Genomic DNA, 115343 nt, shown 5'->3' on the forward strand with positions numbered 1-115343 from the left:
TAACGGTGGTGGAGGTAAACCACCTACGCCTGGTGGCGGGACAACACCACCCACACCTGATGGCGGAGTTAAACCACCCACACCTGATGGCGGTATAACACCTCCCACACCAGACGGCGGGACAACACCACTCACGCCTAGTGGTGGGACAACACCACCACTTAATGATGGCGGTATAACACCTCCCACACCTGGTGCCGGGACAACGCCACCTCCTAATGATGGCGGTATAGCACCACTCACACCTGGTGCTGGGACAACACTACCCCCTAATGATGGCGGAACAACACCACCCACACCTGGTGGCGGGACAACGCCAACCCCCTAATCATGGTGTAAATACTCCACTAAAAACCGATGGTGAACCTTCCAAATCACCAGAAATACCAAAGACTTAAAAATATGAAGTTGCCTACATAACAAAGCAACTTAAGTTAATTAACTGAGTAAAATCTAGGGAAAGCCATCTTTATATCCGGCTCTCCCTAGTTTTTTTAGGCATGAATTTAAATGTATATTTCAATACAAAAATTGCTGCGAATATTTATAAATAGTACTACTGCTATCAAAGACTGAGTATTCTTGCTAGTGATGGTCAAGCATCTGCTAGCGCTAGATTAAATCAAGTACAGGACTTACATGGGTTAGCTTAATATCTTTTTTAGTTAAATTTAATCTGCCGTGTAAGTTTTTGGAAGTTTAATTGTTCCAACAGAGATAAATAAATTTATGACTTTTGATTACGATCTATTTGTCATTGGTGCTGGTTCTGGGGGTTTAGCAGCTTCTAAACGAGCAGCTAGCTACGGCGCAAAAGTGGCGATCGCAGAACATGATTTAGTCGGCGGAACTTGTGTGATTCGGGGTTGCGTTCCCAAAAAGCTCATGGTCTACGCTTCTCATTTTCCCTCACTGTTTAGTGATGCGGCTGGCTACGGCTGGAAAGTCGGTGATGCTCAATTAGACTGGGAACATTTCATTACTTCTATAGATAAGGAAGTCAAGCGGCTATCTCAATTACATATCAGCTTTTTAGAAAAAGCTGGTGTCACACTAATTCCTGGTCGAGCTAGTTTCGTAGACCCCCATACTGTAGAAGTTGGCGATCGCAAAATTACAGCAGACAAAATTTTAATTGCTGTGGGTGGAAAGCCTCTCAAACCAGATGTACCAGGGATAGAATACGCGATTACCTCTAACGAAATTTTTCTCCTAAAAGAACAACCAAAGCATATAGCAATTATTGGTGCTGGTTACATAGGTACAGAATTTGCTGCAATTATGCGGGGTTTAGGTTGCCAAGTTACACAAATTAATCGCCAAAACCAGATTTTGGCAGGTTTTGATGAAGATATCCGTACTGGTATTCAAGAAGGCATGAGCAACCACGGCATTCGCATGATTAACAATACCTTGGTGACAGCAGTTGAGTCTGTACCAGAAGGATTAAAGTTGTCCTTATCTGAAGAAAATCAAGAACCAGTGATTGCTGATGTGTTTTTAGCCGCAACTGGTCGGGTTCCCAATGTAGATGGACTGAGTTTAGAAAATGCAGGAATTGAAATTGTCGCCAGTGCTGAAGAAGGACACGGATATGGAACAGCAAAGGCGATCGCAGTTAATGAATATAGTCAAACTAGTCAACCCAATATTTTTGCGGTTGGCGATGTTACAGATAGGTTAAATTTAACACCAGTTGCTATTGGAGAAGGCCGCGCTTTCGCGGATAGTGAATTTGGCAATAACCGCCGCGAGTTTAGTCATCATAATGTACCTACAGCTATCTTTTCCAATCCGGAAGCAGCTACTGTGGGCTTAACTGAAGCTGAGGCTAAGGCAAAACTCGGTGATGATGGCGTGACAATTTTCCGTACCCGTTTCCGTCCTATGTACTACAGTTTAACGGGTGCCCAAGAAAAAACTATGATGAAGCTGGTAGTTGATGCCAAAACTGACCAAGTTCTAGGTGCTCACATGGTGGGAGACTATGCAGCAGAAATCATTCAAGGTATAGCGATCGCTGTCAAAATGGGTGCAACGAAAAAAGACTTTGATGCTACCGTGGGCATACATCCCTCAGCCGCCGAAGAATTTGTCACAATGCGATAAGTTTGATACAGGCGCGATCGCGTCTGTATTGAAAATACTAGCTGAGTTGAATTTTGAATTACTTTATTTACTTACACGGTTTTGCTTCTAGTCTTCATTCTGCCAAAGCCCAAGATATTAGCGATCGCTTTGCCAAAATTGGTATCAAGCTCACAATTCCCGATTTGAATGCTAGCGATTTTTCTCACCTGACAATTAATCGTCAGATCAATCAAGTTGCAGCAGAATTTCCTGATGATTCTGCACCAGTAACCCTGATTGGTTCGAGTTTGGGTGGTTTAACTGCTGCTCATTTAGGGCAAAAATATCCCCAAGTGCAAAGTTTGGTTTTATTAGCACCAGCTTTCGGTTTTTTATCTCACTGGTTACCCAAGCTAGGAGATGAACAGGTACAGCGTTGGCAACAAGAAAAATATCTCATGGTTGATCACTATGGGGAAAAGCGATCACTACCTTTAAGTTACGATTTTGTTACAGATGCCCAGCAATATCAAGAAGCGGTTTTGCAACGCCCCATCCCTACTCTCATTTTGCATGGCAAAAATGATGAAGTCATTCCTATTACAGCCAGCCGTGAATTTGCGATATCTCGTCCTTGGGTGAAATTAGTAGAACTCGACAGCGATCATGCTCTAGGAAATGTCATGGCAGAAATATGGCAAGCAATTCACCTCTTCTGCCAATTACCTGGCAGCTGTAAAATATGAACTTCTCACATTAATAAATTAATATCATTAGTCCTTTGTCTTGGGTCTTTTACTAATGACTAATGACTAATGACCAATGACTCTTGACTACAAACTATGCTTCCCTTCATCCGGTCAGATTTAGCACAATTTACAGCTTACAAGCCCCATCCCAGCAGCGATAACGCCGAAGCAGTCGAGACAAAATTTGATCGACTAGATACCAATGAAAGCCCTGATGATTTGCCGCCAGAGTTAAAAGAAAAGCTAGCTTGGACTTATCAGCAAGTAATTGAAACAAATCGTTACCCAGATGGGGGACATGAAACACTCAAACAAGCGATCGCGCAATATGTTAATGAGTCAGCAGCCCTTTCATCATCGCCAATTACCTCTGGCAATATTTCTGTGGGTAACGGTTCCGATGAATTAATTCGTTCTTTATTAATTGCCACTTGTTTGGGTGGAGAAGGAAGTATTTTAGTTGCCAATCCCACATTCTCAATGTACGCAATTTTAGCAAAAACCTTGGGTATTCCTGTTGTAGAAGTGGGTAGGAATGACAGTAATTTTGAGATAGATTTACCAGCCGCACAATCTGCGATTGCCCAAACTCAAATCCCACCAATTCGGGTGGTGTTTGTAGTACATCCCAATTCACCAACCGCTAATTGTCTAACTGCAGCAGAAGTAGCATGGTTAAGAAGTCTCAGCACAGATATTTTGGTAGTAATTGATGAGGCTTACTTTGAATTTAGCCAGAATAGTTTGGTGGGAGAATTAGCACAACATCCCAACTGGGTGATCTTGCGAACTTTTTCCAAGGCTTTTAGGTTAGCAGCTTTGCGTGTAGGTTATTGTGTCGCTCATCCAGATGCGATCGCTATTTTGGAAAAAGTCCGCTTACCCTACAATCTTCCCAGTTTCTCAATCGCTGCAGCATTATTAGCTTTGCAAAACCGCCAGCTTTTACTCAATTCAATTGCCCAAACCTTGACTGAACGCGATCAACTAATCGCAGCTTTAAAACAATATCCCAACTTACAAGTTACAGCCAGCGACGCTAACTTTATTTACCTGCGTGTGACTTCAAATGACAGCAACTCCCAAGTGACTGTTTTAAAAAGTATTCATCAGCAATTGCGTAACTCTGGCACACTTGTACGGCTGTTAAACGGAGGATTACGAATTACTATCGGCTCAAAAGCAGAAAACGCCCGTACCCTCAATCGGCTACAGGCTGCTGTGGCAAATCTTCATTTTTAAACAATAATGTACTTAGTAATTAAATCTACTGTCTAATTCACTGCCCAAACGTCTGACTACTCCTACAGTTTGTGGGAGTACACCTACTAAAAGGGCAAAGGTAACATCTGGTATTTGAGCTACTGTTTCTGGTGGAAAGTATTGTTCAAATTGATCGAGAATCTTTTGAACTCTTTGTTGTGGCACTGGGTTTTCTGTAATTTGTTTAATTAAGCGAATCCATTGCCGCCTAATTAAATAAGCTTTCTGACGCTCCTCATAAGATTCAGCAGTTAATAAAGATAAATTTCCAATCGGTAGGACGCTTTGGCAATCACAATCATATTCTCCTCCAACAGCTGCCCCAGGCCCAGCAAACTCTGCATGGTAGCGCTTATAGAGAATTAAACCATTTCGTTTCCGACTGTTGACTATGAAAACTTTTCCAGTACGTAGCAGGGTGAGGATATCCGAGCCTTGCGATTGCTCAGTTCCATCAGGCATGACAATATGGTCAAGGACACTGGTGTCAGGAGAATAGGTTGATACCATAGCAATCTGATAGCGTCGGCGTTGTTCGCTATCCATGTTTTCTCAGATTTGCGAATAATTGAGTAGTAGTATGCACTGAAAACAGGAACTTGCTGTTAAAGCAAAGTTAATTTTTGATTTTTCTTATTATCAAGAATTTTATGGTCAATTTGGCTAAGATAGCAATAATTAGATCGGTCTGAGCAATTAATTACTCATATTTTATGAGATTTAATTGGATTTGTCTCTCACTGAAGTGTATTTTTTTTAAAGTTTCTATAAAGATCAATCTCTTAAATACAAAGTTATTATGAGGAATTAATGATTAAATATAGTGTCTTTTATGGAAAACAATATCGTTTTTGTTATGTATATATTTGAAAATATTTATTGTTATTTTTAGATAAAAAGTAAATTAAAAAATTGATATATTAGCCAATATTAATGTTTTTAGATTTGAATAAACTAGTTAGAATAATAAATATTAATAAAATTTTCTTGAGTTAATTAACTCTAAATCTAGCAATTTTTCATCGACTATGAGGCTGATGACATATAGTAAAACAGCATTGTAGATATCTGAACTGTTAATCTCACTCAAGCAGGAAAGTTAAATATTTAAACTTTACAACCAAAGACAATTTCAAATACAGATATACAAATCTAGAAAATTGTTTGAAACAACAAAATTTAAAAAATTTCGTTCGAGAATATTATTTGAGTGATAAATGACATCTTTTAATTAATAATTTAGATGCCTAATTTATATCATAAAATTATTTTTTAAATGCTTGTGCAATAATATTTGACTTGAGTATTTAGGAAAGAATAGATTCCAGTGAGATTCAACTTTATATACCTGATAACCTAGCTTTAAATAAAGCTGTCTTGCCTGATGATTTCGTTCTAGAACATGGAGATATAAATCCTGAAACCCCCACTCCTGGCAGACTTTTTCACAGTTGGTTAGTAGGCTAGAGGCTACACCATGCCTACGGTATTGTGGGCTAACAGCTAAATTTGATAGGTAAGGAAAACTTTTCCCCGTTTGCGTCCATGCATCACTAAAACGTACAGCGAGTTCTACTGTTCCTACAAGATTATTAACGCCTTTAGTAGTATCAATAGCAACTAAACAAACGTGATGAGGTAAAGGAGAAGCTAGGCGCTGCTTCAAATCTTCATAAATTCCCAGACGTATTAATGGAAACGCCCATCCCCAAAAGCCATTTTGAGAGTGAAAGCTTTCAGTAATAATTTGAGCAACACTATAGAGATCGGCAGATGTTGCAGCACGGATTTGGAATTGTCGCTCAGACTGATCGGCGACAACTGTTACAGGTTCTGGGTGATATGAGTGGAAAAACCAGGATGTCAAGGCTAGTTTAGTATTTATGGGATTCAACGAAAATTTTTTCAAGTATCCTAATACACCGTACAAAATTTGTGAACAACATCAAATGCTCAAAGCATTGAATTTGCAACTTGGTTACAAATACTAATTTGCTCATCAAGCCAACAAACTACAAAGCCTTTTTGAAAAACAGACAGAGAGTCTTATTGCTTTAATTAATTGTTGTACACCTTGATATAGATGATATAGAGTACTTGGGTGATTTTTCAAGGTGGGAACGTAGTTGGCTAGGTTTTGGGTAATCTATTGACAGGTTATACTATTTCTCCCAATGATGACTACTGATAATTTCCTCCTTCCGCCCATCTGTATTTTGTTTTTTTCTCAAGCTACAAGCAACGAAGCAGAACATTTATTGAGATGAGAGACAACAATAACCAAATTCTTGGGTATTGAGAATGGGTAAGTTTGGTAGAGCAGCCTTTGCCAATGTTGGCAAAAGCACTGGGTCTTGGGAGTGCTATGAGTGGAATAGGCTTAAAGATTACCCTTTGTGGTTGCTGCAAGTTACTCAATTGATTCCCAACATCTGAATTTATCTGTGGGTTTGCGCCCTCAACTACCCCTAATCTTGTGAATCACACAACATTTATAAGATGGGTGCCAGACTATACAGGTATTCAGCTATAAGATGAACTAGCTCAGATAATCTCCTCAGGTAAGGTTTCTCAATCATAACTATGGAAGATTATTGGTGTAACAGATTAAATTAGAAAAAATTATTTGTCTAATTGTATACTTAGCGGTTACGTCTGACTTTTTGCCATGACTCTAGCATGATTAGCATAAATAAAATTTACTGACAAGTGTTAGTGTCACTGCTGCAACGGGAAAACTTAATATGCAGCTACAGATGGATTTTTGAGCCAGCCTTGAGCGCTGTATGTGTTTAGTATTTTCACAGTTCTCGCCGGAGGTGAGGGAAGATTTGGCAGCTATCAATTCTGTAAGACCAAAACTAAATATCAAAGCAATTATCTTGCTTGAGAGCGAATCGCAATCTTTACAAGCCATTGAGGTCAATTACAGTGAGTAAATACTTTCACAATCAGCACTCATGTAGCCAAATAGCCTTATTGGTCACAATGCTCTGCTCTTACCTGACTCAGAAACATCCCTGTCTGATCAGATTATTCTTTATCCAACTGCCGTTGCAGCAGGAAAGCGGTGCATGAAATCCCAACAAGCAAACAGTAAGCCGAAAATATTGGTTGTCGATGATGAGCCAGACAACCTTGACTTGCTTTACCGCACCTTTTATCGCGAATACAAGGTGCTAAGGGCAACTTCTGGTCCTGCCGCATTGGATCTATTGGCACAAGAAGGAGAAGTCTCTGTGATCATCTCCGATCAGCGAATGCCAATCATGAGCGGTACAGAATTTTTAAGCCTGACAGCCACTCAATATCCAGATATTATCCGGATTATCTTAACTGGCTACACTGATGTCGAAGACTTAGTGGAAGCCATCAACGCTGGTAAAGTTTTCAAATATGTCACTAAACCCTGGGAAGCGGAGGAACTTAAAGGCGTGGTACGCCAGGCATTGGATACTCACAATGTCCTCAAAGCCCGTACCCGCGAACTGACGCGTACACTCCGTCAAGAATCACTGCTGAACACTGTCACGAATACAATTCGTAGTGCTTTAGACTATCGGCAAATTTTACAAACAATTGTCGATACAGTGGGGCATATGTTGGAAGTGGATGTGTGTCTGTTACGTCCTTTCCAAGATGGGCAGTTGGTAGATGAAGGATTTATTTACCAGAAAGCTGCTCAAGAAGAAGCAAGCGCAGCAGAGAAAGAACAGGAAGAGCATTCAGATGAAATAGTAAAATCTTCCTCATCTTCTTTTCCTTCGTCATCTCTGTTGGCGGAGACAGTCTGGGAAACCCGCGAAGTTCAAGTTATTCATAATGTAGAAGATGATGAACGGATTCAGGGCAATATTCCTGAACTGGAACAACGTAGTGCAGCTTTTTTAGCAGCTAATATCTGCTCTAGTTTAGTTGTGCCGTTGATTTGCCAACAAGAACTCATGGCAGTGCTAGCCCTGCACCAATGCTCTCAGCCTCGGATTTGGAGAGAAGAGGAAGTGCAATTGGTGTTGATGGTAGCGGATCAGGCAGCATTGGCTTTATCTCAAGCTTATACTTATGAACAAGTCCGCGCTCTGGCTAAACGAGAGTCCCTAATTAATACAATTACTACGGCAATTCGCTCTAGCTTAGATCCTCAAGATATCTTTGCGGCTATTACCGAACAATTAGGGCAGGCTTTACAAGTCAATGGCTGTATTTTATCTTTATGGACTGAAGAAGATGAATTTGTTGAATGTGTAGGACTGTATGACAGTTCTCAATATTTAGAACATACTCTGAAATCAGTCCAAGAAACAGCCTTAAATCATAATCATCACCGTATAAATCAGGAATTACCTCATTCTCAAGCGCCAATTAAGCATAATCCCATCCTGCAAGAGATTTTGCGGACACAAGAGCCAGTGGTAATTACTGATATGAGCGACTGTGCTGATGAAATTAAAGGATTTGATTTGCCTTTGAAAAAGCCAGCGCGATCGCTAATGATTGTTCCCTTATTAGCGGATGGTAAGTGTATTGGTAGTATTACGCTACGTGAAGGTAGCAAAACCCGCCGCTGGTTATCTTCGGAAATTCAGCTAGCCAAAGCTGTGGCTGCTCAAGCAGCGATCGCAGTGCAACAATCGCGTCTATATCAAAAGACTCGTGACCAAGCAGAGCGCTTATTACAATTAGATAAACAAAAAACCGAATTTTTCCAAAATATTTCCCATGAGTTCCGCACTCCCATTACCTTAATTCAAGGGCCTTTAGAATCAGCCGTAAATAATGGTGATGGATTATCTTACGCCCAAAGTGCGATCGCTTTGCGTAACTCGCGGCGATTGCTCAGACTAGTAAATCAATTACTAGATCTGCAACGCTTAGATGCGGGGAGGATGCAGCCGAGTTTCCGTCCTTGTGATTTGGTCGATTTTGTCAACCAAATTGTGGAATCTTTTCGCCCTTACTGTGAGAAAAAGGGACTGCAACTGGTTTCGGAATTGGGTCAATGTTCTCAAGTTTACTTAGATATAGAAAAATTTGATAAGGTCGTTTACAACTTGCTATCAAATGCCATGAAGTTTACTCCCGAAGGCGGGACGATTACGATCAGGCTCATATCTCAAGATGATAGTTGCATATTACAAGTACAAGATACTGGAATTGGTATAGTTAAAGAACAAATTCCCCATCTGTTTGAGCGCTTCCGCCAAGCTGAAGGCTCAGAAAACCGTTCCTATGAAGGTAGTGGTTTAGGTTTAGCTTTGGTCAAAGAATTGGTCGAATTGCATGGGGGGCAAATAACTGTAGAATCTGTGTACGGTCAAGGTACGACCTTTACACTATGGCTGTTAACTGGTAATAGTCACTTACCTACACAGCAGATACAGGAAACCCCAGCAGAACTAAATACTAGCCGCGCCACTGTGGAATTGGCTGATTTAGAATTAGTCGAGCCAACCCCAGAAAATATCGAAAGCTTGCCGCAAGAATTAGTACCTACCCCTGACAACCCAGAGTCTCAAGGGTATAAAGATGGCAGTCTGTTGAATAGCGCTCACTCAATTTTAGTTGTTGATGACAATCCAGATTTACGAACCTACGTATCTGAAATCATCCGCAATAATGGCTATCAAGTACATACAGCCCGTAATGGTGCCGAAGGATTTAAAATAGCGCAAAAAATTGCACCCAGCTTAATCATTACGGACTTAATGATGCCTTTGGTAACAGGATTACAGATGATTCAGATGATCCGCAGTGAGGAGAATTTGAAAGGAATACCCATCATTCTGCTCACGGCTAAAGTTGATGAAGAAACCCGGATTGCTGGAACAGAACATGGTGCAGATGCTTATTTAGCTAAACCATTTAATGACAGGGAACTTCTAGCAGAAGTCAGGAACCTCTTAGCCTTGAAAGAAAATGAGCGCCGGGTTATGGAGTTAAATACATACCTGACAGAGTCAGTACTCAAGCGCTTTTTGCCGCCTGTTTTGGTGAAAAAAGCTGCTATGGGAGATTTAACCTTGGATTTACGTCCAGAACCACGCTTAATTACAGTATTATTTAGCGACATAGTAGGTTTTACTCAGCTAGCAAATACTCTCAGATCTCGAAGAGTAGCAGAGTTGCTAAACGAATATTTGGAAGCTATGACTAAGACTGTGTTTGACAATGGCGGTACTGTAGATAAATTTATGGGAGATGCCATCTTAGCTTTATATGGAGCGCCAGAAGAATTAACTCCTAATGAACAGGTGCGTCGTGCCATTAATACAGCCAGAGCAATGCATAGCTCATTAGATGAGTTGAATCGGCGCTGGCAAGAACAAGGCATATTTGACGCTAATGGGCATACTGGTGTTAAATTCCGTTGTGGTATTCACCAAGGTACTGCGGTTGTGGGTATGTTTGGCAGTGCCGAACGTGCTGACTATACTGCTATTGGCCCCAGTGTGAATATTGCTGCTAGATTGCAAGCTGCTGCTATTCCCGGTACTATTTTAGTCTCTGCTGCTGTGGCAGATTATTTAAAAGATGAAGAAATTACTAAAGTCAGCCCCTTAGAACTCAAAGGAGTAGACGAAACCGTTCTGACTTTTGCTGTTAGATCGGAAATTATGGCTAATCGCTGAGAGTAGACTGGATTTTAAAGCGTTAGTTTAGTAAAGAGTAAGAGCGCCCTATTAAATCCAGTTTGAAATTTAATATGACACCATCGGTTGCAGATAAAACTTCATCTTCAGTCAAGCTATGGAGACGACATACAGATCCACCTAGTTTTTGGGTTGCAGTCTTCATAGGTTCATTGAGCCTACATTTGCTAGCCTTCTGGCTGATTCGCTCCTACCAGTCTAGTTTATTGTGGCGACAGCAAAGTAAAGCTGCAATTCCAGTTGAGGTGATAGAAATTGCTTCGCAGCCGAAGTCAAAAGCAAAAACCAGAACACAAGTAATACCTGTTAATTCTCAAACTAAACCAGTATCTACAAATCAAAAGTTACAACCAAAAAATTCTTCCAAACCAATAGTAGTTAAAACCGATAGGTTAGTAAAAAACTCAAGTCCTACTGTCCCAGATAAAAATGCTGTAGCTTTTGCCGAACAGCGCCAACGTCAATTAGCTGAACAACAGCAACGCGAACTCGCTGAACAGCGTCAACGTCAATTAGTTGAACAACAGCAACGCGAAGCCGAACAACGTCAACGTCAACTAGCTGAACAACAGCAACGCGAAGCCGAACAGCGTCAACGTCAACTAGCTGAACAACAGCAACGCGAAGCCGAACAGCGTCAACGTCAACTAGCTGAACAACAGCAACGCGAACTAGCTGAACAACAGCAGCGTGAACTCGCCGAGCAGCGTCAACGTCAACTAGCTGAACAACAGCAACGTGAGAACTCAGGTAATCTTAATAACCCCGAATCACCTCCTACACCATCTAATACAGCAGGTGGAAGCTTAGTTGCAAGTTTAGTTGGAGAACCTCAACAGGAAGATAGAGGTATAATTGCTCACCCAGCTAAAATTAAACCTAGCAACCAGCCATTTAGAAAAGGTCTGGAATATGTAAAGTACATAGAAAAAAAAATTGGCGAGCCCGTAGAAGTGACAGCGCTATTAACAATTTCCGAGAAGGGTAAACTGGAGCTAGTTACCGTCCTAGATAAAAACATTTCCGAAGAAGAAAAAAGCTACTACGAAGACTTTTTAGTCAGTCAAGTATTAAATAACTGGGAATTTGAACCTGCTTATGATAAAGATCCCAACGATCCTAAGCCTAGTAATCTTATAGTACGTATCCGGCTACAGCCGCTACCTTAATCAATTAAGGCTTGTATTGTAAATACTGCTATGCTATAATATTAAAGTTGGAAATTCGCGGGCGTAGTTTAGTGGTAAAACTATAGCCTTCCAAGCTATTAATGCGGGTTCGATTCCCGCCGCCCGCTTACTAAGTAAAACCGCTGAAAGGCAAGCTTTTCAGCGGTTTTGTGGTTTTTATGGATAGATGATATTGATACATATGTTCTATTTGTCTCCAAAAACTTGGGGTAAGCTTGGGTAGTTTGGGCGCGAATTTGGTGTAGCTTTAAATTTACTAAAATGCACGCAAGAATAGACTATGTACATCAAAACTACTACAGGCAAGGCATAAAAGGAAAGTATAAATATCATTAATCCCAATGGTCACTTATAACTCAGCACTCTCCATGCCCGATGCCCAATTACAATAAAAAACCCCAGCACTGTGAAGCTGAGGTAACTGGGAGAATCCATATAACGATGGGAGTTTTCAATACCGAAGTTAAAAATATAAACTTCATTTAAACATAAGCAAAACTAACACGGTAATATTTAATACGTTTTATGCCGACCGTGCAAAGGCTAAATCGCGTATGAGTTGAGTTCTAGAGAATATGTAATCACTTAACGAATTCTTTTCTTCACGGCTGAGTGCTGTTTTGCTATCAACCTGTCCCAACAACTGCTTGGCTAAGTCTGTATCACTCAATCCCACCAGGGTGCTGGTTTGTGTTTGTTCAATCACAGACCACAGTTGGCGTAAAATTTTTGAGTTCACAAGGCATACATTCATAACAACCTTCTGATTCCTGCAATGCCATAAAAGTGCTGCGAAGAATCTAAATAAAATATTAAATTATTAATTCTAAAGAAAACCTTAAATTTTACAAAAGTTAAATAATTAGATGATATTCGAAATTTAAGCTTACAGAAATTTACTTTAACAACCTCTGCCAAGTCAACTCTTGTGTAGCTTCCTGCCAATGCCAGCGCAATAAATTGGCGGGTTGGCTGGGAGAAATGCCTGGGAGTGCGATCGCTCGTCTAGGTGCATCAGTAGCAAGTATAATGGCTGTCTCTATGTCACAAATGCCCCACTTCACTAAATTTTGCACACCAACTAATAAGGGTAAAGTTGTTCCAGATAAAGTCCCATCTGGTAGTCGTGCTGTACCGTGTTTCACCTCTATTTGCCGACTATCCCAAGGATATAAGCCGTCGGGTAATCCTAAAGGTGCCAAGGCATCGCTGACGAGGAATAATCCACCAGTAGCGCGAATGAGAATTTGTAACATTGTGGGTACAACGTGCTGTCCATCGGCAATAAAACCAGACATTACATGAGGATGGGTAATTGCTGCCCCTAATAATCCTGGTTCGCGGTGATGTAATGGTGGCATAGCGTTGAAAGCATGGGTAACCATTGTTGCCCCTAGTTCAAAGGCTTGCTGTGCTTGGGCGGCTGTTGCCTGAGAATGCCCTAAACTGACGGTAATACCCAAAGAACGCAAATATGGGATGACTTCCCCTGTTGGATCTAACTCTGGTGCAAGGGTGATAACTTTCACAATATGGGCATAGTTACCTAAAACCCGCTTCACTTCATTTAGCGTCAAAGGCAAGAGATATTCAGCAGGATGCGCGCCGCGCTTTTGAGAGTTTAAAAATGGCCCTTCTAAATGTACACCGAGAATTTGAGAACCTGTGGTTTGAGTTTGCATAAAATCAGCGATAATTGCTAGCGATCGCTGAAGATTTTCTACAGAAGTTGTTACCAATGTAGGCAAGAAAGCATCAACGCCCACATCCCATAAAAATTGCGATATTTTAGGCAATAAATTAGCATTATCTGGTTGTAATTCAGGAAATGCTAAACCTAAAGCCCCATTAATCTGTAAATCAACACCGCCTAAAGAAATCCAATCACCCGCAATATCTAAAACTTGCAAATTTGGCGCAGCAACTCGTTTAAAAACAGTACTCATCGGCAGAATTTGCTCGATGATTCCCGCTTCATTAATCAAGAGCATCTGCAAGTTTTTATACCCTGGAACTCTGGCATTAATGATATCTACATTCTTGGCGATCGCTTTTGGTGTTGCTTTAGTCATCACATTGACGGGAAAATAACTAAACCTCAACCGATTTTAGATGTAATAGTCGGCAATAATCCAAAATCCAAAATCTAAAATTCTATGTCTCCCCTTGTCGGTATTATCATGGGCAGCGATTCTGACTTGCCCACCATGAAAGATGCGATCGCAATTTGTGAAGAGTTTGGTGTCGAAACTGAAGTGGCGATCGTTTCTGCCCATCGTACCCCAGAACGCATGGTGCAATATGCACAAACAGCACACCAACGCGGTATTAAAGTGATTATCGCTGGTGCAGGTGGTGCGGCTCATCTTCCCGGAATGGTTGCTGCTTTAACTCCTCTCCCGGTAATTGGTGTTCCTGTTGCTACTCGTAATTTACAAGGTGTTGATTCTTTGTATTCAATTGTACAAATGCCTGGTGGAATTCCTGTGGCTACGGTAGCAATTGGTAATGCTAAAAATGCCGGACTTTTGGCAGTGCAAATACTGGCTAGCCATCAACCAGAATTATTAGCAAAAGTCCAAAAATATCGGCAAAATCTTTCAGAATCAGTGATGGCAAAGCAAGCAAAACTAGAAAAGCTCGGCTATCAAGAATATTTAAAAACGGAATTGCCATAGATTTACATCAAAACATGAGGGTTAATTGTAATTCTGAAGTGTTATTTTATTAACCCTTTACCTAGAAATAATACTGCTGATCTATTGTATTGAATAATGCAAAGTAAACATTAAATACTTTTTACTCACAGTAAATTTATTTATTTTTGTTATAAAAATTTAATATTTTTCGTAGTATTTTGATGAGATGTCGGAAAATCCTGACAATATAGAATTTCAGTTGGTTTTGCTCTTTAATTCAGATGCTAAAGCAAGCGGTCTCATAGATAATTCGTATCTCCTGATACAGAATTATCATTTTGGTAACATGGACAATCAATCAAATTTCTTAATGCTGGCATAAAAGTTAGCTACAGGAATCACTCGTGCGATTTCTGTAAAGCATTTTAGATGGCATCAAAAATTTTGTTATGGAGGTGAATTTTCACTTTCTGAGATGTTGTGATGCTTTCGCATTGAAGATGAAGGAGCATATCCCCAAGCTTCATAATTTAAGATTAAAGATTTAGTGAATTAGGCTTGACTTTTTCACAATTAATAATTCCTGCATGAGTAAACTTGCAATTTAGAAAAAATATTTACAAAAGTAGCAATCTTTCTTTAAACTCCTATTAGGATATTTGAGTTTCTGATTTTCAATATAAATTACTTGAACGACTAAATATCAACAAATAGTTGATGAGATTCAAGTGCTAGTGCTGTTTGCTTAACTACATTATTTCCTGTAAAAACTGTTGGGAGTAAAATGTTCAAACTGAAGCAGAAACAGAAATTAAAAGCCAAAATTAGGCAGAGAACAGCAAAAGGTCATTTTAAAAGTTCAAAATCTCAATCCAATATAGAGCGGTTAGCTCGCGCAATTAAGCGATTATCTCCTAATTGGCAAGCTAGCCTAGCTTTAGCTTGTTTAATTGTCTTGGGATGGGGCTATGCTGCATTTGCTCAAGCGCCAGCCGCAGGGCCAACAACAGCAGAATTAAAAGTTGCTATTGACACTTTATGGGTAGCGATCGCAGCATTTTTGGTGTTCTTTATGAATGCTGGTTTTTGTATGTTAGAAACCGGCTTCTGTCGCCAAAAAAATGCTGTCAATGTTCTAGCTAAAAACTTAATTGTCTTTGCCCTCTCTACAGTAGCTTTTTGGGCAATCGGTTTTGGTTTAATGTTTGGCGATGGCAATGATTTTATCGGGCTGAGTGGGTTTTTCCTAGGAGGCGCAGATAACAGCCCTGCAACTGGAGACGCTTACAAAGGTGTTTTTAGCGCCTTGAGTTGGACAGGTGTGCCTTTAGCTGCCAAATTTTTATTCCAATTAGTATTTGCAGGAACCGCAGCCACAATTGTTTCTGGCGCAGTTGCAGAACGGATTAAGTTTGTAGACTTCCTAATTTTTAGCGTCTTACTTGTAGGTATTGCCTACCCCATTACTGGACATTGGATTTGGGGTGCTGGTTGGTTGGCTGATATGGGCTTCTGGGACTTTGCCGGTTCTACCGTCGTTCACTCAGTTGGTGGTTGGGCTGCCTTAATGGGGGCTGCATTCCTCGGCCCACGCATTGGTAAATATCAAGATAAGAAAGTTGTGGCGCTTCCAGGTCACAACATGAGTATTGCCACTTTAGGTTGTTTAATTCTTTGGTTGGGCTGGTTCGGCTTTAATCCCGGTTCAGTCATGGCTGCTGATCCTGGCGCAATTACTCACATTGCTGTAACAACCAACATGGCAGGTGCAGTAGGTGGAATTGCGGCAACAATTGCAGCTTGGTTGTACTTGGGTAAGCCAGACCTATCGATGATTATCAACGGTATTTTAGCTGGCTTGGTAGGTGTGACAGCATCTTGTGCTTACATCAACGTTGGCAGTTCTGTAATTATTGGTTTAGTTGCTGGCGTACTAGTCGTCTTTTCTGTTCCGTTCTTCGATCGCATCGGTATAGACGACCCAGTAGGTGCGACCTCAGTTCACCTAGTTTGCGGTGTTTGGGGAACTTTAGCAGTTGGTTTATTTGCTGTAGGCCCTGGTGGTTATCCTTGGATGGTTGACTTAGCAGGGAAGCCAGTAGGCCCACATGGTCTCTTCTTTGGTGGTGGCTTTGGTACCCTAATTCCCCAAATAGTGGGCATTCTTGCCGTAGGCGGTATTACGGTACTTTTAAGTAGCATATTCTGGCTAGCACTCAAAGCAACTTTAGGTATTAGAGTATCTCAACAAGAGGAATTAGAAGGATTAGATATTGGCGAACATGGTATGGAAGCATACAGTGGGTTTCTTACCGAAGGATCTTCAGAGGGATTTTCTGATGATTTAATTTCACCAGGTCGCGACTTACCAAATCCTCTATAAATTTTGAGTTTTTTGATTCAATTGAGTGATAAAACCCATCCCTGTAGTTCTCATGCTGATACAGGTGATGGGATTTTTATTTCACACTTAAAAGCTCATAAATTTGTCAAATGATTAAGTCTCTGTTGTATTTTTTCTGTGCTGGTTTATTTGAAATAGGGGGTGGTTATTTGATATGGTTATGGTTACGTGAAGATAAGCCTATTTGGTTGGGAATATTAGGTGGAATTTTTTTAGCTATTTATGGGGTAATAGCTACTCAACAACCTGCAAATTTTGGCAGAGTTTATGTTGCCTATGGCGGGGTTTTTATTGCAATGGCAATGCTTTGGGGTTGGCGAGTAGATGGTGTAAATCCAGATATCTACGATTTAATTGGCGCTGGTTTAGCTTTGTTGGGTGTTTTGGTAATTATGTACGCACCGAGAATATAGTTTGACATTCTGTTACTGAATTAGGCAATAACTGATTACTGAAATTTGCTCATCAAATAAAAATAATAATTATTACATCAATATGTAAAACTACAGTTTTATTTTGTATGAATTTTTGTCATACTTACTAACTACTCCTAGAAAGTTGTTTGTAATAGTTATGTTTGAGAAAAGTGTTGTTTTGGTAAAAATGTCAATAAAATACCATTACAAGAAAATAAAAATGTAATTATTGTAACTTCATACTAATTATTTAAAATTTGGCATCTGCAATTAGTATGATGTTTTTATAAACCTTTCTAAACAACTAAACTGGAGTAACTAATTTAGACAAAATAAAGTATAAAAAAATACTAGTTTTGTCAAAAGTGAAACAACAATGTTGGTGTTCGGGGACAAAAACAAGTGTTGAAGAAAGTTGTAATTGTTGGGGCTATGACCCTATTGCTGTTGGGAGGGCCGTTAATGGGCAATGCTTTTGCCCAAGCTGCTGCGGCTGCTCCTCCGACTGCTGATACTGGAGATACAGCATTTATGCTGATTTCAGCAGCATTAGTGCTACTAATGACACCAGGATTAGCATTCTTCTATGGTGGATTTGTGCGATCGCGGAACGTCCTAAACACATTGATGATGAGTTTTGTGTTGATGGCGATCGTGGGTGTCACCTGGATTCTGTGGGGCTATAGCCTTTCCTTTGCACCCGGTTTACCGTTCATTGGGGGATTGCAGTGGCTCGGTTTGAATGGTGTGGGCTTAGAAGTCACAGATTATCTTAAAGGTTCCAACCCACCAGAGGTGGTTTCCTACGCTGGAACAATTCCCCACCAGGCATTCATGATTTATCAAGCCATGTTTGCCATTATTACCCCAGCCTTGATTTCTGGCGCGATCGCAGAACGGATGAGCTTCCGTGCTTATGCTCTATTTGTGCTGCTGTGGTCAACCTTTGTCTATACACCTCTTGCCCATATGGTATGGGCGAAAGGTGGATTCTTGGGATTGTATGGTGGTTTAGGTGCTTTAGACTTTGCTGGTGGGACAGTAGTTCACATCAGTTCTGGTGTTTCAGCCCTCGTTGCAGCGATCGTCCTTGGCCCTCGTAAACAACATCCCGATCGCCTCAGCCCACCACATAACGTTCCGTTTATTTTGTTAGGTGCTGGCTTACTGTGGTTTGGCTGGTTCGGCTTCAACGCCGGAAGTGCTTTGTCTGTGGCTGGTGGAACTTCGGGTAACATAGTCACCAATATAGCAACCACAGCCTTTGTTGCTACTAACACTGCAGCAGCAGCAGCAGCCCTCATGTGGTTGATTTTAGAAGCAGTTTTACGCGGTAAACCCACCGCAGTAGGTGCTGCTACAGGAGCAGTTGCAGGTTTAGTAGGCATTACCCCAGCTGCTGGGTTTGTAACTCCCCTATCAGCAATTTTGATTGGCTTCATCACCTCTTTTGTCTGCTTCTACGCCGTCAGTTTCAAGCACAAAGTACAAATTGACGATGCTTTGGATACCTATCCAGTACATGGTGTTGGTGGTACAGTTGGAGCAATTTTAACCGCAATCTTTGCTACTACCCAAGTTAACGGTGGCGGTAAAGATGGCGTACTGCGTGGTAACTTTGGCGAATTAGGAGTTGAACTAGCAGCCATTGTGATTGCTTATGTCATCGCTGCTGTTGGTACTTGGGTCATTCTGAAAATTATTGAGGCGACTGTTGGTCTACGCGTCAAGGAAGAAGCAGAATACCAAGGTTTAGATATCAACGAACATGGCGAAGAAGGTTACAACTCCGAATTTAGCGATCGCATGAATGTTTCTCAATAATTTCGAGAATCATCTCTACGCGTTTAATTGAGACAATTACGCGTTATAGCTTCAAAAGTTTGTTTGAACAATAGACATCTGGCTATTGAACAACAAAACTACTCAATTTAAATACCTCTTAGCGAATTACTTCACGCCCTTTGATGATTTGCCCCGTATATCAGGCAAAATTCAGAGGGCGGTTGCTTTTGGATTAGGGATTGGTGACTGGGGACAAGGGGAAAATACCCATTACCCATTACCCATTACCCATTACCCAAAATCAATTCTTTTAAAACTATACGCACTTTGATTTCTCTGAGTTATGATACCAAGCACTACAGAGATATCACTAACCAAAATCAGGGTAAAAATATTACTTAAATGAAGGGTGTAAGCCTCTGTAAGCATTATTACGCAAACAGCAAAATTCTCATCGACTAAATAGTTGATGGGAGTGGTTCGCAGTTTGATGCAAAATAATTGGTAAATTCCCTAGCCGTGACAATTTCTGCAAAAAACTTTCCTCTTTGGGCATTTTTCTCTTTAGTAACCAATGGCCTGTTGATGTTGGCGATAGTTCTGCTCATTTTGCAACAGCAGAGATTAACCAATATTGTTGGGGCGACTAATGCAGCTACAGTCAGTGAACCTCCGGTTGTGAAATCGGATTTAGGCCCGCGTCACCAACTTAATTATCAGCAATGGTTAGACATCTTAAACAAAGAAGCTCAAGTTGCTGCACAAAAACCTCCTCAGCATCTTACCATTTTGGCGGGAGATTCTTTGAGTTTATGGTTTCCCTCAGATTTGTTACCTGAAAACCGAAGTTGGCTCAATCAGGCAATTTCTGGAGAAACTAGTGAAGGACTATTAAAAAGAGTAGATTTATTTGATCGCACTCAGCCAAAAGAAATTTTCTTGATGATTGGTATTAATGACTTAATTCGGGGAGCCAGTGATGAAACAATTTTAGAAAATCAACAGCAAATTATTAATTATTTGCGCCGAATGCATCCAAAAGCGCGAATTTTTGTACAGTCAATTTTGCCGCATGGTGGTGAGGAATCTACTTGGGAAAGACGAGAAAAACTTTTAGCCATTGCTAACGATCGCATTTATCATCTCAACAAACAACTGCAAAGCATAGCCAAAAAGCAAGGCGTTAAATATATTGACTTATATTCATTGTTTAGTGACCAGCAAGGTAATATGCGTCGTGAATTTACTACTGATGGTTTACACCTGAGTCCCCAAGGCTATATGATTTGGCGAACTGCATTACAGATTTATAGCCAATTGCCATCTTAGTTGTTGTCTGTAAATCAAGTTCTGAAACTGTCGTAAATGTCAGGGCGATCGCATCCTTAAATACTATTAAGTTTAGTTGGCACGATTCAACTAAACTAATACCTATTGAAAAATAATGTTACAGTGTGTAGTGGACTGACACAGCGAATTTGTTGCAATAGCAAAGTTCATTTAATCCGCATTTATCTGCGGTTCATTTCATCAAATCTAATGCATTATTTTAGGCGTGTCAGTCCAGTATGGTGCATTAGCAATAGCGTAACGCAACTGTGGTAACTGAAATTTTCTCAGGAATCAAATTACATTCCTATGCAATATTTTGACTGAACTTCCCCCTTTGACAAAAGTTGTATGCAATGCATAGCAAGGGATTTCAAGAATTTAGTTGCGGGTTTACTGGGTACAAATCAAGGAAACGCCAAGCAAATCTAAAGCTTTTTGTTGTAATTGAGTCGGTTCAGTAATCTTGTCAAAAATGATGTCACTAGCTCCCTGAAGAGTAGATTGGATTTGATTTTTAACAATAGTGCCTAAATCAGCTAATAAAGTTTGGAAACTATGAACTGGCAAATTATCTTCAGTACGTTTGGTTTGAGCTTTAGCTAAAGTTTTATCACTTTGAGCAGCACAAACAACAGATATTTGTTTGAGTTCAGCGGATTCCCAATCATCTTCATCAAAAAGAATTGGAGATAAAACTTCTCGCATATGCCATTCGACATAATAAGCTAACATACATAAAAACACATGTGCTTTAACTCTTTGACTTGTATGATGATAAATAGGACGTATTTTTAAATCAACGGTCTTAAAACTGCGAAAAGCTTGTTCAACTTGTGAAAGGCTCTTATAAGTCTTAACAGTTTCTTTGGCTCCTAAAACTTCGGGTTTTACAGAAGTACGAATCACATATAACCCATCAAGTGCAGCTTCGCGTTCAATACTTTGTGCATTACGTTCATAGCTAAAACTATCCGCTTGAATATCTACGCTAAAATGCTTCCCTACCTTGTAACGATTGAGAACTTGTCCAACTTTCAAGCCAATATTCGATTCCCCTTTTAAACGACGTTTTTCTCTAGTTGTCGCCACCACAATTTTGTCTAATTCTTTTTGTGTTGCTTGCAATAGTTCTTCTCTAGTTTTGGCTCTATCTGCTGCCAGGATAGGATTACGGCAAGCAATCAGCCTTTCTCCTGGATAATCATCAGATGATATTTCAGCGAGATTGTGTTCATCAAATAAAGATAGTTGAATACTGTCTTGCTCAACCAGAGAACGGATTTGAGTCGAACGCAAAGCACTTATCCAGTCTACTGAACCTGCTGTTTTCAAATCTTCTTTAATACTTGTCGAAGTAATTATTCCTCTATCCCCAACCCAAATTACCTGTTTGATACCAAATCTATCTCTAAGTTTTTTGATTTGAAGAGTAAATGTTTTTGGGTCAGCAGTATTCCCGGAAAATACTTCTATTGCTATTGGACAGCCTTCTTGACTACAAAGTAATCCAAATACTATTTGTAATTTACCTCTTTTGCCATCACGGTTATAACCGTACTGAGCTAACGGACAAGTTTTTCCCTCGAAATAACTACTCGATACATCGTAAAGAACCAATGTTCCTTCGGCTAGATGCTTGGCTGCCAAGTTATTTTCAATTGTTTCTTGTTTGTCCAGCAACCAATCCATTGCCTGATATAATTCGTCTTCATCTGCGCCTTCTAGCCTCAATATTTCTCCAATGCTAGAGAAGCATGTTTCATCGCTGAGTCCTCTGGCTGTGGCTAGCTTTGAACGTGGGTCGATGATCCGCGCTACTATCATCGCCAATACTAATCTTCTTTCCCTGGTATTTTCTTCACTAATTAGGTTATGCAAACCAATATTTTTTAAGCTTCCCAATACTGCTGCCACATGACCGTGAGGACGACTACGGATGATCTTAAACGCTGATGGCAAGCTTTCAATTGCCACTCCTCCTTTCAATAAAACTTGCAACCCATTTACAGCCGAATCAGGTAATTTTGAGAGGTTTGCTAGGGTACGTTTGCGGACTTTATTTCCTTCACGATACGACTCGCGAAGTAGTACGGCAGGAGGAGAGTTTCTGTTAGGGACACGTTCTATATACATGTCTACAATTGTCCGATTTTATTGCCCTCTATAATCTAAAAATAATCTTAAATTACATGGGTACAAGCGTTCTCCAACAAAAGCCTGTATCCAAAGCAATACAAGCCTTTTAGGTCTGTTTAGTACATTTGCACAGGGGGAAGTTCAGTTTTGAGGTATTAAATTATCTTACTTTTGACGCGCTCATATAATTTATCTGCCACAAACATTATTGGAATTGGTATAAAATCCCCTGTTAATAAGTAAGTCGGTGGAAAAAACCAACTATTTAAGCAACGTAAATATGCTGGAAATCTTTACCAATTAAAAATGACAGTCTAAGCCAGTTATCTTTAATTTCGCCGACTTACATATTAGACTTTGTTTGCTAAATTAATTAACTGTTTGAAGTTGACTAAATCAATAACATTATTTGTAGAGTCAATTTCGATCCAGCCTTTTTCATTCAGCTTTTCCATAATTTTGCTAGCTTCGTCAACACTGATTTCTGTTACTTCAGCTAAATCTTTGATGGGAATATTAAAGATTTCTCTTCCTTGATCTGATTTTTGCCCATAGCTTTCACCCAAACTAACTAAAGTCTGAGCTAGTTTGACAGCTGGCGGAGAAGAGCGCATTTGTAGGCGCAGGTTAATTTGTCGCACTCGCCGTACCATCAATTGCAGCATTCGGTGATGCAAATGTGGATCTTTAAACAAAATTTGAATAAAGCGTTCTCGAGAAACACTCAGCAATTTTACAGGCGACAGCGCAATTACATCAGTTGACCTAGGAGATTCATCTAAAACTGCCATCTCTCCAAAAAAATCGCCTCTTCCTAATATCGCTAGCGCTACAAAATCTTCTCCAGAAGTTCGCCGCACTTTCACCCAACCAGAAACCACAAAATAAACTGCATTACCCCAAGCATCCTCCATTAATACAGCTCGTTCGGCTGGATACTCATGTTCAATTGCAACATTCAGCAGCCACTCCAGGGTCTGAGGATTGGCTGTACTCAGTAACGGAAAAAGTTCACTAAAAACCTCAGTCTGCATGAAATATCTGTAAATAATTAATTCAAGAGTAAAAAATCAGATCAGCTATTATTAATTGTTAAAACCGTAATTATTGGCAGTCATACGGTAGCAAAATCTTTACAAAATTAATGGTGAATTTCCAGAGTTTTAGCTCTGAGATTCTAGTACAACATAACAATTATGAATGCGATCGCAATCAGCAGTTTTACTGACAGACTGATTACTTCACATTTTTTTGTGGTTGGTTATCACTATTGAGGATGTTGAGATGTTTATCTAAATTTTCTACCAGGTGACTCAAAGCCACAACAGCTTGTAATTGCTCAGATTGGAGGTTGGTGTTAAGTAGTAGCCTTTGTTCTAGCTCACGTAACTTTAACTTTAATTGTTGGGTAATTACCAAGGTGTCATGGCTTAGATGATTCAACTGTTGTTGTTGATAGAACTTTAATGCGGCTCCTCTTAGTACTTGTAGTGTTGCTTCTTCACCATAAAGCCCTGGCATGATTCGCAAGCGTAACAACAAACTATTATGTTGATATAGCAATTCTTTCTCTACCTGTTTAGGTTCTGCAAGTGTGGTCACTGGTAACTCAGCAAATAGCTTTAATTCATTGATCACTTCTTGGAAAATAGAGATAGGCAGATTTTCGATGACAGATTGCAACACTCCATTATCACTCCAGAGTATTCTGCCTTGATCGTGCTGTCTTTCCAAATACAAGCGACCAATACCTCCCACCAAGACTCTTGCTAATAATTCTTCTAATAATTTCCTTGGCGTTAATGTTGCCAATACATCCAGAGGCGTTAATATATCTGGAATTTGCATTGACGCAGTATTTAAATTGCTTGGGAGTTTTCCCTTGGGAATATCCCTGAATTTGTCCTGTAAAGTAGAGATAGCATGATTTTTTCCAGATATATTATTAGTATTGGGGACGGGTAATAAGTCTGTTTGTGAATCATTAGTTAGTAAAACATCTGCCTGCTCCTCAACAAATGTTAATTCCTGGTCAAATTCACTCGAGGTTTTTGCAGAGGAGTTCTCATCATCCACGATATCAACTTCCTGATTTTCTAATGTAGAGTCTACTGTTGGCTGAGGCTTTTGTTCGCTATTTGATGGGGATGTATTCTTTTCGCGGAGATAAGCTGAAAGGATAGTCCGGTGAATAGTGCTAGCAATTGGCTTAGGCACCATTGTGCAATTAATATAAGCCAAAATACGACTAACGTAATTTAAAGCCTCTTGATCATGGGGATTGACAATCCCTACTAACAGCTTTTTGTCCTTTAACCCTAACGGTACAATTTGGTGGTGAAGGCAAGCTTCTAACGACAAAAAACTATCGATTAGCGAGAATATTTGCTCACGAGAGGTAGGTGGTTCCCTTGAGGTATCCGATTCTGGCTCCTCTAGAAGTGGGATTGTAACTGGCCTATGCAGTTCAGCTTCATCGTTATCAGTTAGTTTGCCTTCTGAAGACAACATATGTTTACTTACTCATTTAATTACTTCGTATTTGCTCTTAGTATTCCACCAAACCAACTGTGACACTCACAGAAAATCTTATTTCTAGCTAAAAACTGATCGTTAAGCCTATAAAGGCGCAAAAGTGAGGTTTTACAATCTTCTGCTCACATACTGGAATCAAATAGCAATCCAATTTCATTTTGGAAAATAGTGGCGTAAGAGGAAACAGGTGAAACTGTGCAGTCTTTTTGCAAGATACTGCGTCTTGAGGTTAGCCTCTAGTAGATAAGGGAATTTCCACGCCAGTTGCGACAATAGGAAAAACGCTGTAAAGTACCTTTCCTAGTCTCACCCGAGGATTTACCTGTTCGCTGTACTGCAAAGCAAAACCCTTATCCCTAAGGCGAATAAAGCTCCTCATAACATTTCCAAAAGGAGCAGGTAAACATTACCGCAGGGTAAGGGAACAAGGAAGAAGGAATAAAGCCATATCAAGTTTTTTTTCAAAAATCAAATACGATTCCCATATTGAAATACAGGGATTTAGTAAAAATACTTAGTGAGGGTAAAATAACTGAAATAATTATGACAGATTTTTAAACTGTGATTGGTAGATTACTAGTATTATTGTGCCTCTAATTTAGTAGTAACTAACAATGCTTGGTTAGTTTATTGAAAGCTGAATTAAATACTAATACTTTTAAAGAAATATCTAGGATTCTGGATTGGGGATAAATCCCAAATCCAATATTGAAAACTCCAAAATATGACTGTGATAATACTGAATATTAGGGCATTTAGTTCGTATAAATATAGCTACCTTCTCTAAGGTAATCAATTTTAGTACATAAGACTATATACCAAGCTTATGTCTAAAATTTGTTACTCTTGAGTTCTTAAAGTCTGGGCTACAAGATAGACTTTGCCCCATTCACCCATCACTTGATGAGTTTTGAGTTTTAATTGTGTAGCTATCGCTTCAATGGAATTACCTGCTTTGCGTAAATCTAAAATTTGCCTCCCCAATTCGGTCAATTGATCGTAGAGTTGTTGCCATTGGTTTTGCGTCAGTCCCAAGTTATGCTCCTGCAAAGAAATTGCTAACCAATTATCCACTAATTCTGGTTTTCCTTTGAGAGCAAAAACTCGTACAGCGTGATAGCTAATTTTTTCTCGCAGTCGGTAAACCTCCTTAATCTGCTTACCCAGTTTCTTGGCAATTTCTTCTTGAGGCTTACCTTGTAAATAAAGCCGTAGCCACTCTACAGCTTCTGCTCCCAGATTTTCTTGTAGATAGGCTTCAAATTCTTGCTGTACTGTTTGCCTCAGAACCAGTTGTTCTTCTTGTTCTTGTGCCTCTTGATATTCTGCGATCGCTTGGCTATCAACCAAGTTCACTCGGTTATCATTGTCATCGGTGAGAATTTCTTCCGAAACTAGCCTAATCAAGTCACTGCTGGGTACTTGAGTTAAGCCACCACGTTGAGTCCGTCGTAGATAGTTGACAAAACGGTAAACCAGAAGCGGTTGATTGCGTACTGGTCGCAAGCAATATTCTTCGATGCTGGCAAATAGTAATGTATCTCGCAGTCGGCGATCGCTAGTAATTTCTGCAATCGTTGCCATTTGGTCTTGGATGTAAGTATCGCTTTGTAGCAATTCCTGAAGTACTTCTTGTAGTACATCGATGACGCTACGTTGGCGATCGCGGCTTAAAGACACCCAAGTCTGAATTTTATTCCGCAATGTCATTAAACTCGCCAACCGCGCTGTCAGGTTGCGATAAGCACGTTCTCTTCCTACTCCCAAGTAACGTTGCTGCAAAATCCGATAACGATATTCCATTGCTTGCTTGGCAATCTCTAGTTCCTTGGGGTTGAGCAGATCCAAGCGTTGGGAATCACGTCCTAACAGCCACAGAACAATACTTTCTCTGGTGGCTGCGCTTTGTTCTGGACAATCCGCCAATAGACGAGTTCGCCAATATTGCGCTAGTTTTTCTGCTTCCGTTACCATAGCGAGATTGCGCTCCTCAAAACCCTGCTTTAAAGTTTGCATCACAACCCCCATTTGTCGCACTTAACTTAATGTATTGGCAGCTGCCCCTCATTTCATCCTTATGATGAAAAATTTTAGTGATCCATTGTTATTTACGTCTGGAAGGACTCAAGTTATGCAAAATTATCTGGTGCTAGTTTAAACCTTTAAGCTGCAAGTCTTATAAACTCGACTATTTAAGGCATTTATCTCAAATTTGGAAATTTTAAATTTTTGTAAACCTTATGTCTTAGCGACTCAAAGAAAGCAACCTGCACAGCTAATGTCAAATCGGATACACTCTTGCTGTGTAAGATTTGAAAAAGGCTGACATTTTGTACCTGATCAGAGGAGCGAAGATAATTCACCTCCATCCAGACGTAGTTTTATGGCTATAAGTTTCGCCGTTTAGGAGTTGTTTTGTGGGAATATAAGCATTTTTTAATTCCCATCAACATTGGTGCCACCTTTTTTTGGCTAAAGACAAGATGTACGACATCATTTTGAAAATTCCACTGCAAATTTCATAGTACCCATCAGGGTACTATCTTGATCTATTATCTTCAACGCTGGCATGAAATGGAAATTTTATCTAGGCTCAAGAAAAACACGGCATTATGCAAGCAGAGATTACGTTTTATGTCAATGAGGTTATGAAAATCTCTGCCTCCCAGTTTTCAGACCTATTGTTAAGGGATTTCACCCACTATTAAAGGACTTTAGCTTAGAAACTATAAAATTCTGGCTTTTTAAGCTTGGTGATGAGCTTCAGAACGGTTATCTATTTATAATTATTATGATCAATCGATAATTTATCTATCTTTAGATAGTTACCAAACTCAATATGCCTACAAGCAACAGATTTGTGGATGATGCTATGCCCCTAGTCACGCCATTAATTGAGTTTACATTCCTTGGCTAACGTTTAATTTGCTGGACTTGGTTGCGAAGGGATTGAACTTATTTCTCAAAAACAAGGTAAAACAGACAAAATAAGCAGGAGGAAAGGGAAAAATAAGAGAATTGAACTTTTTGATTCTATTCATAGCCAGTATTGCATCACCTATGCAGTTGCTCCTAAAAAACTGCTGCTAACTACCGAAGTTTAGTATTTACTATTTTCAGCTTTGATTGTTAACCTAGTCATTCATACATAGATATAGGCACTAATCTAGTCTTGCTCTAGTAAAGCCTACTATAAATTTACTCTTCAGGACTTTTAACTAAAAAATATCCGCTGTCTAGGCAGGTGAACAAGAGGAGGAATCTGAATCATCGTTTTTGCACTCAAAATTGAATAATTCAATTTCTGGAATTTACTGAAGTAAGGCAAAACGAACGTACCAGAAGGCATTGTCCAAAGCTAAAGCATGAAAGTCTCTCTTAGCTAGCCCCTAGCTCTTAGTTACTAGCCCCTATTTTTCAGACAGAGTTTAGTTAAATGAATTTAAATAACAAAAACGATTATAAAGGTAATATTTTGGTGGTAGATGATACCCCAAATAACTTGCGGCTTTTATCAGCAATGTTAACATCTCAAGGTTATGAAGTCCGCAAAGCTTTAAATGGCAAAATGGCACTGACTGCTTGTCGAGTCGTTTTGCCAGATGTCATTCTCCTTGATATTAATATGCCAGAAATGGATGGATATCAAGTTTGTCAAGAACTGAAAAGCGATCGCGTGACTGCTGAGGTGCCAGTAATTTTTATTAGTGCCCTTGATGATGTGTTAGATAAAGTCAAAGCTTTTGAGGTCGGAGGCGTTGATTACATTACCAAACCGTTTCATGGCGCAGAAGTGATATCCCGAATTGAAAATCAAATTAATTTGAGATTGTTTCAAATTCAAATTCAAGAAAAAAATAATTTATTGCAAGATGCGCTTGATAGTCTGAAAGCAGTCCAAGTCCAACAAATTCAAAATGAAAAGATGGTAGCACTTGGGCAATTAGTAGCTGGGATTGCCCATGAAGTTAATAATCCCATTAGTTTTATCTATGGTAATCTCCAATACGCTGGAGAATATATACAAGATTTAGTCAACATCATTGCCGCATATCAACAAGAATATCCCCAGCCCACAACCAAAATAGAAAAAATAGTTAAAGAAGTAGATTTAAATTTTGTCACTAAGGATCTGCAAACTTTGATGGGTGCTATGTACAGAGGTGCAGATCGTATCCGAGAAATAGTGATCGCACTACAAAACTTCTCCAGGCATGACGAAGCGCTGATGAAGCAGGTCAATATTCATGAAGGCATTGATAGCGCTTTAGTCATGCTACAGCATCGACTCCGGGAAACAACACATCGTCCAGCGATTGCTATACTAAAAGAGTATGGAAGCTTACCATTAGTTACCTGCTATGCCAGTGAGCTAAATCAAGTCTTTATGCATTTGCTGAATAATGCCATCGATGCATTAGATCAGTCAGCCATTAATAGTCAAACAAGAGATAGTCAACAAAATGAGCATTGTCCTAACGCCTCCTTGTTAATTCAAAATCCCCAAATTCACATTCGTACAGAGTTAACAGAGGCCAATACAGTCAAGATTGCGATCGCGGATAATGGTTTAGGAATAGAAGAGTCGTTGCAATCGAGTCTATTTAATCCATTTTTTACCACCAAACCCGTAGGTCAAGGCAGTGGCTTAGGGTTATCAATTAGCTATCAGATTGTCGTGCAAAAGCATCGAGGCAAGATAGCTTGTTTCTCCTCACCAAGAGAAGGAGCAGAATTTGTGATTGAAATTCCTTTAGAACAACCAGAATATTTGTAAAGGTGTTTGTCATTTGTCATTTGTCATTTGTCATTGGGTAACTGGTAATTGGTAATTGGTAATTAGATTTTCTTCACCAATCCCCAATCCCTAGTCCCTAGTCCCTAATCCCCAGTCCCCAATCCCCAGTCCCCAGTCCCCAAAAGAAAATATAAAGAAATCGCGACTTTTTACCTATAAGGGACTACATTTTTTAGTCCCGTAAAAGCATAATAGAAGTGTGACTGATCTGTTTGCCCCTTTACAATCTCTCAAAGAAGGTCGCTGGTTCAAGCTCATCTGTGGAGCGAGTTTCCAGCATCTACCTGCGGTCAGAAGTTTAACATTAGCCTACACTTTGGCGGGCGCTGACTGTATAGATGTGGCAGCTGATCCAGCGGTGATTGCCGCAGCGCAAGAAGCGCTGCAAGTAGCCAAGACCCTATCTGGTGAAGCTGAAAAGCGAGGTTTTAAATCCCAAGGAAACTTACCATTTTTGATGGTCAGCCTGAATGATGGTGAAGACCCACATTTTCGTAAGGCAGAATTTAATCCTCTGAAGTGTCCCCAAGATTGCCATAGACCTTGTGAAAGTATTTGTCCAGCGCAAGCAATTGTTTTTAATGGTATAAAAGATAACTACTCAGGTGTCGTATCCCAAAAGTGCTACGGCTGTGGTCGTTGCATCCCTATTTGTCCTTATGATATAATTTATACAAGCTCATATATGACAACGCCGGGGGCGATCGCACCATTAGTAATGTCAACAGGAGTAGATGCCGTAGAAATTCATACACAGGTAGGGCGGTTAGCCGAATTTCAACGACTATGGCAAGCAATTTCACCTTGGGTTGAGCAATTAAAGTTAGTAGCGATCAGCTGTCCCGACGGCGAAGGCATGATTGATTACCTAAAAGCAATATATGACCTAATGCACCCGCGACCCCATGCCTTAATTTGGCAAACCGATGGTCGGCCGATGAGTGGAGATATAGGAGATGGTACGACTTTAGCGGCAGTGAAATTAGGACAAAAAGTTTTGACAGCTCAGTTACCAGGATATGTGCAGTTAGCAGGTGGCACTAATAGCTACACTGTTGCCAAGTTAAAGGCAATGGAACTGCTAAACGATTTTAGATTGCCGATTTTAGATTTTGGATTGGAAGATTCCAATTTAAAATCCAAAATCCGAAATCCAAAATCCAAAATTTCTGGGGTGGCCTATGGTAGCTACGCCCGTGTACTGCTGTCACCAATTTTGGAACAGTTAGAAAATAAGGAGGTGAGTAAAACCAATGTTAAGGCGATTGTCCGCCTGGAAGAAGACGATGTATTACTCTGGCAGGCTGTAGAGCTTGCCCATTCTCTCGTTTCCCAGCTCAAGTCACAACAGGAGCGCTAATCGCTCGTTCGTTATCTCTAAAAACGTCACCATAGTAAAGCATGACGATTACAGACGATCTCCAAAAGTTGTTAGACATTTTGCCCCAAGACCTGCGACAAGTACTAGATAATCATCCTAAGCGAGACTTTTTAGTAGAAGTGGTCTTGGATCTGGGCCGTCGCCCAGAGGCTCGCTTTCCTAATCAAGCTGAGTATCTGAGCGAGAAGCCTGTCACTCAAGAACAAATAGATGATTGCATTCAGCGAGTTGGAACCTTTGGCGGAGATAATCGGGCAGGAATCGAGCAAACATTGCACCGGATCAGCGCCATTCGCAATCGTACTGGCAAGATTATTGGCTTGACCTGTCGCGTGGGTCGAGCAGTATTCGGTACCATTGGTATGATTCGCGATTTGGTAGAAACTGGGAAATCGATTCTGATGCTGGGGCGGCCAGGGGTCGGTAAAACCACTGCCTTACGGGAAATTGCCCGGGTTTTGGCAGATGAACTCAATAAAAGAGTCGTAATTATCGATACCTCCAATGAAATCGCTGGGGATGGTGATGTTGCTCACCCTGCTATTGGTCGCGCCAGAAGGATGCAAGTAGCTCATCCAGAGCTGCAGCATCAGGTCATGATTGAAGCAGTAGAAAATCATATGCCAGAAGTCATCGTTATTGATGAAATTGGCACGGAATTGGAAGCCTTGGCCGCTCGTACCATTGCGGAACGAGGTGTACAACTGGTAGGTACTGCTCATGGGAACCAAATAGAAAACCTGATTAAAAACCCCACCCTTTCTGATTTAGTGGGGGGTATCCAAGCGGTGACATTGGGAGATGACGAAGCTAGACGCAGGGGCAGTCAAAAGACTGTTTTAGAACGCAAAGCCCCTCCTACCTTTGAGATTGCTGTGGAAATGTCAGAACGGCAACGCTGGGTAGTACACGAAAGTGTTGCTGATACAGTAGATACTCTTCTTAGGGGTCGCCAACCTAGTCCACAAACCAGAACAGTTGATGAAAATGGCAAAGTATCAATTACCCGCCAGTTGTCAGTAGTCAATGGTCGTGGTGGACAGCAAGCAACTGCGGAAGACTCCTTTGCTAGCTCACGTACATCTAACGGCTGGCGTTCATCGGGACAGATGGTAGCCTTACCGCCCCTATCTGTAGAACGGGAGAGAGTCACAGGACGCAGTGAGTTTGACCGCTTGCTGGATGAATCGTTTAATTACACCGAGGCTGTTGACTTTAGCAGCAGACAACCAGGGCCAAACGGTGAGGATTTGCCACTGCACGTTTACCCCTATGGTGTTAGTCGTCATCAACTAGAGCAAGTAATTAGCGTACTCACTTTGCCAGTGGTATTGACAAAAGATATTGATAGTGCTGATGCAATTTTGGCACTGCGATCGCACGTCAAAAACCACGCCAAATTAAGGCAAATGGCTAAAGCGCGTCATGTGCCTATCCACATGATTAAGTCCAGTACTATCCCTCAAATTACCCGTGCGTTACGGCGGTTGCTGAACATTGACGATCCAGAAATTGCTGATGATCGAGAACTGCAACTGCTATTACACAGTGGTAGCGATGACGAAATGGATGCCTTGGAAGAAGCTAGACTCGCTGTTGAGCAGATAGTTATTCCCAAAGGACAACCAGTTGAGTTATTGCCTCGTTCTCCCCAAGTACGCAAAATGCAACATGAGTTGGTAGAACATTATCGGCTCAAGTCTCATAGTTTTGGTGAAGAACCAAATCGCCGCTTAAGGATTTATCCGGCATAATCTCACCTTTATTCCCTCTTCTAAAACTAGAAGAGGGGATTTAATTTTGGATTTTGCGGAAAGTTGCGTGCGGGGGTTCCCCCCGTTGAGCAAACTTTCCAAGACAGATTTTAGATTTTGAATTTACAATCTTAGCCTTCTGACAGTCGCAAAAATCTCAAAAAGTACTAAATATACCGCTTAAAAGAATGTGACAGATAAATTATCCATCTGTCACATTCTTTTTTCAAATAGAGATGATTTCTAATTTTTTTAATCCCTCCTTTCGATAGAGTTAACCTCACAAAATCTAAGTTGAATAGAAAGTATTACATATTGCTAAGTAACTGAATTGAGAAAAGCACTAGTAATTTTTTCAATAAGTTGGCTGAGTAGTATTTGCTGTTAACAGATAGGATTCTGTGAAGATTTTCAGGAATTGGAGGTAAAAGAGAATATGGAAAACATCAAAGCGGCAAAAATTGCAGAGCGTTACTGTGCTTTGGGTATTGGAATTATCTATTTGCTGTTAGGTTTAGCTGGATTTATTCCAGCTTTAGTTTCAATACCAGGAACTCATATGTCTTATATCCCACTTAATGAATCTACTAACGCGTATTCTGCAGGATTTGGCTATATATTTGGACTATTTCCTACTAATTTCTTGCATAATATAGTGCGTTGTGGCGTAGGTTTATGGGGGATTGCTTCTTTTCTCAGTGCTAGCAGTTCCCGGATTTTCAATCGTGGTTTTGCAATAGCTTATATTGTCTTGGCAATCATGGGATTATTACCATTTGCTAAAACTTCATTTGGTTTCATGCCACTTTTTGGTAATAATGTTTGGGTCAATGCTCTAGCTGCGATCGCAGCTATTTACTATGGCATCATCATACCTGCGAAGGTTGAAGGCGTAAGTGTAGCACAAAGGTCTTAATCTCTAAATATTGTTAGCTCTTGGGTGTAGGATATCTATCAAAATACTCTACGCCCTATCTTTACTAGGCCTAATAATAATTCCTACAATAACGCGCAATAATTCTATGCAGTTAAAACATTTTGAGAGCGCGCTACCATTTCGGCACGGTTAACAACTTCTAATTTGCGAAATATTCTTTTGAGGGCTTGCTTAACTGAATTTTCTGTAATCCAAAGTTTTGCACCAATTTCAGCATTAGTTAAACCCTGTGCTACTAATTCAACTATTTGACGTTCGCGGGGGGTGAGGCGATGCGCTAGCGGTGAATTGAATTGTTGTGGCGATCGCTTTACCATTGCCAAACAAGCTGATAGATGAAGACATAAGGCACTTAAATCAGCAAGATGATCGTTGCTAAAAGCAGGTGTATGACCAACGCGAGCAAAGTGAACTGTGCCAATTATTTGACCACTACCGACAATGGGGCCTGTCATGATGTGTTCGTGGTCGTAGTAGGCGCAACAATTCTGATACAAATCGCATTGCTTCCAACCACCTGGGGGTAATACTAATTCTTCATGGGCTGGTGCGTGGCGTTCAACAACATAGCGCATGACTGGATCTACGGCTTTACCTACTTGCTCATAGCGCTCTAATAAGGATTCAGGAACACCAGCAACATCAACACTAGCAAGCCGAGATTGCTCATCGGTCAGGTAAATACCCCAACGCTGTACGCCAAAATGCTCTCCAACGTTATCCATGAAAGCTAGCCGCAATTTATGTTCATCATTGGCGGAAGCGATCGCATGAAATAAAGTTTGCAAATTAGCCATTTTCTCTCAACAAAGTGTACTCGATCGAGGACTAGGCACAGCTAAATAATCAATCTTACTCTAGCAGTGAATCCCAAATAGAGAAATCACAATTATGGGTAATGCAGCAGAGTACAACATTGGTTTAGTGATTTATCCTGGCATGACGCAATTAGATATCACTGGGCCGCAACAAGTCTTTAGTTTTTTGCCAAATAGTAAAGTTTATTGCATATGGAAAAATCTAGAGCCAGTCACCAGTAGCGATAATCTGACAATTTTGCCAAATACTACTTTTGCTGACTCTCCACAATTGGATGTTATATGTGTACCAGGCGGGCCTGGACAGGTGGAAATGATGAGAGATGCGGAAGTTTTGAAATTTCTGCAACATCAAGGCAAGGCAGCAAAATATATTACATCAGTTTGTACTGGCTCCTTAATTTTGGCTGCGGCTGGATTGCTGCAAGGCTATCGTGCTACTTCGCATTGGGCGTTTCGCGATCAGTTAGCGCTTTTGGGGGTTGAGGTCGTTAATGAAAGAGTAGTAATTGACCGCAACCGGATTACAGGCGGTGGTGTAACTGCTGGGATTGATTTTGGATTGGTAATTGCTGCTCATCTGTGCGGTGAAGACACAGCTAAACTTATTCAACTGTTGCTTGAGTATAATCCCGCACCACCGTTTAATGTTGGCTCACCAGAGAATGCTGGTGAGGCGTTAGTTCAGCAGGTACAAAAAGTAGGCGAACAGCTAATTGCGGCATCCTTACAGCAAACAAAAGAAACCGCTAAGTTGTTGGAGTTAGTGTAATTACGAATTAGAAACTATTGTTGAATGCAGCTTTGCTACCATCTCGCTACGTGCTGATACACCTAGCTTACGAAACATCCTTTTTAAAGCTTGCTTGACAGAATTTTGTGTAATCCAAAGCCTAGCGGCGATTTCTGAATTAGTTAAGCCTTGAGCAACTAATTCGGCAATTTCTAACTCACGGGGTGTTAGGGGGCTAGGTGAGGCAGATTTTAAAGTTGTTGGTTTTGCCCGCAAGGTAGCGAGTTTGGCTGAGATGTGAATACATAAGGCACTCAAATCGGCTAAATCGTTACCGTCAAAGGCTAGGCTACCTTTAGCACGAGCTAAGTTGAGGGTGCCTACAAGACGACCATCGCAGACAATTGGCCCAGTCATCACGTGTTCGTGATCGTGGCGCGGGCAAATATCTTTCCAATCTTCTGGAGATAGAATTAACTGCTCATGAGCAGGTGCATGACGCTCAACTACATAGCGTCCGATAGGATTGCCTTGTAAACAAACTGCTGGAATACCGGGAACATCAATCTCAGTCTTTGACTGGTCATCTATGAGATAGATACCCCAATGTTGCACGCCAAAATGTTCGCCAATTTTATCCATGAGCGCGAGTTTTAGCTCTTGCTCATTACGGACATTAGCGATCGCAGCAAATGCAGCATGAAGAGAATTAGCCATAAGTGTACCCAGTTGGGGACTATGCGGGGCTTAACAATTAACTCTATGCTAATACCAAGCAAAGATAAAACGCTAATATCACTACTGTTTATAGGTGAACCCATGACTGTTACACAAATTTCTGCTCAGGAACTTTTCCGGGCTGCTTATGAAAACCGTTACACTTGGGACAAGGATTTTCCTGGGTACACTGCTGACATCACCTTTAGACATGATGGGCAAGTTACTACAGCTAAAGTCATCGTCAATGCCAATCTGAAGGCGGAAGTATCAGATGTAGAAAATGAAGAAGCCAAGCAAGCGATTCACCATCAAGCTTGGGAAATAGCAATTCACCGTGTCCGTCGTTCCTTTGAAGATACCCACGGTGCAAATAGCTTTAGCTATGGCGCTACAGAAGAAAATGGCGCGGTTGAGATTTTAGTTGGTGGTAAAGCAGAGGGCGATAAATACAAAGTCCGCAATAATGAGGTGAGCCACGTTCATCGACTCATTCACGGTACTTTTGTAACCATTGACACCTTTAGCAGTCACCAAACTGGTGAAGGTTACTTATCTCACACCTATGATTCTGTCTACCATGACCCTGCAACTGGGCAACAAAAGGGTGGTAGAAGTGAATTTACTGATGAATACGAAAAAGTAGGTAAATATTTTATCCTCAATCGTCGGGAGATTAAAACCGAGACAGCAGGAGAAATCACAACTCAGGAATTTATCTTCTCTAACATCAAATTGTTAGAACCTGTGGCGGCTGAATAAGTTGTGACGCGTTTAAATTGGAGATTTTGGGCTGGGGTTGTCAAAAGTCAAGAGTCAAGGGTCAAAATATAGGACTCATATTGGTACTAACAAGTATTTTGTTTCACTCCTTGAATTTAAAATTAGCGATCGCATTTTTACTGGGTGCGATCGCTTTTATTTTTGGGGTTGTGTAGAAAATCCCGTTGCATCCCAATACTGCTCGGTGAAGGATTTTCAACTCGGAATTTGGTTTGGGGAAAAGGTCAAAGGGTAAAGGTTAAAGGTTTTTTCTTGCCCCTTTTCCCCTTCCCCTTTTGCCCTTAACCGACAAGTATTGCATTGCATCCTGCCCAAATTGAGAAGCGATAGACTTTATACAAGCTGACTATTCGTAATTTGTACAAAAAGTCTTATCCAGGTAGGTATTAGATCATGGTGCGTTTAAAACTGTGGCAATGGGTTGTACTAGCAGCGCCAATCGCTTTGATTGTGACTTTCTTACTAGTAGCGGCTGGTTCCCAAATCCATGCATGGGGGCTGAGTTGGATTTGGGCTGTGTTTACGCTGATATTTGTGGGCTGGCGTTGGTTGCTAGTCAAATGGACTCGTCCAGAGGTGGAACAATTAGAGGCGGTATTGGCAGAAGTTAACGAGGAATTAGCCGCAACAATAGATTCTAACCAGTTACCAGCCGGAAATGATGCTACTACTCAAGCCCAAGCAGTTTTAAGCGAAATTTTACAAGCTGCACAAAGCGATCGCCCGATTTGGGAAGATTGGTCAACTTTCTGGACTAGATGCCAAAATCTAGTTGTGGCGATCGCTCATATCTACCATCCTGAAGTTAAATATCCCCTATTAAATATTTACGTTACCCAAGCTTACGGGTTAATTCGGGGAACGGTAGATGATTTGGATCAATGGATACAAAGGCTATCACCAGCCTTGAATCAGGTGACAGTTGGGCAAGCTTATCAAGCTTATGAAGTCTACCGCAAATTAGAACCATCCGCCCGCAAACTCTGGCAAGCTTGGAATTGGGCGCAATGGCTATTGAATCCGGCGGCGGCTTTTGCTAAAAAAGCTAGTCAGCGTTCTACTAGCCAAGCAAATCAGCAATTGCTGGTAAATTTAAGCCAAATGCTGCGGGAAGCAGCTTTACGGAATTTGTGCAGACAAGCGATCGCTCTTTATAGTGGTAGTACTTTACCAACTGCGGAATTTTCCGCCCCAACTACTACTCCCGCATTACCCAAGGCGAAAACTCAAACTCTCCGAGAAATCCTCACCCAAGCAGAACCCGCTGAGACTGTTGCGGTAAAACCTGTGAATATTCTGCTAGTAGGGCGCACAGGTTCGGGAAAAAGCAGCTTGATTAACACCTTGTTTCAATCAGAACTAGCTGCTGTTGATGTGTTACCTAGTACCGATCAAATTCAGAATTATCAATGGCAGACTGGCAATAAAGAAACCCTCACACTTTGGGATACTCCAGGCTATGAACAAGCCAACCGCAGCGATTTTCGCGACTTAGTTTTAGACTATGCAACCAAGGCAGATTTACTATTACTAGTTACACCTGCGCTAGATCCAGCTTTGCAAATGGATGTAGATTTTCTCAAGGATATGCAGGCAGAAGTTGCAGATTTGCCCGTAATTTCTATAGTTACCCAAGTTGATCGTCTGCGTCCCATCCGCGAATGGCAACCTCCTTATGATTGGGAATGGGGCGATCGCCCGAAGGAAATCTCAATTCGGGAAGCTACACAGTATCGGGCGCAATTGCTGGGGGATTTTTCCAAGTTAGTTTTACCTGTGGTGACTAGCGATCGCAAAACCAATCGCGCAGCTTGGGGAATCGAAGCCTTATCTTTAGGATTAGTAGAAGCGATCGCACCTGCAAAACAACTACGTCTAGCGCGCTTTTTACGTAATTTAGAAGCCCGTACCGTCGCTGCTGCCAAAATTATCGATAATTACACCTTCCAGATGGCGACAACTCAAGGACTGACATCTCTGCTCAAAAGTCCCGTCCTGCAGTTTATTTCCACCCTATCAACTGGATCGCCCACTCTGGCATACTTGCTAGCAGAAAAAATTCCCGTGGAACAGTTACCTGTTGTCATTGGTAAGCTGCAAATGGCTTATGATTTATTTTCACTGTTGAATACAGATAACTCTGGCAAGCCCAGCTTTGATTTGCTAGCCCTTTGGCCCTTGCTGCTAGAAAATACAAATACCAGCGATGTCTGGGCTTTTGGTCATGCTTTAGTTGAGTATTGGACTCAAAATCTCACAATTGACCAACTGCGAGATAGGTTTAATTATTATCTCAATGTCTCGGTTGCTAAATAGTGCGATCGCACGCCAACCTAACTAAAGCGTATTTGAGGTAAATAAGGTACGCAGGTAGGGGCAAGGCATTGCTCATTGGTGTCAACTTAACGTAAAACCCGCTTTGTGCAAAGGTTTTGCCCTCACCCCCAGCCCCTCTCCCTGAGCTATCCATTAGTCACATCTTTCTTTACAATCTTGAAATGCTTATTTTGTGGGCATCTTGAACACTGAGGTGTCAAACATACTTGACAGATTAACTCTTAGTCTTCTCGCTAAAATTAGGTTTTTATTGAGAATTGATGACGAAGGAATCAGGGTTATAAAAAGCGTGAGTGAATACTCTCGTAAATGTTGAGAAAGATCCGGGTAATGGATAGCTCCCTGAGGGAGAGGGGAGCAAGAGATTCAATTCCCCTTCTCCCTGAGGGAGAAGGGGTTAGGGGATGAGGGCGAGGGTTTTTGTACAACACGCGCCGTATATAGCTTTTAGCTTAAGTTGACACGTATGGGCATTGCCTTGCCCTCTAGAATATATTGATTGATGTGTCGCAAACATTATTAGATTTGGTATCATTTTTTAACTCTTGCGACTCACAAACTAACTCTTGCGACTCACAAACTAACTCTTGCGACTAGCAAACTAACTCTTGCAACTCACAAACTAACTTTTGCGACTAGCAAACTAACTTTTGCGACTAGCAAACTAACTTTTGCGACTAGCAAACTAACTTTTGCGACTAGCAAACTAACTTTTGCGACTAGCAAACTAACTTTTGCGACTAGCAAACTAACTTTTCTACTCGTATATCAACGTCACAACTCTTATATCAGATTATTAACGCAAAAAATCAAGTTATAATTGTTCAATCGTTTAATTTGCCTATCTTCGCTATTTAATATCAGATTATTGCCCTTTTTTGTATTTCCAACTAAAACGGTCAACTCCTACAGGGAATTCAAAACTAACAATTAACTAACCCCACGAATCAATCGGGGACTTTCTTCCCAGTCAACTATCAACACTTAACAGTCAGCATTAATCAGCCTGTAATCCTGGACGACCATTTTCAACTACAAATGAAGCGCGGTTGCTAATAGTACCAAATGGGGTTGTTACCTCTAACATCGATAAATAGTCTGCTTTCCAGGTGTCTGGAGTTAGCGTACAGCGAACATACCCGCGCCGATTGTTATAGAACTTAATGTGTGGGTTATCACTTGTATTGAAGTATCTGTGAACAGCATCGTCTCCATTTCCACCAGAACTAATTGAGGAACAGACAATTTCACTCCCGACGATCGCAGATTGCGGGTTATTAAAGTCAGCCTTGAGATCCATTGCCCAATGACTATGTGCATCCCCTGATAAGCAAACTGGATTAGAGGGCTTTTGTTTAGCGAGAAAATCCATTAGGCGATCGCGATCAGCTAAATAACCATCCCATGTATCCATATTAAACGCACCACCTTCTCCTGCTTTAAAATCTGTTTGAGACATGGGAACTTGTTGAGCAAGGATGTTCCATTTAGCTTGTGAGCTAATTAAACCTAGTCAAAAAAATCATCAATGCAAGGTTTTTAAGCCTTAGTAATCTGGTTTTTTTGCAATTTTTTCTCCAAAGACAGCCTGAAAAGCTTATAAAACAATAGTTTGAAAGCTATTCAGCCAGCCCTAATTATTTCAAAATATCAATACTTAATTTGGTAGGTAATCAATTAAAAACTGCTCTTGCTGAAGGGATAGTCAAGAGCAGTCTAAAAATATTAAGCCTAATAATTAGTGAGACCCAAACTCTAAATTTAGGCATCTTCAAGTTCTAATTGAGCCACAGTCACAGCATTAAAAGCAAAAGCTAATACCAACGGCATAGGACATTTTAAGAAAACCGTAGACAGGACAGCTACGACTGTGCCAAGAATTGCTGATATTGACCACAGCTTTTCTTCCTTAGTCTGTCCCTTTTCGGCCTTAATCAGTCTCAGCACGTGAGTGGGAATTGGTTCTGGCATTACGCAGCCAGGAGGAAAAGCCCAAAAGTTATTACGACGCTCAACAAATAAATCTGTCCAGCCATTTTCTAGGCACCATGCCTCAATCCATTCAATCGCGTAATGATTCATCATCAGGTTTGCTAGGAGGAATTGTGAAATTTGTGTAGTTTTGTGAATAAAAACTCTTAGTTTATAGTTGAGAGCAGCTATTTGAAGGTTACAAGCTTAAGGTATTTCTCCACTAAACATAAAGCTTTATCAAGCATTTGAGAACTATATATAAATAAACTCAAACCATGCTTAACTTGTTTACCAGACTAACAGCCTAATGAGGCTGGTTAAACCAAAAGTCAATAAACTTAACTTACAAACCTAAAGGTAAACTATTGTAAATAGAAATCTGAACATTTACTCAAATCTAAAATAGTCATAAAACAAATATATATACTAAAGCTAAATAAGAACTAAACATTAAAAATGAAGAATTGTAAACAATAAATATCACGATTGAATAACTTCAATCCTCTTTGCTGATAGGGAAAAGGTTAAGGGGTGAGGGGGAAAGGTTTTGTGTTTTTCCTTTCCCCTTTAACCTTTCCCCTTTTTCCATCTCTTACAAAAGGCCTTAGTATGTAATGAGAAAAGAACAAATACAGCAGATTGCAATTTAGTAAACTACTGATGAATTTTAGGGCGCACAGATGTGCGCCCTAACTGTGTACTTCATTAAGCTGGAAGAAGCTAAAGAAATGATTTTGCCTGACATTTCTTATCTCATAGTGACGAATTCTTCCGCCGAACTGGGGTGAATTCCCACTGTTGCATCAAAATCAGCTTTTTTCGCACCCATTTTCACAGCGATCGCAACGCCTTGGATAATTTCAGCAGCATAATCACCTACCATGTGTGCGCCTAAAACGCGATCGCTTTCTTGATCGACAATCAGCTTCATCAAGGTTTTTTCTTCTTTGCCTGCTAGGGTGTAGTACATAGGACGGAAACGACTGCGATAAACTTGAATGCGATCGCTACCATATTTCTCAATGGCTTCTGCTTCCGTTAACCCTACTGTCGCCGCTTCAGGATTTGTAAAAACCGCTGTGGGAATATTTTCATAACTCATCACCCGCGATTTTCCACCAAAGACAGTATCAGCGAAAGCTCGTCCTTCATTAATTGCTACAGGAGTGAGTTGCAATTTATTAGTACAATCACCGGCAGCATAAATATTGTCTTCGGCTGTGCGGCTGTAGCTATCAACTAAAATCATTCCCGTTTCATCTACTTTGACACCAGTATTTTCTAAACCAATATTATCAGTATTGGGTTTCCGTCCCAAAGCTGCCAAACTAATCGCGTCTGCTAAGATATTTTCTTCTTTGTCTGTTTTCAGTTTGATATTCACACCACTATCAGTTTTTGTGATTTCTAAAATCTCGGCATTATTGATAATCTTAATGCCGTGACGAATCATCCCCTCTTGAATTTCTGTCCGTAAATCTTCATCGAAGCCGCGCAAAATCTTATCGTGGCGAATCACCTGAATAACTTCTGCACCTAAACCATTCAAGATACAAGCAAATTCAGAGCCAATATACCCACCACCCAGTAAAACTACTCGTTGAGGTTGGGGACTCATCGTAAATAAATCATCAGAAATTAATGCGTGTTCAATCCCTGGAATATCAGGACGGATTGGCGTACCACCCACAGCAATTAAGATTTTATCGGCAGTAACTTTAGTATCACCAATTTCCACAGTATGATTATCAACAAATTTTGCCCTACCCTGATATACCTGCACTTTAGAATTATCTAACATTCTTTGGTAGATACCATTCAGTCGTGTGACTTCATTATTCACACGATTAATCATATCTTCCCAATTCAGGGAACTTTGTACAGGACTCCAACCATACCCTTGTGATTCTTCAAAAATACTCGGGAAGCGCGCAGCATAAACCATTAATTTTTTCGGTACGCAACCACGGGTGACGCAAGTACCACCAAGTCTGTCAAACTCTGCAATACCTACTCTTGCACCATATTCCGCTGCACGCCGCGCAGTAGCAATCCCACCGGAACCTGCACCAATCACAAATAAATCAAAATCGTAAGTCATATCACTTCGCTCCTAATTCAAAATTAATTACTACAGCGATAAATATTTGGCTTAAATTAATATTGTTTGAGTTTCAATAAATTTATGTATAACTGAATTTTAATTACGAATGAAACAGGCAAAGGAAGTATTTTTGATTTAACTTCCCTTGCCTAGAAACCAACAATTGCAGAATTAATGAACGATAAAAATTTGAATGTTGACTGACTTAATTGGGCGATTCAATTTTAGTTTTGGACTCTGGTCTCAATCCAAAATCCAAAATCTAAAATTCAAAATCCTGCCTAGCCTACAAATGCTAATCGAGGTGCAACTTCTTTAACTCTTTCTACACCTTTGAGGTAAGCCAAAACTGTATCTGCATCAGATACTTCAAAAGGATCGGTGGCGCAGTTGTCTTCAAAACCTGGCTCAATGAACATCTTCTCAATTTGTCCATTGTTGACAACCATTGCATACCGCCAAGACCGCATCCCAAAGCCGATGTTAGATTTATCTACTAACATTCCCATCTTGCGGGTAAATTCACCACTACCATCGGGTAACAAGAAGACGTTTTTTGCTCCTTGTTGTTTACCCCATTGGAACATGACAAACGCATCATTTACGGAAAGACAAATAATTTGATCGACACCTAAAGCTGTGAATTGATCGTAAAGTTCTTCATAACGGGGTAGGTGGGTAGAAGAACAAGTAGGTGTGAACGCCCCAGGTAAAGCAAATAAGACTACTTTTTTCCCGCCAAAAATTTCTTCAGTTGTCCGGTCTTGCCAACGGTAAGGATTAGGGCCAGGTACAGACTCATCCCGAACACGAGTTTTGAATACAACATCAGGAACGCGAGAGATAGCAGTCATAAATACCTCGTTTTTAGATGGAATAATTAAACTTTTGTGTGAGCTTGAATATTTTGCTGTGGTCGCTTGCCACCTGTAAATCAGAATAATTCTGATATAAGAATTAGTAAATAGTTAGAAATACTTATTTTTTATAAAGCTTTTTTCTCTTGATAAATTATTAGAGTGGAAAAGTTATAATGTTTTTATAGGCGTATTGACTGTATTCAAGTACCTGCTATGCAGCAACAAGCTGATGAGATTATCAAGATACTGAAGAGTAAAGGATTGCGAGTCACGCCTCAGAGGTTCGCAGTCTATGCAAACCTGCTGGAAAGACGAGACCACCCCACCGTTGAGCAAATTTTGACGGATTTAAATAAAGACGTACCTACCTCATCACAAGCGACGGTGTATGCAGCGCTGCAAGCATTGCGTGAGGCAAGTTTAGTACGAGAAGTCTTATTAGAAGAGGGTGTTTCTCGCTACGATGCCAATGTTGCCCAGCATCATCATTTTCGCTGTACCAACTGCCGCACCATAGAAGATATTGAATGGGATACCTTCGGCAAGATTGATTTGAGCCACCTGCGCCCAGGGTTAAAAGCCGAAAAATTAGAGGTGATAGTTCAGGGAATTTGCGATCGCTGTCAATGAAGATAAGGGAGACAAGGGGACAAGAGAAAGTGAAAAACACCTATTACCAATTACCCATTACCCATTACCCATTACCAAACACCCAACACCAAACCCTAAACCCTTAAATACGATAAGCTAAAATACACCGACTAGATGAGCTAGTAAATATGTTTTGGCGGCAAAGCTTGGCATTGATTTTGGGGATAATGGTATTATTCATTGCTCCTCCTGCACTGGCAGACTGGACTCATCCTCTGTCATTTAGCAATGCACAGTTAACGAGACATGATTTTTCGGGAGAGAGTTTGCAAGCAGCAGAGTTTTCTAATGCCAATTTAGAATTAGCTAACTTTACGGGTGCTGATTTACGGGGAGCAGTTTTGAGTGCTTCAGTAATGACAAAAGCAAACCTGCACGGGGCTGATTTAACAAATGCAATGGTGGATCAGGTAAACTTAACTGGATCTGATTTAAGCGATACAGTTCTCAAAGAAGCCCTCTTGTTACGTGCAATTTTTACTGATGTGAACATTAGTAATGCAGATTTCACGGATGCAGTTTTAGATAAGGCCCAAATTAAAGAACTTTGCGCCAAAGCCAGTGGTGTTAATTCTAAAACAGGTGTGCAAACCCGAGATTCTTTAGGATGTCAATGAAGCTTGTTGGTATAATCGGTGGCGGGCAACTCGCCTGGATGATGGGAGATGCAGCAAAAAAGTTAGGTGTAGATTTGCTGGTGCAAACTCCAAGTAAAAACGATCCGGCTGTGAGTATTGCTCAGGAAGCAGTTTTTGCCCCAGTTGATGACGCTGCTAGTACAGCAGTGTTAGCGAAAAAGAGCGATGTCATCACCTTTGAAAACGAATTTGTCAACCTCGATGCTTTATCTACCCTAGAAAAACAAGGTGTTTGTTTCCGTCCCCGATTAGCGGCTTTAGCACCGCTTTTAGATAAATATCATCAACGCTGCTATTTACAAGAATTAAGCTTACCTGTTCCCAATTTTTTCGCTGTTGAAGAAAATTTAAATACTGTCCAGCTACAAAACATCCAATCTAAAATCGAACATTTGGGGTTTCCTGTAGTTGTCAAATCTCGTCGTCATGGGTATGACGGTCAAGGCACTTTTATAATTAAGGATGGGGCTAGTTTGAAGGAAAAGCTAACTCCCAATCCATCACTATTTTTAGTAGAAGAATTTGTACCCTTTGAGCGAGAGTTAGCAATCATCGCAGCTCGTTCTGTAGAAGGCAAAGTTGTGACATATCCAGTTGTGGAAACCCAACAAGAACAACAGGTTTGTCGCCGAGTGATTGCGCCAGCCGAGATTACGTCCAATCAAGCAGCAGAAATAGAAGCGATCGCCCATACTTTATTAAATAGCCTACAAGCAGTGGGAGTCTTTGGGATAGAACTATTTCTCACCCCAGATGGTAAAGTCTTAGTCAACGAAATAGCTCCTCGTACGCATAATTCTGGGCATTTTTCCCTAGATGCTTGTGAAACATCCCAATTTGAGCAACACCTGAGAGCAGTTTGTGGTTTGGCTTTGGGGAATACCGCCATCAAAACCCCTAGCGCTGTGATGGTAAACTTGCTAGGTTACGAAACTTCTCACAGCGACTACCAAAGCAAACGCCAGAAAATGGCAGAAATTCCCCAATCTTACATTCATTGGTACGGCAAGACAGAATCCCGTCCTGGGCGTAAGTTAGGACACGTCACCGTTTTGCTAGATAGTCAAAACCGCGACGAGGCGATCGCGATCGCCCACACCATAGAATCTATCTGGTATCCCAGTGAATTTTTCTAGAAAATTTCTTTATTGAACACACAACAACTTTTTGAAAGCTATAATGAGTTAGTTGCACTACGACGTTGGTGACTGCCATCAAGTTTTTTGATCTATGTCTTTAAAGAAAAGGGAATCAAAGAGTTCTCGTGGCAGTAGACCGGGCAAGTACCCGGAAACTTTAAACGAGCAATTTAGATACCCACCTGGTTTAACCAGGTCATAAACTTAGGTAAAACGGCGTCGCGGTGAACTCAAAATTTTAAGCTCCCAAGTTGGTCAAACTTTGGGAGCTTTAATTATGTTTGTCATTTGGTAATGGGTAATGGGTAATGGGTAATGGGTAATGGGTAATGGGTAATGGGTAATGGGTAATTGGTGTTTGTTATTTTTCCTCCCCTGCTCCCTGCCCCCCTGCTTTTTCCCAATGCCTCATGCTCAATGCCCAAATTTTATTTTAATTTAAACCAATTTTGTATAAATTGATTCGGAATTAAGTAAGCTTGAGAGTTAATATGGCCTGATTGCGTTAAATTGTGGTTAAAGCTACAAAAAATTGTCAAAACAACAATTGATCAATACCGTGTTCCCAGCCTCGGTTTTCCATCTAGACAATGGTTTAACGTTTATTCATCAAGAAATACCGACTACCCCTGTAGTTGTAGCTGATGTGTGGGTGCGTGCTGGAGCAACCTTAGAACCAGAACCCTGGTTTGGCATGGCTCACTTTTTGGAACACATGATTTTTAAAGGTACAGCGAGTCTACCGCCTGGGGTCTTTGATTATAACATCGAAAATAAAGGTGGAGTGAGTAATGCGGCTACAAGCTACGATTATGCTCATTATTCCCTAACAACAGCTGCCCCTTACTTGCACGAAACTCTACCGCATTTGAGTGAGTTATTGCTGAATGCAGCAATTCCAGATCATGAATTTATCCGCGAACGGGATGTAGTTTTAGAGGAAATTCGCTCTTACCACGATGACCCAGATTGGTTGGGATTTCAGGCGCTAATTCAGAGCGTTTACCACAAGCACCCTTATGGACGTTCAGTGCTGGGTACAGAAAAACAACTGATGCAGCAGTCACCAGAAGCAATGCGCTGTTTTCACCGTGCTCATTACCAACCAGAAAATATGACGGTGGTAATTGTAGGTGGGATGAATCAACAATCAGCTTTAGATTTAGTTAATTGCTCTTTTGGTAATTTTGCTGAACCTTCTGATTGTCCCTTAGTAGAAAAAAGCCAAAACCCAATCATTGAGGGAATTAAGCGTCAAGAATTGAGTTTACCCAGGCTAGAACAGGCGCGGTTGATGATGGCGTGGCTGGCTCCTGGTGTGGAACAACTCCGCACAGCTTATGGTTTAGATTTACTGTCCGTTTTGCTCGCAGAAGGAAGAACTTCACGATTAGTCCGTGATTTGCGAGAAGAACTACAATTAGTACAAGGGATCTGTAGTAATTTTTCCCTGCAACGGGAATCCAGTTTATTTACAATTACTGCTTGGTTAGAACCAGAGCATTTGGAGAAAGTTGAGTTTTTGATTCGCGCCCACTTGGAAGATTTGCAAAATCAGCCCATCAGCCAGCATGAATTAGACCGCACACGCAGGCTGCTGTGTAATGAGTATGCGTTTTCTACAGAAACGCCCAATCAACTTACTGGCCTTTACGGATACTACAATACGATCGCCCGAGCTGAATTAGCAGTTACATATCCTCAACAAGTTTTGTCTTTTGATGCCCAAGAACTGCAACAATTAGCTAAACAGTATCTTTCACCGCACAATTACGCTGTTACTATTCTTAAACCCTGTTAGTCATTAGTCATTCACTAAGGACTGTTGATCATAGCAATTTTAGATTTTAAATTTTAGATTTTAAATTTAAAATTACTTCGGTTAACACTAGTACTACAAGGCGCAAGTCAACAGTCGAAATTAATGCAGCGTAAGCGTTTCGTTGATTTGAAATGGTTTGTTTATTTCCGCCGTATTTTACTAGGCATTTCGTGCAACTGTGGGAGGGACTTCCAAATAAAACAATATCCTATAGCTGTGTCAGCAGAAAAAGAATAGAATCGTTACCTTAACTTTTAAAACTGGATAATTTCATTTCTGGAAGTCCCCGCAGGACAATAGAACAAATCCAAAATTTTATATTTAAAATTCTTGAGCCAAATAATCTTGTGGTTGGGGTCAATCCCAAGTTTGAAATCCCCAATTCTAAATCACGCCACTTGCTACAACGGAGGGAACCTCCGCAACGCAGTGGCTCCAAAATCCAAAATCGATTGATTGCTTCTTTCCCTGACTAATGACTCAAACTGTGAACTCATCCTTATCTCATTCTCCGATCCACCGTACAGTATTAAGCAATGGCATTGTCGTATTAGTGGCAGAGAATCCCGCAGCAGATATTATTGCAGCGCGAATTTTTGTCCGTGCGGGAAGTTGTGCTGAAGACCGGGATCAAGCAGGTCTGGCGCATTTACTCTCAGCAGTGATGACTAAAGGATGCGATGGACTGTCTAGCTTGCAAATTGCGGAAAAAGTCGAATCAGTGGGTGCAAGTTTAAGTACAGATACCGCCACTGATTATTTTTTGCTGTCCCTGAAGACTGTGACATCAGATTTTAGGGAAATATTAACATTGGCTGGGCTGATTTTGCGATCGCCTACCTTTCCTGAAACGCAAGTGGAACTCGAACGGCGTTTAGCGCTACAAGATATTCGCTCCCAAAAAGAACAGCCGTTTACCATCGCTTTTGAGCAACTACGTCAAACAATGTATCAAAATCATCCCTATGCTATGTCAGTACTAGGCGATGAAACAACTATGAGTCGCTTAACTCGCGATGATTTAGCTAATTATCACAAGACTTATTTTCGTCCAGATCGGGTAGTAATTAGTATTGCTGGCAGAATCACACCAGAGGAAGCTGTTAATCTCGTCGAAGAAGTTTTTAGTGATTGGCAACCTCCAGCAGAAACTCAGCCAGTATTAAATTTACCCGAAATTCAGGTACAACCCCAGCGCCAACTTCACCCCCTCCAAACCCAGCAATCAATTGTCATGCTGGGTTATTTAGGGCCAGCCGTGAGTTCTGCTGACTACGCCGCCTTGAAGTTACTATCTACCTATTTAGGAAATGGGCTTTCTAGCCGCTTATTTGTGGAATTGCGCGAAAAGCAGGGTCTAGCTTACGAAGTCTCAGCATTTTATCCTACTAGGCTGTTTCCTGCTTCCTTTGTGGTTTATATGGGTACAGCACCAGACAATACTACTGTTGCACTGCAAGGGTTAAAGAAAGAAGTAGATTTGCTTTGTACTACTGAAGTAGCTGCTGATGCACTCCAAGCTGCTAAAAACAAGATATTGGGACAATACGCCCTTGGTAAACAAACTAATGGGCAAATTGCTCAGATATATGGCTGGTATGAAGTTTTAGGCTTAGGAATTGAATTTGACCGTGAATTTCAGGAGTTAATTGCATCGGTAAATGTTGCAGATAGTATGGCTGCTGCTTGTCGGTATTTACAGGAACCTTACTTGTCTTTAGTGGGGCCAGAGGAAGCAATTAATAATGCTTTTAGCTCAGGAACTTCTAAATAGAAAATATCCTATTGTTGTGCCAGCAAAGGAAACAGTCTCAAGGAGAAAATTTCACCGCCATCCATGAAAGTTGGTATGAATGCGTTACGCTATCGCTAACGCATCCTACGTGAATTACGTAAACTAATCTTTTAAGGTACAAATTACTAATTCCGCAATTTGGCTGCTGACAGCTCAAATCAACGTAGTACGATTGTTCAAGTGAAGGGTAAGCCTTGCGTGACGAGAAGCGATCGCTCGCCAATAGGCACCCTAAAATGAGAGCAAAAGAAGATTATTCAAACAAGCACACTCCATGCGTATCTCTTTAAGCTGGCTGCGGGAACTAGTAGAAATAAAACTTAGCCCGGAAGAATTAGCCGAAACCCTCACAATGGCTGGGTTTGAAGTAGAAGATATTGAAGACCGCCGCACTTGGGCCAATGGCGTTGTTGTGGGGAGAGTGCTTGAGCGTCAACCCCACCCCAACGCTGATAAATTAAGTGTTTGTCAAGTAGATATTGGCGCAGCTGAGACTTTAAATATTGTCTGTGGTGCTGCAAATGTCCGGGCAGATATTTATGTGCCAGTTGCTACTATAGGTACTTATTTACCAAATATCGATTTAAAAATTAAGCCTGCGAAATTGCGTGGTGTTCCTTCTCAAGGAATGATCTGTTCTTTAAAAGAACTAGGCTTACCCACCGATTTTGATGGTATTCATATTTTTCCCCAAGAAAATCTCTCCTTGGGTAGCGATGTGCGTCCTTTGCTGGGTTTAGAAGATGTCATTTTAGATGTCACCGCCACAGCCAACCGCGCTGATGCCTTGAGTATGGTAGGTATAGCTAGGGAAGTTGCGGCTTTAACAGGTGGTAAACTCAGCATTCCGCAACCAGGGGAAGTTTCCATTAGCCAAAGCGGGGGAAATTTAGCTGTAAGCGTTTCGGAAACTCAAGCTTGTCCTGCTTATATTGGCACAGTTATTGAACAGGTAAAAATAGCTCCTTCTCCTGGGTGGTTGCAACAACGCCTACAGGCTGCTGGCGTGCGACCAATCAATAATGTTGTGGATATTACCAACTATGTGTTGTTGGAATGGGGACAACCGTTACACGCATTTGACAGAGAACGCCTGAAATCTGTAGCCGGAAGCGATAATGTGACGATTGGCGTGCGCTTCGCCAGTGCAGGAGAATCCTTCAAAACCTTAGATGGACAAACCCGTACCCTCTCAGCCCAAAACTTATTAATCACCGCCAACAACAAACCAGTGGCGATCGCAGGGGTGATGGGTGGAGAAGAAACGGAAGTTTTTGAAGGTACGCAAAGCCTTGTATTAGAAGCAGCCTTATTTGATTCCGTAGCGATTCGCCGTTCTTCTCGTGGTGTTGGTTTAAGAAGTGAATCTTCTGGCAGATACGAACGGGGCGTGAACCGCGCTGAATTAGAAGTAGCCTGTCGTCGTGCTTTGTCGCTGCTAACAGAATTAGCTGATGGCGTAATTACCCAACAAGAAATCGCCGATACTCGCCCCGACCCTTCAACCTGGACGCGTTCCATTGCGCTGCGCTTAGACCGAGTTAATCAAGTACTGGGGCCAATTGACTTAGGCGAAGAAACAGGAGAACTGGAAGAAAAGGACGTTGAGCGGATTTTAACTGCACTTGGTTGTGAACTCACCTCCACTGGCGATCGCTCGTGGAAAGTTTCTGTACCACCCTACCGTTACCGCGACTTAGAACGGGAAATTGATTTAATTGAAGAAATCGCCCGGCTTTACGGCTATGACAACTTTTGTGATACCTTACCCCACAAAGCAGAAGCCGGCTATTTACCTTTAGATCAAGAACTCATCCGCAAATTGCGCGCTTTGTTCCGCGCCGCCGGACTGACAGAATTAATTCAATATTCTCTAGTGAAGCCAGGGGAAAACAGACAAATAGTCCTGTCAAACCCCTTATTTGTTGAATATTCCGCATTGCGAACCGATTTAATCTCTGGGTTAATTGACGCTTTTCAATACAACCTCGAACAAGGAAACGGTTCACTCAACGGCTTTGAAATTGGGCGGATTTTCTCACGCGAAGAAGATGGATTACAAGAAAACGAAGCGATCGCGGGAATTATGGGAGGCGATCGCACTCTCAGCCAATGGACAAACAGCGGACGCGAACAACCCATGACTTGGTATGAAGCCAAGGGCATTCTCGACAGCGTATTTGGCCAGCTTGGTTTACAAGTAGAATATCAGCCTGATTGCCGCGATCCACGCCTACACCCAGGACGCACAGCTTCTCTCTGGATTAGAGGTAACAGCCTGGGAATTTTTGGTCAACTCCATCCCCAACTGCGGCGAGAAAAAGGTTTACCAGATTCCGTCTACGCATTTCAACTAGATACAGATGTGCTGTTAGATGCCCTGGATCAAGACGAAATTCTCACCCCAGTATTTAAATCCTATTCCACCTACCCAGCCAGCGATCGCGATATCGCCTTTTTCGCACCTGTGAAAGTTACAGTCGCCGAAATCGAAAAAGCGATTAACAAAGCAGGTAAAGAACTACTAGAGTCCGTGGAATTATTCGATGAATATCGCGGTGAAAACGTCCCCACCGGACAGCGTAGTTTAGCCTTCCGCCTAATTTACCGTGCCAGCGATCGCACCCTCACTGATGCCGAAGTTGAACCAGTACACAACAAAGTTCGCGAAGCTTTGGTAGAGAAATTTGGCGTGAATTTGAGAAGTTAGGGATTGGGGACTGGGGATTGGGTATTGGGGGACTGGGGATTGGGGGCTGGGGACTAGGAGAAAGCAGGGGGGCTGGGAGCAGGGAGCAGGGGGGAAAATAACAAACACCAATTACCAATTACCAATTACCCATTACCCATTACCTAATGACAAATAACAAATAACAAAGGACAAATACCAAATGCCCAAATATGTATTGTGGGGAAGCTACTGCGAGGATGTTTTAGAAAAACGCGCCCCTTATCGTCAAGCCCATTTAGATGGGTTAGCTAAACAAAAAGAATCTGGTGTGCTGATTACAATCGGCCCTACTAAAGATGTCACCAAAGTTTTTGGTATTTATGAAGCCGATGACGAAGCCACCGTACGCCAGTTGATTGAAAATGATCCCTACTGGCAAAACGGTATTTGGACAGAATACTCAGTTCAAGAGTGGATACAGGCGATTTGATTGGGGATTGGGGACGAGGAAAAAGCAGGGGGGCAGGGAGCAGGGAGCAGGGGGAAAAATAACAAACACCAATTACCCATTACCCATTACCCATTACCCATTACCCATTACCCCCTTCCCCATTCCCAATTTCTAGCTTTTTACAGATGCGATCGCCTGCTTGTATATGGGATGATCGGTATTCACGCCATAACGAATCGTGGTTGTTGTCTAGAATAAAAATAAAGTCAGTAAATACAACAACTTCGGTTGTGTGAGCATTTTTGGACTTTTTGAGAAAATACCGCTATGAATCTCAACTTAAAACGCACATTTCTACCCGGCTTGATGGCTGCAACTTTAGCCGGCGGTACCTTAATCCCTGCTAAACCGGCTTCTGCTGATATGTTACGCGATATCGGTATTGGCGCAGGTGCAGGTGTAGTCACTGGTGCTGTCAGAGGAAATGGTGCCGTCATCAATAATGCCATCAAAGGTGCTGCGGCTGGTGCTGCGGTGAATGCTGTCCACGGTACAAGAAGGCAAGCACGTAACCGCAGAGTTGGTAACTTAGGTCAAGACGTGGGAGTTGGCGCAGCAGCTAGTACAGTTACAGGTATCATTCTGCATGGCACCAAAAATCCTGGTGGTGATGCGATCGATGGTGCAGCTGCGGGTGCAGCAATCAACGTTCTCACCAATGGTCGTAGAAATAGATAATCCACAATCCATAATTAATCCATAATTTGTAGTTAAACAATTACGAATTATGGATGATGGATTCAGGGAATTCCCAATCACAAATCTCTCAGATTTTCTTGTAGGATAAGGATTTTGAGTTTCCAGAATCCATACATTTTGTCCATTTCGCTCTCTAATAGGCATAACTTAACTTTTGATTATGCCTGAAAAAAATATTCCCTAGCCAAGCTAGGGAATATTAATAAAAAACATTAAAAGCCTAAAACAATTATTCCGAGTTTGAAATTCGCTGATTATTGGCCTTTTAAAGCTTTTCTAAAGTTGCGGCGATAGGATGGATTTGTCGCAAATAAAGCAGGCCACAACAGAGCTAAACCAATACGATTAGTCAAACTAGGTCTAAAGTTAGTGCGCTCAAAACCCTTCCAGAATTTCCAAGCGCCATATACATAACCTGCAATTAGCCCAAAAATAATTAACTTAACAACCATTATTATTACTCCCAGCACATCTGACAGAATTTGAGTTAAGGATTTCTACACTATTTAAATAAGTGTTAACGAAAATCGCCAAGGAAAAACTATAATCTTCAGTTTTTGCTAGCTGTTTGCTGAACGATACTTCCATTATTCCAGTTTAGAGTAGCCTCTTGCAGAGTTGCTAGTACTGTGGCGTAAAATTCAAAATCCATAGGCTGTAGGCTTTTCATTGATTTTCAGGCAAAACCACAACAGATAATTTACAGGACTTACGCAACTGGTACACCAAACTTCTGGTTTAAGAGTCAACAGTCAAGGGTCAAGGGTCAAAAATTCAGGTTTTTTGGACTGTTGACTCTTGACTCTTGACAGCCTAAACGAGAAAAATGTGACACTTGCGTAAGTCCTAATTTATTTACTTGCCAGCTTAACTATAGGAATCATATTTGATTTGTGCGAAGCTATGTATACCTTGATTCTTGCTTCCACTGTTCTTTATAGGCATCAAGTCAGATAACAGTTAGCAACCATCTTTGATGCTCAAATTAAAAAATTCTCTAAAATTAGATAAATCAGAAATGTTCATAATTATTTATAAAGCCTGTGCTACCTAATAGCGAAGCCGCAAGACTTGCAGCCCTCCGCCAGTACCAAATTCTCGATACAGAACCAGAAGCAGCCTATGATAACTTGGCTAAGTTAGCAGCCTTTATTTGTGGTACTTCGATCGCTTTAGTCAATTTTATTGATGAAAACCGCCAATGGTTTAAAGCAAAATTAGGCTTAGATGTACCACAAATGCCTCGGAATGTAGGTTTATCCTATCTTTGCGTAGATCGAAGAGATTTTGTAGTTGTGCCGGATACATTAGCTGATGAAAAGTTAGCTAACAATCCAGTAGTCATTGCCTATCCCTTTGTCAGGTTTTATGCAGGTGTACCTTTGATTACTCCCCAGGGAGATATATTAGGAACTCTCTGTGTGCTAGATCAAGAACCACGACAATTAAACCCACAACAAATAGAAGCGCTGCAAGCTTTAGGTCGCCAGGTAATTGACCAATTAGAGTTAAGGCGTAATTTAGCAGAATTATCCCGTGTTTCTCTAGAACAACAGCGAGTCACAGCCGCGCTAGAACGAAGTCAGCAAGAACTGAAAGACTTTGTAGAAAATGCCAATGTCGGGATGCATTGGGTACAGGCTGATGGCACGATTCTCTGGGCAAATCAGGCAGAACTTGACCTTTTAGGCTACAAGCGCTCAGAGTATATTGGACACTCGATCGCGGAGTTTCATGTTGACCCAGAAGCGATCGCTGATATTATGCAACGGCTGAGTAATAAGGAAAATTTACAAAATTACGAAGCCCGGATGCGCTGTAAGGATGGCTCAATTCGCTATGTTGTGATTCACTCTAATGTATTGTGGGAAAACGGTGAATTTATCCATACACGCTGTTTTACCAGAGATATTAGCGATGCCTATTGGCAAGCTACGCAACGCAAACAAGTAGAAGCAGCTTTAATCGAAAGCGATCGCCGTCTTAAAATAGCATTGCAAGCTGCTAAACTTGGCTCTTGGGAGCATAATTTGCTCACAGGCGAGCTGTCAGTCTCTAACCAATGCAAGGCTAATTTTGGTCTAGGAGAGTTAGCTGAGTTTACCTATGACACTTTACTGCAAGCTATTCATCCCGATGATCGCGCTTATATGCAAGAGTCTGTCAGACAAGCTCTAGCAAATCACAGCGATTATGAGGCAGAATATCGCAATATTTGGCCAGATGGCAGCATTCACTGGATACTAGCGCGAGGTGTGGGGATTTATGATGGTGATGGTCAGCCGACGCGGATGATTGGTGTCACACTTGACTTGACTGCACGTAAGCAAGCTGAGGAAGCATTACAGGCGAGTGAACTACGTTGGCAACTTGCCTTAACTGGCAACAATGATGGCATTTGGGATTGGAATGTCAAAACCAATGAAGTCTTCTTTTCCCCGCGCTGGAAAGAAATGCTGGGTTATGCCGATCAAGAAATTCCTCATAATTTAGATGAATGGTCAAAACGAGTTCATCCTGAAGATTTAGATTGGGTATTAGCAGCAGTTCATGAGCATTTTGACAAAAAAACGCCATATTACGTGACTGAGCATCGCATTCAGTGCAAAGATGGCAACTATAAGTGGATTTTAGATCGGGGGCAAGCAGTTTGGGATAGTAACGGTGAAGTCGTGCGAATGGTCGGTTCCCATACCGATATTGACGATCGCAAACGGGCAGAAGAACAGATTAAAAAGCAAAATCAGCGATCGCAATTATTTTCGCAAATCATTGTCAAAATTCGTGACTCTCTCAAGATAGAAGAAATTCTGCAAACCACAGTTACAGAGGTGCAAAAACTCCTACAATCTGACCGAGTTTTAATTTTCCGACTGTGGCCAGATGGTTCAGGAACAGTAGTGAAAGAAGCCGTGTTACCTGGTTGGCCTGTCGTGCTGGGACAAAAAATTATTGACCACTGCTTTCAGCAAAATTACTTAGAGAGATATCGCCAAGGTAGAGTCAGCACCATTACAGATGTTGATCAAGCTAATATCCGAGACTGCCATAGAGCAATGCTGCACAAGTATGGTGTTAAATCTAACTTGGTAGTGCCGATTCTCAGTGGCGAGGGTATTTGGGGCTTGTTGATTGCTCATCAATGTAGTAGCCCTCGTGAATGGCACAGTCATGAACTGGATTTGTTACAGCAGCTAGCTAACCAAATTGGTATTGCTCTGTGGCAAGCTCAACTGTTAGAACAAGAAACCCGCCAACGGCAAGAACTAACTCGTTCCAATACCGAATTAGAACAGTTTGCTTATATTGCTTCCCATGATTTGCAAGAACCATTGCGGATGGTGACTAGTTACTTACAACTCCTAGAGCGTAGGTATAAAAGTCAGCTAGATACCCGTGCAGATGAGTTCATTAACTACGCTGTCGATGGGGCGCAGCGGATGCAAACTTTAATTAATGATTTGTTGAACTATTCCCGCGTCAGCACTAGGGGGCAACCCTTTAAATTAGTAGATTGTCATGCGGTTGTCGAAAAAGCGATCGCAAATCTGGAAGTAGCAATCAAAGAAAGCAATGCCGTAATTACCTGCGATCCTCTGCCGCAAATCATGGCTGATACTACACAATTGGCACAAGTCTTTCAAAACCTGATTGCCAACGCCATCAAGTTTCACCGGGAGGAACCGCCCCAAATTCACATCCAAGCGCTCAAAAACACCATCGAGACAGCAACAGAAATTCCCCATCTCACCCCCACAGGAAACGAATGGTTATTCTCAGTGCGTGATAATGGAATTGGTGTAGAATCCCAGTATGCTGAACGAATTTTTGTAATTTTTCAGCGTTTGCACAGCAGAAGTAAGTATCCCGGTACTGGAATCGGGCTGGCTATTTGTAAGAAAATTATAGAACGCCACGGCGGTCAGATCTGGATGGAGTCAAAACCGGGCGAAGGCTCGATTTTTTACTTTACGATTCCAGATCAAACAGGTAAGCAATCGTGAACAATTTATCAGCAGTTATGCCTATTGAGGTTTTGCTAGTAGAAGATAATCCTGGCGATGCGTTACTTACACGCATCGCTCTGGAAGATAGCAAAATCTCAGTGAACTTAAGTGTTGTTGAAGATGGGGTAGAAGCAATGGCATTCTTGCGAAAACAAGATAGATATGCTCATGTTCCTCATCCCGATATTGTCTTACTTGATTTAAACCTGCCAAAAAAAGACGGGCGGGAGGTATTAGCAGAAATTAAAGGTGACGAACATCTTAGACGCATTCCTGTCGTTGTGCTGACAACCTCCCAAGCTGAAGAAGATATTGTTAAAGCTTATAACCTAGCTGCAAACTGTTACATAACCAAGCCAGTGGACTTCGATCAATTTGTGAGAATTGTTCGTTCCATAGAGAACTTTTGGTTTGCGGTTGTCAAATTGCCACCGGAGTAACGCTAATGACAGGTGAAAAGATTAAAGTCCTGTTAGTTGAAGATAACCCTGGTGATGTCCTCTTATTGCAGGAATTTTTACAGGATGTCACTGCAGCTGTAGTGGAATTGATGCCGGTTGAGCAACTTGATGAGGCATTAAACCATTTAGCTCGCGCCAGCTTTGACGTGATGCTTTTAGATCTCTCCTTACCAGATAGCCAGGGTTTAGAAACATTTATTAAAGCGCACAATCAAGCAAAATCAACTCCGATTATTGTCCTTACAGGGATTGCAGATGAAACTTTAGCATTAAAAGCGATGCAACAAGGCGCGCAAGATTATTTAGTTAAAGGGCAAGTCACAGGTGATTTGCTGGTACGCTCCATGCGTTATGCGATTGAGCGCCAAAGGATAGAAGATGCGCTCCGTCAAAGTGAAGAGCGATTTCGAGTCGCGCTGAAAAACTCACCCATCTTTGTGTTTAACCAAGACCTAGAATTACGTTATACCTGGGTTTATAACCCTGCTTTTGGGTTTACAGCCGAGGAAATGTTGGGTAAACGTGACTCAGAATTGATTCCCCTAGAAAGCGCCCACCATTTAACGGCGATGAAATTGGGTGTATTAGTGACGGGAGTAGGTACTAGAGATGAAGTATCAATTACAACTACCCAAGGCACCCGATATTATGACTTGACGGTAGAACCATTAAGAAACGAAGCACAACAGATTATAGGTATTACTTGCGCTTGTATAGATATTAGCGAACGTCAAGCAGCTTTAGAAGAACGCAAGCTCGCTGATGCCACAATCCGCGAACAAGCGGCATTGTTAGATATTACTACAGATGCGATTCTAGTCAGAGATTTAGAAAACAAAATTCTCTTTTGGAACAAAGGCGCAGAAATCCTTTATGGTTGGTCGGCGGCGGAAGCTAAAGGCAAAAATGCCAGCGAACTGTTAGATAACGATGAACCGCAGTCAGATATGGAAGCAGCACTTTTGGAAGTGATCAATAAAGGTAAATGGCAAGGTGAGTTAACGAAACTTACCAAAGCTGGCAAAGAAATTTTAGTTGCTAGCCGTTGGAGTTTGGTATGTGATGAACAAGGTAAACCCAAATCAATTCTTACCGTTGACACAGATATTACCGAAAAGAAACGTTTAGAAGCGCAATTATTTCGTGCCCAACGTCTAGAAAGCATAGGTACCTTAGCTAGCGGCATTGCCCATGACCTAAACAACATCCTCACACCAATTTTGGCAGGAGCGCAACTCCTACCCATGAAATTTCCCGATGTTGATCAACGAACTCGTCACTTGTTGGAAATTTTGGAAGTTAACGCTAAACGCGGCGCAGATTTAGTTAAGCAAGTGTTGTCATTTGCACGGGGTGTAGAAGGTAAGCGCATTAATCTGCAAATCAGACATTTGATTGTAGAAGTTTCTAAAATACTGAAAGAAACATTTCCTAAATCAATTCAAGTCTCAACTGATTTGTCAAAAGACTTGTGGATAGTGTCTGGCGATGGAACACAAATTCATCAGGTGTTAATGAATCTCTGCGTTAATGCACGTGATGCTATGCCTAATGGGGGTAGTTTATCCATCTGTGCTACAAATTTGTATATTGATGAAAATTATGCTCGCATGAACCTGGAAGCCAAAGTAGGCCCTTATATAGTGATTACTGTTACTGATACAGGAGCAGGTATTCCAGAAGAAAATTTAGATAGAATCTTCGAGCCATTCTTTACCACAAAAGAAGTAGGACAAGGTACAGGCTTAGGTTTGTCTACAGTTATAGGAATTATTAAAAGCCACGGTGGTTTTATCACAGTCCATAGCGAAAAAGGTGTAGGCACAAGCTTTGAAGTATATTTACCAGCAGTTGAGGGCGTAGAAACACTGAAAGCAGACAATGCCAAAATCGCTACCGCAAATGGTGAAACGATTATGATTGTTGAGGATGAACCTGCTATTCAGGAAATTACCAAAACATCCCTCGAAACTCATAACTATAAAACCATTGTCGCTAGTGATGGCATTGAAGCGATCGCAGTTTACGCGAAACACATGGATCAAATCAGTGTCGTACTCATGGATTTGATGCTACCTTCCCTCGACGGCTTAACCGCCATCCGCACCTTGAAAAAAATCAACCCCAAAGTCAAAATTATCGCCACCAGCGGCTTGATGTCTAGCAACAAACTAGAAGCAGTCGCCAACAGTGGTGTGACAACCTTCTTACCCAAACCATACACCATTAATGAATTGTTGCTGACGTTGCAGAGGGTGATTGCGTAGGTGAGGGATTGGGGATTGGGGACTGGGAAAAAGCAGGGGGGCAGGGAGCAGGGAGCATGGGGGAACAATCACAAACACCAATTACCAATTACCTATTACCTATTACCCTATTACCCAATGCCCAATGCCCAATGCCCCATGCCCTTTTCACCGCAAAATATAAAGAGAATCATCCGGTTGCCATTGGTCGCGGGGGAGGGTGTAGTAGACTACATCATGACCGTAGTAGCTGGTATGCTTTTGATAATTCATCCCTAGCTTTTGAATGACACGCACTGAACCAATGTTTTCTGGATGTGCGATCGCAACTATCCGATCTAACTTTACTTCCCAAAAACCATATTTTAAAGTGGCTTGTGCTGCTTCTGTGGCTATACCCATATACCAAAAAGACTTGTCAAACACATAACCTAGTTCAACTTCCGGCGTATCTGCTAAAAAATCCAATCCACAACGCCCAATCATTTTGCCAGTTTCTTTGTGTATTACTGCCCACATACCAAAGTTGTTTTCTTCCCATTGTTTAATATGTCTGTATAAACTAGTCTGTGTTTGCTCTGCTGTTCGGGGTACCAGATATTTCATAATTTCCGCATCGCTGTAGATACGAAACAAGTCATCAAAATCAGCCAACGTTAAGTGTCTTAATCGCAGACGCAAAGTTTCTATTTCAGGCATAGTTTTACAAGGCAAAATTAATTTGATGGCTGGCAAACAAAATACTTATAGATGTGTCATTGCGAATGAAACGACGCAATATCTAGGGCTTGGAGTTCCTTCCCTGATGATAATGTTCAGTTAAGAACAGTTATTTATTGGCAAAAATGAGGTAGATGAGCAAGTAAAATCTTCTTTGCTCACCATATTTTATATCTTTTAAGTTAAATTTTATTGCCTTGAATCACACATAAAATAATTTCAAAGTAATTGCTGTTTACCATCAGTGAAATACTCAAGCTCAAACACATCTAAGCACATTAAATTTCATGAGTTTCCTGTGATATAGGCTTCTTGCCTAGCCAAGGTTACAAATTTGCCGATTACCCCTCATCTAATTACGAATTACGTAGCGCTTTGCGCTTCCCGCAGGGTATTACGAATTAGTACTTATCACCACCAGCTATATTCCAATTCTCCTGTTTGAATTTTGTCCCAAATATGTTCTCTGCAAATAACTAGCTTCTCAAATGTAATTTGAATATTTCTCCGCATTGCGATTTTAATACACTCCATTTCCTGCTTCGAGAGCTTGCCATCTGCCACAGCACGCTCAACAATAATTCTCAGGTGGTTGATATCTTCGAGTTCGTCAGGTGATAAAGGCTGATAGTTAAATCGCTTGAATTCCATAGTTTGTCTGCGTCTACCGAATTTCCTTGAATTTGTTAAGCTTGTAAATTGGCTACGCGCTTAACGGTGTCATGCTATGGGAATTTTTTAGTGAACTCATCACCAAACTTGATCAATACCCATAGCGAGAGAAAACCAAACTGCAATATAGCTTTTTTACCATAACTATACTGAGAATTTGACGAATTTCTTAAGGAGTAGTACAGACATAATGTCTAAAAAGCCTTCCCAAAGCGATTTTTTTAGCTTACAAACCTCTTCAGATAAATGGCAGCAGATGGTAACACAAGTTACATATCGTTTCAATCGCCAGTACGAGAATCAACCTTTTGAATTACCCGCCGAAGTTGAAGCGATGCCCATATATAGGGACTGGATTAGTGGTACATTACCAGGAAAAATTGCTTCTCACTTCTGGGAAATCGGGCAACCGCAAAAGAATCAACATTGTTTAGACATTGGTTGCGGTGTCAGCTTTCTCATCTATCCTTGGCGAGATTGGCAAGCATATTTTTATGGGCAAGAAGTTAGTGTCATAGCACGAGATACCCTCAATTCCCGGGGTTCGCAATTAAACTCAAAGTTATTTAAAGGCGTGGAGTTAGGCCCAGCTCATCAATTAAAGTATTCTCAAGCTATTTTTGATATAGCGATCGCAACAGGATTCAGCTGCTATTTTCCTTTAGATTATTGGACTGCTGTATTGTCGGAAGTCAAACGAGTCCTCAAACCTGGCGGACAGTTTGTATTTGACATCCTCAATCCCGAACAGCCTTTAGCAGAAGATTGGGCAGTTTTAGAAACTTATTTAGGTGCAGAAGTATTTCTCGAGTCGATAGCAGACTGGGAAAAAACAATTAAAGCCTCTGGCGCTAAAATCGTCACCCGCAAGTCAGGGGAATTGTTTGATTTATACAAAGTGAGGTTTTGAAGTGGTGATTGGTAATGGGTAATGGGTAATGGGTAATTGGTAATGGGTAATTGGTAATTGGTAATTGGTAATTGGTAATAATAATTTCCCTTTTTTTCCTTTTCCCCTTTCCCCTTTCCCCCTCATCCCCAGTCCCCAGTCCCTAGTCCCCAGTCCCCAACCCCCAATCCCTCCCCAGAGATAGCGTAATGCGTAGGTAGTTAACTATAATGCTCTTACTATGAGCACCTACTTACCCCTTAAAAAATCCTACAGGCAACACCGTCGGCGTGAAAATGACTGGCGGTTATTTTTGCGCTTAGTACCTTATGCTCGTCGTAGCAGTCGATTGCTAGCGCTGTCAATGTTATTGCTCGTACCTATCGCCTTAGCTAATGCTGTACAACCATTATTGATTGGACAGGCTATTTCCTTGATTCGCCAGGAACCCAGCGTTTATGAGTTTCTTAAAAATCGTCCGTTGCTGCAAGGGTTAAATATCCTGGAAGGGTTGTTGCTGGTTGCAATTACTATCAGACTCTCGCTTACAGGTTTTCAGGGTTATTTCGTACAGAAGCTAGGACAACAAATTACAGCAGAAATTCGTGATGATTTATTTCATCATGTGACATCTTTATCTGTACGCTTTTTTGACCGCACACCTATTGGTAAATTAATTACCAGACTTACCAGCGATGTGGAAGCTTTAGGGGATGTATTCTCTACGGGAGCAGTAGGAATTGTCTCTGATTTATTTTCTATGCTGGTAGTTATCAGCTTGATGTTTTCTCTGCAATGGGAATTGGCTTGTTTATTGCTGGTGATGCTGTTACCAGTGAGCTTGATCATTATCTACTTTCAACAACAGTATCGCCAATCAAATTACAAAGCACGAGAAGAACTTTCGATGCTCAATTCCCAGCTACAAGAAAATATAGTTGGGATTAATGTAGTGCAGCTATTCCGCCGCGAAAGATTCAATGCTGAATTATTCCGCACTACTAATCAACGTTATAAACAGCAAATAGATAGAACCATTTTTTATGATTCGGCAGTTTCCGCCATTTTAGAATGGATTGGCTTAGTGGCAGTTGCAGGGGTGCTAGTAGTAGGTGCTTGGTTGCTACTAGGAAAAAGCATGACTTTTGGGGTTTTGTCGGCATTTGTTTTGTATGCTCAACAATTATTTGAGCCTTTGCGGAATTTTGCCGAGAAATTCACCGTCATTCAAGCAGGTTTTACGGCGATTGAACGAGTTATTAACATTTTAGATGAACCGATAGAAATCCGCGATCGCCATAATTCCCGTATCTCTATTTATGATGCTAAATTCGGCTACATAGATGAGGTGGTTGCTAATCTCGAATCAGAAGCAGCTAAACCACAAACTGAATTAGGCGAAATCCGCTTTGAACACGTGTGGTTTGCTTACAAAGACGATGATTATGTTATCAAAGATTTAGATTTCACTATTCATCCTGGGGAAAAAATAGCATTAGTTGGGCCTACTGGTGCAGGTAAAAGTTCTATTATTCGGCTGCTATGTCGTCTTTACGAACCCACTCAAGGACGGATTCTGGTAGATGGGGTAGATATTCGTGACTTACCACAAGCAGAATTGCGGCGTTATCTGGCGGTTATTTTACAGGAAGGCTTTTTATTTGCTGGGGATGTGAAAAGTAATATCACCCTGGGAGATAATTACAGCTTCGATCAAATCCAACAAGCTGCACACCGAACTAATATCGATCAGTTTATTCAACAATTACCTCAAGGCTATGATACTCAACTTAGAGAACGGGGCACAAATATTTCTAGCGGACAAAAACAACTTTTAGCTTTTGCTCGGGCGGCAATTCGCAATCCCCAAGTATTAGTATTAGATGAAGCCACAGCTAGCCTAGATGTAGGAACAGAAGCTTTAGTTCAGGAAGCATTAAATCAGCTTTTGGTAGGGCGTACCGCAATTATTATTGCTCACCGTCTATCTACAATTCGCAATGTCAACCGCATTTTTGTCTTAAAGCGCGGTGAACTGATTGAGCAAGGAAGCCATGAAGAATTACTGCGAAAAGGCGGAATGTACGCCACCTTGCATAATTTACAAATGTTAGGAACCTAAACACCAACCTCACAATTAATAAAATTTTGTAGGGTGTGTTGTCGCGCAGCGCAACGCACCTTAATTTTTAATAGCTCTTTGAAGAAATCAAAATTCAATACGGTTAGGTTAAGCTCATTAGTTATTGATTTGTTAGTTATTAAAGAAGCCAGAAGAATTGGGGGATTCTCCCCCAAACCCCCGATTGGGTGACGGTTGCGTCCCCCAAACCCCCTCCAAAATTGTTGTTTTGTTTTTTTGTTGAGTAACTAGTTTTTTGGTTTGGTTATCAATTAATTTTCTTAACTGAACTGTATTTACGTAAAATTCAATTTCATCGGCGTTTATCTGCGGTTTATGCAATCAAATTTCGTACCTCATTTTGATTTTACATTGGTGCGTTGCGCTGCGCGACAACACACCCTACATTTGCAATTAATTATGGATTTAAAAAAATTTGCTACAAATTGATGATGTGAAATGTCTCAATTCTAAATCTGATTATTGGTAGATGTTCACTCCTTTGCTAATTGGAAGAATACAATTTTTTAAGCGCTCAAACTTACAACTTTTCTAGAATCTAAGCAAAGTGCAGCTATAGAATACTTAAGAACTACCGAGGCTTCTTTAGCATTACAAGAACTCTTCACTTCCACAGTTCTCTTTTCATCCTTCACTAACTTAGCTTTGTAAGTATATAGTGAGCCTGAATTATCTTCAAAACTAAGTTCAGCTAATAAAGTCTGATTATCTAAACTTTGTTCCAGAATTTTACCTGTTACTGCGTAATTAAACCAATCCCAACCATGACGCAGAATTAATTCCTTTTCTAAAATTTGTAAGGGAACTGGCAAAATTCCCCAGCCGCGATAGACTTGATTAAATAACTGGATATCTCCAGTACGAGCCAAAATTGATTTAAAAGTATCTTGGTCTAAATTACCATAATAGCGTCCTTCTGGTAAATCAATCATTGTTGGTGCAAATCTATGTCCACCAAAATGACTTGATTTCCAAATCCGCACATTTTCTAAGCTTGAATGAGCAATAGTTTCTTGAGCGTAGAAATAAAAAGGATTACCATATCTTGCACAGCATTTATCATGGCTGCCATGAGTACATACTAAAATATCTCTAGTAAATTTGGTTTCTCTTTCATAATCAGAAATATTACCCCATAAGAATTTCTTTACTAGCGCTGCTACTTGCTCAATATTCGCTAGCTTAAATTCATGCTTGCGGTATCCTTGACTTAATCCCTTTTGTTTTTGATAAATTAACAGAGTTGTTTGTTCGACTTTATGTGATAAATCATTGGCAATTAATAGAAAACGAATTGGTAATTTAGCACGTTTTACATCCTCTACTAAAGCCTTTAAATTACTTGGTACCCATTTAGAATTAAAAGCCTCTGAAGTCCAAGGTGGAGGACATTCAACTAAAATATAAGTTTCGGAATTGGTAGCGCTACCAATTAAATTTTCTCCTATTTGTTTAGAATTATCTGAACAGAAAAAAGTATTCATCTATCTGATCTCATGCTGATATTTTATGGACAATGTGAGGACAAAATAAAATTGTGAGCCTGGTTACAATAACCTACAATTAACTGAATTAACTGGGTAAAACCAGGTAGCCACTTTATAACATTCATTTCTACTAAACCTATTTCCGGTTAATAAATTCTCCACAATAGGGGTAGAAAAGTTGAGAAAAATTTCTTCCGTACCGACAGAGTTATTTTTGTATCCTTTGCCATTTGACAGTTGAAAAATTCTCAATTGCTGATGACAGCCTTGTGTACTCTTGATGAAAGAGCCACAGTCAAAGTATTGTAGCTTTAGCCTACTTAAGTGATTCAAGTAACTGATAACACAGTCATAAATCTGGCTAAAATTACGAGAGTTATTTAAATTTTTTTTAATTAAATGATATATATAATCATTTGCAGTCCGTGTCTCTACATCTGTAGGTATAAATTTACATTTGTTCTGTTTTACTAAGGAACTTAGCTGTGTTAGCCACCATCTAATAGATTGAATAGCATTTTGCTCATCTACTCCTACGGCTGGATGTTGATTGGTCTCAGATAGAGAAATTGTCTGGATTGATTCATGGGTTTTTAAGTATTTATCTCTATTAGGATTTAAAATCATATTGAAAAAGATTCTCAATAGGCTTAGAAAAAAATAGAATTTTGTAACTAAAAATTAGGTATTTTGTTTTATCACCTTTACTAACATTGTGTAAGGTTAAGAAAAGCAAGATTAACTGTGAATAAATAAATTGCTGACTTTTGGCAGTAGGGAACTATTTATCAGCAAATATGGTTAATTTTGCAGTTATATTCAGTTTTTAAAGATATTGCTGTCCCTTTTACTCGTTTCATCTACTGAAATTTTCATTGGGCTTTAATTTTATACCTATTTTGAATGTAACTGAAGTTAAGAATAAATGCAAGTCTTTCATAACTTTTATGGAGTTTGCTGCAATTTACAAACTCATCAATCCAAGATAAATCAAGGCTAATAGCATAATTAATAGTTGAGTTTGCTGCTGATAGTAACTATTGTGTTCTTCAATACAAATAATAGTTTTTCTCAATAGTGAATTAATATTGCAGTGTGAAAGGTGACAAATCAATATTAGAGAACACAGAGGGGATAATTTTTATACTGTTACGTAAGCGCGATCGCATCTGAGCGAACTGCGCTACTGTACTGATAATGCATCAATTGTGTGGTTAGATTATTCTTGGGCAGTGGTGATGAGTCGAATATTGCGGCGCGTCGCGGGTAATGATACAACAAGAAGTCTGCAATGGTAACGTCGAAACATGGCAAACTACCTTTAGCCGCGATTCCATAATTTTGTGGGCGTTAAAGACTTACGATAAAAAGCGCAGAGAATACCCCCAGTTATTTACTCAACCAGAGTATGCCCATTTGAGAATTGTACATCTGCGATCGCCTGTTGCTACCGAAAATTGGCTACACAAGAATTTTGTCGAAAAATGAAAATAGAAGCGAGAATAAGCTTTATTCGCTTATCGCACAGCAACAGCTTTTATGAATGAGTATTTATTGAGATTTGCGGAAATTAGCTATTTTATCGATTGTGAACCTGATGCACGATCTGTAAACTTGATGCACGAGTTCGTGAACTTGATGCACGAGTTCGTGCAATTGATTCACAAGTTGTAAACTTGATGCACGAGTTCGTGAACTTGATTCACAAGTCGTGAACTTGATGCACGAGTTCGTGAACTTGATTCCCAAGTTGTAAACTTGATGCACGAGTTCGTGTACTTGATTCACAAGTTGTAAACTTGATAATTTAATTTCACCATAACGTCAGGGCGATCGCATATTGGTATCCCCTGGAAGCCGAGAAATTTCTTAGCTGTGGTTCCTATTTTGTCGCTACGCCCATAATATGAGGACTGACAATGGGGAAAGGGGCCTCGAAATGCTCATAATTTAACTTAGAAAATCCTGCTTGTTCTAAAGCCACCCAAGTTTCCCTGTCTGGATGACAACCATCACCTAAAAATTGCCAAATTGGGCGAACAGTACTTTGCACCCGTCGTAAAAAAGTACCACTGGGTGCGGCGATATGTTCAATAAATAAGAATCGTCCACCTGGTTTGAGAACCCTTAATATTTCTCGAAATGTAGCGGCTAGATTTGGTACTGAACACAGAACTAAGGTACTCACTACAGTATCTATGCTGTTATCTGATGCATCTATGCTGTCAGCGGTACCTGTACGGATATCGATGTTGAAGCCTAACTGTTCAGCTGCTTCTCGCAGATAAGAATGCATGAATGGGTTTGGCTCAACTCCAATCCAGTTAATATCTTGCGGGTAGTAAGATAGGTTTGGGCCTGTTCCGGGGCCTATTTCTAAAATATTACCGTGGAGATTGGTAAAGAGAGAAGTTTTGCGCTCTTTTACGGCTTTTTCATATTCAGCGCTACCTTTAGCCATCATCCAAGCAAACAGGCGTTTACCACAATTACTGCAAATATAATTTGCTGATTGTCCACAAGTTTGCTTTTCGGTCATATTCTACTTTGCCTAATATTTCAGCCTCTATATTTATTCAGCATACAATTTGCTATAGGAATCCGATTTGATTTTTGGAAAAATCTCACCTTTGATGCTGATGCGTTACGCTATCGCTAACGCATCCTACGTTAACGACTTGAATTTATAAAAATTAGGAATTTTTACGAAGTTTTTAGCTTTTTGATTTCTGCTAACCAAGTAAAAAACACAATACCGCAAAGGCCAGCAGTTAAATCAACTAAGTCAAAAGAACGATAAGGTACAAAAAATTGAATTATTTCATCTATGACACAAATCGATATCACAATTATCGGAGCCAATGGCAAAGAAATATTGAAAATTTGAATTTTACGTTTATTCCAGGCTAAATGGCTGATAAAAGCAGCAATACCTAATAGCAAAAAGTGCAAAATTGTATCGTAATGAGGAAATTGAGCTAGTTCGGTGGGGATAATTTTTAGATATGCAGATAGCGAGATAGACGTTAAAATGCCAAAGTAAACCCAAAATGCAAATACCCAAGGTTTATTAGCTTTCATTTTCAGCGCAGAGAAAGTATTTTTGATAACTCCAAGCATAACAAAGAGCATTCCGCAATCAGGAACGCTCTATTTAGAAAAATTTGCTAAAGATAATGAAAAGTTAACTTGAAGATTGCTAATATGCAAAATGCCTAAATTAGCCAAAAATTAGGCATGAAGATTTGCTTGTTCTTGTAACCAGGGGTCTACAGGCTGTCCATCTTTGCGACGTAATTCAATTTCCACTACCATAACTTCTTTAGAGCCAGGAGGAGCAGGTTTTTTATGGAAAATAATGTCATAGGCTAGTGGATCGTGATTACGTTCTTTCAACCATTCTTGCACTTTGGTCGTGGCAAAGAATGATTGACCTTGTTCAAACATCCGAGTAATCTGCATTTGTAGGGTGTAGGGATTTAGGCGACCCATTTTTAACCACCTTTGTTCAATAATTTGCAGGGTTAGCAATGCCTACCCTACTTGACACTTTCATGTTACTTGTATCATAAGTAAGTTTTCTACTGTAAAAGATATTAACGCCAGCTTAATATTGCCCTAAGCTAGCTGAGAAACAAAGCTTTGTACTTCTATGTGCAATCGCTGTCAGAGTTTCCACAATCATCGGTTAAGAGTTTTGAAATCAAAATTTGCTTTATTCAAGGTTTTTCCCGTTTTTTCCATTTCCCTTTTCCCCTTCAGCAAAAATATTGCGTCATGGTTTAGAGACCATTTATAAGTTAAGACAGTTCAGATCATTAGTGATTGATTTGTCAGTTGTGGAAACACCTAATTCAATTGGGGGAGAATCCCCCAAACCCCCGATTGGGTGACGGTTGCGTCCCCCAAACCCCCTCCAAAATTATTGTTTTTGTTGTCAATTTATTTTTTTAGGGATTTCCAAGAAATAAATTATTCCATCTTGTGGGGCGGACATCTTGTCATTGGGGTCAACTTAACCTGAAAACCGCTTGGTTTAAAGGTTTCGCCCTCACCCCCAGCCCCTCTCCCTCAGGGAGAAGGGAGCAAGAGATTCAATTCCCCTTCTCTCTCAGGGAGAAGGGGTTAGGGGATGAGGGCGCGAGGTATTTGTACAACGCCCGCCCTATATAGCTTTTAGCTTAAGTTGACACCAGTGCTACGCGCCTACCTCCGCGTTGTAGCAAGTGGTGTTGTGTTAGGGCTATGAAAGAATTTGGGATACAGAGACAATGAGATTTAGCCGCAGCACCGCAAAACTTTCTGTGTGATCATTGTTGCCAATTGTACTACCCCTAGAGTTATTATTTTGAGGTTATCTAACGCTCACTTTATTGCTTATTTAGGTAAATTGCATGGCAGCTGACAAATTAAAACGGGTTCCAATGGTTTTACAGCTTAAAGGCTCGGTGATCTCAGCTATTGCTAAAAATGTCTTATTGTTTGGAATTTTTGGGATTATTATTTCTATTCTTCACTATTATAAGTTTCCAGTTTCCCAACCTATATTAGGCAGCGTTATTCCCAGTATTGTTTTAGGTTTATTACTAGTTTTCCGCACAAACACAGCTTATGAGCGTTTTTGGGAAGGTAGAAAAAGCTGGGGTGCAATAGTGAATACTGTGAGAAATCTAGCAAGGCAAATTTGGGTAAGTGTTGATGAAGTTTCTCCAGAAGATAGAAAAGATAAAATTACAGCTTTATATCTATTAGTAGCTTTTGCTGTGGCGATGAAATTACATTTACGCGGTGAATCTGTCAATCAGGAGTTAAAAGAATTGATGCCGTCGTCTATGTATCAGGAATTGAAAATCATGAATAATCCGCCCATAGAAGTAGCTTTTTGGATTGGTGATTATTTACAGCAAAGATATAACTACAAATGCCTCAATAGCTACCAGTTAACATCTATGCAAGAATTATTGAATAATTTAGTTGATAATTTAGGGATTTGCGAACGGATTTTAAGAACACCCATGCCGCTTGCTTATGCAATTCATTTAAAGCAATTATTATTCCTTTATTGTTTGCTGTTACCATTTCAAATGGTGCAAAGCTTGGGTTGGTGGACTGGTTTAATTGCGGCTTTAGTCAGTTTTACATTATTTGGGATTGAAGCTATCGGCTTAGAAATCGAAAACCCCTTTGGTTATGATGATAATGATTTGCCTCTGGATGCAATTTGCCAAACCATGAAACGCAATATTGATGATTTAATCAGCTTAACGCCAAATGTGCGATCGCTTTCCAGCAACTTGACCAATACAGAAGATTTGAGTCTCGGTAATTAATCCCAAATTTACAGCCGCCGAATGGCAATTTCCAGCCCTGTAAAAACACTTGTGAGAAAATCTAAATCTAAGCTGGCAATCGTATCGCTTGGTTTATGATAATGCGGGTTCCGCATAAATGCCGTATCTGTCACCATAACTGCCGGATAGTCAGCATCCCAAAAAGGTGCATGATCACTAAGTCTCGTTTGCGGCACAATTAAACCGCGATTGGGGACTGGTAACCACTGGCTACCTATACCAGCTTGGCGAATATTGCGACTCATGCTAATTAAGTCAGGAATTGTTCGCAGATTTCCAATTAAAGCAATGAAATCTCCAGTATTGGGGTAAAAGCGTTCTAAGGGAGGGGGGTAACTTTGGCTACCAGGATTAGAGTCTTGATATCCCAACATTTCTAAAGACAACATCAAGCGTAGTGGTTGCTGTTGTTGGCGTAATAAAGCTGCATACTCAGCACTACCTAATAAGCCATATTCCTCCATATCAAAAGCTACCAGCCTCAAGGGATATTTAACTGGTTCAGCTGCGAACTTGCTCGCTAATTCCAACAGAACCGCCACACCTGTAGCATTATCATCAGCTGCTACTGTTCCCGGTACACCATCATAGTGAGCTGCTATTAAAATAGGTGGTAAATTTCGCTGTTGTTTTGTAGCTGCTGGCGGCAAATTTAAGATGAGATTCTGACAAATTTTTCCCCCAACATCAAAGGTGTGGATTTCCACACTTCCCCATTGGCTAAATTGCTGACGAATATATTCTTGGACAAAAAAATGTCCGGCTGTCGCCATATAGGGATCGCGTTCTCGCGCTATTTCTGATAGGTAAGCTTGGAGACGTTCTTTTAAATTCAATTCTTTATGTCAATGTTATCCTAGTCTTGCAACTAGCTTCTTTAGCTAAGGGTGCGATCGCTCTTACCTAAATCATCAATATTTAGATGAGGTATACCGATTCCACAGCATCAAGCTAGGGGCAGTCTCTTCCAATCATAATATATATAGTTAAGACACATTTAGGAGAAGAGTAACGCATGGGCAAGGTAGTCGGCATCGACTTGGGTACAACCAACTCAGTAGTCGCCGTAATGGAGGGTGGCAAGCCGGTGGTGATTGCCAATGCAGAAGGAACGCGAACAACCCCCTCCGTTGTTGGCTTTAGCAAAGAAGGTGAACGCGTCGTGGGACAAATGGCACGGCGACAAACCGTCCTCAACCCCCAAAACACTTTTTTTGCGGTTAAACGCTTTATTGGGCGAAAGTATGGCGAATTAAGCCCAGAATCTAAGCGTGTACCCTATACTATCCGCAAAGATGAAGTTGGTAATATTAAAGTTGCCTGTCCCCGGTTAAATAAGGAATTCGCCCCAGAAGAAGTTTCGGCAATGGTGCTGAAGAAATTGGCAGATGATGCTAGCCGCTATTTAGGCGAACCTGTGACAGGGGCAGTAATTACAGTTCCCGCTTATTTTAATGATTCCCAGCGCCAAGCCACTAGAGACGCAGGCAGAATTGCTGGTTTAGATGTATTGCGGATTCTCAATGAACCTACAGCCGCTTCTTTAGCCTACGGAATGGATCGGGGTGATACTGAGACCATCTTAGTATTCGATTTAGGTGGCGGTACATTTGACGTATCGATTCTGGAAGTTGGCGATGGGGTTTTTGAAGTTAAAGCCACTAGTGGAGATACACAGCTTGGTGGTAATGATTTTGATAGAAAAATTGTAGATTGGTTAGCAGAACAATTTTTAGAAGCGGAAGATGTAGATTTAAGACGCGATCGCCAGGCTTTACAAAGGCTGATGGAAGCAGCAGAAAAAGCCAAAATAGAACTTTCGGCGGTTAGCGTTACCGAGATTAATTTACCTTTTATCACTGCCACAGAGGACGGCCCCAAACACCTGGAAACCCGCCTGACTCGTGCCCAATTTGAAGGTTTATGTGGTGATTTGGTGGGACGTTTACGCACCCCAGTCAAACGCGCCCTCAAAGACTCTGGCCTAGCACCCGCAGATATTGAAGAAGTGGTGTTAGTAGGCGGTTCTACCCGGATTCCGATGGTGAAGCAGTTAGTGCGAGACTTAATTGGTGCAGAACCTAGCGAAAATGTGAACCCCGATGAAGTGGTAGCCGTAGGTGCAGCCATTCAAGCGGGTATTTTAGCTGGGGAACTGAAAGACGTGCTGCTGTTGGATGTTACCCCCCTATCTGTGGGTTTGGAAACCATCGGCGGCGTAATGAAAAAATTAATTCCCCGCAACACCACTATCCCAGTCCGCCGTTCTGACATTTTCTCTACGTCAGAAAATAATCAAAATACCGTGGAAATCCACGTAGTCCAAGGCGAACGGGAAATGGCAGCTAATAACAAATCTTTGGGACGATTCAAGCTGTATGGTATTCCCCCAGCACCGCGAGGCATTCCCCAAATTCAAGTATCATTTGATATTGATGCTAACGGCATTTTACAAGTAACAGCCTTAGATAGAACCACTGGCAGAGAGCAGAGTATCACAATTCAAGGCGCTTCTACCTTGAGCGAATCAGAAGTTAATCGCATGATTCAGGATGCTCAAAAATATGCCGATATTGACCGAGAACGCAAAGAAAGAGTAGAAAAGCGGACTCGTTCGGAAGCGTTGATATTACAAGCCGAACGCCAACTGCGAGAAGTCGCCCTAGAATTTGGAATGCAATTCGCCCGCAGCCGTCGTCAACGCATCGATACTATTTGTCGCGAACTCAAAGACAGTTTACAGCAAGACGACGATCGCGGCATTGACCAAGCTTACGCTGACCTGCAAGATGCTTTATATGAACTAAATCGCGAAGTCCGCCAGTACTATGCTGAGGACGAAGACGACGATTTATTTGGGACAATCCGCGACATCTTTACCGGTGGCGACAAAGAACGCGATCGCGATTATCCGCGAGGAGATTCCTATTGGGATAATAATTCCTATGGCGGCGGGAATTCTGGTAGAGACTACGGTAGAGATTCTAACAGAGACTATAGCGGCAATTCCGGTAGAGACTACGGTAGAGATTCTAACAGAGACTATAGCGGCAATTCCGGTAGAGACTATGGCGGGAATTCTAGTAGAGACTCTAACAGAGACTACAGTGGCAATTCCGGTAGAGACTACGGTAGAGATTCTAACCGCGGCTATGGCAGAGATAATCGTTCCTCCTCCTCTGACAATCGGTCGAATCGGCGATCGCGCCCCAGCTACCAAGATAACTGGGATGATGATGATGATTGGCTGTAACTCCTAGCTAATATCGCCAGCAGTCAGCAGTTAGAAGAAATATAGCTGGAAATTTAGCTTTTTGACTTTTGACTTTTGACTTTTGACTTCCCCGTAGCGGATGAAATTAATTCAAAATTCGGATTTGGTGATTGGTGATTGGTAATTTGTTATTAGTCAGCGTGAAGCAAAACAACAGCTGACAACTGACTGTATCCATTACCTATTACCAAAAACTACAATCTCAAATTTAAAGTTGAATACCTGAACTATGCAAAATTTGCAGAATTTTCGTGATTATTACGAGATTTTAGGAGTACCTAAAGAAGCCTCAAGTGAGGAAATTAAAAAGGTTTATCGGCGGTTAGCGCGACAGTATCACCCCGACCTTAACCCTGGAAACAAAGAAGCTGAGGAGAAATTTAAAGACATCGGTGAGGCTTATGAAATTCTTTCCGATACAGCCAAGCGCGCACAGTATGACCAATTTAGCCGCTACTGGAAACAAAAAGGCTTTAATAAACAAACCCCTAAAGCTAAAACCTGGGGCGATAATCGCAATAACAATCGCAACAATCAAGAAGTAGATCCCAGTCAATTTCCTGATTTTGAAAGTTTTATTAATCAGGTGATTGGCGTAGGTAATGGTAAAAGCAGCAAAAATGGTGCAGCTAACAACACAAATACCGATCCATTTCGCACCACTAAAAGCCGAGTTGAATATACAGTCCCCAAAAGCCCACCACGCCCCGCCCGTCGGGATATTGAAGCGAGATTAACCCTACCCCTAGAAAAAGCTTATGTAGGCGGTAATGAACGGATTAGGCTTGAGGATGGGCGATCGCTAGAAGTAAGTATGCCCCCTGGAATGGTCACAGGTCAAACTATCCGGCTACGCAACCAAGGTATTGGTGGCGGAGATTTATACTTAAAAATTACCGTCGAACCACATCCTTTGTTTAAGCTAGATGGTTCTAATATTTTCTGCCAAGTTCCAGTCACTCCCAGTGAAGCCGTTTTAGGCGGACAGGTAGAAGCACCAACTCTCGATGGCCCCGTAAAAATGACCATTCCCTCCGGAGTGAGATCTGGTCAAAGATTCCGTTTAGCAAATAAAGGCTACCCCAACGACAGCGGTAAACGTGGCGATCAATTAGTCGAAATCCAAATACTTACCCCTAAAACTATTAGTGCTGAAGAACGGGAACTGTATGAAAAATTGCGGGAAATTGAAACGTTTAAACCCCGTGCAGATTTAATAGATTAGGCATGACGCTTAATCAAAATCACAAAAATGGGGAAATGAAAGACTTTCTCTTAATTATTAATGGAATTTTTACACTAAAATAAATGTAAGATATAGCAATTTCCAATCATTTTTGAACCGCTAAAAATGATAAATTAATACTGAATAAAAAAATTATACAAATTCAAATAATGTTTTCGACAGATAAATTCTTTGTAGGGGCACGGCATCCACAATCTTTTGGTATATGAAATATCTTACAGGTGCCGTGCCCTCACCCATCTGTTGCGTTCTTTTTTCAAAATGGTATTAGATAAAAAACAAAATTTAAATAGGGTTGCTATTGCATGAATTTCAAATATATCCAGGAAAAATTTGCGCCTATTATCAAAATCATATCTACGGTTCTGATATCCAGCGCTATTGGCTTAGAACTGTGGAATATTTATGCAATTACCCATAATATTCAAGTACCAAGTAGCCTCACTCCAATTTTTTGGTTTGAGCGTTTTGCTGTCTCCTGCCATTTAATTGAAGCAATTATTGCAGGTTTCTATGCACCTTCCAGAAACCATCTACCCATAAAATACGCCACTTATACTTTTTTTGTTGGTACCGTTGGTTTGCTGGAATTATTTGATAAATCCAAGGAATAGCTACGATTATTAATTTTTGAAATTAACCTAGGATGCGTTATTAACGCATCCTACAGTTTTATGTAAATATTATGCGTTGTTTAGGTTCAGGAATTGTACGACCTAATTTTTTAGCAGTTTCAACCCATTCTTTCATAATAATTTCTGTATTTTTTAGTGCTTCTTGATAAGTTTGCCCATCAGCAGCACATCCCGGTAATTCTGGAACTTCAGCAATAAATGCTTGGTCTTCTTTACTCCAGTAGAGAATTATTTCATAACGAAGGTTCATTTTTAGTTCCTAACTGGTATTTCAGAATTACTGCACGGACTAATTTAATTTGGTAGGCTTTGGCTTTACCATTATGGTGTTGTAAGTTTAATATTTCTTCAACACCTTGTTTGGTAAAAATGTAATGTCCGCCACGAATATGTTCATTAAAGCCTAGTCTAGTTAAAAGTTGCCATAGTTGGGCAAAAGGGATTGCGGTATCAGATATCCCCGATAGGATTTTCGCTAAAAGTGGATCTGGTTGACTCACGAGTTTGAGATGATTTGACTGTATTCTATAGTGTCATATTTATAGAATACTGTCCTTATATAAGTGCGATCGCTCGCCTTGGCAATTGTATAATTACTTATCACCGCTATCCGCATTATCCCACCCCTGTTTTTTCTTTAGCTAAATATAGCCTGAAAATTTCGGGTGGTGATGCTGGAAACGCTTGTGTAGTAAGGAAAGCTGGTTGTGCGATCGCCTGAACAGAATTGAGATCCCCGACTTTTTCAAAAAGTCGGGGATCTGGGAAGCAACGGTGTTACTTTTGCTGTCTATTCATCAGAAGAACTTCCATCTCGCCTTCCTAGTTCATAAATACCAGAAGAAATACAAGCAAGTATTCCTGTACTAACTCCCCAACTACGACCTAAACTGATTTCCACACCCCAGTAAACTAAAGCGCCTACTATCAAAAACGGCACAATACTAAACAAGGAAGCGTAGAAAGCGTTTTGGGATTCTCTGGCTTTACGAGTTTTCTCGAATTCTGATCTACTGGTGTAGAGTGATTGTTCAGCGAAGTTAAACCAACGATTTAGCTGCACAATTACCCATTCACTAACTCGTGAAAAAGCTAAATATAATGCCAAAGACCACAAACTCGCTCCAGCGATCGCAATTTTATCCAATTCAAACTGGAAAGGCAAAAGTTCTGTCAGCATAGCTTGTCGGAGTGTCGCAAATGCCTAATTTTAGCGTTAAAGCTGGGATCGATGCTCAATTAGCAGTTTCATTAATTTTCTGACTAAAATTAACAGTATTTTACCGGATGTGCAATTCGCTTAGTAGTAAATTATCTCAGCCATGACTCTACTTATAGCCCTTGGCGAATAAACTTACATACACTATTACTCCGTGAAAACAAGCACAGGTATTTTCTCTTAGATATGCAATTAATCCGTAATTCCTAGCTAACCACTACGCCGATTAGCGATTATACTTGTGTACTGAAATGTATGATAAATGCCGAATTAAATCTGATTATTTGGTTTTTAATTGCACTAATTAAACCCACCAATTTGATATTTAAAAAATCTGATTTGTTAGCCAGATAACTTGACATGACAATGTTTACAAGTGATATATTATCATGTCTTGATATTGCAATATCAATAATAAATTGGCTGATACAGCAGCTTTTTTAAACATATTCAACTGTAATTTTCAAGCAATTTACTGATACATCAATTGGATTGAGGACGAAAAATGAGTATGCGTCAGAAAAAAGCATTAGTATACGGAGCTACTTTATTAACAATAGGATTGAGTCTGGTAAGTTTAATCACTATATTACCGAAACCAGAAGTAGCTGGAGCTAGAGAAGTTAAGTCAAATAAAGCCAATTCCAGCAATGCTTGGCTAGCTGCATCTTTTCCTGTAGAAAACTTTCAAGGCTATACTTCTGCTTTTGGTTATCGCCGTTCTGCTACTGGTGGTAGTAATTGGGAATTTCATGGCGGCTTAGATATTGCAGCTCCACAAGGTAGTTACATTCGCAATTGGTGGGCTGGTAGAGTACTAAAAGTAGGCGATCGCAATGCCTGTGGCACCCATATAATCATTAAATCTGGCACATGGGAGCATACTTATTGTCACATGGAAGGCAATGTAGAAGTCATCTCCGGTCGTCGTTATCTAGTCGATCGCGCAGGTGGAATTCAAATTGCTGAAGGTCAAAATATCCCCACAGGTTATAGAATTGGGCGAGTAGGAATGACTGGAAGAACTACCGGGCCTCATTTGCATTGGGGATTGAAGTATGACACTAACTATGTAGATCCAGCAATGGTTTTGCGAGAAATGTTTTCCCAACAGCAAATTGCTAGAAGAGGCGGATCAACAATTAATGCTCAACAGTCACAAGTCGTAATTCAAGAATCCGCAACTACTGGCGATTCTGGTTATTAGATTTTAAATAGGGGCTTGTCCCCTATTACCTATTAGCTGGAAAATAAAGATTATATACTCCCCGTAAGGGGATTGAAAATTTTACGAAAGTTGAGTAAAGAGCGATCGCTCTTACTTAACCCCATTCTGCATATACAGCAAGCAAGATGTTACCAAGCGAATAAATTAGCTAGAATTTTTGAAACTAAATAGATTTAAGAAGAAAATTTGATACAGTCCGGAAAAGATTGTTCCTAAAGTGAAGTTTGGCTCCAGTAGAAGATTTTGCTTGAGCTATGAATAAAAAATACTTATGCAGTAAGCTGGGATTACTGTTAGCACTTATATTGCTTTCCTCACCCTCTGTTGCTCTTGCTCAAACAGAAGTACAGAGTCAAGATGACATATTAATTGAAGCAGTTTCAACCGATCAGATTGATGTAGTAAAAAATTATCTTGATAATGGCGGCGATCCTGATAGATATTTTGCATTAGCCGTTAGTGATGGTGCCATGCAAAGCGTGCAAATGATGCTGCGGCGAGGCGCAAATGTGAATTATGGCGATCAATATGGCATTACACCTTTGATGGTTGCAGCTAGATATACCTATCGTGCTGGGGTAGAAATGACAAAGTTACTGCTAGACAAAGGTGCTGTAGTTAATGCCAAAAGCCTAAAAGATAGTACTGCACTCATGTTTGCTTGCTCTCCCCCTGCTCAATACTATGAAGATGATTATGTAAAAGTTGTACAAATGCTAATAGCTAAGGGAGCGAAGATAAATGTTAAAAATCAGATGGGTGCGTCACCACTGAGTGTTGCGACTGGAGGTAATTGGCAGAAGATAGTTGCTGTACTCAAGAAAGCAGGCGCTAAATTCTAGATACGGGTTTGTTAGTCGTCAACAGTCACCAGCCAACAAAAAATGCGATCGCACCCAGCAATTAGCAGTAAATCAATTTTGGATTTTGGATGCGTGGATTTATTCTACCTAGCTTGCTTCTTGAGAGCGAGTATAAATTCAGAAGCTTTAGAACTGGTGAGATATGAACTTATCAATCTTCAATCCAAAATTTAAAATCTAAAATCTAAAATCTAAAATCTAAAATTCGGTAAGCTGTTTGAGGGCGTTTTTCACAATCTACTATGGCAACGATTAACGACAACTACCTCAAGTTGAAAGCTGGTTACCTGTTTCCCGAAATTGCACGACGGGTGAATGCTTTTGCTGAAGCCAATCCAGATGCAAAAATCATTCGGCTTGGTATTGGTGATGTCACAGAACCTTTACCTGAAGCCTGTCGCACAGCCATGATCAAAGCCGTAGAAGAAATGGGCGATCGCGCTACTTTCAAAGGCTATGGGCCAGAACAAGGCTATGCTTGGTTAAGAGAAAAAATTGCGGCTCAAGATTTCCAAGCAAGGGGAGCCGACATCGACGCTTCCGAAATCTTTATCTCCGACGGTTCTAAGTGCGATACAGGCAATATTTTGGAAATCTTTGGACATGATAATGCGATCGCTGTTACCGATCCTGTTTATCCTGTCTATGTAGACACCAATGTGATGGCAGGAAATACAGGAACTGCTAACGATAAAGGTGAGTTTGCAGGCTTAGTCTATCTCCCCATTACCGCCGAGAACAACTTCACCGCAGAGATTCCCTCACAAAAAGTTGATTTAATTTATCTTTGCTTCCCCAACAACCCCACAGGTGCAACTGCTAGCAAAGCGCACCTGAAAGCATGGGTAGACTACGCTAAAGCAAATAACTCGATTATTTTCTTTGATGCAGCCTACGAAGCCTATATTACCGATCCGGAAATTCCTCATTCTATATATGAGATTGAAGGTGCAAGAGACGTTGCGATCGAGTTTCGCTCTTTCTCTAAAAATGCCGGCTTTACTGGAACTCGCTGCGCCTTAACAGTTGTACCCAAAACCCTCACAGCCAAAGCCGCAGACGGTTCTGATGTCGAACTGTGGAAGTTGTGGAACCGCCGCCAATCGACCAAGTTTAATGGTGTATCTTACATTGTGCAACGTGGTGCTGAGGCAGTTTACTCTCCAGAGGGACAAACTCAAATTCAAACACTAGTTAGCTTCTATTTAGAAAACGCCAAAATTATTCGTGAGAAACTCACAGCCGCCGGATTAGTAGTTTATGGCGGTGTGAATGCACCTTACGTCTGGGTGAAAACCCCCAATGGCTTATCTAGCTGGGAATTCTTTGACAAATTGCTGCAAACTGTCAATGTAGTCGGAACCCCTGGTTCTGGTTTCGGTGCTGCGGGTGAAGGTTACTTCCGCATTTCCGCATTCAATAGCCGCGAAAATGTAGAAGAAGCAATGCAGCGAATTACAACTCGCTTGTCTTTGTAGGCTATCAAAATTAGCAACGCTGTTCGTGCGTTACAGCTTACGCCTAATGCATACTACATGGTAAACCTGCATCTGTAGTAGCGATCGCTCTTAAATTGGTATTAGCTATTAGCCAGAGACTTCATTCTCTGGCGACTAGTCAATTTATATACCCAGCGTTTAACAGCAGATTTGCACTACCGATAGAGCGTAAATAAAATATTAATTGCTACAATTTCAGTAAAATATAGTATAATAATTTTCAATTTAATTACTGAATGTTACTTAACTAGTAAATAATTCAAAATTCTGAATTTAATTTGAGCTTCTAATCTAGAATCTCATCAGAACTGAAAAAAATTGAAAACTCCTAATAATTTTTAGAGTTTTTTAATTACGAATTAGTAATAATGTAGAGGAAATATTATGACTACCAACAAGCCTTCTTTTCATGATGAGACCAGCCTATCAGAAAGAGCTGAAGAATTGGGAAAAAAAGCTTTGGAATTAGGACTAATTCCCAGTTTTGTTGTGCGCTACTTTGCAGATAACAGACAATTTTATATTCCAGATGAAAACCAATCCGAACCACTTACACCAGAAGAAGCATATATGCGCCTCAAAAAGATAGTAGAACAAGCTAGTAAATAACCAAACTCTAGTTTTTAGTTTGAATTTAGCAGGAAATTTTACCTATTTTAATAGATAGATGTCAGGGCATAACATTCTTGTGCCCTATTATTTTGTTATCAATACTATTGAGTCTCGCAAGTTGAATCAGCTACTTAATTCTTGAGCTTGTTAACTATGCAAATTCCTCAAAATGAAACAGCCCTGCGGTAGAACCGAGGGCTTATCAGTCAGAAGATAATATCAAACCTAATGCTGACAATGCTAACGAAGCTGAATTTGTGGTAACTCTTTCAATAGCTAGAATATAGTTTTAAGCAATATTGTCATTAATATTACAAATAAAGCAGCAAATTACCAACATTAAGCCCGATTGTGCTAGCAGTTACAAATATGAGTATTTATAGTTCAGGTTTTCTCCGAATTAAGTTAATTAAGTTATAGAATTATTCATCTCTGAGGATAGAGAATCTAGCAACAACTAGAAACTAGTCTAAAAGAATAACCTGTTTCAAAGTTGCAAATAATATGACATCAAAAACTCCTCCCGATAACCGCCAAGATGAAGGTAAATACGACCCTGAAGATAATCCAGGAACCCAAACAACTGTACCGACTACAGAAGAAGGCGATACTCCTCTTGATGAAAGATATCGGATGACTGGCCAAGAATCTGGGACTGATGTTCGCCAGGGTGCAGATCCAGAAGCTGCTGGAGGTACTATTACAGCCCCTGGTCTTCCCAATCAAGGCACAGAATCTCGCTAAAAAATTTCTATAAATTTGAAATGGTAGGGGCACAAGATGTTGTGCCCCTATCTGTGTAGGTAAAGGTTTTGACGGGTAAAAATAGACCAGAAAATTTGATTCACAAGTATATTCGGAAACTTTATTTAGAAATATTTACAAAAATATACTTATAATGATACAAACAACCTTCTAAGGTTATATTTCCCTTCAAAAATTAAGGAAAATGCCTGATAGCTTTTTCTCTCGGACTGTGGAAGATGACAATAAGGAAAGAAATTTGTATCTTTAAGTAGATACTTTATCTGCCGCCTAGATTTGAAGAATTGGTATGACTTGATACAACAAATTGGCAGATTTGTTAGGGAATGAGGGAGTAGGGGAAGCAGAGGAAGAAAACCCAATGCCCCCTTCGGGTGAATCCTTCGGATACGCTACGCGAGCGCAGTCGCCTGCGGAGGGAAACCCTCCCGCAGCACTGTCTCACCATGCCTCATGCCCAAGCTAGTTACAGTTAGGTTCTTAGCGGTTAATCTGTATTAATTTATCGTAGAGAACCAGAGCTATTACTAGTATTAGCAAGTAAGTATGATTTGTCACGTCAAAGCGGTAAGATGTCATGACACATGATTTTGAACTACCCCCTAAAAGCTTATCTTTATTAGCTTCCGTGGGAGGGGTTGTTACAGCTATAATCGCTATCGCTAGTCTAAATTATTTATCTAAGCAGCTAACTAGTACTGATACTGTGCTAAAAACTGAAATTTCAACTTCTCACTCTGATACAAATAATAAAGCAGCACAAGCTATTGCCAAACTTGATGCTCAATCTTTAGCATTGCCTGGTACACCTGTGATTCCTAGTCAGGTGACAGTCAATACAATTCCTTATGTTGCGCCGGGAGTAGGAGCATTAACGCCTTGGGACGTTGCAACTGCTCATCAGGCTTGGTTGTACTTCCAACGTAATTGGAACAAAGAAACAGGCTTGGTCAACTCTGTTGATGGATATAACACTATAACAATGTGGGATCAAGCTTCTGCGATCGCCGCTTTCGTAGCAGCGAGAGAACTCAATTTTATATCTGCTACTGAATTCGACCTCAAAATCAGCAAAATGCTTGATACTCTAGCATCTTTGCCTTTATACAAAGGAGAATTGCCTAACAAAGTCTACAATTCTCAAACCCTAACACCTGTAAATTACGGACATCCAGATAAAAAAGCCGAAATTGGCTGGTCGGCTATCGATTTGGGACGAATGGCAATCTGGCTCAAAATAGTAGGTACAAAATATCCGCAGTTAAAATCTAAGTCTGATGCTGTCTGGCAGCATTGGCACGTTCAACGTCTGACTAAAGACGGGCAAATGTATGGTGCAAGCGTCATCGAAGGTAAGGAACAATACAACCAAGAAGGACGCTTAGGCTATGAAAATTATGCCGCCTATGGTTTAAAACTGTGGGGTTTGGATGTCAATGAAGCCTTAGATTATCAGTCTGACGTTGCCTTTGCAAATATTTACGGCAAGGGTGTACCTTTCGACCAGCGTAACTACGAAAATTCGGGAGCCAATAACTATGTTTTGAGCGAGCCTTATATTCTTGATGGCATTGAGACTGGTTTTCAAACTTTACCTAAAGCTTATGCCGATCGCGTTTTAGCCGCTCAAGAAGCTCGTTATCACAACACAAAACAGTTAACAGCCGTTTCCGAAGATAACGTAGATCGTCCTCCCTACTTTGTTTACAGCAGCTTGCTTGTAAATGGTGAACCTTGGGCGACAATCACAGAAACTCAAGAAAAACACAATAATTTGCGCTTTCTCAGTAGCAAAGCGGCGATCGCTTGGCATGTGCTTTATAACAATGCTTACACTCGCCAATTATTTGATTTTGTACAAAAAAATCTCAAGTCTGAGAAAGGTTGGTATAACGGCTTCTACGAAGATTTACAGCAGCCAAATACTTCTCTAACTGCTAATAATAATGGTGTAATTCTTGAAAGTTTGCTTTATAAGCATGTAGGCAAGCCACTTACAGTTTGGGCAGGGGTAAAATCAGGACGTGCTTCTGGCAAAAAATCTCTCTAATCCCAAATTGACTTTCAAAAATTAATTTTTTCAATATGCTGCAACGCCATAAAAAGACGCTAATGAGAGCGATTGCATTTTTTCTCATTGGCACATTTTTGCAATTTTGATTTTATTTACTCTGCTATTACGATCTACTTAATCTTAAATATCTTCATTCTTGAATGTTATGTTTGATCAAATCAGCACTGCTGGGCCTTTTCTTACTGCTTAGTCTAAACTCCAGCTATATATCTTGCAGATTTGATTAATTGAGTGCCAAAATAATAAAGTGAAATTTATTATCTACATAACAGGAAATTTAAGTAATGAAAATAAAATTAACAATTATAGAGCCATCGGGTATTTTAGATGCTATTAGGGGTAATCAATTGCGTCGTGAAGTTAGCGACATTGTCACTAGGCAAACAGGATTAGATGTTTTATTGATTGACCTCAAAGACGTGAGCTTTATTGATAGTTCTGGTTTAGGCGCTTTAGTTTCAGCTATGCAGATAGTACGCAATGCTAATGCGAAGCTCTTTGTATGTTCTGCTAGTTCTCAAGTCAAAATGTTATTTGAATTAACCAAAGTAGATAGAATTATTCAAAACTTTGCCGATCGCGATGAATTTCAACGTCATGTATTGTCAGTACAGTGAAATACTCTAGAGTTAATTAGGGTATAATATATAGAAATTTTATTATGACAATTTGGCGTACATAAATAAACTGTTGTAAGCAGCCAAAAACCCTAAATTAGAGATTGTTGAATTCTCTGCCAAGCTACTAATTTAGCCAAAGCTTACCTTCAGCAAAGATAAATCATCTGCTAGATTTTCTTGAGTATTTAAAGACAAAATCTCGGCGAATACTTGCTGCAGCTGAGTAGTCTGCTCAGTGCTACATTTGATTAACAATTCAATAAAAGCATTGATACCCCAAAGCTGACCATTAGGCTGATGAATTTCGTAAGCACCATCGCTAAAAATGTATAAACTGCTGTGAGCAGAGATTTCAACAGTCACATCCTCAAACTCCACATTAGGAACAAAGCCAATAGGTAGATTTAAAGAACTTAGCTGTTTGACACTCATGTCTGTTGTATCTATTCCAGATAACAATACTGCGGGTGGATGTCCAGCACTAGCGTAGATGAGGTGACGTTTTGAGCAATCGTAAACTCCATACCAGATAGTAAAGTACTTATCATTGTGATGGCTCATAGGAAAGGCTTGATTGAGAGCGTAAAGTACTTCTTTTGGTTGACTAAAGTTAGTGTTGGGTAGAGACTGCGATCGCAACACATTCAGTACAGATACAGACAAGAGCGCTGAACCCACCCCATGTCCTGATACATCCATCAGATAAATGGCTAAACGCTCGTCATCTAGCCAGTAGTAGTCAAAGCAATCACCACCTAACTGCGCTGAAGGAATAAACAGTGATTCTGTTGTGACTGTTCCCTCCATTGGGGATGGTAAAAGCGATCGCACATAATCAGCAGCTTCAGCTAGTTCTGCTTCTAAAATTTGCTTTTGAGTTTGCAGGCTTTGATTGAGTTGCTCTAAAGCCTGCTTTTGAGTTTGCAAATCTTGATTTAGTTGGTGTAGCCTTAACCCTGCTCTCACTCTTGCTTTTAATTCATTCATCTCTATTGGCTTTGAGACAAATTCATCTGCACCTGCATCTAATCCTAGAACTCTATCTTTTTCTTCTCCACGAGCTGCACCTTTAGCCGTTAGGAGAATAAAAAAAGTAGTTGCTAATTCTGGATCGGCTTTAATACGACGACAGACCTCTATTCCGTCCAATTTTGCCATCATCCAGTCACATATAATTAAAGCAGGAGTTATGCTCCTTGCTAGGGCGATTCCCTCTTCTCCATTGCTGGCTGTCGTCGTATCGTATCCTTGGTTTTGTAGTGTTCTTTTTAGTGCTATACGTACTATAGGATCGTCATCAATTATGAGAATTTTAAACATAAGTTTTATTTAAAAAAGCTTAAATTTAATTGAGAATATAATTAAGATTATCACTTATATTAATTAATCAAACTGTAATTAAATATTATATAATAAAATATTAAAGTTGCTAGTTTTGGTTTTGACTTAATGTAATCAATAATCAATAAATTTGACAGGTTAAAGTTACAGTGAATCATAAAATCCATCTCAAAGTTGATACAGATCTGAATAATTCTGCACAGGTTTTATCATGGTTTGAGCAGATAAATAGACCGCCCATTTCTGATGCAAAAATCTGGTGGCAATGCCAAACTTTGCTGATAGAAGGTTTTGCAAATATTGTGGAACATGCACATAAAAATTTACCCGTAGAAACGCCTATTGAATTAGAAGCTGTGCGTTCAAGGGAACATATAGAAATCAGAATTATGTCGAAAGGCCCTGCTTTCGATTTAGCTCGAAAATTACAAGAAGTCGCGGCATTTGAAGATAACGATCAAGAACGTGGACGTGGATTAAAAATCATGTCGGAGATTGCTGATAAGTTAACTTACGAGCCCACAAAAGATGCTCGTTACTGTTTATTTATTAGTAAATATTATTGATTATTTTGGTGCAACAAAAAAGCTTGAATTTGGCTGATGTATTTAGTTAATTCATCAATTAGTTTCGCAGTACCTCTCCGTTCCTGTTCGTGAGCTAGTTGTTCTAATTGTTCTGCAGCCCGGCGCATAGGTGTCACACCCACATTAGCGCTAGCACCTTTAATGTGATGAGCTTCTTGCGCTAGTTGTTCAAAATCATTATTCTCGATTGCGGCTTTAGTGATATCTAAATGAGTGTGAGTATCTTCAACAAAAATTTCTAATAACTCAAATTCAAATTCTGTATTGTCTTCTGAAAGTTGATGTAGGTGTTCCCAATCAATTAGTAAACCTAGGGGATTAGTGTCTGTGGTCTTGGCTTCAGGTTTACAAACCACAGTATCCTGCGGCTTCAAAATTATACTTCCCCAATAGTCTAACATGGCTAAAAGTTTGTCTTTAATTACTGGTTTACTCAAATAGTCATCCATACCAGCATCAAGACACTTTTGTCTATCTTCTTTCATCGCATTAGCAGTCATCGCAATTACTATAGGACGACGACGGCTAGCAAAGGAGCTTTCTGGCAAACGATGAATTTGTCTTGTGGCATCTAAACCATCAAGCACAGGCATCTGACAATCCATAAAAATTAAGTCGTAGGGAACTTTTTTTAATATTTCCAGTGCCTCTTGACCATTAGCCACCACATCCGCGCTATAGCCTAAGCTTTGCAATAGTTTGATAGCGACTTTCTGATTGACGAGATTATCTTCAGCTAGCAGAATTCTTAACTGAGATTTACTGGCAACTTTAGTTTGTATGGTTTGCACAGAATTAGACATTTTTGTAACTGCTGAATTATCGAAATTATGAGGTTCTGTCCCGTTTCCTAAGTTATTCATAATAATATCCAAAAGGCGAGATGGCTTCACAGGTTTGACTAAATAAGCAGCAAATCCTATTTGCAGTGATTGTCTAACTTCATCCCTTTGATTAGTAGAAGTAAGCATAATCAAAGGTATCTCACCAATGGCAGAATTGGCTTTAATTTTGGCTCCCAAACTTATACCATCTGTGTCGGGCATTTGCATATCAATCAAAGCAATATCATAAGGCTGTGACTGCTGATAAGCTTTTTGTATAGCACTGAAGGCGGCTGCTGCACAGTCGGCTGTATCTACCTGCATTCCCCAACGGGTAGCTTGATGGTAGATGATTTTACGATTAGTAGCATTATCATCCACAACTAATAAACGACGATTCTTTAAAAATCCCCGATCGCTAATTGGTACAACAGGCTGGATTTGCTTGGCAAACGTCACTCTAAACCAAAACTTTGAGCCTTCACCTAGCTGGCTTTCTACCCCAATTTCTCCCCCCATTAAAGTTACTAGCTGTTTGCAAATAGCTAACCCTAAACCTGTCCCGCCATATTTACGGGTAGTGGAAGCATCCACTTGGGTAAATGGCGTAAAAAGTTTGCTTTGGTCTCCTGGGGAAATACCCAAACCTGTATCTGTAACCGCAAAATAGATGGTAGCTGTAGTTGGAGTTTCTGATTCTAATTCTGCTCGGACTAAGACCTCACCTTTACTAGTAAATTTGATAGCGTTGCTGAGTAAATTCATTAAAATTTGTCGCAAACGACTAGCATCCCCTTTCAGGTAAGTAGGAACATCGCGTTGAATTAATGCTCCCATTTCTATCCCCTTACTATGAGCTTGGGGAACTAATAAATCGATTACCTCTTCCACACAGGTTGATAAATCAAAGTCTAGAGTTTCGAGAACCATTTCCCCAGCCTCTAGTTTGGATAAATCCAAAATCTCGTTGATTAACGTTAGTAAAGCATCGCCACTAATGCGAATAGTTTCCACAAAATCTCGCTGTTCGGCGTTTAGCACCGTGTCTAACAATAAGCCAGTCATCCCCAAAACGGCATTCATGGGGGTACGAATTTCGTGACTCATGTTTGCTAAAAAAGCACTTTTAGCTTGAGATGCCAACTCGGCTTGACTGCGAGCAGCTTCAAGTTCTTGTATTTGCAGAGTTTCTGCTTCTAGCAATTTAGCATGGGCTAAAGCCATAGCAATTTGGTCAGCTAATTCTCGTAAAAGTTTCGTTTCCCAATTAGTCCATTGCCTTGGATGGTGGCATTGATGAGTAATCAGTAATCCCCAAAGCTGACTTTTTAAGATAATTGGCACAACTAAGTTAGCTTTAACAGCAAATTGCTGGAGCATTTCAATATGGCAAGGTTGAATCTGAGATTGCTCAATATCGTTAATGGCGCTAACTCTACCTTGACGGTATTGATCAATATAATTTTCGCTAAAGCAAGGATCAAAAATATTCTGCCCCATGATTGTAGGCAAGTCAGGCATCACTACTTCTTTGAGGGTTGTAAAAGAGCCATCTGATTCTAATTGCAATATCAGTACTCGGTCTGCCTTCAGCAGCTTTTGCACCTCTGTCACGCTGGTTTGCAGAATTTCATCTATTTGTAAAGACTCCCGAATTTTAAGAGTGATATCAGCCGACAGTTGCGATCGCAAATTTTGGCGTTGGAGTTCTTCTTCTCCCTGCTTGCGCTCAATAAACTGACCCAATAAGTTACCAATAGTAGTCAGACTCACTAGCAAATCTAAATCTATTTGCTGCTTCTCCCGCTTGCGAAAAGCAATCACACCAAAAGTTTGGTTGCGACTATATACAGGAAAACCAAAAACAGATTGCAATCCTGCTTCAGCAATCTGTTGGTCGGCACAGTTGGCAGATGCCAACATATCATCAATCCAAATCGGTGTATTATCGGCCCACACACGACCAGGTAGACCTACTCCCAAAGCAAAAGTGGTTTGTCGGGTAAATGCTTCCAACTCTGATGTTGCTAAAGATGATGCATACCAAATATCAAGACAACGCAAAACATTGGCTTGTTGATCCACTAACCACATTTCCCCTGCATCCCAACCCAAACTCTCGCAGATTCCCTGCAAAATCAAGGGAATAGCTTCAGCAATATTATTAGCGGCGGTTAATACGCTGGTTGCGGCATATTGAGCATTCAAGTGTTGTTCTGCTCGTTTGCGATCGTTAATATCATGTGCAGTGCCCATAATTTGGCACGGCGTACCATCTGCTCTTTGCTTAAAAATGGTTTCACGATGCCAAAACCATCGCCACTCGCCACTACTATGCTTCAGTCGTTGTTCAAATTCTACTACCTCGTTGTCTTTGAGTTTTTGAGCAGCCTCGAAATATCTCATTCTGCTGGGCAAATAGTCAGGATGAATAATATTAGTCAAAAAGTCCGAACCCATTGCTGTAATTTCTTCTGGCTCGTATCCCAAATATCTACTCGCAGGTTTGTTGGTATAAATAACACTCATAGTGTCCAAATCGAACACATAAATTAAACTGGGTGAATTGTCCGCAATGCTTTCCGCAAACCATTTGCTATCTTGCAAAGCGGCTTCTGCTTTTTTGCGTTCGGTAATATCAACCCCTGTACCAATAACATATTCAACCTGCCCAGCATCATTCTTGAGGATGGTGTTTGACCACGCAATCAAGCGGAAACTACCATCTTTTTTCACCCAGTAGTTTTCGTACTCATGGAGAAATTGACCACCTTGTAGCTGTTGAAAAACGACTTTAACTAGCTCTTTTTCCTCTGGAGTTAGCAAGATGTCCCAGAAATATTTACCCCTAACTTCATCAAATGAGTAACCAGTGGTTTGCTCACAAGCTTGATTGAAGCGAACAATTCTTCCTTGCGCGTCGAGAACAATCACTAAAGCTGCAACTGTATTTAAAATTTCTGAGATTAAATAGCGTTCTTGTTCTATGATTGCTTCTGTTTGCGATCGCTCTTTAATTTCGCGATAGATTAGATAGTAAACTACACTGAGAATCATAAAACATAGGCTAATGGCGATGACGATTGTCAAAATTGTCTGCGTGCCACTAGCTTTGGCTGCTGCAGCATATTGTTGATGTTGCTGGCTGTCTTCATTTCGCATCTTCGCCATCAGCTTGCGAATCTCATCCATGAGATTATGACGGCGATTGCTCAAAAATAACTGCCAGTTAGAATCAGAACTATTTTGCTGACGAAAATTTATAGTTTCCTGAATTTCGGCTAATTTTCCTGTGATTAATATTTCTAAATGAGAAATTTGTTGTTGCTGTGGCTGTTTTTTAGATAATTTTTTTAGCTCTTGAACATGGGAACTAATATTATTAACTGCTATCTTATAAGGTTCTAAATATTTTTTTTCTCCTGTTACCAGATAATCAAACTCACTATTATCGGCATCTTTGAGCAGAGATAGTAGTTTTTCTTGAGTATAAATTTTCTCCTCTGTAGTTTTTTCTGCGTTCAGATTTTCAATAAATATTTTTGTATTATGGTAGGACAATATACCAGTTATTACTAATATGGTAGATGCTAGTCCTAGTGCTGCCGCAATCTTTTTTAAGAATTGCATACGTGTCTTTTTAATATATTTATTTTTCTGATATGGCAGCCCTAAACTTGTTAAATCGCGTCGCAGTTCTAGTTGCCTAATAGCATAGCGGCCTAAAATCCGTAAGGCTTCCATCTGTTCTACAGTCAGTTCCCTTGGCACATGGTCAATCACACAGAGTGTTCCTAAAGCATATCCATCTACATTAATTAGAGGTATACCTGCATAAAAACCTATATAAGGCTCTGATGTAACTAAAGGATTAGTGGCAAATCTTTCGTCAGTTTTGGCATTAGGAACCACAAAAACTTCAGATTGTAAAATTGCATAGGCACAAAATGAAATATCGCGGGAGGTTTCTACATCTGTTAAACCAACTTTCGATTTAAACCATTGACGGTTACTATCGACTAAGCTAACTAGGGCGATGGGAGTGCCACAAATATACGATGCTAAATAAGTTAGGTCGTCAAAAGCTGCTTCAGATACTGAATCTAAGATCCGATACTGGGAAAGTGCTTCAAGTCTCTGTGCTTCGTTATTAGGTAATGCTGCTTTCATCCTTGCGCTTGATTTGTAGGTCAAAAGACCTCAATAAATCGATCGTGCTGAACTTACGATCGCTGTCTAAGTAGTTTGTCGTAAAAATACCCAACATATAGAGCAGAATTTATACATTTAAAAAATAAGATTCATATATTAATAATGATGCTTTTTTACGAAAATCGTTATAGTAACTTCACTGATTATGGTACAGATACAAGACTGTTAACTCTTGATTACCGAATTAGATTCAAGATGAATCCATCTCAATACTTGTTGGTTAAGGGCAAAAGGAGATGGGGAAAAGGGACAAGAAAAAACCTTGTTGAAGCTTTGCAATAATTTATACTACTTAAACAAATGTGACATATCGCTGGGAACACAACTAATGTTGTAGCCTAATGAATTAATTTCAGCAGTGCAAACATGATTGAAATTGGTATTTAGTATTCATATCTAATATTTTATGGCAATAAAAACTTCTCCATATCTTCTGCTCAAAGTCTGAAATAATTAATAGTTAACTGCTAATATCGCGATTTCCGTATTGGTGGGTCAGAGGATAAATACAGATCTACGCAGATAAATTTGTACTGTAACAAATGAGTAAACGCTAGAAAAAATGGAAAATAAATTTTGTAGTCTTTTAGCTATTAAGGCTTTGCACAACTGCTTATACAACTCAAAGATTGTTAATTTTAAATTTTTAATTTGGAGTAAGCAACGTGACTGTGACTATTCCCTCTAAACCACGAAAGTTACCCCATCAAGCAATAGGAGCTAAAATTTTCCACTGGATTAATATCATTAGCCTGTTTATGATGTTGACTAGCGGACTACAAATTTATAATGCTAATCCGGTTTTTGGTGGGCGTACAGGTATACATATTTTTCCTTTATTTACATTAGGAGGTTGGCTAGCTGGGGGTAGACATTGGCACTTTTTTGCTATGTGGTTATTTTCGCTAAATCTATTATGGTATGGAGTTTATGTTTTTATTACTCGCCGTTGGCGGCATAGATTTGTCGGTGCCAATGATGTCAAAGCATTACAAAAAACTCAGAACAGCAAGCGATTAATTTATGCTTGGCATCGCATTGTTTATACAGCTATTATTCCTATCTTACTTTTGGCTTTATTTACTGGTATAGGTATGTATAAACCTGCTCAATTTTCCTGGATTGTGGATTTATTTGGCAGTTGGCAAGGATTGCGTATTGCTCATTTTGCCTCAGTGCCCATTGTAATTGTATTTGCGATCGCTCACTATTTTCTAGGACGTAAAGCTGGTGGTCAAGAACTTACAGATTCTATGTTTTGGTAATTTGGTATTCATCGACTTTTTTATTTGAGATTGGGTACTATACACTACAACAGCTTGCAGACACATAATTTTAAAAAATAATCTAGCTCTTGTGGAACAAGAATTTTCCTCTCTACTAGTGTATGAATATTGAATAGTGCTCACTCTGCAAATTCTATGTTTAGCTAAATTATTTCTCGGCTTTTTAATATGGGTTTAATTCGCAGCAATATTCCTCAATTTACACGTCGGCAATTTTTACAAATTTCTGGATTATCTAGTGCCAGTTTATTACTTGGTGGCTGTGGTACACCTAGCTTTGAAGATTTGGTGGGTAAATTATCGGAACCACTTAACCAGAAGGTAGAAACTTTTATCTTTAAGCCACAAAAGCCAGTACCAGAATTTTCGCCAAGTCAAATTCAACCAGAAGCTTTAATTGTGAATAGCTTTAGGTCTACTCCAATTATTGATGAGGAGAAGTATCGCTTAATTATTGATGGTGAAGTTAATCAACCTCTGAGTTTGAGTATAGCAGAAATTCGCGCTTTGCCCCTCACTTCGATGATTATCCGCCATGTTTGTGTAGAAGGCTGGGCTGCGATCGTGCAATGGGGTGGTGTAAGTTTAAAAGAAATTCTCACAATTGCTCAACCGAAAGCAAATGTTAAGTATGCTTATTTTAAATCAGCCGATGGCTATTATGAAAGTTGGGATATAGCATCAGTTTTACATCCCCAAACTGTATTAGCTTATCAAAAAAATGGAGAAGCCTTACCGATTGATAATGGCGCACCACTGCGTTTAGCTTCGCCAATTAAGTTGGGTTACAAACAGAGTAAATGGGTAACTCAAATTACACTAACTAGTTATTTATCACCTTTTAAAGGCTATTGGGAAGACCAAGGCTACGAATGGTTTGCAGGACTTTAGTTGCAATTAATATTAGTTTTTAATTGTTGAAATTTGGCTCTGGACTCATAATAACCATGAACTTTTTTGATAAACTACAAAATAATATTACCCATAACCAAAGCCTACTATTTGTAGGACTTGACCCCAATCCAGAGATGATGCCCAAGCGCTATGCAGATGAAGATATGATAGCGGGATTATGGAATTGGTTGCAATTTATTATTGCTGAAACTGCTGATTTTGTCTGTGCTTATAAACCAACACTCGGCTTTTATGAAGCTTTGGGAATTCCTGGGTTAGAACTGTTACATAAAACTTTAAAAGCAATTCCCCAGCATATTCCCATTATTTTAGATGCCAAGCACAGTGATTTAAATACTAGTACTATTTTTGCCCGCACTGTTTTTACGGAATGGCAAGTAGATGCTATTACTCTTAGCCCTTATATTGGGCAGGATCATGTAGCGCCATTTTTAGTTTATCCTGATAAAGCCGTCTTTATTTTATCTTGTACATCTAATCCCGGAGCCGAAAGTTTACAACAATATCCTACTAACGAATCACCGCTATATTTACAGGTAGTCAAAGAATCCAGAACTTGGGGTACACCAGAACAATTAGGTTTAGAAGTAGGAACTACCAATCCTGAAGTTTTGGCATTGATTAGAGCCGTAGCCCCTGAAAGAATAATTATGGCTCGTAGTATCTGGGCTCAAGAAAATAATCTGCATGAAATTTTAGCTTCAGGTTTGAATGATCACGGTGACGGCTTGTTGATTCCTGTGCCTCAAGATATGTTAAGTAGCCCACAGTTAGCTCAGGAAATTGCATCTTTAAGGGCAGAAATTAACTTAGCCAAAAATAACATTATTCAAGAGAATTCCAGCTGCTCTGTGTGGCTACCTGATGTATGTTCTTTTAACCAACATCCACAGCAAGATTTAATTTTACAACTGTATGATATTGGTTGCATTATGTTTGGTAGCTTCGTACAAGCATCAGGAGCAACATTTCCTTATTACGTCGACTTACGGAAAATAATTTCCAATCCGCAAGTTTTTAATCTAGTACTGACTGCTTATGCAGAGATTTTACAAAATCTGACTTTTGATAGGATAGCAGGTATTCCCTACGGTTCTTTACCAACAGCAACAGGGTTAGCTTTGCGTCTTAATTATCCGATGATTTTCCCACGCAAAGAAGTAAAAGCACATGGAACTCGTAAGGTAATTGAAGGTAACTTCCATGCTGGTGAAACTGTTGTGGTTGTGGATGATATTCTCATTAGCGGTAAAAGTGCGATGGAAGGAGCAGAAAAATTACAATCTGCAGGGTTAAAAGTTAATGATATCGTGGTATTTATCGACCATGAAGCAGGAGTGAAAGATAGGTTAAAAGCAAATGGTTACAACAGTTATGCAGTTTTAACTATTTCGGAAATTACAGAAACTCTGTATCAAACTGGACGTATTAATGAAGAGCAATTTTTGGCTTTTAAAGAAAGCTAGTGCAGCAAGTAAAACCAAAAGTAAAAAAATATTTTTATCTGCTCATCAACCTTAAGGGATAACATACGATCGCAGTTGTCAATTAACTTTCTCTTTGCCAACCAACATCAGAGTTTTGTAACTAAATATTATGAATTTCTCACTCAATCAACTAATTAAAATATTAATTTTAACGCTACTATTTCCTTTAGTGTTTCTTAATGCTTGGCTAGTATTTAAATTTTTTCAATATTTTCAACCAATAGTCACAATTTTTGTATTATCAAGTTTGTTTGCGTTTATTTTAAACTATCCAGTTACACAACTACAAAAACGCGGGGTTAAGCGTAATTATGCAGTAGCACTAGTTTTTATCTCAGCCTTATTAATTTTAATCAGTTTAGGCATTACTTTATTTCCCCTAGCTTTGGAACAATTTAATGAAATGGCTAAACTTCTGCCTCAATGGATTGATGCTAATGAGGCAAAAATTAAAGCTTTCAATCATTCTCTGAGTAATCAAAGATTAAAAGTTAATTTCGGTCAAATACTAACTCAGATAACTAATCACTTACCTGATGAATTAGAGTCTATATTTAATAATTTTTTGATTATTATCAAAGATACTATCGATAGCGTTTCTGAAGTAATAGTGACAGTTGTTTTGACTTTTTATCTATTGATAGATGGAAAGAGAATTTGGGAAGGTCTTTTTAGTAAAATACCAAGTAAGTCTGCTCAAAAAGTGAGAGAATCTCTGCAACAAAATTTTCAAAATTATTTAATTGGTCAAGTAAGTTTAGCTCTATTGATGGGTATAGCTGAAACACTATTATTTTTAGCTTTTCAAATTCAGTTTGCTTTACTATTTGGGTTAGGGGTGGGAATTTTAAGCTTAATTCCTTTTGGTGATGTCGTCAGCTTAATAGTAATTATTTTAATAATAGCGTCCCATGATATTTGGCTAGCAGTGAAGATTTTTGCAGTCGCTATTATTATAGACCAGGTAATTGACCAAGCGATCGCACCCCGTCTGTTGGGGCGGTTTACAGGACTGAGACCCGTATGGGTAATAGTTTCTTTATTAGTAGGAACTTATATTGGCGGCTTGTTGGGTTTACTAATTGCGGTACCTATAGCTGGTTTTATCAAAGATGCAGCTGATGGTTTTATATCTCTCTCTGATGATGCCAAAAACACTATTGAACCCCCAAGCCTACCAGAAATCTTAACAGAAGAATCCACTTAAATTGGCAATAGGGTAACTAGGTAAATAAATGAATCTTGACTCTTGTACAGACGCGATTAATCGCGTCTCTGGACAAACCCTATGCTCAATTATCTTTCCTAGCAATCTTCAACATCATATTACCACCTAGCTGTAATTCATAATCAACTTTTGCAATCTCTACACTGTAACCTGCTGATGTGTAATGCTTTACTATCTCATCTAAATAGGGAGAAGGTTTTGACATTAAAGTCAGTAAAGGAAATATTCTGATTTCTTGAGCAATTCGGAGCATTTCTGCAACCGAATTGAGATGAAAATCGTAATCAAAGTGTTCAGAATATAAAAATAAAAAATGTGAACAAAGAGCTAAATCAAATTCTTGACTTTGATAGTTTAAGCTTGGCAATTCACCAGTTATATATCTGCGATTCTGCTTACCAAATTCATAGTCAGCAATAAATTTTTCAATAACTTTTAACCGATGATGACGCAAATCATCTGGCGATTTATGGTAGCTCCACACCCAATTATTAGGCGTAGCTTTCACTTGGTCAATAATAGAATCAACTACTTCATTAAATCTAGCTAATATCTCTTTCGCAGAAAATTGGTATAGAGGATCAACGGAAATCACGTTTTTAACGAGAAGATTCATTTCTGCATTAAAACTTGCTGGCCCATCCCCAATACCAATAATTTTTTGGCGTTGCATAATAGAGGGATGAATTTAGGTGCGCTACTGTGAATTGTCCATACTGCGGCTCTACTGAGATTAGGAAAAATGGCTGGCGACGAGGTAAACAGAATCACATCTGTACTAATTGCGATCGCCAATTCATTGATATCTACAGCCCACCAAAAGGATACTCAGATGAGAAGAAAGTAGAATGCTTAAAAGCATACGTTAATGGTGCAGGCTTTAGAGCAATTGAACGTCAAACAGGGATTCATCACACGACGATAATTAACTGGGTAAAACAAATCGGCGAAAAGTTGCCGGAGGCACCGCCAACAGATAAAATACCATCCGTTGGGGAATTAGATGAACTAGAAACTTTTGTGCGGTCAAAAAAAACAAAATTTGGATATGGACGGCGTTAGACCACTTTAATAGGGGAATTTTGGCTTGGGTTGTAGGAGACCATAGTGCAGAAACCTTTAAACCTTTATGGAATATTGTTAGCCTCTGGGGATGCTATTTTTACGTCACAGATGGATGGCCTGTTTACGCTAGTTTCATTAACCCAGGAGACCATATTATTAGCAAAACATATATGACACGAGTAGAAGGAGAAAATACACGTTTACGCCATTATCTGGCACGTCTACATCGCAAAACATTATGTTACTCCAAATCTGTAGATATGCTTAAGCTATCAATTAAATTGTTACTACATTACCTGAAGTATGGAGAAATACCCGTATTTAGCTAATTCATCCCGCATTTATGCAACGCCAATTTTTTTATTTAAATCTGCATTTGTTAAATTAAACATTTTTACATATTCATCCATTGACCTCCCGAAAGGAAAAACTTTATCTAAAACCAGCGCCATAAAATTATCCTCATAAGTAGAACCTCATGAGGATAATATAATATTTCTATTTAAAATTTGGATTTTACTGAGCGTCAGTATGCTTGTTTTTCTCTTTTATCAGGATTTCTGTGGCTTTATCGGCAGCAACTGGACGATAGAAAAGGTAACCTTGTACATCTTCACAATTGATAGATTTCAAGAATTCTAATTCTTCTGCTTTTTCTACACCTTCAGCTGTCAACCTTAATCCTAAATTCTGCCCTAATACCACTATTGCTTTGATAATATGAGCTACCTTATCATCTCTGGTTAACTCTTGGATAAAAGACTTATCAATTTTTAAATGATGTAGGGGTAAAAGTTGTAGGCGAGAAAGAGAAGAATGACCTGTACCAAAATCGTCAATGGAGAGGTACACGCCCATTTCTTGGAGAGCATCCAACACATTTCGCGTAAACTCTAAATCTTCAATTGCGATTGATTCTGTAATTTCTAATTCTAAAAATTTGGGTTCTAGACCTGTCTCTTTTAAGATATTATTTAAAATTTCTACCAGATTAGGTTGACGAAACTGTTTAAGAGAGAGATTCACAGCCACTGTCAAGGGAGTAAATCCAGCATCTTGCCAAGCTTTATTTTGCTTACAAGCTGTCCTGAGTACCCATTCGCCAATGGGGACAATTAATCCGCTTTCTTCGGCAAGGGGAATAAACACGCTAGGCGCTACTAATCCCATTTCTGGATGTTGCCAGCGTAAAAGCGCTTCCATACCAGAAATTTGCCCAGTTATAATATTAACTCGAGGCTGATAGTACACCATGAATTCTTCCCTCTCTAGAGCAAAACGCAAACTCTTCTCTAAAGTTAGGAGTTCGGGTGTTTTGGTAGATAAAGCTGTGGTGTAAAATTGGTAGTTATTTCTCCCGGCATCTTTTGCGTAATATAAAGCGGCATCCGCGTGCTGGATGAGGGTTTCCGCATCAGGACTATCTTCATTCAGCAGCGCAATCCCCAGACTCGCACTCACATAAAGTTCGTGTCCCTCAATTTCAAAACAATTTTCTAGGGCTTGTAGAATTCTTTGAGATACCTGTGTGACTTCGTCAAGATGATTAACTTGGGGTAGTAAAATTGTGAATTCATCTCCCCCCCAACGGGCAATGGTATCCCCTGCTCTCAGACAATCTCTCAGGCGTTGAGCCACAGATTTTAACAGAGTATCCCCTAATGTATGACCCAAAGTATCATTGATTACCTTGAAACGGTCTAAATCGAGGAACATGACTGCTAGGCTGTCATGAGTGCGAGTAGCGTTAGGTAAAGCTTTATCCAGTAATTCATTAAACAGCAGGCGGTTGGGTAATCCTGTCAGTAAATCATGTAGTGCTTGGAAGCGAATCTTTTCTTCGACTTGCTGACGTTGCCAAGCGGCGTTAATACTAGCTGCCATAGTTAACAGCGTAGATTCTTCATGCCTTGACCAGCGACGCTCTTTTGAACAGTCAGCCAAGCCTACATAACCCCAAAACTTTTCCTCCAGACGCAGAGGCACGAGGAAGATAGATTGAATACTATCGCGAGCCAAGATTTTTTGTTCATCAATGGGAAATTCCTCAGTGATTCCCATAATTGACTCGCCACATGAGAGTGTGCTGTACCAACGGGCAAGTTCAGAAGATTGATAAGATATATTCTGCCAATTTTGCAAAGATGGTTCTATGTTTGAGCCTGTCCATTCAAACTTGAGGCTGAATGCTAATTCCCCTGTAATTGGGTGGATATGATTTCTAAAGAAATAAGCACGGTCTACTTGAGCAGCTTCACCCATCATAGTCAGAGTTTTCTCAATCCCTGTCTGGTAGTTCATTTCTACCAGCAAATAATTGGCCGATTCGGCAACTGCTTGTAGTAGCCTGTCTCGCTGACGCAATTCGGCTGCGGCTTGTTTTTGCTCGGTAATATCCCTAACTATAAAAGTTCTAATTAAATCACTTTCAGGCAGATAATGAATAGATTGTTCAAAAATTTCTGTGCCAACTTCTACCTCGCGCACAAAAGAATTTTCAGACTTAGCATCTCGATTCTTAATTGTATTGAGCAATCCTGATAATACTGGATGTTTTTCCCCGAATTCTCGCAGGTTAGGAAACTTGACAGATGCTGCCGGATTTAAATAAATGACATTTCCCTCTATATCCATTTCAATAATAGGATTAGGAATAAGTTCGGGAAAAGATGCTAGGCGTGCAAGTACGGTTTCGCTAGCTCCCTCAAAAGTAGAATCCGGCGAAATTAAAGTTTCAAAAGGATTAACTGGATTGGCTTGTTCGGATAAAAAGCTAGATATATCTTCTACTGTAATAGATTCCGAAAATGCTTTTTCGGAAATATTAGAAATAGCATAATATTTTGCATGAACTTGGTTATTACCAAATGCAATTACATCGCCATTTTGCAGATTATGGGAGAAGCATTTATTACCATTTACAAATACGCCATTAGTACTTTTTTTACCTTTAAAATCACCATCAATAATCCGAAAACCATATTGATCGGTTTCGGGAATCGTTACTCTTAATAAAATGGCGTGTTGCCTGGATACGGAGCGCGAACGTAGGACTATAGCGTTTCTCGAATCTCGTCCCAGAGAATAAGTAGCATCCTGAAGAGGGATGGTACGCTGCCCTTGTAAGTCTTTGACAACCAAAAGGTGACGTATTTTTTCCCGTTCATGTTCTGGCATGTCTTTTCCTCACATTGTCATATCTTCGGTCTTCTTTGACAAAATAAAACTTTAATAAGTCCTAACCTTGAGCTTCTATTTACTGCATAGAGCTACTCAATCACTGCGAGATGTATTAATGAAAGGATAGACTGGGATTAATTTGGAATTTAGCTATTGAATAAAATATTTCCAGTTATCTCGTACCAGTATTTCCTTAAGAATTTTAAAATTAGTCTCAAATCACTAGAAGATGAAAAAATTCGTCTTACAGTCAAATTTATCGACTTTTTTATGTATTCACTCCTCAGAATAAATTCAAATACCTCGGATTATGTATGGTATATTTGCGGATTTTTGTTTAAATTAGGTAAGAAGCTAACAAGCAAAAAGTTATAGTCAAAGGGTAGTTGCCTTGAAAAATCGATAATGTTCACAGTATAATTGCTGAATATAAGGAATAATATTATCACAGAGAACTTGATTTAGCTTACTGAGAAATACGATAATCTGGGTTTGGGTATTAAAAGCATGAGGAGAGAGTGACGAATCAAAAAAATTCGCATCCCTCCTAATGCACAAATTTTGTAGGGAGCGATCGCATGAGGCTACTGCAAAAGACACAGAGGCAATCGCTCTATTGAGTAATTATACTTAACTCTAATGTAGGAAGTATTTTTTTTAGCGATCGTGCGACTCTATACAAAGACTCTTCTAGGAAAAACTTATGGCTAAAAAATCTAAAGACAGCCTAGAGCAATCCTCGGATATCAGAGTAGCTGCTACTTCCAAAATCTGGGGACTGACAGTAGGAATCCTCGCAATTTGCATTCCGCTTTCAGCTGTGACGAGAAGTGGCGCAATTTTGCCTTTAGCAGCTATTAGTGGTGCAGCCGCTGGTACAGTGGCAATATGGCGTTCTGATGATAAAAAATCCAAAAATGGTTATTTGCAACAGCAGCAGATAGAGCTTTTAGAAGCAAGAATAGCAACTTTAGAAACTATTGTGAGCCATAACGATTTTGATTTGCAGATGAAAATTCAAAATTTAGAGGCAAACAACAGTACTAAAAATGCCTTACCACAAAATCAATCAGAAAATTAGCCAATATTGATAATTTATACTCTCTTAGGTATTTTCAGAGTCAGTAAATTAAAACTTCTGGACATGGCTATTTTATAATCTAAAATTGCTGTTACTGTTTGTGTCGGCTGCCAATCACACCATTTTTTCCTTTAAGAACTGTTTCCATAGAAACAGTATGTTATTCTCCATTGTAGTTAGAATAATTTGACATCAGTTAACTCTCTATACCTCAGCTATATCAGTTAATGATATGTTTGGGTACTATTTAGGTGCATCATGACCGTGAACTCATGCTGATGCTTGTGTTCTATGAAACCGATATAATTACTGAATTTTAATCAATAGAGATTATAAACTTGAGTAATTGGATTGGTATAGCTTACCGTAGGTATGCAGTAATGTGCCGCTCTCATGCAGATGGATTGGATTAGCTTACTAAAAGCTCAACAAACTGACTTCCTTAACCGCGTCAAAAAACTGAAAATAAATGACTTATCTATACTGAAAAGTCATGTAAAAAATTGTCATAGTGAAATTATGACAATTTGGGGTGAGCCATTGGCAAAACTGCAAAAGTTTTCTTGCCAACAAGCAGAAATTCTGGCCAAAAATCCACCGCCAACGCCACCTGAATATCCAGAACCGCCTGATTGGACAATCCCTTTTCCGCAACACTTTCAACAGCAGGCGGAAGATTATATTTTGCGGGAGCAAATTGTTGAGCAGGTAATGGCAGAACGCCTTGGTAAGTTGGTTAAAAAAGTGTCGCAAGACACTATTAGCCATATAGCTTTAGATGATGAGGGCAATTTACATGGTGAGAGTAAATTCTCTTATTTGCTCACAGCTAACCAAAAATTGACTCTTCAAGTTTATGCTGCCGATGGAGAAAGTTTTAATGGAATTAAGAAAAATAAGATTAAGTGGTCAGTTACTCAAGAGGATATAAAAAAGCATCATCTATTGATTTTTCTTTGCTTGTTGTATCCACAAAGTAGTAAATTAGGCGATGAAAAACAAGTAGTAATTACTGGGTTTTTACCTACAGAACAGGTGAAATGTAATGAACCAAAAATCTTCGTTACACCGAGCGACTTGTTGTATGCAGGTGGATTAAGTTGGTATTTAGAATCACTAGTAGGCAAAAAAGATGTAGCCATAGTGGTCAAAGAAAGAGCGATCGCACCTAAAATTGAGACTATCCCATCTGAACATCCCCTTAAGAGTATTGTAGGCGATTGGGAATATTGGCAGACCTTGCAAGGGCACACGAGAGGAATTAATTGCCTGGCTTATTCTGCGAGAATACCCACAGCTAATATGAATAGCTGTGACCTCAATAGAAAGCCTCCCATATTAGCCAGTGGTAGCCGTGGCGAAACAAAACTCTGGGATTTAACTAGAGGTGAACTAATTGAGACATTGTCAGAAGCGCCTTGGGTGGTATCTGGATTAGTCGATGAAGTAAATTCTTTAGCCTTTAGTACCGATGGACAAACTTTAGCCAGCGTTGGTGCAGATTCTACCATCAAGATTTGGCACGTAGGTGCATTAGATTTAATCGATATCTTGCACAAACATCATGGCGTAGTTAGATGTGTAGCTTTTACCCCAGATGGCAGAATGCTAGCTACTGGTGGTGATGACAGAAAAATCCTATTTTGGGATTTGATGAAGCGACAAGTTGCGATCGCTCTTTCATTAGATGATACAGCAGCTCATTCTCTCGCCCTCAGCCAAGATGGTCAAATTCTCGTTACAGGTAGCTATCGCAAAATCAAAGTTTGGCGTACTTCCCATTTAGCTGGAGTAAGCAATTTGCAGGATGTGCCACCACTCTACAACCTCATGGGCCATTCTCATATTGTACGTTCCCTAGCTATTAGTGCCGATGGTAAGCTGCTCATTAGCGGTAGCCGGGATCAGACAATCAAAATTTGGCATTTAGAAACTGGAGAATTAATTAATACTCTCAAGGGACATAGAGATGAAGTCTGCACAATCACCTTGAGTCCTGATGAACAAATTATCGCCAGTGGCAGTGCAGATAAAACTGTCAAGTTATGGCATTTAGCAACGGGAGAACTCCTAGGCACTTTTACAGGACATACTGACACAGTTACAGCAGTAGAGTTCACGGCTTCTGGCGAAATGTTGGTAAGTGGGAGTTTAGATAAGACAATTAAAATTTGGCAACGAAGTTAAGCACAGATTATACCAATTCAAAATTCAAAATTACGAAAGCCCAATTCCAAAAGGCTTTCTGCGTTTCTATCTGTTGCCGAATTTTGCTGAATTGGTATTAGTCGTTTATTTTTAGTGACAGGGAAAAGGAAGAAAATCTTTGTCATTACCCCTCCAGCTTGAAAGTGCTGAGTGACAATCCCCGCCTCGACTTTTATGGAAGGCTTGTGAAGTTTTTTTATTAGGACTTCTCCCCCTGCTTGCGAAAGTGATTAATTATTTTTATTGGGAATTCTCTAATGCGATCGCTATATCTTTAACCATCAAAAACTATCCTCCTAAAGAATTAAAATAGTTATTATTTGTCCTTACAAAACAAACTAAGTGTAAAGTAAGGTTACAAACCTTGGAAAAATATTGAGAAATTGACCTCTTGTCAAACCTGGCTCTAAGGTAGAACCTATAGGAGAGACTTGAGGCGGATATGATGAGCATGAATAATATTCAAAACTATCGGTTTGTCTGCACCTTGACCTTTGGCGATATCTACGGTCAAATTATCGTTTGGTTAATTACAATTACTATAAGTTTGGCATCAGCTTTGGCACTAATGGGTGCCAGAAGACCAGTTTATGCCTTAGCTACTGTTGGTCTGGTGGTGCTGCTATCGCTGCCTTTCTTGTTATTTGCATTTGTAACTACATTGTTAAATCATATTGAATTAACTGCTGTAGAACCAGGAACAAAAACTGAACCGATTCCAGGAAATGTTTCCCAGCAAAAACCTGTACAAGCAACTAGCTGAACTAATTCATTTGGCAATTTATGTATTGGGATAGAAGCGGTTAAGTTCAATTTAAACAAATAAATGAACATTCCCCCAATCTTCCGCTGAAGTATAAGGATGAAGGATGAAATTAATTTATCAATAACGGCATACTTATAAATAAAGAAAGTCTACAGCAGTTGCTCTTATTGGGCTGATACCAAAAGCGCACTGCCTCATCTTTTCCTAACAAAGGTAAGTATTGCTTTGTAAGTTGACCCTTTATCCTTATTTTTAGCAAAAGTCTCAAATTAGCATTCAAAATCGCTATCATATCCCTGTCACTAGACAGGGAATTTTTTTGTAGAGGCGGGATGTCTGCAACAAGCTGCAACTTAGTATCAACAATTTAATTATGAGGGTCAAGAGTTCAATGCTTATTGACTATTGACAACCTTTGCGAAAAAAATATGACACTTACGTAATTTCTATTGCAATCGGGGCTAATAAAGATTAATTATGCTGGAACATGATGTAATTATTGTTGGGGGTGGCTTGGCTGGATGCCGTGCGGCGGTGGAAATTGCCCGCATTAACCCCAGTTTAAATATTGCTGTAGTTGCTAAAACTCACCCAATTCGCTCGCACTCGGTTGCAGCGCAAGGTGGGATGGCTGCATCGCTGAAAAATGTTGATACGGAAGATAGTTGGGAAGCCCACGCCTTTGATACTGTTAAGGGTTCTGATTACTTAGCAGACCAAGATGCGGTAGCAATTCTTACTCAAGAAGCCCCAAATGTGGTGATTGACTTGGAACACATGGGTGTTCTGTTCTCGCGCTTACCGGATGGAAGGATTGCTCAACGGGCTTTTGGTGGACATTCCCACAACCGGACTTGCTATGCTGCGGATAAAACTGGTCATGCCATTTTGCATGAATTGGTAAATAATTTGCGCCGCTATGGTGTGCAAATTTACCAGGAATGGTACGTAATGAAACTGGTTTTAGAGGATGGACAAGCTAAGGGCGTAGTGATGTACCGCCTGTTAGATGGGCATATAGAAGTACTCAGAGCTAAAGCTGTGATGTTTGCCACCGGGGGATATGGTCGTGTTTATAACACCACATCCAATGATTACGCCTCCACTGGTGACGGTTTAGCCATGACTGCGATCGCAGGTTTACCTTTAGAAGATATGGAATTTGTGCAATTCCATCCCACTGGCTTATATCCAGTTGGCGTACTGATTTCCGAAGCAGTCAGAGGTGAAGGCGCATATCTGATTAACTCCGAAGGCGATCGCTTTATGGCGAACTATGCACCCAGTCGGATGGAACTGGCCCCTCGCGATATTACCTCACGAGCGATCGCCTACGAAATACGGGCTGGGCGTGGTATCCATCCTGATGGAAGTGCAGGGGGGCCATTTGTTTATTTGGATTTGCGCCACATGGGTAGAGAAAAAATCATGAGTCGCGTTCCCTTCTGCTGGGAAGAAGCCCATCGTTTAGTTGGTGTTGATGCTGTGACTCAGCCTATGCCTGTACGTCCTACCATTCATTATTGTATGGGCGGTATCCCTGTAAATGTTGATGGTAGAGTCCGTAGCAGTGGTGATAATTTTGTGGATGGCTTCTTTGCGGCTGGTGAAACAGCTTGCGTTTCCGTTCATGGTGCAAATCGCCTGGGAAGTAATTCGCTGTTAGAATGCGTAGTTTATGGTAAACGAACCGGATCTGCGATCGCTAATTTTGTGCAAAATCGCAAATTACCAGTAGTAGATGAGCAACGTTACATCAAGGAAGCGCAGCAAGAAATTCAAGCTTTACTAGAACAGCCAGGAAAATACCGCATTAACGAAGTGCGCCAAGCTTTTCAAGATACCATGACTCAGTACTGTGGCGTTTTCCGTACTGAAGAATTAATGAGTCAAGGTTTAGAAAAATTAGCAGAATTAGAACAACAATATCCACAGGTATATTTAGACGATAAAGGCAAATCTTGGAATACAGAAATTGTGGAAGCTCTAGAATTACGCAGTTTAATGGTAGTAGGGCATACAATTCTCGCCTCAGCATTAAATCGTCAAGAAAGTCGCGGTGCACATTTCCGTGAAGATTATGCCAATAGAGATGATGAGAAATTCCTTAAACACACAATGGCTTATTATTCACCAGCAGGGATTGATATTCAATATCGCCCGGTTGCAATTACCATGTTTCAGCCACAGGAAAGAAGATATTAATTACGGTAATTGGTAATTACAACTATTTTCAGATCTAAGGGCACGTTAGTACTCATTGGTGTCAACTTAAGCTAAAAGCTATATACGGCGCGTGTTGTACAAATACCTCGCCCTCATCCCCTCACCCCTTCTCCCTCAGGGAGAAGGGGAATTAAATCTCTTGCTCCCCTCTCCCTCAGGGCTATCCATTACCCGGATCTTTCTCAACAAAACTACAATTTACTTAAAAATAGCTAGAAAGCTGAGTAGGTATAGTTTTGTCATGGGAAGTAAAAACGGGTAATGGAAGATGGAAAAGTGGGCATCAGAAGAATTGAGACAAGCAGACTTAGGAGATGCAAGAAGAAATAAACGTTTAATAAGGATAGTGGAAGATTTAGCAGCACAACCTAGTGCGAGCATACCGCAAGCTTGTGGAAATGTAGCAGCAACCACAGCAGCGTATGATTTTTGGAATTCACCATACTTTGAAGCAGATGATATTAGGAATGCCCATATCAAAAGTACAGTCTCTAGAATCAAAGAACATGAGACAGTGTTGATGATTCAGGATACAACAAATATAGATTTGACAAAACATCCAGCGACAAGAGGAATTGGTTATCTAGATCATAGAAAAAGCTTGGGATTAAAAGTACATACAGCGTTTGCAGCCAGTACAAACGGAGTACCACTGGGAATCATTAATCAACAAGTTTGGACAAGAGATATAGAAGATTTAGGAATAGCGAAAAAACGCCGTCAACGACAAATACAAGAAAAAGAAAGTCAAAGATGGTTAGATGGATTAGAGAGAACACAAGAGTTTGTGCCCACAGAAACAACAGTTGTCACTATGGGAGATTCCGAAGCTGATATATTTGACTTATTTCGGAAACAACGCCCGAGAAATTCACATTTACTCATCCGGGGAACCCACAATAGAAAAGTCAATCACACAGCCAAGTATTTACATCAAGCAATCCGTGCTACCTCAGTAGGGGGAACATTATTAGTAGAAGTAAAACGTAATCCAGAAGCGGCAGCTAGAACTGCAAAACTAATCATTAAATATGCAACATTTGAAGTAGATGTACCACGGCATCACATAGCACGTTCACAACTTAAACCAGTAAAATTACAGGTGATTTTAGCAGAAGAAGAAAATCCACCAGTAGGTGTTAGCCCGATTAGTTGGCTATTATTAACGACCCTAGAAATTAAGAATTTTTCCGCCGCCATACGTTGCGTCAAATGGTATACCTATCGTTGGTTAATTGAACGCTACCACTATGCTTTAAAAAGCGGTTGTCAAATCGAAGAATTACAACTCGAAACTGCAAAGCGAATCAATATGGCATTAGCTACATATTCAATTGTCGCTTGGCGTTTATTATGGCTCACTTACGAAGCCAGACATAATCCAGATATTAGTTGTGAAACTGTTTTAGAGATATTTGAATGGCAGTCGTTATGCGTACATTTTACTAAAAATCCGATTCCACCTCAAAAGCCACCAACTCTTAGAGAAGCTGTACGTATGATTGCCACTCTCGGTGGTTTTTTAGGGCGCAAAAGCGATGGCGAACCTGGAGTTAAGACTATTTGGCGTGGATTGCGACGATTACATGATATCGCTGCTACTTGGAAATTAGCCCGGCTAACCCACTAGCCAAATCAACAAAATCCGCAAGGGTATGTCAACAACAATCCATATGGATACATATTTTTCTCACTCTGTCAACCACAGCTAAGAATCCTCAACGTGAAATTACTCCTATAAATGGCTTTCAGCTTTGTTAAGAAAGATGTGACTAATGGATAGCCCTCAGGGAGAGGGGCTGGGGGTGAGGGCAGAACCTTTGCACAAAGAGGGTTTCACGTTAAGTTGACACCAATGGTTAGTACCTTGCCCCTACCAGCGTACATCATTTACCTGAAATACTCTGTATAGCTATCGACAGCCAATAATCTTCATTTTTTGATTCGCGCTTGTCTAAATAGCGAGAAATTTACGTGTAATTACTGATAGACATTTGTCATTGTAGCTCTTTAAATAAGACTAAAGAAAATCTCTGAAAAATCTCTTTACGAGTTTTTACTGGAATTAACAAATTCTAGGGTTAAGAGCTATTTTCAACTTTCTCTTACAAGAAAACGAAAATACATATCTAAGGTAAAAAGTTTCTACTTCTTGTAATAGTAAAAAAATGGGTGTTACTACTATTTGGTATAGTTGTAAATTTGTTTGGCTGTTGCAGAATTCTCATCAGATGTACAAGCTGAACAGTTTCAATTTTACTATACCAATTTTCATACAGCTTTGAGTTTTTAGCATCAAGAAAATCTGAGAGGATGTTGGAAAAGCGGTTCGCCGTGATTTAGGCACAAATTGCTTCGGCTTTTATTTAAACAAAGCTACAGTGTATTGCTAGTCACACGAAGGCTTTTAAAACATACTGCAATAGGATTTTCTTATATCTAATTTCCACAAAATCTCTAAGTCTTGAAAAATGCAAGAATTTAACATTCCCCAATCGCTAGAGATAGAAGTATCACAACTGCGTAAAACTATTAATTCTCTGCTATGGGTAACTAAACTTTTTCGTACAGTTGGCTATAGCATTTTAGTTTTGGTATTTATTGATTTAATTGATATATTTGTGCCCTTGAATTTTATGAATCCTGTGTGGGAATTACAGATGATGGGAGCACTTGTAGACCTAGTGATTATAACCTTAATTGGGCTAGTTTTAGTATTCTCGGGTAAATTAGAGAAACGTCTAAAATGGGAATTTCCGTTTTTACTGTGGTTATCAAGATTATCTTTATTAGTAGGATTATTATATTTATTACTCATCCCATTAGGCATCAATAACACTATCAGTCTTTATAACGTAAATATTGAGGTATTAAATCAAGATTACAGTCAACAGGTACTACTCAATAGCAACTGGAAACAGCATATCGGCCCAGCTTCAGCCTCAGAATGGAATAATCTGCTTGAACATCAGAATATGCAAGAAGTAAAAACTCAAACATTAGTAGAGGTGAATCAAAAGCAGAATCATCCAGATAAAAAATTACCAGCTACAAATTTCTCTAGAAATTTCAAGTTGCTGAAGAGTTCGGTAAAATTTAATTTAGGAGCTTTGGTTGCTGCGGCTTTGTTTATTACTATCTGGAAGGAAACATCCTGGGCTAGAGCATGGGGCTAGTGCTGATCAGATACTTACTTATTCAGAAGTAATTGTAGGTAATTCAAATCGTTGGATTTCTATTAAATAACCATTTGGATCGCGCAGAAAACAATGATAAATTTTGTACTTCTCATTGAATGTAGGCGGTTTTGCAAATTTTACACCCTGTTGTTGTAGATACTCATACCACTCATCTACTTGTTGCGTAACTAAAGTAAAAATTACACCAGGTTTTTTATCGTTAGTTTTTGTAGCTAAAATGCCGTCTTCTTGACATAAACCCAAGTATCCAGAACCTGTAACAGTATAAATTCTACAAGTTTCTTGATCGAGCCACAGATGAAACCCCAGCTTGTCTTCATAAAAGCTGGCTGAGGCTGTGAGATCCTGGGTATATAAAAAGGTAATTTGCTGATCAATTGACGGGCGATCGCACATAAAATTGAGTTAAGAGAGCAAACAGATCTAAGAAAACCCTTTTGAAGTGGTACAGATTTGAGCTATGCTAGACTCAGTCTAACTTTTCTTCCTCAAGTCAAACAGAATTAAGCCAAACTCTACAGAGCAATTTTGTGTTAGGGAATCTTGCAAAATAATTGTGTTAGCGCTCTAAAAGATTTTGGTTTACATACAACAGTTATCAGTTAGCAGTCCTCCTCAAGGCTAACTTTTTGGGTGCTGACTTCTGAGTAAAAATACTAGTATCTCTTACCTAGTCGTCAATCACCAGTCCCTAATCCCAATTATTCGCGTAGTCCTTTTACTAACCTCAAGTTAATTTTTGAAAAGTTTAGTTCATCTAGGTATCTATATAGCCATAAAGTTATATAGAAATCCAAAACTGAAGGAATCAAGTATGAGTAGCGATCTAGCAAGCAAGTTGCGGGAAGGAACAAAACAATCCCATACAATGGCGGAAAATACAGCCTTCATGAAGTGTTTTCTTAAAGGGATTGTCGAAAGAGAGCCTTTCCGTAAACTAATAGCTAACCTGTATTTAGTTTATGGCGCTTTAGAAGAACAACTTCAGCGTTATAGTACTCATCCTGTAGTAAGTCTGATTTATTTTCCCATATTGAACCGTACAGCTAATTTGGAAAAAGATTTGGCTTTTTACTACGGTGAGAACTGGCGGGAGCAAATCGCAGCCCTGGAAGCAGGTAAAACTTATGTAGCACGCATCAATGAAGTTGCTGAAACTGAACCTGCATTACTAGTGGCTCATGCCTATGTGCGCTATATGGGAGACTTGTCTGGGGGTCAAAGTTTAAAGAAAATTATCCGTTCAGCGCTAGATTTACCACCAGATCAAGGTACTGGATTGCATGAATTTGAGCAATTACCATCGGTTGAAGCCATTAGAGCATTTAAAGGTCAATATCGTGATGCTTTAAATGCATTACCAGTAGATGATACTTTAGCTGAGAAAATTGTCGCCGAAGCAAATTATGCTTTTGCACTCAATCGCGATGTTGTCCATGAGTTAGAAGATGATGTGAGAATTGCAATTGGCGATCATGTTTTTGACTTGATTACACGCCAAGATAAACCCGGTAGCACAGAACGTTCACCTGGTAGTACTTCAGTAGAACTTGTCGCTGCTGACTAAGCATTACACATCAACAGTGAAATTTAGGGAAACTCTTGATTTTTGGCATTTTTAAAGTGTAGGTATCTTTGCTCTCCAAACTAGATACCTGCACTGAGAAAAGATTAAGAGGAATTAATACCAATTCGTAATTCGTAATTCGTAATTACTGAATCCCGAAATAATCTAGTAAAAATCACAGCATCAATTTGCGTTACTAGGTTTTAGGGTTTAAATCTGTTGCCGATTTTAGAGGATTGGTATTACTCAGCAGGGGTAATTATTACATTCCTATTTAGCCGCTAACACAGGATTAAAACATTCAAGGTTACTAGCATCATGAAACTTGCAACGCAAACAGTCCAATTCAACTCGGAGTTACTCAAAAAGTACGACCAAGCTTTGCCTCGATATACCAGTTATCCGCCAGCAACGGAGTTACAAGAGAATTTTGGTGAGTTGGATTTGCGATCGGGTATTGCGGTTGGCAATTATAAAAATACTCCCTTGTCTCTCTATTTCCATATTCCCTTTTGTGAAACTGCTTGCTATTTTTGCGGTTGTAACACAATCATTACCCAAAAAAAAGAAATTGTAGAGCCATATTTAAATTATGTGGTGCGTAACCTCGAACAGTTTTCTGGCGTAATTTCCTCAAAACGCAAAGTACATCAATTACATTTTGGAGGCGGAACACCAAATTATTTAACGATGCAGCAGATGGATTTTTTATGGAACAAAATTAATCGTCAATTTAGATTGGACGAGCAAGCAGAAGTTTCCATAGAAATTAATCCTAGATATGTAGATAAAAACTATATCTTTTTCTTGAAGAGTTTAGGCTTTAATCGCATTAGCTTTGGCATTCAAGACTTTAACTCGCAAGTCCAAGAGGCTATTAACCGTGTCCAACCAGAAAAGATGCTATTTGATGTCATGGAATGGATTCGGGATGCTGGATTTGAAAGCGTTAACGTTGATTTAATTTATGGCTTACCTTATCAAAGTCTTGCTACCTTTAAAAACACCATTCAAAAATCTATCAAACTCGATCCAGATAGAATTGCAGTTTTTAACTTTGCTTATGTACCTTGGATGAAGCCTGTACAAAGAAAAATTCCCCAGTCGGAATTACCTCAGGCTTCAGAAAAATTAGAAATTCTGAAGATGACTATTGAAGAATTAACTACAAATGGTTATTGGTTTATTGGCATGGATCACTTTGCCAAACCCAATGATGAACTAACCATTGCTCAACAACAAGGTCAACTTCATAGAAATTTCCAAGGCTATACCACAAAACCAGAATCAGATTTATTTGGCTTTGGTATTACTTCAATTAGTATGCTGCATGATGTTTACGTACAAAACATTAAGCAGCTAAAAAGTTACTATCAAGCAATTGATACGGGCTTAATGCCAATTGAAAAAGGAGTCAGTCTCAACCGAGATGATATTCTCCGCCGGACTGTAATTATGGAACTTATGTGTCAGTTCCAATTGTCAATTAATGACGTTGAAGAAAAATATCATATAGCTTTTGATACGGATTTTAATGAATATTTTGCTAGAGAATTATCTGAGTTGCGATTGCTAGAAGCTGATGGACTGATTCGGATGATACCTAATGGTATTGAGGTAACACCGAGCGGTAGATTACTCATCCGCAACATTGCCTCGGTCTTCGATGCTCATACCAAAAAGCGAAAAAATGCAGCTTTTTCTAAAGCAATTTAATTTGAAGGATGAAGTGTGAAATATTAAGGATGAAGTCAATAAATGTACACTTCATCCTTTATCCTTCATCCTTTTTCACCCTCTTCAAGCAGCAGGAAGAAAACTATGCGTATCATGATGATTCAGCCCAACTATCATTCTGGTGGTGCGGA

Annotated in this window: 90 protein-coding genes, 1 tRNA gene, 1 other RNA gene and 1 pseudogene (1 of these 93 only partly in view); 61 read left to right on the forward strand and 32 right to left on the reverse strand. The window is 40.0% G+C overall.

Annotated features, from left to right (window positions below):
* The 4 genes and pseudogenes from AACU25_RS03395 to AACU25_RS03410 all read left to right on the forward strand — a co-directional run.
* Positions 1 to 328 (forward strand): annotated as a pseudogene (locus tag AACU25_RS03395) (hypothetical protein); the annotation flags it as partial.
* Between the two features lie 401 nt (positions 329 to 729).
* The gene (gor, locus tag AACU25_RS03400; RefSeq protein ID WP_096573905.1) at positions 730 to 2109 is read left to right on the forward strand and encodes a glutathione-disulfide reductase; all 1380 of its coding nucleotides are present in this window, start codon (positions 730 to 732) and stop codon (positions 2107 to 2109) included.
* Positions 2110 to 2162: 53 nt separating this feature from the next.
* Complete coding sequence (locus tag AACU25_RS03405) at positions 2163 to 2816, forward strand: YqiA/YcfP family alpha/beta fold hydrolase (protein ID WP_199347431.1); 654 nt, start codon at positions 2163 to 2165, stop codon at positions 2814 to 2816.
* Positions 2817 to 2912: 96 nt separating this feature from the next.
* Positions 2913 to 4061, forward strand: coding sequence for a histidinol-phosphate transaminase (locus AACU25_RS03410; RefSeq protein WP_096573907.1), 1149 nt, complete (start codon positions 2913 to 2915; stop codon positions 4059 to 4061).
* Positions 4062 to 4073: 12 nt separating this feature from the next.
* Here the strand turns inward: AACU25_RS03410 and AACU25_RS03415 are convergent, their stop codons facing one another.
* Together AACU25_RS03415 and AACU25_RS03420 are read right to left on the reverse strand one after the other, a co-directional pair.
* Positions 4074 to 4628: a hypothetical protein gene (locus AACU25_RS03415; protein ID WP_045869473.1), complete on the reverse strand. Its 555-nt coding sequence runs from the start codon at positions 4626 to 4628 to the stop codon at positions 4074 to 4076.
* Positions 4629 to 5334: 706 nt separating this feature from the next.
* Positions 5335 to 5949, reverse strand: a complete 615-nt coding sequence (locus tag AACU25_RS03420) for a GNAT family N-acetyltransferase (RefSeq protein ID WP_096583459.1) — start codon at positions 5947 to 5949, stop codon at positions 5335 to 5337.
* Between the two features lie 1207 nt (positions 5950 to 7156).
* On the opposite strand from AACU25_RS03420, the gene AACU25_RS03425 reads away from it, so the two are divergent.
* The 3 genes from AACU25_RS03425 (at position 7157) to AACU25_RS03435 (ending at position 12029) form a co-directional block, all read left to right on the forward strand.
* Positions 7157 to 10711 carry a response regulator gene (locus tag AACU25_RS03425; protein ID WP_096573908.1) on the forward strand — a complete coding sequence of 1185 codons (3555 nt, stop codon included), beginning with the start codon at positions 7157 to 7159 and terminating at the stop codon, positions 10709 to 10711.
* Positions 10712 to 10785: 74 nt separating this feature from the next.
* A complete protein-coding gene (locus AACU25_RS03430) occupies positions 10786 to 11901 on the forward strand; it encodes a hypothetical protein (protein ID WP_096573909.1) in 1116 nt (371 codons plus the stop codon).
* A 57-nt stretch (positions 11902 to 11958) separates the two neighbouring features.
* Positions 11959 to 12029, forward strand: a tRNA-Gly gene (locus AACU25_RS03435).
* 416 nt (positions 12030 to 12445) lie between these two features.
* On the opposite strand, the gene AACU25_RS03440 is transcribed toward AACU25_RS03435, so the two are convergent.
* Both AACU25_RS03440 and nagA read right to left on the reverse strand, forming a co-directional pair.
* Positions 12446 to 12676 carry a hypothetical protein gene (locus tag AACU25_RS03440; protein WP_096573910.1) on the reverse strand — a complete coding sequence of 77 codons (231 nt, stop codon included), beginning with the start codon at positions 12674 to 12676 and terminating at the stop codon, positions 12446 to 12448.
* Positions 12677 to 12818: 142 nt separating this feature from the next.
* Positions 12819 to 13994, reverse strand: coding sequence for an N-acetylglucosamine-6-phosphate deacetylase (nagA, locus tag AACU25_RS03445; RefSeq protein ID WP_096573911.1), 1176 nt, complete (start codon positions 13992 to 13994; stop codon positions 12819 to 12821).
* Between the two features lie 84 nt (positions 13995 to 14078).
* Here nagA and purE point away from each other — a divergent pair, with 84 nt between their 5' ends.
* The 5 genes from purE to AACU25_RS03470 all read left to right on the forward strand — a co-directional run bounded on the left by purE (position 14079) and on the right by AACU25_RS03470 (position 20495).
* Positions 14079 to 14600, forward strand: coding sequence for a 5-(carboxyamino)imidazole ribonucleotide mutase (purE, locus tag AACU25_RS03450; protein ID WP_096573912.1), 522 nt, complete (start codon positions 14079 to 14081; stop codon positions 14598 to 14600).
* A gap of 745 nt (positions 14601 to 15345) precedes the next feature.
* The gene (locus tag AACU25_RS03455) at positions 15346 to 16944 is read left to right on the forward strand and encodes an ammonium transporter (RefSeq protein ID WP_096573913.1); all 1599 of its coding nucleotides are present in this window, start codon (positions 15346 to 15348) and stop codon (positions 16942 to 16944) included.
* A 110-nt stretch (positions 16945 to 17054) separates the two neighbouring features.
* Positions 17055 to 17378 carry a YnfA family protein gene (locus tag AACU25_RS03460; protein WP_096573914.1) on the forward strand — a complete coding sequence of 108 codons (324 nt, stop codon included), beginning with the start codon at positions 17055 to 17057 and terminating at the stop codon, positions 17376 to 17378.
* Between the two features lie 435 nt (positions 17379 to 17813).
* Positions 17814 to 19205 carry an ammonium transporter gene (locus AACU25_RS03465; RefSeq protein ID WP_199347435.1) on the forward strand — a complete coding sequence of 464 codons (1392 nt, stop codon included), beginning with the start codon at positions 17814 to 17816 and terminating at the stop codon, positions 19203 to 19205.
* 480 nt (positions 19206 to 19685) lie between these two features.
* The gene (locus AACU25_RS03470) at positions 19686 to 20495 is read left to right on the forward strand and encodes a GDSL-type esterase/lipase family protein (RefSeq protein ID WP_096573916.1); all 810 of its coding nucleotides are present in this window, start codon (positions 19686 to 19688) and stop codon (positions 20493 to 20495) included.
* Between the two features lie 393 nt (positions 20496 to 20888).
* Here AACU25_RS03470 and AACU25_RS03475 read toward each other — a convergent pair whose 3' ends face one another.
* The 5 genes from AACU25_RS03475 to AACU25_RS03495 all read right to left on the reverse strand — a co-directional run bounded on the left by AACU25_RS03475 (position 20889) and on the right by AACU25_RS03495 (position 27197).
* Positions 20889 to 22631, reverse strand: a complete 1743-nt coding sequence (locus AACU25_RS03475; protein ID WP_096573917.1) for an IS1634 family transposase — start codon at positions 22629 to 22631, stop codon at positions 20889 to 20891.
* 353 nt (positions 22632 to 22984) lie between these two features.
* Positions 22985 to 23668, reverse strand: a complete 684-nt coding sequence (locus AACU25_RS03480) for a Crp/Fnr family transcriptional regulator (protein WP_096573918.1) — start codon at positions 23666 to 23668, stop codon at positions 22985 to 22987.
* 202 nt (positions 23669 to 23870) lie between these two features.
* On the reverse strand, positions 23871 to 25145 hold the full coding sequence (locus tag AACU25_RS03485; protein ID WP_096573919.1) for an ATPase, T2SS/T4P/T4SS family: 1275 nt from the start codon (positions 25143 to 25145) through the stop codon (positions 23871 to 23873).
* 253 nt (positions 25146 to 25398) lie between these two features.
* Complete coding sequence (locus AACU25_RS03490; RefSeq protein WP_190445979.1) at positions 25399 to 25548, reverse strand: hypothetical protein; 150 nt, start codon at positions 25546 to 25548, stop codon at positions 25399 to 25401.
* 461 nt (positions 25549 to 26009) lie between these two features.
* Complete coding sequence (locus AACU25_RS03495; RefSeq protein WP_096573920.1) at positions 26010 to 27197, reverse strand: HetZ-related protein 2; 1188 nt, start codon at positions 27195 to 27197, stop codon at positions 26010 to 26012.
* Positions 27198 to 28605: 1408 nt separating this feature from the next.
* Between AACU25_RS03495 and AACU25_RS03500 the strand changes: the two genes are divergently transcribed.
* The 4 genes from AACU25_RS03500 (at position 28606) to AACU25_RS03515 (ending at position 34018) form a co-directional block, all read left to right on the forward strand.
* The gene (locus tag AACU25_RS03500) at positions 28606 to 29946 is read left to right on the forward strand and encodes a hybrid sensor histidine kinase/response regulator (protein WP_096573921.1); all 1341 of its coding nucleotides are present in this window, start codon (positions 28606 to 28608) and stop codon (positions 29944 to 29946) included.
* A gap of 220 nt (positions 29947 to 30166) precedes the next feature.
* Entirely contained in the window at positions 30167 to 31327 is a 1161-nt protein-coding gene (gene ldpA, locus AACU25_RS03505) for a circadian clock protein LdpA (RefSeq protein ID WP_096573922.1), read from the forward strand.
* 41 nt (positions 31328 to 31368) lie between these two features.
* Positions 31369 to 33102: a R3H domain-containing nucleic acid-binding protein gene (locus AACU25_RS03510; RefSeq protein WP_096573923.1), complete on the forward strand. Its 1734-nt coding sequence runs from the start codon at positions 31369 to 31371 to the stop codon at positions 33100 to 33102.
* Between the two features lie 436 nt (positions 33103 to 33538).
* On the forward strand, positions 33539 to 34018 hold the full coding sequence (locus AACU25_RS03515) for a DUF4383 domain-containing protein (RefSeq protein ID WP_096573924.1): 480 nt from the start codon (positions 33539 to 33541) through the stop codon (positions 34016 to 34018).
* A gap of 104 nt (positions 34019 to 34122) precedes the next feature.
* On the opposite strand, the gene AACU25_RS03520 is transcribed toward AACU25_RS03515, so the two are convergent.
* Positions 34123 to 34836 carry a LuxR C-terminal-related transcriptional regulator gene (locus AACU25_RS03520; RefSeq protein WP_096573925.1) on the reverse strand — a complete coding sequence of 238 codons (714 nt, stop codon included), beginning with the start codon at positions 34834 to 34836 and terminating at the stop codon, positions 34123 to 34125.
* Between the two features lie 94 nt (positions 34837 to 34930).
* On the opposite strand from AACU25_RS03520, the gene AACU25_RS03525 reads away from it, so the two are divergent.
* Positions 34931 to 35629 carry a DJ-1/PfpI family protein gene (locus tag AACU25_RS03525; protein ID WP_096573926.1) on the forward strand — a complete coding sequence of 233 codons (699 nt, stop codon included), beginning with the start codon at positions 34931 to 34933 and terminating at the stop codon, positions 35627 to 35629.
* Here AACU25_RS03525 and AACU25_RS03530 read toward each other — a convergent pair whose 3' ends face one another.
* Positions 35630 to 36307: a helix-turn-helix transcriptional regulator gene (locus tag AACU25_RS03530; protein WP_096573927.1), complete on the reverse strand. Its 678-nt coding sequence runs from the start codon at positions 36305 to 36307 to the stop codon at positions 35630 to 35632. It abuts the gene before it with no gap.
* Between the two features lie 102 nt (positions 36308 to 36409).
* On the opposite strand from AACU25_RS03530, the gene AACU25_RS03535 reads away from it, so the two are divergent.
* Together AACU25_RS03535 and AACU25_RS03540 are read left to right on the forward strand one after the other, a co-directional pair.
* The gene (locus AACU25_RS03535) at positions 36410 to 37069 is read left to right on the forward strand and encodes a DUF3386 family protein (protein ID WP_096583461.1); all 660 of its coding nucleotides are present in this window, start codon (positions 36410 to 36412) and stop codon (positions 37067 to 37069) included.
* Between the two features lie 414 nt (positions 37070 to 37483).
* Positions 37484 to 39406, forward strand: a complete 1923-nt coding sequence (locus AACU25_RS03540; protein WP_096573928.1) for a GTPase family protein — start codon at positions 37484 to 37486, stop codon at positions 39404 to 39406.
* 1018 nt (positions 39407 to 40424) lie between these two features.
* Here AACU25_RS03540 and AACU25_RS03545 read toward each other — a convergent pair.
* The 4 genes from AACU25_RS03545 to AACU25_RS03560 all read right to left on the reverse strand — a co-directional run bounded on the left by AACU25_RS03545 (position 40425) and on the right by AACU25_RS03560 (position 44359).
* The gene (locus AACU25_RS03545) at positions 40425 to 40931 is read right to left on the reverse strand and encodes an alkaline phosphatase D family protein (RefSeq protein WP_096573929.1); all 507 of its coding nucleotides are present in this window, start codon (positions 40929 to 40931) and stop codon (positions 40425 to 40427) included.
* 257 nt (positions 40932 to 41188) lie between these two features.
* Positions 41189 to 41512 carry a slr1957 family protein gene (locus tag AACU25_RS03550; protein ID WP_190445980.1) on the reverse strand — a complete coding sequence of 108 codons (324 nt, stop codon included), beginning with the start codon at positions 41510 to 41512 and terminating at the stop codon, positions 41189 to 41191.
* A gap of 637 nt (positions 41513 to 42149) precedes the next feature.
* Entirely contained in the window at positions 42150 to 43502 is a 1353-nt protein-coding gene (gene gorA, locus AACU25_RS03555) for a glutathione-disulfide reductase (RefSeq protein ID WP_096573930.1), read from the reverse strand.
* 284 nt (positions 43503 to 43786) lie between these two features.
* Complete coding sequence (locus AACU25_RS03560) at positions 43787 to 44359, reverse strand: peroxiredoxin (RefSeq protein WP_096573931.1); 573 nt, start codon at positions 44357 to 44359, stop codon at positions 43787 to 43789.
* Positions 44360 to 44578: 219 nt separating this feature from the next.
* On the opposite strand from AACU25_RS03560, the gene AACU25_RS03565 reads away from it, so the two are divergent.
* The 9 genes from AACU25_RS03565 (at position 44579) to AACU25_RS03605 (ending at position 54270) form a co-directional block, all read left to right on the forward strand.
* Positions 44579 to 44995 (forward strand): Fur family transcriptional regulator, encoded by a 417-nt coding sequence (locus tag AACU25_RS03565; RefSeq protein ID WP_096573932.1) that lies wholly within the window; start codon positions 44579 to 44581, stop codon positions 44993 to 44995.
* Positions 44996 to 45144: 149 nt separating this feature from the next.
* On the forward strand, positions 45145 to 45633 hold the full coding sequence (locus AACU25_RS03570; protein ID WP_096573933.1) for a pentapeptide repeat-containing protein: 489 nt from the start codon (positions 45145 to 45147) through the stop codon (positions 45631 to 45633).
* Positions 45630 to 46790 carry a 5-(carboxyamino)imidazole ribonucleotide synthase gene (locus tag AACU25_RS03575; protein ID WP_096573934.1) on the forward strand — a complete coding sequence of 387 codons (1161 nt, stop codon included), beginning with the start codon at positions 45630 to 45632 and terminating at the stop codon, positions 46788 to 46790. The genes AACU25_RS03570 and AACU25_RS03575 overlap by 4 nt, the downstream gene beginning before the upstream one ends.
* Positions 46791 to 46841: 51 nt before the next feature.
* Positions 46842 to 47025: non-coding RNA, 6S RNA (ssrS, locus tag AACU25_RS03580), on the forward strand.
* A gap of 327 nt (positions 47026 to 47352) precedes the next feature.
* A complete protein-coding gene (locus tag AACU25_RS03585) occupies positions 47353 to 48594 on the forward strand; it encodes a M16 family metallopeptidase (RefSeq protein ID WP_096573935.1) in 1242 nt (413 codons plus the stop codon).
* A gap of 496 nt (positions 48595 to 49090) precedes the next feature.
* A complete protein-coding gene (locus AACU25_RS03590; RefSeq protein WP_096573936.1) occupies positions 49091 to 50389 on the forward strand; it encodes a M16 family metallopeptidase in 1299 nt (432 codons plus the stop codon).
* A gap of 295 nt (positions 50390 to 50684) precedes the next feature.
* Complete coding sequence (gene pheT / locus AACU25_RS03595) at positions 50685 to 53120, forward strand: phenylalanine--tRNA ligase subunit beta (protein WP_096573937.1); 2436 nt, start codon at positions 50685 to 50687, stop codon at positions 53118 to 53120.
* A gap of 181 nt (positions 53121 to 53301) precedes the next feature.
* Positions 53302 to 53571, forward strand: a complete 270-nt coding sequence (locus AACU25_RS03600) for a YciI family protein (protein WP_096573938.1) — start codon at positions 53302 to 53304, stop codon at positions 53569 to 53571.
* Between the two features lie 288 nt (positions 53572 to 53859).
* On the forward strand, positions 53860 to 54270 hold the full coding sequence (locus tag AACU25_RS03605) for a hypothetical protein (RefSeq protein WP_096573939.1): 411 nt from the start codon (positions 53860 to 53862) through the stop codon (positions 54268 to 54270).
* 275 nt (positions 54271 to 54545) lie between these two features.
* Here the strand turns inward: AACU25_RS03605 and AACU25_RS03610 are convergent, their stop codons facing one another.
* Positions 54546 to 54743 carry a hypothetical protein gene (locus AACU25_RS03610; RefSeq protein WP_096573940.1) on the reverse strand — a complete coding sequence of 66 codons (198 nt, stop codon included), beginning with the start codon at positions 54741 to 54743 and terminating at the stop codon, positions 54546 to 54548.
* A gap of 582 nt (positions 54744 to 55325) precedes the next feature.
* On the opposite strand from AACU25_RS03610, the gene AACU25_RS03615 reads away from it, so the two are divergent.
* Genes AACU25_RS03615 through AACU25_RS03625 form a run of 3 tightly spaced genes read left to right on the forward strand, consistent with a single transcriptional unit; the run spans position 55326 to position 61026 of the window.
* Positions 55326 to 58295 (forward strand): PAS domain-containing protein, encoded by a 2970-nt coding sequence (locus AACU25_RS03615; RefSeq protein WP_190445982.1) that lies wholly within the window; start codon positions 55326 to 55328, stop codon positions 58293 to 58295.
* 17 nt (positions 58296 to 58312) lie between these two features.
* Positions 58313 to 58738 (forward strand): response regulator, encoded by a 426-nt coding sequence (locus AACU25_RS03620; protein WP_190445981.1) that lies wholly within the window; start codon positions 58313 to 58315, stop codon positions 58736 to 58738.
* Between the two features lie 5 nt (positions 58739 to 58743).
* A complete protein-coding gene (locus tag AACU25_RS03625; protein ID WP_096573943.1) occupies positions 58744 to 61026 on the forward strand; it encodes a hybrid sensor histidine kinase/response regulator in 2283 nt (760 codons plus the stop codon).
* Positions 61027 to 61173: 147 nt separating this feature from the next.
* On the opposite strand, the gene AACU25_RS03630 is transcribed toward AACU25_RS03625, so the two are convergent.
* Entirely contained in the window at positions 61174 to 61704 is a 531-nt protein-coding gene (locus AACU25_RS03630; RefSeq protein WP_096573944.1) for a GNAT family N-acetyltransferase, read from the reverse strand.
* 432 nt (positions 61705 to 62136) lie between these two features.
* The gene (locus AACU25_RS03635) at positions 62137 to 62376 is read right to left on the reverse strand and encodes a hypothetical protein (RefSeq protein WP_096573945.1); all 240 of its coding nucleotides are present in this window, start codon (positions 62374 to 62376) and stop codon (positions 62137 to 62139) included.
* Positions 62377 to 62587: 211 nt separating this feature from the next.
* On the opposite strand from AACU25_RS03635, the gene AACU25_RS03640 reads away from it, so the two are divergent.
* Together AACU25_RS03640 and AACU25_RS03645 are read left to right on the forward strand one after the other, a co-directional pair.
* A complete protein-coding gene (locus tag AACU25_RS03640; RefSeq protein ID WP_096573946.1) occupies positions 62588 to 63307 on the forward strand; it encodes a class I SAM-dependent methyltransferase in 720 nt (239 codons plus the stop codon).
* Positions 63308 to 63527: 220 nt separating this feature from the next.
* On the forward strand, positions 63528 to 65408 hold the full coding sequence (locus AACU25_RS03645) for an ABC transporter ATP-binding protein (RefSeq protein ID WP_096573947.1): 1881 nt from the start codon (positions 63528 to 63530) through the stop codon (positions 65406 to 65408).
* Positions 65409 to 65935: 527 nt separating this feature from the next.
* Here the strand turns inward: AACU25_RS03645 and AACU25_RS03650 are convergent.
* The gene (locus AACU25_RS03650; RefSeq protein WP_096573949.1) at positions 65936 to 66913 is read right to left on the reverse strand and encodes a sucrase ferredoxin; all 978 of its coding nucleotides are present in this window, start codon (positions 66911 to 66913) and stop codon (positions 65936 to 65938) included.
* Positions 66914 to 66976: 63 nt separating this feature from the next.
* Positions 66977 to 67543: a hypothetical protein gene (locus tag AACU25_RS03655; protein ID WP_096573950.1), complete on the reverse strand. Its 567-nt coding sequence runs from the start codon at positions 67541 to 67543 to the stop codon at positions 66977 to 66979.
* A 642-nt stretch (positions 67544 to 68185) separates the two neighbouring features.
* Between AACU25_RS03655 and AACU25_RS03660 the strand changes: the two genes are divergently transcribed.
* On the forward strand, positions 68186 to 68404 hold the full coding sequence (locus tag AACU25_RS03660) for a hypothetical protein (protein ID WP_096573951.1): 219 nt from the start codon (positions 68186 to 68188) through the stop codon (positions 68402 to 68404).
* Between the two features lie 394 nt (positions 68405 to 68798).
* Here the strand turns inward: AACU25_RS03660 and AACU25_RS03665 are convergent, their stop codons facing one another.
* The 3 genes from AACU25_RS03665 to AACU25_RS03675 all read right to left on the reverse strand — a co-directional run bounded on the left by AACU25_RS03665 (position 68799) and on the right by AACU25_RS03675 (position 70408).
* Positions 68799 to 69455: a class I SAM-dependent methyltransferase gene (locus tag AACU25_RS03665; RefSeq protein ID WP_096573952.1), complete on the reverse strand. Its 657-nt coding sequence runs from the start codon at positions 69453 to 69455 to the stop codon at positions 68799 to 68801.
* A 164-nt stretch (positions 69456 to 69619) separates the two neighbouring features.
* Positions 69620 to 70036 (reverse strand): VanZ family protein, encoded by a 417-nt coding sequence (locus AACU25_RS03670; protein WP_321206853.1) that lies wholly within the window; start codon positions 70034 to 70036, stop codon positions 69620 to 69622.
* A gap of 111 nt (positions 70037 to 70147) precedes the next feature.
* Positions 70148 to 70408 (reverse strand): hypothetical protein, encoded by a 261-nt coding sequence (locus AACU25_RS03675; protein WP_096573953.1) that lies wholly within the window; start codon positions 70406 to 70408, stop codon positions 70148 to 70150.
* A 902-nt stretch (positions 70409 to 71310) separates the two neighbouring features.
* Here AACU25_RS03675 and AACU25_RS03680 point away from each other — a divergent pair.
* Positions 71311 to 72246 carry a bestrophin family protein gene (locus AACU25_RS03680; protein ID WP_096573954.1) on the forward strand — a complete coding sequence of 312 codons (936 nt, stop codon included), beginning with the start codon at positions 71311 to 71313 and terminating at the stop codon, positions 72244 to 72246.
* Positions 72247 to 72254: 8 nt separating this feature from the next.
* On the opposite strand, the gene AACU25_RS03685 is transcribed toward AACU25_RS03680, so the two are convergent.
* Complete coding sequence (locus AACU25_RS03685) at positions 72255 to 73103, reverse strand: M28 family peptidase (RefSeq protein WP_096573955.1); 849 nt, start codon at positions 73101 to 73103, stop codon at positions 72255 to 72257.
* A gap of 179 nt (positions 73104 to 73282) precedes the next feature.
* Between AACU25_RS03685 and dnaK the strand changes: the two genes are divergently transcribed.
* From dnaK to AACU25_RS03700, 3 genes are all read left to right on the forward strand, one after another.
* Positions 73283 to 75520 (forward strand): molecular chaperone DnaK, encoded by a 2238-nt coding sequence (gene dnaK / locus AACU25_RS03690; protein WP_096573956.1) that lies wholly within the window; start codon positions 73283 to 73285, stop codon positions 75518 to 75520.
* A gap of 250 nt (positions 75521 to 75770) precedes the next feature.
* Positions 75771 to 76766, forward strand: a complete 996-nt coding sequence (locus AACU25_RS03695; protein WP_096573957.1) for a DnaJ C-terminal domain-containing protein — start codon at positions 75771 to 75773, stop codon at positions 76764 to 76766.
* Between the two features lie 326 nt (positions 76767 to 77092).
* On the forward strand, positions 77093 to 77401 hold the full coding sequence (locus AACU25_RS03700; RefSeq protein ID WP_096573958.1) for a hypothetical protein: 309 nt from the start codon (positions 77093 to 77095) through the stop codon (positions 77399 to 77401).
* 58 nt (positions 77402 to 77459) lie between these two features.
* Here AACU25_RS03700 and AACU25_RS03705 read toward each other — a convergent pair whose 3' ends face one another.
* Positions 77460 to 77672, reverse strand: a complete 213-nt coding sequence (locus AACU25_RS03705) for a type II toxin-antitoxin system HicB family antitoxin (protein ID WP_096573959.1) — start codon at positions 77670 to 77672, stop codon at positions 77460 to 77462.
* Positions 77656 to 77922 (reverse strand): toxin HicA, encoded by a 267-nt coding sequence (locus tag AACU25_RS03710; protein ID WP_096573960.1) that lies wholly within the window; start codon positions 77920 to 77922, stop codon positions 77656 to 77658. Before AACU25_RS03710 ends, AACU25_RS03705 begins: the two co-directional genes overlap by 17 nt.
* A 14-nt stretch (positions 77923 to 77936) precedes the next feature.
* On the opposite strand from AACU25_RS03710, the gene AACU25_RS03715 reads away from it, so the two are divergent.
* Positions 77937 to 78143: a hypothetical protein gene (locus AACU25_RS03715; RefSeq protein ID WP_190445978.1), complete on the forward strand. Its 207-nt coding sequence runs from the start codon at positions 77937 to 77939 to the stop codon at positions 78141 to 78143.
* Between the two features lie 69 nt (positions 78144 to 78212).
* Here the strand turns inward: AACU25_RS03715 and AACU25_RS03720 are convergent, their stop codons facing one another.
* Entirely contained in the window at positions 78213 to 78602 is a 390-nt protein-coding gene (locus AACU25_RS03720; protein WP_096573961.1) for a hypothetical protein, read from the reverse strand.
* A gap of 544 nt (positions 78603 to 79146) precedes the next feature.
* On the opposite strand from AACU25_RS03720, the gene AACU25_RS03725 reads away from it, so the two are divergent.
* The 7 genes from AACU25_RS03725 (at position 79147) to AACU25_RS03755 (ending at position 86299) form a co-directional block, all read left to right on the forward strand.
* Positions 79147 to 79848 carry a M23 family metallopeptidase gene (locus tag AACU25_RS03725; protein WP_096573962.1) on the forward strand — a complete coding sequence of 234 codons (702 nt, stop codon included), beginning with the start codon at positions 79147 to 79149 and terminating at the stop codon, positions 79846 to 79848.
* Between the two features lie 275 nt (positions 79849 to 80123).
* The gene (locus tag AACU25_RS03730) at positions 80124 to 80711 is read left to right on the forward strand and encodes an ankyrin repeat domain-containing protein (RefSeq protein ID WP_096573963.1); all 588 of its coding nucleotides are present in this window, start codon (positions 80124 to 80126) and stop codon (positions 80709 to 80711) included.
* Between the two features lie 263 nt (positions 80712 to 80974).
* The gene (locus AACU25_RS03735; RefSeq protein ID WP_096573964.1) at positions 80975 to 82210 is read left to right on the forward strand and encodes an LL-diaminopimelate aminotransferase; all 1236 of its coding nucleotides are present in this window, start codon (positions 80975 to 80977) and stop codon (positions 82208 to 82210) included.
* A 405-nt stretch (positions 82211 to 82615) separates the two neighbouring features.
* Positions 82616 to 82840, forward strand: a complete 225-nt coding sequence (locus AACU25_RS03740) for a hypothetical protein (RefSeq protein WP_096573965.1) — start codon at positions 82616 to 82618, stop codon at positions 82838 to 82840.
* A gap of 507 nt (positions 82841 to 83347) precedes the next feature.
* Positions 83348 to 83587: a hypothetical protein gene (locus AACU25_RS03745; RefSeq protein WP_096573966.1), complete on the forward strand. Its 240-nt coding sequence runs from the start codon at positions 83348 to 83350 to the stop codon at positions 83585 to 83587.
* A gap of 598 nt (positions 83588 to 84185) precedes the next feature.
* Positions 84186 to 85658, forward strand: a complete 1473-nt coding sequence (locus tag AACU25_RS03750) for a DUF3131 domain-containing protein (RefSeq protein WP_190445977.1) — start codon at positions 84186 to 84188, stop codon at positions 85656 to 85658.
* A 308-nt stretch (positions 85659 to 85966) separates the two neighbouring features.
* Positions 85967 to 86299, forward strand: a complete 333-nt coding sequence (locus AACU25_RS03755; protein WP_096573967.1) for an STAS domain-containing protein — start codon at positions 85967 to 85969, stop codon at positions 86297 to 86299.
* 132 nt (positions 86300 to 86431) lie between these two features.
* On the opposite strand, the gene AACU25_RS03760 is transcribed toward AACU25_RS03755, so the two are convergent.
* The gene (locus AACU25_RS03760; protein ID WP_096573968.1) at positions 86432 to 87622 is read right to left on the reverse strand and encodes a SpoIIE family protein phosphatase; all 1191 of its coding nucleotides are present in this window, start codon (positions 87620 to 87622) and stop codon (positions 86432 to 86434) included.
* A 170-nt stretch (positions 87623 to 87792) separates the two neighbouring features.
* On the opposite strand from AACU25_RS03760, the gene AACU25_RS03765 reads away from it, so the two are divergent.
* A complete protein-coding gene (locus tag AACU25_RS03765) occupies positions 87793 to 88209 on the forward strand; it encodes an ATP-binding protein (protein WP_096573969.1) in 417 nt (138 codons plus the stop codon).
* Here AACU25_RS03765 and AACU25_RS03770 read toward each other — a convergent pair.
* Positions 88203 to 93224: a response regulator gene (locus AACU25_RS03770; RefSeq protein WP_096573970.1), complete on the reverse strand. Its 5022-nt coding sequence runs from the start codon at positions 93222 to 93224 to the stop codon at positions 88203 to 88205. The two genes, AACU25_RS03765 and AACU25_RS03770, sit on opposite strands and share 7 nt — an antisense overlap.
* Positions 93225 to 93931: 707 nt before the next feature.
* On the opposite strand from AACU25_RS03770, the gene AACU25_RS03775 reads away from it, so the two are divergent.
* The 4 genes from AACU25_RS03775 to AACU25_RS03790 all read left to right on the forward strand — a co-directional run bounded on the left by AACU25_RS03775 (position 93932) and on the right by AACU25_RS03790 (position 98161).
* Entirely contained in the window at positions 93932 to 94531 is a 600-nt protein-coding gene (locus AACU25_RS03775) for a cytochrome b/b6 domain-containing protein (RefSeq protein WP_096573971.1), read from the forward strand.
* Positions 94532 to 94720: 189 nt separating this feature from the next.
* Complete coding sequence (locus AACU25_RS03780) at positions 94721 to 95443, forward strand: molybdopterin-dependent oxidoreductase (protein ID WP_096573972.1); 723 nt, start codon at positions 94721 to 94723, stop codon at positions 95441 to 95443.
* 56 nt (positions 95444 to 95499) lie between these two features.
* Positions 95500 to 96933: a bifunctional orotidine-5'-phosphate decarboxylase/orotate phosphoribosyltransferase gene (locus AACU25_RS03785; protein WP_096573973.1), complete on the forward strand. Its 1434-nt coding sequence runs from the start codon at positions 95500 to 95502 to the stop codon at positions 96931 to 96933.
* A 130-nt stretch (positions 96934 to 97063) separates the two neighbouring features.
* Entirely contained in the window at positions 97064 to 98161 is a 1098-nt protein-coding gene (locus tag AACU25_RS03790) for an AI-2E family transporter (protein WP_096573974.1), read from the forward strand.
* Positions 98162 to 98246: 85 nt separating this feature from the next.
* Here the strand turns inward: AACU25_RS03790 and AACU25_RS03795 are convergent, their stop codons facing one another.
* Positions 98247 to 98855: an SAM-dependent methyltransferase gene (locus AACU25_RS03795; RefSeq protein WP_190445976.1), complete on the reverse strand. Its 609-nt coding sequence runs from the start codon at positions 98853 to 98855 to the stop codon at positions 98247 to 98249.
* Positions 98856 to 98884: 29 nt separating this feature from the next.
* Here AACU25_RS03795 and AACU25_RS03800 point away from each other — a divergent pair.
* Positions 98885 to 99576 (forward strand): IS1 family transposase gene (locus tag AACU25_RS03800; protein ID WP_096573975.1). Its coding sequence is split into 2 segments (ribosomal slippage): positions 98885 to 99206 and positions 99206 to 99576, totalling 693 coding nucleotides; the frame shifts between segments, so codons are not numbered across the junction.
* A 187-nt stretch (positions 99577 to 99763) separates the two neighbouring features.
* Here the strand turns inward: AACU25_RS03800 and AACU25_RS03805 are convergent.
* The gene (locus AACU25_RS03805; RefSeq protein WP_096573976.1) at positions 99764 to 102424 is read right to left on the reverse strand and encodes an EAL domain-containing protein; all 2661 of its coding nucleotides are present in this window, start codon (positions 102422 to 102424) and stop codon (positions 99764 to 99766) included.
* Between the two features lie 706 nt (positions 102425 to 103130).
* Here AACU25_RS03805 and AACU25_RS03810 point away from each other — a divergent pair.
* The 6 genes from AACU25_RS03810 (at position 103131) to hpsJ-A (ending at position 111884) form a co-directional block, all read left to right on the forward strand.
* The gene (locus AACU25_RS03810) at positions 103131 to 103508 is read left to right on the forward strand and encodes a hypothetical protein (RefSeq protein WP_096573977.1); all 378 of its coding nucleotides are present in this window, start codon (positions 103131 to 103133) and stop codon (positions 103506 to 103508) included.
* A gap of 393 nt (positions 103509 to 103901) precedes the next feature.
* Positions 103902 to 105695 carry a WD40 repeat domain-containing protein gene (locus AACU25_RS03815; RefSeq protein ID WP_096573978.1) on the forward strand — a complete coding sequence of 598 codons (1794 nt, stop codon included), beginning with the start codon at positions 103902 to 103904 and terminating at the stop codon, positions 105693 to 105695.
* 466 nt (positions 105696 to 106161) lie between these two features.
* A complete protein-coding gene (locus tag AACU25_RS03820; protein ID WP_096573979.1) occupies positions 106162 to 106479 on the forward strand; it encodes a hypothetical protein in 318 nt (105 codons plus the stop codon).
* A 480-nt stretch (positions 106480 to 106959) separates the two neighbouring features.
* Positions 106960 to 108687 carry a succinate dehydrogenase/fumarate reductase flavoprotein subunit gene (locus AACU25_RS03825; protein WP_096573980.1) on the forward strand — a complete coding sequence of 576 codons (1728 nt, stop codon included), beginning with the start codon at positions 106960 to 106962 and terminating at the stop codon, positions 108685 to 108687.
* Between the two features lie 289 nt (positions 108688 to 108976).
* Entirely contained in the window at positions 108977 to 110338 is a 1362-nt protein-coding gene (locus tag AACU25_RS03830; RefSeq protein ID WP_096573981.1) for an IS4 family transposase, read from the forward strand.
* Positions 110339 to 111179: 841 nt separating this feature from the next.
* Positions 111180 to 111884: an HpsJ-like protein, cyanoexosortase A-associated gene (gene hpsJ-A / locus AACU25_RS03835; protein WP_096573982.1), complete on the forward strand. Its 705-nt coding sequence runs from the start codon at positions 111180 to 111182 to the stop codon at positions 111882 to 111884.
* An 18-nt stretch (positions 111885 to 111902) separates the two neighbouring features.
* Here hpsJ-A and AACU25_RS03840 read toward each other — a convergent pair whose 3' ends face one another.
* Complete coding sequence (locus tag AACU25_RS03840; protein WP_096573983.1) at positions 111903 to 112304, reverse strand: VOC family protein; 402 nt, start codon at positions 112302 to 112304, stop codon at positions 111903 to 111905.
* Positions 112305 to 112722: 418 nt separating this feature from the next.
* Here AACU25_RS03840 and AACU25_RS03845 point away from each other — a divergent pair, with 418 nt between their 5' ends.
* From AACU25_RS03845 to bchE, 3 genes are all read left to right on the forward strand, one after another.
* A complete protein-coding gene (locus tag AACU25_RS03845) occupies positions 112723 to 113475 on the forward strand; it encodes a biliverdin-producing heme oxygenase (RefSeq protein ID WP_096573984.1) in 753 nt (250 codons plus the stop codon).
* A 318-nt stretch (positions 113476 to 113793) separates the two neighbouring features.
* Entirely contained in the window at positions 113794 to 115191 is a 1398-nt protein-coding gene (hemN, locus tag AACU25_RS03850) for an oxygen-independent coproporphyrinogen III oxidase (RefSeq protein ID WP_096573985.1), read from the forward strand.
* Positions 115192 to 115296: 105 nt separating this feature from the next.
* A protein-coding gene (gene bchE / locus AACU25_RS03855; RefSeq protein WP_096573986.1) for a magnesium-protoporphyrin IX monomethyl ester anaerobic oxidative cyclase crosses the window boundary here: on the forward strand, positions 115297 to 115343 show its beginning. 1600 nt of this gene lie beyond the right edge of the window; the window shows 47 of its 1647 coding nt (coding positions 1-47); the start codon lies at positions 115297 to 115299; the stop codon falls past the right edge of the window.

Source organism: Tolypothrix tenuis PCC 7101 (assembly GCF_963874875.1).
GTDB lineage: Bacteria > Cyanobacteriota > Cyanobacteriia > Cyanobacteriales > Nostocaceae > Aulosira > Aulosira tenue.

Excerpts from the sequence above, each read along its gene's own strand:
- AACU25_RS03460 (WP_096573914.1), top strand. The coding sequence starts at position 17,055 with ATGATTAAGTCTCTGTTGTATTTTTTCTGTGCTGGTTTATTTGAAATA.
- AACU25_RS03805 (WP_096573976.1), bottom strand. The coding sequence starts at position 102,424 with ATGCCAGAACATGAACGGGAAAAAATACGTCACCTTTTGGTTGTCAAA.
- AACU25_RS03485 (WP_096573919.1), bottom strand. The coding sequence starts at position 25,145 with ATGTTGTCTTCAGAAGGCAAACTAACTGATAACGATGAAGCTGAACTG.
- AACU25_RS03830 (WP_096573981.1), top strand. The coding sequence starts at position 108,977 with ATGGAAAAGTGGGCATCAGAAGAATTGAGACAAGCAGACTTAGGAGAT.
- AACU25_RS03815 (WP_096573978.1), top strand. The coding sequence starts at position 103,902 with ATGCAGATGGATTGGATTAGCTTACTAAAAGCTCAACAAACTGACTTC.
- AACU25_RS03730 (WP_096573963.1), top strand. The coding sequence starts at position 80,124 with ATGAATAAAAAATACTTATGCAGTAAGCTGGGATTACTGTTAGCACTT.
- AACU25_RS03705 (WP_096573959.1), bottom strand. The coding sequence starts at position 77,672 with ATGAACCTTCGTTATGAAATAATTCTCTACTGGAGTAAAGAAGACCAA.
- AACU25_RS03560 (WP_096573931.1), bottom strand. The coding sequence starts at position 44,359 with ATGACTGCTATCTCTCGCGTTCCTGATGTTGTATTCAAAACTCGTGTT.
- gorA (WP_096573930.1), bottom strand. The coding sequence starts at position 43,502 with ATGACTTACGATTTTGATTTATTTGTGATTGGTGCAGGTTCCGGTGGG.
- AACU25_RS03645 (WP_096573947.1), top strand. The coding sequence starts at position 63,528 with ATGAGCACCTACTTACCCCTTAAAAAATCCTACAGGCAACACCGTCGG.
- AACU25_RS03510 (WP_096573923.1), top strand. The coding sequence starts at position 31,369 with ATGACGATTACAGACGATCTCCAAAAGTTGTTAGACATTTTGCCCCAA.
- AACU25_RS03495 (WP_096573920.1), bottom strand. The coding sequence starts at position 27,197 with ATGGGGGTTGTGATGCAAACTTTAAAGCAGGGTTTTGAGGAGCGCAAT.
- AACU25_RS03725 (WP_096573962.1), top strand. The coding sequence starts at position 79,147 with ATGAGTATGCGTCAGAAAAAAGCATTAGTATACGGAGCTACTTTATTA.
- AACU25_RS03770 (WP_096573970.1), bottom strand. The coding sequence starts at position 93,224 with ATGAAAGCAGCATTACCTAATAACGAAGCACAGAGACTTGAAGCACTT.
- AACU25_RS03745 (WP_096573966.1), top strand. The coding sequence starts at position 83,348 with ATGACATCAAAAACTCCTCCCGATAACCGCCAAGATGAAGGTAAATAC.
- AACU25_RS03600 (WP_096573938.1), top strand. The coding sequence starts at position 53,302 with ATGCCCAAATATGTATTGTGGGGAAGCTACTGCGAGGATGTTTTAGAA.
- AACU25_RS03415 (WP_045869473.1), bottom strand. The coding sequence starts at position 4,628 with ATGGATAGCGAACAACGCCGACGCTATCAGATTGCTATGGTATCAACC.
- AACU25_RS03440 (WP_096573910.1), bottom strand. The coding sequence starts at position 12,676 with ATGAATGTATGCCTTGTGAACTCAAAAATTTTACGCCAACTGTGGTCT.
- AACU25_RS03610 (WP_096573940.1), bottom strand. The coding sequence starts at position 54,743 with ATGGTTGTTAAGTTAATTATTTTTGGGCTAATTGCAGGTTATGTATAT.
- AACU25_RS03530 (WP_096573927.1), bottom strand. The coding sequence starts at position 36,307 with ATGGCTAATTCTCTTCATGCTGCATTTGCTGCGATCGCTAATGTCCGT.
- AACU25_RS03565 (WP_096573932.1), top strand. The coding sequence starts at position 44,579 with ATGCAGCAACAAGCTGATGAGATTATCAAGATACTGAAGAGTAAAGGA.
- AACU25_RS03455 (WP_096573913.1), top strand. The coding sequence starts at position 15,346 with ATGTTCAAACTGAAGCAGAAACAGAAATTAAAAGCCAAAATTAGGCAG.
- AACU25_RS03735 (WP_096573964.1), top strand. The coding sequence starts at position 80,975 with ATGGCAACGATTAACGACAACTACCTCAAGTTGAAAGCTGGTTACCTG.
- AACU25_RS03785 (WP_096573973.1), top strand. The coding sequence starts at position 95,500 with ATGAACTTTTTTGATAAACTACAAAATAATATTACCCATAACCAAAGC.
- AACU25_RS03640 (WP_096573946.1), top strand. The coding sequence starts at position 62,588 with ATGTCTAAAAAGCCTTCCCAAAGCGATTTTTTTAGCTTACAAACCTCT.
- AACU25_RS03845 (WP_096573984.1), top strand. The coding sequence starts at position 112,723 with ATGAGTAGCGATCTAGCAAGCAAGTTGCGGGAAGGAACAAAACAATCC.
- AACU25_RS03620 (WP_190445981.1), top strand. The coding sequence starts at position 58,313 with ATGCCTATTGAGGTTTTGCTAGTAGAAGATAATCCTGGCGATGCGTTA.
- AACU25_RS03840 (WP_096573983.1), bottom strand. The coding sequence starts at position 112,304 with ATGTGCGATCGCCCGTCAATTGATCAGCAAATTACCTTTTTATATACC.
- AACU25_RS03570 (WP_096573933.1), top strand. The coding sequence starts at position 45,145 with ATGTTTTGGCGGCAAAGCTTGGCATTGATTTTGGGGATAATGGTATTA.
- AACU25_RS03675 (WP_096573953.1), bottom strand. The coding sequence starts at position 70,408 with ATGGGTCGCCTAAATCCCTACACCCTACAAATGCAGATTACTCGGATG.
- AACU25_RS03500 (WP_096573921.1), top strand. The coding sequence starts at position 28,606 with ATGAATTTAAATAACAAAAACGATTATAAAGGTAATATTTTGGTGGTA.
- AACU25_RS03810 (WP_096573977.1), top strand. The coding sequence starts at position 103,131 with ATGGCTAAAAAATCTAAAGACAGCCTAGAGCAATCCTCGGATATCAGA.
- AACU25_RS03540 (WP_096573928.1), top strand. The coding sequence starts at position 37,484 with ATGGTGCGTTTAAAACTGTGGCAATGGGTTGTACTAGCAGCGCCAATC.
- hpsJ-A (WP_096573982.1), top strand. The coding sequence starts at position 111,180 with ATGCAAGAATTTAACATTCCCCAATCGCTAGAGATAGAAGTATCACAA.
- gor (WP_096573905.1), top strand. The coding sequence starts at position 730 with ATGACTTTTGATTACGATCTATTTGTCATTGGTGCTGGTTCTGGGGGT.
- hemN (WP_096573985.1), top strand. The coding sequence starts at position 113,794 with ATGAAACTTGCAACGCAAACAGTCCAATTCAACTCGGAGTTACTCAAA.
- AACU25_RS03490 (WP_190445979.1), bottom strand. The coding sequence starts at position 25,548 with ATGAGGAGCTTTATTCGCCTTAGGGATAAGGGTTTTGCTTTGCAGTAC.
- AACU25_RS03535 (WP_096583461.1), top strand. The coding sequence starts at position 36,410 with ATGACTGTTACACAAATTTCTGCTCAGGAACTTTTCCGGGCTGCTTAT.
- AACU25_RS03590 (WP_096573936.1), top strand. The coding sequence starts at position 49,091 with ATGACTCAAACTGTGAACTCATCCTTATCTCATTCTCCGATCCACCGT.
- dnaK (WP_096573956.1), top strand. The coding sequence starts at position 73,283 with ATGGGCAAGGTAGTCGGCATCGACTTGGGTACAACCAACTCAGTAGTC.
- AACU25_RS03625 (WP_096573943.1), top strand. The coding sequence starts at position 58,744 with ATGACAGGTGAAAAGATTAAAGTCCTGTTAGTTGAAGATAACCCTGGT.
- AACU25_RS03430 (WP_096573909.1), top strand. The coding sequence starts at position 10,786 with ATGACACCATCGGTTGCAGATAAAACTTCATCTTCAGTCAAGCTATGG.
- AACU25_RS03660 (WP_096573951.1), top strand. The coding sequence starts at position 68,186 with ATGATACAACAAGAAGTCTGCAATGGTAACGTCGAAACATGGCAAACT.
- AACU25_RS03700 (WP_096573958.1), top strand. The coding sequence starts at position 77,093 with ATGAATTTCAAATATATCCAGGAAAAATTTGCGCCTATTATCAAAATC.
- AACU25_RS03695 (WP_096573957.1), top strand. The coding sequence starts at position 75,771 with ATGCAAAATTTGCAGAATTTTCGTGATTATTACGAGATTTTAGGAGTA.
- AACU25_RS03475 (WP_096573917.1), bottom strand. The coding sequence starts at position 22,631 with ATGTATATAGAACGTGTCCCTAACAGAAACTCTCCTCCTGCCGTACTA.
- AACU25_RS03820 (WP_096573979.1), top strand. The coding sequence starts at position 106,162 with ATGAGCATGAATAATATTCAAAACTATCGGTTTGTCTGCACCTTGACC.
- AACU25_RS03755 (WP_096573967.1), top strand. The coding sequence starts at position 85,967 with ATGAAAATAAAATTAACAATTATAGAGCCATCGGGTATTTTAGATGCT.
- AACU25_RS03525 (WP_096573926.1), top strand. The coding sequence starts at position 34,931 with ATGGGTAATGCAGCAGAGTACAACATTGGTTTAGTGATTTATCCTGGC.
- AACU25_RS03650 (WP_096573949.1), bottom strand. The coding sequence starts at position 66,913 with ATGAATACTTTTTTCTGTTCAGATAATTCTAAACAAATAGGAGAAAAT.
- AACU25_RS03635 (WP_096573945.1), bottom strand. The coding sequence starts at position 62,376 with ATGGAATTCAAGCGATTTAACTATCAGCCTTTATCACCTGACGAACTC.
- AACU25_RS03515 (WP_096573924.1), top strand. The coding sequence starts at position 33,539 with ATGGAAAACATCAAAGCGGCAAAAATTGCAGAGCGTTACTGTGCTTTG.
- AACU25_RS03665 (WP_096573952.1), bottom strand. The coding sequence starts at position 69,455 with ATGACCGAAAAGCAAACTTGTGGACAATCAGCAAATTATATTTGCAGT.
- AACU25_RS03425 (WP_096573908.1), top strand. The coding sequence starts at position 7,157 with ATGAAATCCCAACAAGCAAACAGTAAGCCGAAAATATTGGTTGTCGAT.
- AACU25_RS03780 (WP_096573972.1), top strand. The coding sequence starts at position 94,721 with ATGGGTTTAATTCGCAGCAATATTCCTCAATTTACACGTCGGCAATTT.
- AACU25_RS03680 (WP_096573954.1), top strand. The coding sequence starts at position 71,311 with ATGGCAGCTGACAAATTAAAACGGGTTCCAATGGTTTTACAGCTTAAA.
- AACU25_RS03740 (WP_096573965.1), top strand. The coding sequence starts at position 82,616 with ATGACTACCAACAAGCCTTCTTTTCATGATGAGACCAGCCTATCAGAA.
- AACU25_RS03605 (WP_096573939.1), top strand. The coding sequence starts at position 53,860 with ATGAATCTCAACTTAAAACGCACATTTCTACCCGGCTTGATGGCTGCA.
- AACU25_RS03655 (WP_096573950.1), bottom strand. The coding sequence starts at position 67,543 with ATGATTTTAAATCCTAATAGAGATAAATACTTAAAAACCCATGAATCA.
- AACU25_RS03520 (WP_096573925.1), bottom strand. The coding sequence starts at position 34,836 with ATGGCTAATTTGCAAACTTTATTTCATGCGATCGCTTCCGCCAATGAT.
- AACU25_RS03575 (WP_096573934.1), top strand. The coding sequence starts at position 45,630 with ATGAAGCTTGTTGGTATAATCGGTGGCGGGCAACTCGCCTGGATGATG.
- AACU25_RS03795 (WP_190445976.1), bottom strand. The coding sequence starts at position 98,855 with ATGCAACGCCAAAAAATTATTGGTATTGGGGATGGGCCAGCAAGTTTT.
- AACU25_RS03465 (WP_199347435.1), top strand. The coding sequence starts at position 17,814 with ATGACCCTATTGCTGTTGGGAGGGCCGTTAATGGGCAATGCTTTTGCC.
- AACU25_RS03825 (WP_096573980.1), top strand. The coding sequence starts at position 106,960 with ATGCTGGAACATGATGTAATTATTGTTGGGGGTGGCTTGGCTGGATGC.
- AACU25_RS03720 (WP_096573961.1), bottom strand. The coding sequence starts at position 78,602 with ATGCTGACAGAACTTTTGCCTTTCCAGTTTGAATTGGATAAAATTGCG.
- AACU25_RS03410 (WP_096573907.1), top strand. The coding sequence starts at position 2,913 with ATGCTTCCCTTCATCCGGTCAGATTTAGCACAATTTACAGCTTACAAG.
- nagA (WP_096573911.1), bottom strand. The coding sequence starts at position 13,994 with ATGACTAAAGCAACACCAAAAGCGATCGCCAAGAATGTAGATATCATT.
- AACU25_RS03790 (WP_096573974.1), top strand. The coding sequence starts at position 97,064 with ATGAATTTCTCACTCAATCAACTAATTAAAATATTAATTTTAACGCTA.
- AACU25_RS03550 (WP_190445980.1), bottom strand. The coding sequence starts at position 41,512 with ATGATGAATCATTACGCGATTGAATGGATTGAGGCATGGTGCCTAGAA.
- AACU25_RS03670 (WP_321206853.1), bottom strand. The coding sequence starts at position 70,036 with ATGCTTGGAGTTATCAAAAATACTTTCTCTGCGCTGAAAATGAAAGCT.
- purE (WP_096573912.1), top strand. The coding sequence starts at position 14,079 with ATGTCTCCCCTTGTCGGTATTATCATGGGCAGCGATTCTGACTTGCCC.
- AACU25_RS03480 (WP_096573918.1), bottom strand. The coding sequence starts at position 23,668 with ATGCAGACTGAGGTTTTTAGTGAACTTTTTCCGTTACTGAGTACAGCC.
- AACU25_RS03750 (WP_190445977.1), top strand. The coding sequence starts at position 84,186 with ATGACACATGATTTTGAACTACCCCCTAAAAGCTTATCTTTATTAGCT.
- AACU25_RS03630 (WP_096573944.1), bottom strand. The coding sequence starts at position 61,704 with ATGCCTGAAATAGAAACTTTGCGTCTGCGATTAAGACACTTAACGTTG.
- AACU25_RS03760 (WP_096573968.1), bottom strand. The coding sequence starts at position 87,622 with ATGTTTAAAATTCTCATAATTGATGACGATCCTATAGTACGTATAGCA.
- pheT (WP_096573937.1), top strand. The coding sequence starts at position 50,685 with ATGCGTATCTCTTTAAGCTGGCTGCGGGAACTAGTAGAAATAAAACTT.